Below are 115,343 nucleotides of genomic sequence, written 5' to 3' on the forward strand. Positions count from 1 at the left end.
GCCGGCACTCTACAGCTGCATCCTCAGTGCGCTGTCCTTCAACTTCTTCTTCCTGCCGCCGCGTTACACGCTGACGATCAGCGATCCGGAAAGCGTGCTTGCCCTGTTCTTCTTCCTGGGCGTCGCCATCATCGCCAGCAATCTGACAGCGACCGTGCAGCGTCAGGCCGCCGCCGCCCGCCAGAGGGCGCGCACGACCGAGGACCTCTATCTCTTCTCGAAGAAGCTCGCCGGCACCGGCACGCTCGACGACGTGCTCTGGGCGACCGCCTTCCAGCTCGCCTCGATGCTGAAGGTCCGTGTCGTCCTGCTGCTGCCGGAAGAGGGCACCATCGCCGTCAAGGCCGGTTATCCGCCGGATGATACGCTCGACGACGCCGATATCGCCGCCGCCCGCTGGGCCTGGGAGCACAATCATGCCGCCGGCCGCGGCGCCGATACCCTACCCGGCGCCAAACGCCTCTATGTGCCGCTCCGAACCGGGCGCACCGCTGTCGGTGTCATCGGCCTCGACAGCGACCGCCGCGACGGACCGCTGCTGACGCCGGAGCAACAGCGGCTGCTGGATGCGCTGGCCGACCAGGCGGCCCTTGCCATCGAACGCATCCAGCTCGTCGCCGATGTCGACCGGGCAAGACTTGCGGCCGAAGCGGACCGGTTGCGCTCGGCCCTGCTGACATCGATTTCGCACGACCTGAAGACGCCGCTTGCCGCCATCCTCGGCGCCGCCGGCACGCTGCGCGATTATTTCGCCTCGATGCCGGAGGAAGATCGCAGCGACCTGCTGTCGACCGTCGTCGACGAATCCGAACGCCTCAACCGCTTTATCGCCAACTTGCTCGACATGACCAAGATCGAATCCGGCGCGATGGAGCCGAACCACGCGCTGCATTATGCCGGAGACATCGTCGGCAGCGCGCTGCGCCGTGCCGCAAAGATCCTCGATCACCACAAGACCGAGATGAGCATTCCCGCCGACCTGCCGATGGTGCGCGTCGATCCTGTCCTGTTCGAGCAGGTGATCTTCAACCTGCTCGACAATGCCGCGAAATACGCGCCCGAGGGATCGGTAATCCATATCGGCGGCTGGGCCGATGCCGACAACGTCGTCGTGCAGATTTCGGACGAAGGCCCGGGCATCCCGCCGGCCGATCTCACCCGCGTCTTCGACACCTTCTACCGCGTGCGCAAGGGCGATCAGGTGCGCGCCGGCACCGGGCTTGGCCTTTCCATCTGCCGCGGCTTCATCGAGGCGATGGGCGGCACGATCACCGCCGGCAACCGGACGGGCCGTCCGGGCGCCGTCTTCACCATCCGCCTGCCGAAACCCACCGACATTCCGAAACTGGATGAACTCAGATGACCGGTTCAGCCGTCAAAATCCTCGTCGTCGACGACGAGCCTCCGATCCGCAAGCTGCTTCGCGTCGGCCTGACCGCGCAGGGCTACGAGGTGCAGGAGGCGCCGAACGCCAGCGCCGCCCGTCAGTCGGTCGCCGCCGACATGCCCGACCTCATCGTGCTCGACCTCGGCCTGCCCGACAAATCAGGCTACGATCTGCTGCAGGAGTGGCGCGACGAAGGGCTTTCCATGCCCGTCGTCATTCTCTCCAGCCGCACCGACGAGGCCGGCATCGTCAAGGCGCTGGAAAGCGGCGCCGACGATTACGTCACCAAGCCCTTCGGCATCAACGAGCTCGGCGCCCGCATCCGTGTGGCGCTGCGCCACCGCCTGCAGCAGCAGGGCGAAAAGGCGATCTTCCAGACCGGCGGCCTGTCGATCGATCTCGTCAAGCGCGTGGTCAGGGTCGAAGGCGCGGAAATAAAGCTGTCGCCGAAGGAATACGACATCCTGCGCGTGCTCGCCCAGCATGCCGGCAAGGTGCTGACACACCAGTTTCTTCTAAAGCAGATATGGGGGCCGGCGGCTGACGTGCAGTATCTGCGCGTCTATGTCCGGCAGCTGCGGCAAAAGGTCGAGCAGATTCCGGACCAGCCGCACTATATCACCACGGAGACCGGCGTCGGCTACCGGCTCAGGGAACCGGATTGACATCCCCTCCCTCCCGCTGCCCGAACAGTATCGAGCCGAACAGTATCGAGAATGACATGAACCTTCCCAACATCATCCGGCCGGAACACACCTTCATCGGCGTGTCTGCGCCGACCAAATGGCGCGCGCTGCAGACTATAGCGGACAAAGCCGCCAAGGCTTTCTCCGTTGATGGCCAGACCATCCTGAAGGCGCTCGAAGCGCGTGAGAAGCTCGGCTCCACCGGCATCGGCAACGGCATCGCCATCCCGCATGCGGCGATCGACGGCATGACCAGCCCGCGCGGCCTGCTCATCCGCTTTGCCCAGCCGCTGGATTTCGAGGCGATCGACGATATCCCGACCGACATCGCCGTCGTGCTGCTCTTCGGGGAAACCAATCGCGGCGAATATCTGAACGTGCTGTCCGCCATCGCCAGGCGGCTGCAATCGGACGGCGTGCTTGCCGCCATGCGCAAGGCAAGAACGGTCGACGAATTCTATTCCGATTTCATCGCCGATTCACGGGTATGACGCCCCAAAACCGCTCACACTTCTCGGCATCATAAAAAAGGCGCGGCCCGAAGGCCGCGCCCGCTTGTCTGCAATCAGACTATCTTAGAAATCGCGCTGGAAGCGCAGGAAGCCGAACACTTCGTCGTCGCCTTCATCCTCATCGTGATATTGCACGCTGAGCTTCGAACGCAGGTCTTCGACGATCTGGTAGTCGATGGTGACACCGGTCGTGTAGGCGCTGCCGCCGGTGAAGCCGTTGCCGTCAGCCTCGAGAGCGATGTTCTCGAAGTACTGGAAGCCCGGGGTGACCGACCACTTGTCGTTGACCTTCAAGGCATATTCTGCTGCGATCGTCCATTCGGACTCTTCGTAGTAGTAGTTGGCGCCGCTTGCCCATACGCCGGCAATGCCGAGCGTGCCCGGGCCGATGTCGGCATAGACGATACCGCGGACAGCGACTTCGCTGGTGTCGGTGTCATAACCGGCAAGCAGGTAAGCGCTGATGGCGCCGGCCTTGTAGGAGACCTGGCCTGCGACACCGAAGTTGTTCGGGCCTTCGCCCGGCTTGGTGGCGTAGTCGTCTTCGAGTTCGTCGACCGAAATGCCGGCCGCGAAAGCGCCATTCTCGTACTGATAACGGATCGAGTTGTGGGTCGTCTCGTTGCTGGCGAGCGTATCGGTCTCGCCGCTCATGTCGTCATCCCACCAGCTGTACAGTTTACCGGCGCGGAAACCGGCGATGTCGAGATAGCCTTCATCAAGCAAAGCTTCCTGATCGGAGGCATTGTCGACATTGTAACGCAGGGTGATGACGCCGGTGAGCGTACCGTATTCGGTGTCGTTCTTGGTCTGGAAGGTGACCTGACCACGAGTCCAGAAATCTACGTCGGAATCGCCGGATATCTGCTCACCGAAGCGCACTTCGGTACGGATGTAACCGCCGATCGAAAGGCATGTTTCCGTCCCCGGAATATAAAAATAGCCGGTACCGTAGGCGTCGCAAACGCGAACATATTCCACGGGCTCGGGTTCCGCCGCCACGATGGCGTCGGCTGCGCGGGCTCCGGAGGCCGCGGCAAGGGCGGCAACGGAGGCAAAAAGGATAGTTCTGATATTCATTTTGAATGGCCCTAACAGGTTTGGAATGCGAGGCGCACTTCAAGGGTACCCCCGCGTAGCGGTCAGCGAATACGGCCGCACGGGAGCCATATAGGAATCCGCAAGTGTCATCGCGGCAAAATCCTGGCAAAAATCTGCATCACCATGTCGCTTTCGTGGAGGAACTGTGGCCAAAAAAACACGACCTTGCGGCAGGGGCCGGACGGCGACCGATTGGCCGCGGCCAACTTCGGCACGTCCATTTCCAAATTGCTTCTTAAATGGAATGGCATTCTAACACCCCGGCCGGAACCGGAAGAACCTTCGTTTCATTATACGACTGACTTGATAGAGTTAAGAAAGAAAACAGGAGGGTTCCCCATGCAGACACAACGGCTCACCCGGCTCCTCGCGGCGGCGGTCATGGCAGGCAGCTTCGCGATCGGAAGCATCGCTCCGGCATTCGCAGATCAGACGCTTCTTAACGTTTCCTACGATCCGACCCGCGAATTGTATAAGGATTTCAATGCCGCCTTTGCCGCCAAGTGGCAAAAGGACAGCGGTGAAACCGTGACGATCCAGGCATCGCATGGCGGTTCCGGCGCCCAGGCCCGATCGGTCATCGACGGCCTCGACGCCGATGTCGTGACACTTGCCCTCGAAGGCGATATCGACGCCATCGCCAAGGCGACCGGCAAGATCCCGGCCGACTGGAAGACCAAGTTCCCCAACAATTCGACGCCCTATACGTCGACAATCGTCTTCCTCGTCCGCAAGGGCAACCCGAAGGGCATCAAGGATTGGGGCGACCTGGTCAAGGACGACGTACAGGTCATCACGCCGAACCCGAAGACATCGGGCGGCGCCCGCTGGAACTTCCTCGCCGCCTGGGCATGGGCCAAGCAGGCAAATGGTGGCGATGAAGCCAAGGCGCAGGAATACGTTGCGAAACTGCTGCAGCACGTTCCGGTTCTCGACACCGGTGCTCGCGGCGCCACGACCACCTTTGTCCAGCGCGGCCTCGGCGACGTGTTGCTCGCCTGGGAAAACGAAGCCTATCTTTCGCTCGAGGAACTCGGTCCCGACCAGTTCGAAATCGTGACGCCGGCCTTCTCCATCCGCGCCGACCCGCCAGTCGCCATCGTCGACGGCAACGTCGACAAGAAGGGCACGCGCAAGGTCGCCGAAGCCTATCTCAACTACCTCTATTCGGACGAAGGCCAGAAGATCGCCGCCAAGCACTACTATCGGCCGACCAAGCCGGAAGCCGCCGATCCGGCTGACATCGCCCGCTTCCCGAAACTGACGCTCGCGACCATCGACGACTTCGGCGGCTGGAAAGAGGCGCAGCCGAAATTCTTCGGCGATGGCGGGGTATTTGACCAAATCTACAAGCCGGCCCAATAATAGACTTCATGAAAGCACATAGCCCCACGCGGTGGCGGTTCAAACGGCCGAGCGTCATTCCGGGTTTCGGAATGGCGCTCGGCTTTACCTTGACCTGGCTCACCCTTCTGATTCTCATCCCGCTCTCGGGCCTTGCCGTCCGGTCGAGCGCGCTCGGCTGGGAGAAATTCTGGTCGATCGCGCTCGATCCGCGCACGCTGAACGCGCTGCGCATCAGCTTCGGCAGCGCCTTCATCGCCGCGATCGTCAATGCCGTCTTCGGTATCATCCTCGCCTGGGTGCTGGTGCGTTACCGCTTTCCCGGCAAGCGGATCATCGATGCCATGGTCGACCTGCCCTTCGCGCTGCCGACCGCCGTTGCCGGCATCGCGCTGACGACGCTCTACGCGCCGAACGGCTGGATCGGCCAGTTCCTGACGCCGCTCGGCATCAAGATCGCCTTCACGCCTGCCGGCATCGTCGTGGCCCTGATCTTCGTCGGCCTGCCCTTCGTCGTGCGCACCGTGCAGCCGGTCATGGAGGAGATCGACAAGGAAGTGGAGGAAGCTGCAGCAACGCTCGGCGCCAATCGCTTCCAGACGATTTTCCGCGTGCTGCTGCCGGGGCTGGCGCCCGCCGTGCTCACCGGCTTTGCGCTCGCCTTCGCCCGCGGCGTCGGCGAATACGGCTCGGTCATTTTCATCGCCGGCAACCTGCCGTTCAAATCGGAGATCGCACCGCTGCTGATCATCATCAAACTCGAAGAGTATAATTACGCCGCAGCGACCGGCATTGCGGCGATCATGCTGATCATCTCGTTCGCCATGCTGCTCGTCATCAATCTCATCCAGAGCTGGAGCAGGCGGAGGTACGGCTATGGCGCTTGATGCGACCGCTCAACCGGCAAAGCTGCGGTCGGTAACCACCGAAAACAGGATCGCGCGCTACAGCCTCATCATCCTCTCGCTCGTCTTCCTGCTGCTGATCCTGCTTCTGCCGCTCGCGGCCGTCTTCGTGGAAGCCTTTCGCAAGGGAGCCGGGCCGTTCTTGGAGGCGCTCGCAGACGCCGAAACCTTCTCGGCGATTCGCCTGACGCTGATCGTTGCGGGCGTCAGCGTACCGCTCAACCTCGTCTTCGGGGTTGCCGCCGCCTGGGCGATCGCCAAGTTCGAGTTCAAGGGCAAGGCCTTCCTGACGACGCTGATCGACCTGCCCTTCTCGGTCTCACCCGTCATATCGGGCCTGGTCTTCGTTCTGCTGTTCGGCGCCAATACCTGGCTCGGCCAGTGGTTCAGCGCTCACGACATCAAGATCCTGTTCGCCGTGCCGGGGTTGATCCTCGCCACCATGTTCGTCACCTTCCCCTTCGTCGCCCGCGAGTTGATCCCGCTGATGCAGGAACAGGGAACGGCCGACGAGGAGGCAGCCCTTTCGCTCGGCGCCAGTGGCTGGCAGACCTTCTGGCACGTGACGTTGCCGAATATCAAATGGGGCCTGCTTTACGGGGTACTGCTCTGCAATGCCCGCGCCATGGGCGAATTCGGCGCCGTTTCGGTGGTATCAGGCCACATCCGCGGCCAGACGAACACCATGCCGCTGCAGGTGGAAATTCTCTATAACGAGTATAATTTCACCGGCGCTTTTGCGGTCGCCACGCTTTTGGCCTTGCTCGCGCTCGTAACTCTTGTTTTGAAGACGCTGCTGGAAATGCGCTATAGCGCCGAAATCGCCGCCAGCCGGCGGCACTGAAGGATTTGGAATGGAAGTACGCGTTCAAAACATTCGCAAGGAATTCGATCGTTTTCCGGCGCTGCACGATGTCTCGCTCGACATCCGCTCCGGCGAGCTGATCGCACTGCTCGGTCCTTCGGGCTCCGGCAAGACGACATTGCTGCGGCTGATTGCCGGCCTCGAAAGCCCGACGGAGGGGCTGATCTTCTTCGGTGACGAGGATGCCTCGAAGAAATCAGTGCAGCAGCGCAATATCGGCTTCGTCTTCCAGCACTATGCTCTGTTCCGCTACATGACGGTGCTCGAAAACGTCTCCTTCGGCCTGAAGGTCAGAAACAGTGCGCGGCGGCCGCCGAAGGCCGATATCCGCAGGCGGGCGCTGGAACTGCTCGACCTCGTCCAGCTTTCCGGTCTGGAAAAGCGCTACCCGGCCCAGCTTTCCGGCGGCCAGCGCCAGCGTGTGGCGCTCGCCCGCGCCATGGCCGTCGAGCCGAACGTGCTGCTGCTCGACGAACCCTTCGGCGCGCTCGACGCCCAGGTGCGCAAGGACCTGCGCAAATGGCTGCGCGATATCCACGACCGCACCGGCCACACCACCGTCTTCGTCACCCACGACCAGGATGAGGCGCTGGAACTTGCCGACCGCGTCGTCGTCATGAGTCAGGGCGCGATCGAACAGGTCGGCACGCCGGACCAGGTCTACGACAATCCGAATTCGCCCTTCGTCTTCGGCTTCATCGGCCAGTCGAACTGCCTTGAAGTCGAGGTTGCCGACGGCGACATTCGCTTCGAAGGCCGCTCGCTCGGCCTCAATGCCGAAGGCGAGCCGGATGGGACGGCACAGCTCTATTTCCGCCCGCATGACGTCAGGCTCTGCGAATCAGCTGAAAACTGTATCGCCGGCCAGCCGGTTTCCAGCCGCCGCGTGGCCGGTACCCGCCATATCGAATTGGATATCGGCAACGATCGCCCGCATATCGAGATCGAATTGCCGCCGAGCGAGGCCGACAGGCTCGACCGCAACCGGGTGGCTTTCAAGCCGACCCGCTGGAAACTGTTCCGCAGTTGATGGAGATGGGCGGCGACCGACTGCGCCGCTCGTCTTTTCGAGAGCCGAAAAGGAGCTGTAACACTTTGAATTACTGCATGATTTTATCCTTAAATCGATTCCGATTTAAGGAATATGCAGGAGGTCACCGCCGGAATCGCATTTGGCGAGAGTCCCTTGGGCTTTTTGTGATCTAAGGTTGTTTGTATTTCAGTCATATGACGAGTAAAACGTTTTCACTTAATCAAAAAGGGCTGAACTAATCCCATAGGAGGCACCTGGCGTTGAGGGCGGAGATTTCCTTTGGAAAATCCCTGATCGGGATTTTGTTTGTAGGACTGGCGGCTGCAAGCTGCACGACGACATCGAAACCGGCGGCAACGGCGGCGAACACCAAGACGAAGCAGGGTCAACCGGCAAAAGTCACGTTCAATTATACTGCCAAGGATCGCGACTGCCTGCAGCGCGCGATGTATTTCGAATCGCAGCATTCGGACGAGGACGGCTACATGGCTGTCGGGACCGTTGTCATGAACAGGCTCACCTCTGGCGCCTATCCCCCTTCCATCTGCGGCGTCGTGGCCCAGAAAAGACAATTTGCCCCCGGCGTGATGACGCGTGAAGTCAAGCCGCAGGCGGAAACCGAGCTCGCGAGCGCAGCCGATGCGATCCTTATCAAGGGCGCCCGCCATCCTGCGGTGAAGGATGCGATGTTCTTCCACACAAATGGGCTGAAATTCCCCTACAACAACATGCACTATGTGACGGTTGCCGGCGGCAACGCCTTCTACGAGAAGCGCGACTCCAACGGCATGCTTCAAACGCCGCCGCCGCTGCCCTCCTACGAGGTGGCGATGAACTATGTGCCCGGCGAAAGCATGCTGCCGCCGCAATTCGAAGCGCTGATACCCTCGGCGGTTCCCGTTCCTCTGCCGGCTCCGGACCCCATGGCCACCGCGAGCACGGCGCAGATGCGGATCACAGCGCCGGTGACCGCGCCGGAAACATCGCCGGTAACATCGGTTGAGCCCGAGCCGGGAATGCCCATTGCGATCCCGACGCCCCGCCCAGCCTATGACAGCGTGATGCTGCGTGAAAGCCTTCCGGCGAACGGCGGTTAAACCAACCGCCCTTCCGGTATGAGTTAGATGCAAGCGCGTTTTTGTTGCCGCGGAATTCCGGAGGCAAAACCGCGGCGCGCTTTAGGCGCGCTCTTCCCAGACCTTCGCCAGCTCCACGATCGTCTTGACGGCCTTTTCCATATCCTGGCGGCTGACCCATTCGAGCGGCGAGTGGAATGCATGGCCGCCGGCGAAAATATTCGGGCACGGCAATCCCATGAAGGAGAGACGCGAGCCATCCGTGCCGCCGCGGATGCTGCCGCGCACCGGCGTCATGCCGGCCCGGCGCACCGCCTCGATCGCGTTCTCGACAATCTCCGGATGACGATCGAGCACCACCTTCATGTTGCGATACTGCTCCTTCACCTCAAAATGATAGGTCGAGCCGGGATAGGCAGCCATCACGTCCTTGACGATAGCTTCGAGCATCGTTTCCTTTTCCGTCAGCCCCTTGTCGGTGAAGTCACGGATGATGAGGCTCAGCGACGCCTTCTCCATCGAGCCGGTCACGCCGGTGGGATGGATGAAACCCTGCCTGCCTTCGGTGGTCTCCGGCGCAAGATCCCTCGGCAGCCGGTCGATGATGGCGCCGGCGATCTTGATGGCGTTTTCCATGCGGTCCTTGGCGAAACCGGGATGGATCGCCACACCTGATATGCTGATCTCGACGCCGTCGGCCGAGAAGGTCTCATCCTCGATATGGCCGGCCGTCTCGCCGTCCATCGTATAGGCGAAGTCGGCTCCGAGTTTCGCTAGATCCACCTTGTTGACGCCGCGCCCGACCTCCTCGTCCGGCGTGAACAGGATCTTGATCGTCCCATGCCTGATCTCGGGATTGTCGACGAGCATCGCAGCCGCGGTCATGATCTCCGCCAGTCCCGCCTTATCGTCGGCGCCGAGCAATGTCGTTCCATCGGTCGTGACGATATCATTGCCGATCTGGTTCTGCAGTTCGGGGTGATCGCTGACCCGGATCACCCGGGCAGTGTCGCCGGCAAGCTTGATATCCCCGCCGGCATAATTCCCGATGATCTGCGGCTTGACATCGGTGCCGCTGAAATCGGGCGCCGTATCCATGTGCGAGCAGAAACAGATGACCGGCACCGCCTTGTCGCTATTGGCCGGAATGGTCGCATAGACATAGCCGTGTTCATCGAGATGCGCGTCGGCAAGACCGATCTTCAGCAGTTCATCGACCAGAACCCGGCCGAGATCCTTCTGCTTGCCGGTGGTCGGCTGCGTCGACGAGGCAGGGTCGGATTGCGTGTCGATAACGACATAACGGAGAAAGCGGTCGAGAACAGTGTCGGTCATGGCATCCAGTCCAGCAAGATCACACGGACGATATAGCCCTCCTGGGCGATGCGGCAAAAGATTTTTCCACCCGCAGCACGTGAGGGTTTCTCCAGTCAATCCATTTCATGCGCTGCCATCGGATGCCGGAATCGATACCACATGGGAAACAAGCCCGCCGTCGCTGACCTCATGCACGAGGAAGGACGGAGCGTCGATCACCGGAAGATCGGCACGGCCTTCCAGCAGAAGCGGATTGGGCAGGCAAAGGGAGCCGCAGGTCTGGACAGGCATCGATCCCAGCCGGCCAAATGCGGGTCGGTGAACATGGCCACAAAGAATCGCCAGCGGTAGCCTGTCCATCGCCACCAGGGTGCTGAGAAGCGCACTGTCGTTCCTGCATCCGACTCGGTCCAGCACCTCGATGCCGATCCTCAATGGCGGCTGATGCATGAAGAGAAGCGAGGGCGTCGTCACGTCCGCAAGCGCGCTCATCAGCAATGGCAGATGCGGCAGGACATCGCCGTAGCTTTGCCCGGCGACGGTCACATCGACCCCGAGCAGGGTCAGGCCATTGACGGCTGTCCGGAAATGCATCGGTCCCGTCGCATTAATCCACGTGCCGACGACGGCAAGTTCGGAACGCATCAATTGCACATCGTCACCGTTGCCCGGCAACAGGTGGACAGGGCAGTCCAGCGACCGCAGGTTTTCGGCGACAAGGCGATAGCCGTGCCGCCATCCGTCATCTACCAGATCTCCGGTGACAACAAGCACATCCGGGCGGAACGTCTTCAGCCACGCTATCGCTCGCTCCAGCGTCCGCAGCGACGAAAGGTCCGGCCTCGCATGGATATCGGATATCTGCGCAACAAGCATGTTCTGCCTCCCCGCTCCTGCCGGAGACACTATGCCAAAATCGACAGCAACGAGCCACCAGCCCAGCGGCTCAATCGACACGTTTTCCTTCGGCATCGAACACGTGCAGATACTGGGGCGGGAAGGCAACATTGATCTTGGGACCTGCCTTCAGCGCTTCGCGGTTCAGCGTGAAGATCTTGAATGGCAGGCCATGCAGGGCAAGGTGCAGGATGATGCCGAAGCCTGTGGGCTCGACGAGTTCCACATCCGCGGCAAGCCCCGCCCCGCCGTCGCTCATCAGCACATGCTCCGGCCGGATGCCGAGCGTCACCTTTGCGCCGTCGACAAGCGGCAGAGGCTTGGCAAGCGGCACGATCGTGCCGTCCTTCAGCTTCACGCCGCCGGCATCATAGCTGGCCTCGAGGAAATTCATCCCCGGCGAGCCGATGAAGCCGGCAACGAAGAGATTGGCGGGGCGGTCGTAGAGTTCCAGGGGACTTCCGACCTGCTGGACCACCCCGCCATGCATGGCAACGATCCGGTCCGCCAGCGTCATTGCCTCGATCTGGTCGTGGGTCACGTAGATTGAGGTCGCCTTCAGGTCGCCATGCAGTTTCTTGATTTCGGCGCGCATCTGTTCGCGCAGGCGAGCATCGAGGTTCGACAGCGGTTCGTCGAACAGGAAGGCCTTCGGCTGGCGCACGATGGCGCGGCCCATGGCGACGCGCTGTCGCTGGCCGCCGGAAAGCGCCTTCGGCCTTCGTTCGAGCAGCGGATCGAGGCCGAGCTTGGCCGCCGCCGCGGCCACCGCACTGGTGATTTTCTCCTTCGCCACCTTCCGCAGCCTGAGGCTGTAGCTCATATTGCCGGCGACGTTCATATGCGGATAGAGCGCATAGGACTGGAACACCATGGCGATGTCGCGATCCTTGGGATGCAGCTCGTTCACCCTGACGCCGGCGATGCGGATCTCGCCTGATGTGACCTCTTCAAGCCCGGCGATCATCCGCAGCAGCGTGGATTTGCCGCAGCCGGACGGACCGACGAGCACGACGAATTCGCCGTCCTGGATTTCCAGGTTGACGCCGTGCAGCACCTGCACATGGCCATAGGCTTTGTGGATATTCCGGATATCGATCGATGCCATTTGTTTAACCCTTGACCGCACCGGCCGTCAGGCCCTGGACGAGATAGCGCTGGATGAGCAGGAAGAAGAGGCCGGCCGGAATGAGCGCCATGAAGCCCGCCGCCATCATCTGCCCGAAATCCACCGAGAATTTCGAAACGAAGGTGAGAAGGCCGACCGGGAAGGTCGCAGCGTCATTGCCGTTGATCAGCATCAGCGCGAAGAGCAGCTCGCTCCAGGCGGCGGTGAAGACGAAACCGAGTGTGGCGGCGATCCCCGGCAGCGTCAGCGGCAAGATGATCTGGCGAAACGCCGTGAACTGCGTCGCCCCGTCGATCTTCGCCGCCTCTTCGAGATCCCTCGGAATGCCGTCGAAGAAGGACTGCATCAGGAAAGTGGCGAAAGGCACGTTGAAGGCGGTGTAGACGATGACGAGCCCGGTCAAACTGTTGGTCAGATGCAGCGGTGACAGGATTTTGAAGATCGGCGCCACCAGCATGACCAGCGGGAACATCTGGGTCAGCAGCATCAAAGCGACGATCCAGTATTTTGCCCGGAAATTGAAGCGCGACAATGCGTAGCCGGACAGCGAGGCGCAGATTGTCACGGTGACGGCAGTCGAGGCCGAGACGATCAGGCTGTTCTTGAAGAAGGTCGGAAAGGCACTGTGGCGCAGCACGAAGGCATAGTGATCCCATGTCGTGCGCGACGGCCACATGCGCACGCCTTCGCTATAGAGCAGGTCGTTCGGCGTCACCGACACCTTGAGCAGCCAGAACAGCGGAAAGAGCGAAAAGGCGATGTAGCAGAAGATCGCCAGGCGGTGTGCGATGGTGGGAATGACGGATCGTCTCATGATCTCAATCCTTGTTCAGCAGCGTCTGCCGGAGCAGGATGATCAGCATCGAATAGGCAAGCAGCAGCACGAGCAGCACCAGCGCGATCGCCGAGGCGTAGCCGAAATCGAGCCGCCTGAAGGCTGTCGTGAAGATGTAGCTGGCGACGATCTGCGTCCGGTCGGCCGGTCCGCCATTGGTCATGACGACGATGAGATCGGCGAAGTTGGAAATCCACACGGTGCGCAGCAGCACGGTGATGGCGATCGTTGGCGCCAGGAACGGCAGGGTGATCGAGCGGAAGCGCTGGAACCAGCCGGCGCCGTCGATCGACGCCGCTTCATAGAGATCGCGCGGGATCGCCTGCAGCGCCGCAAGCAGCGTGATGGCGAAGAAGGGAATGCCCCACCAGACATTGGCCACGATCGGCCCCCACATCGCATAATTGGGATCGGAGAGGATATTACCCGGCTCATGCATCAGCCCGAGGGCGAAGAGCCAGTGCGGGATCGGCCCGATGACGGGATTGAACAGCCAGGCCCAGTTGAGGCCGGCGAGGAAAGACGGCACGGCCCAGGGCAGGAAGACCAACGCCTGCGCGATTGCCCTGCCCCTAAACGGCTTGTCGAGCAGCAGCGCCAGGATCAGCCCGAAAACGAACTGCAGGACGACGGAGGCGCCCGTCCACCACAGCGTGTTCCTCAGCGCCCCGTAGAAGGCGGCATCGCCGGCAAGCTCGCGGAAATGATCGAGCCCGATGAAGCCACCGGAAAACGGATTGAGCAGCTGGATATCGCGGAAGGCGTAGGAAATCCCGACCGTCAGCGGCACCAGCATCACCGCGATGATCAGGATCAGCGACGGCGCGCTGTAGAGATAGGGCTCCGAAGCATCGGCAACGCGACGCAGCCATGGCCTGCGGTCGCGACGCATGTCGAGCGTATCGGCGGAAATGGTCATCAGCCAGAAGTTCCCGTTCGCGGCGTTCATGCGCCGTCTGTGTCATCAAAAAAGCGGCGGCGGCCTGTTCCGAGGCCGCCGCCGTCGATCCGTCGCTTATTTCTTGGCGAGGAACTTCTGCTGCGCCTTGGTGAGGTATTCGGCCCACTGGTCGGCCAGATCCTTCGCCGAGATATCGCCGAGCAATGCCTGCTGCGAGGTCTTGATCGCCAGCGAATCCTTGAAGAAGGCGAATTCCTCGAGGTAGGTCGGCATGACTGTTGGTACCGTGTTCGGGTCCGCTAGTTCCTCGAACCAGCCCTTGAACTGGTCACCGGCGTAGAAGGGATCCTTCTCGGCCGCGGTGTAGGCCGGCAGGGCGCCGATGCGCTTATTCCATTCGAGATTGCCTTCAGGCCCTTCGAGGGTGGCGATCAGCTTCCAGGAGAGGTCCTTGTTGCCACTGGTCGTGAACATCGACCAGCCGCCATAACCGATGGTCGGGAACGACTTGCCATCCGGACCCTTCGGCAACGGTGCAACACCGAAATCTTCCTTCTTCATGCGCTCGGCGATGGCGATCAGCGCGTCCGGGTCCTGGTCGAGGAAGGCGCAGGTGCCGGAATAGAAGCCAGCGACGACTTCGTTGAAGCCCCAGTTGACGCTGTCCTTCGGCGCATAGCCCTTCTTGTAGAGATCGACCATCCATTCGATGCCCTTGGCCCAGCCGGGGCTGTTCATTGTCGAGGTGCCGTCGTCGTTGAAGTACTTGTTCGAGCCGGCCATCGAGGCGGCGAAGATCATCCAGCCGTTGAGGCCGCCCGGTCCGCCGCGCATGCAGTAGCCATATTTGCCGGGCAGTTTGGAAACCTTTTCCGAAGCGGCGGTGAATTCTTCCATCGTCTTCGGCGGCGCGGCGACGCCGGCTTCGGCAAGCAGCTTCTTGTTGTAGAACATCGCCCTGAGATAGAAGCCGTAGGGCAGCATATAGGCGGTGTTCTTGACGTCGCGGCCGAGTTCGAGCGCGCGCGGCGTCAGCTCCTTGGTGTGCTCCCACTTTTCGAGGTAGGGCTCCAGGCTCTCGAGCATGCCGTTATTGGCATAGAGCGACAGCCAGGTATCGGGCATTTCCATCACATCGGGCACGTCGCCGGCGGACACCATGGTCGCGAACTTCTGGAACGCTTCGTTCCAGGGCAGCGAGATGATGTCGACCTTGGTGCCGGGATTGGCGGCTTCGAATTTGCCGACGATCGATTTCAGCGTTTCGGTGCGCTCCGGGCTGGTGATGACTTCGACAAGCTTCAGCGTCGTATCGGCGAAGGCCGTGCCCGCCATCATCGAAGCAAAGAGCGTCGAGATTATTAGTTTTTTCATGACTCAGTTCCCCCTTGTTAGGTTTCTCTCGGGTTTCAGGATTGTGAGGCGGCGGCGAGCGCCTCCTCGATATCTCTCCACAGAGCCTCGGTTCCTTCGAGGCCGACATGGAGACGTACGGATCGCGCATGGATGCCGAAGGCATGTGCGGAATTCGGCTGTGCCTTCTGCTGAAGCACCACCTCGCCCGGTACGATCAGGCTTTCATGTCCACCCCAGCTTACGCCCAGTTTGAAGAGCTTGAGGTGATCGGCGAAGGCGCGGATATCGACGCCTTCGCGGAATATGAAGGAAAACAGGCCCGAAGTGCCGTTGAGGCCGGTGGGCAGGCGGTTGGCGAGCCCCGGATGGCAGACCGTCTCCACCACGTCGAGCTTCTGCAGGCGCCTGGCGATTTCAAGCGCCGATGTCTCGTGGGCCCGCATGCGCAGCGGCAGCGTGCGCAACCCGCGGATCAGGAGCCAGGCGTCGAACGGCGAAAGCTTGCCGCCAAGATAAGGATAGGCCTCGGCCTTGACGCGCGCAATCATCGCGTTCGAGCCGGCGATGATGCCCGCCACCACATCGCTGTGGCCGCCAAGATATTTCGAGGCCGAATGGATGACGAGGTCGACGCCGAGCGTCAGCGGCCGCTGGAAGAACGGGCTCGCCCAGCTGTTGTCGATCATCGAGACGGCGCCGTGTTGTCTGGCGAGTGCGGCGAGCGCGCCGACATCATGTGCCTCCATCACCCAGCTCGTCGGGCTTTCCATGTAGAAGAGCTTCGCGCCGGGCAGCGCCTTGGCGACCGCTTCCTCATCGCGGCCATCGACATAGGTCACCTCGATCTTCATCCGCTTCAGGATGGTGCCGAACAGGCGGAAGGCATCGGGATAGACATGCTTGACGGCGACGATGCGGTCGCCCGGCTCGACGAAGCTTAAGACCGCCGACGAGATCGCCGCCATGCCGCTGGCAAAACCCAGCGCATCCTCCGCCCCTTCGAGCTTGGCGAGCATTTCCTCGAAGGCGCGCACCGTCGGGTTCAGGCCGCGCGTATAGATCGGCCGCACCTTCTCGCCTCGGTAGGAGGCGATCATGTCGTCGTAATCGGAAAAGGTGAAAAGCGAGGTCTGGAAAATCGGCGGCACGACGGCGTCGGCGAAGTTGCCTTCGTCATGCGCAGTGATGAGGGAAGCAAGATCGAACGGTTCTGCGCCGCTGCTCATTTGGACATTTCCTTGATGTCTTCCTCGACGATGGCGAGAATTTTCAATGTTTCGGCGCGCGCCGCATCGGGATCCCCGGCAGCGATCGCGTCGAAAAGGGTGCGGTGAAAGGGAAAGGACCGGCGCGCGAAATCCTGCCGGTCGAAGGGATGCGCCCAGAAGCGCTCGAAGGTCTCGCGCATCTGTTCGAGAAGCTGGCGAAACAGCGGATTGTGGGCGGCGTCGTAGACGGCGAGATGGAAGGCCAGATCCTCCGGCCCGGAGGTGCCCTTCTCCAAGTGCACCCGCTCCATCGCGTTCAGCTTTTCCTCGATGACGACGAGGTCCTTTTCGGTGCGCCGCCGCGCCGCCACCATGCCCGCCTCACATTCGATTCCGCGGCGTACCTCCAGCGTTTGCAGCAGCACGTCGCGAAGGTGTGCGGTATCGAACGAGAGCGGCATGTGGATCGTCGCCCTCGACACCGGCTTCAGCAGATAAGTGCCGCTTCCCTTGCGCGTCTCAATGACACCGAGCGCCTGGAAATGCCGGATCGCCTCGCGAATGGTCGAGCGGCCGACGGCAAGGGCGGTCATCAGCTCGCGCTCGGCCGGCAAACGGTCGCCCGCCTTCAATCTGGCTTCCTCGACATAATCCGCCAGCGCATCGGTCACCTGACGCGCGCGGTCCATAACAGGAAGCGGCCGGATCACTGGCCTGTCGCTGCGATTTGCCTTCATGGTTCCCCATTTTCTTATCAGGCAGCCGACCTCTCAAATTGGTCTGACATCTTAGCATTTCGCATACGGTGGAAAACGTCAAGTCGACAACGTCCATTTTTGCCCACTCCTCCACGACGTCCCTTGGCCCCTCCAAAATGGCCTCTCTCTCCTTGTGCCGGTGTTCCGATTTACAGAGGTCAAGCAGCCATTCGGCCACGACATTGCCCATGGCGACCGGTTTGTCGCTTTGCGTTGCTTAGAGCCTTTCCGGGTTAGATTGAAGCATTCTGCCGGAGCAGGTTTTCGTCGGGGCAAAGGCGATTGGCGAAGGGCATACCCCTTGGTACGTCCGAGCCGATCGCCTTTGATCCTGGCGGAAAGATGCCCGGCCCTTCGGGTTGGCTGAAACGGGCCGCCTGCTCGACCGGCCGGCTTGGCCGTAGAGCTTGGCTACGACGCGCGCCGGCCGGTCGAGCATCCGACTCCGTTTGAGCCAACAGAATGCTCCAATCTAACCCGGAAAGGCTCTGGTGAGGGTCGCGGAGCCGGCATACCCATCGGCATGCCGGCTAGCGGATACGTCCGATCCGCGACAGCAAAATGGCCGGCAGGATGCCGATCAGCACGATGGCGAGCGCTGCAATCGAGGCTTCCTCGTAAGTGCCTCTGGCAGCCTCTCCATAAAGATGAGTTGCGAAAGTCTCGACATTGAGTGGCCGAAGGAGGAGCGTCGCCGGCAGCTCCTTTACACAATCGACGAAGACCAGTAGCGCGGCAGCTGAGATTGCCGCCTTTGAAAGCGGCAAATGCACGTAGCGCAGGGTGCCTGCGGTGGATTGCCCCAGCGAACGTGACGCATGATCAAGCGACTGGGAAATGCGCGAGAGACCGGCTTCTATGCCGCCGGCGGAGATCGCCAGAAACCGCACGATGAGCGCATATATGACGGCAGCACCCGATCCCATCAGGAGCAGACCAGTGGACACATCAAACAAGGAAAGCGCGGTGCGGTCGATAAACTGATCGAGCCCGCCAAGGATGATCAACACGCCGATGGCGACCACGGTGCCGGGAGCCGCATAGCCAATCGTGGAACAGCGCAGGAGCCAGGAGGACGGCTGGCCCGGCCGCAGGCGGGTCGCGTAGGCGGCGAGAAGGCCAAGGATGATGGTCATGATTGTCGCCAGGGTGGCGATAGCGAGCGTATTCACGGCCTCATCGATGATCCGTGGGGATATGCCGGCGAACTGATAACGTTTTGCCGCTTCGATCAAGAGATAGAGCGCGGGCGCGGCGAAGCCTAGGATGACCGGCAGAAGACCGCCGAGAAACAGCAGTACGCCTTTTCCCAAGGATACCCGCCGCGGTTGGAAACTTCGCATCCGGCGTACATCGATCGAGTAGCCCTGCTTGCGTCGCGCCCATCGCTCCACCGCAACAATTGCGACGACGATGAGCAGAAGGGCAAGGGCGATCTGCGACGCTCCCGATAAATCGGAGCGGGTGATCCAGGTCGTGTAGATGGAAACGGTGATCGTCCGGACACCGAGGAATTCGGCGGCGCCTATATCGTTCAACGTTTCCATCAGTGCAAGGCTGATACCCACGGCAACAGCGGGGCGCGCGAGCGGCAGAGCGACCCGCCAGAAGACCGCGCGGCGAGATGTGCCGAGCGTGCGTGCCGCATCGACGAGATTACCGGATTGCGTGAGGAACATCGCGCGCGTGGGGATGTAGACATAGGGGTAGAGCACGATTCCGAGAAGCAGGATGCAGCCAGTCATGGAACGGACGTCCGGAAGGCGAAACTGGCGCGGGCTCTCGTAGCCTAGCAACCAGCGCACGGCATCCTGCACCGGACCGATCGGATGCATTATATCCAGATAGGCATAGGCGACGATGTAGGTCGGAACGGCAAGCGGCAGAAGCAGCATCCATTCCAGAGCATGCCTGCCGGGAAAATCATAGGCGGTCACCAGCCATGCCGTCGTCGTGCCAACCACAGCAGTGATGACGCCGACCCCCGCAAGGAGAATGACAGTGTCGAGAAGCGCGACCGGAAGGATGGTCGAGAAAAGATGTCCCCAAAGACCCGCCGAACCCTTCGAGGCTTCGATGAGCAATCCCCCGATCGGCAGCATGGCAATGAGGGCGATAGTGGCGGCAATCGTCAGCCATGCGCTGCCAGGGCGCTTTGCAGAGCGGGCGGGCGCCGGGCTCGGAAACATCACTTGGTCCATTCTCGGGGGGAAAGGCGCCTGTCAGCGGCGCCTTCCCTGCCCTTAGTTGTCGAAGCCGACCTTGTCTACGAGGACACTCGCCTGCTTGCGATGGCTGACGATCTCGGACAAGGGCTTGCTGTCGATCTTTAGTTCGCCAAAGGATGCGATGATCGGATCGGCCGCGACGCCTGCCTTCACGGGGTATTCGTAATTGGCCTCAGCATAGATCTTCTGTGCTTCGTCAGAGACGAGATGTTCGAGAAGTTTGACGGCTTCAGCCTTGTTCGGTGAATGCTTGGCGATTGCCGCGCCGCTGATATTCACCTGCGTCCCGCCGTTCTTGAAGGTCGGCAGGATGACCTTGATGGCGTCGCCCCATTTGACCTGCTCTTCACCACCCTTGCCGGACCGCATCAGGCCGACATAATAGGAGTTGGCGATACCGATATCGCAAATGCCGCCGAGGATATCCTTGGCCGAATCGCGATCGCCGCCGGCTGCCTTGCGGGCGAGATTGGCCTTGACAGCTGTCAGCCATTTCTCGGTTTCTTCCGCGCCGTGATGAGCGATGTAGTCAGCAAACAGTGCCGTGTTATAGGGGTGTTGACCGGAGCGTATGCAGATCTTGCCCTTCCACTTGGGATCGGCAAGCTCCTCGTAGTTGAATGTGCTAATGTCAATGTCCTTGGCCGCGTAGAGCACGCGCGCGCGCATCGAAAGTGCAAACCAGTTGCCCTTGGGATCACGCAGCTGTTCCGGGATCGCCGAGTTCAGAACAGGCGATTCGACCGGTTGCGTTACGCCTTTATCGACCAGATCGACAAGGTTGCCGGCATCGACGGCCATCAGGATGTCAGCCGGCGAGCTGGCGCCCTCGGAGGCGACACGCTCTGCCAGGCCATCCTTCAGAAAAACCGTATTGATCTTCGTCCCGGTCGATTTGGTGAACGCCTCCAGAAGAGGTGCGATCAGAGCCGGCTCTCTCGTCGTGTAGAGGTTGATTTCTGCGGCCGCAGCGATGCAAGGCGACATCAGCGCCGAAGCAGCAAGCAGCATGGATGCGAGGATAGAGCGCGAATTCATTATGTCCCTCCGAATGAATGCGCATCCCTTGAGCAGTTCATGACCCTGAAAGTCAAGTTTTCCCTGGAGTTTGATGCCAAATATCACGGAAACTTGATGAGGAGGTCAGCAGCATGGGCTCGCGCAGGTCAGCTGTCAAAAAGCCAGCAGCCGCTCGGGGAGGATTGATATCTGAATATACTCGGCGTCGGCCGGCAGCCGCTCCAAAGCTCTCGCCTTAAGCGGCACATCGAGGCCATCAACCTTCAACGTTAACTGCTCGAATTCGCCATGCAAAACACGGTCCTCGATACGAGCGGCAATTCCCGATCCGGGGGACAGCGCAATCGCATGCGGGCGGATATAAACGGTCACGGAGCTTGCGGGCGGACGATCAAGCGTATAGGCGAAGTTACCGATCGCGGTCTCGATCCATCCGCCACGGTAAACGCCGGGAACTTTGCTGGACGCGCAAAAGAACTCTGCCGCATAAGGATTCGTTGGACGGTCGTGCAGATCATAGGCGGAGCCGGACTGGACGATTTCGCCTGCCCGCATCAGAACCACCTGATCACCGACGGAAAGTGCTTCCTGAGGATCATGCGTCACGATGATCACGGTCGTGCCGAGTGCCCTCAAGAGGCTCAAGGTGTCGCTGCGTACCTTTCCACGCAGGCCCTGATCCAGATTGGAAAAAGGTTCGTCCATCAGGACGACACTCGGCCGGGGCGCCAGAGCCCGGGCTAGTGCGACACGCTGCTGTTCACCGCCGGAAAGGGTGTTCGGATAGCGATGCGTTAGATGTTCGATTCCGACCTTGCTGATCATCTCCTCTGCTCGCGCAGTTGCTTCGCTCTTCGAATGTCGCTTGAGACCAAAGAGGATATTGTCCCGTACAGTCAGGTGCGGGAAGAGAGCGTAGTCCTGGAAGACGAATCCGACGCCACGCGCCTCCGGTTCGACGAAAGTGGTCGAACTGGCAACCTCGCGGCCTTCGAGGAGGATGCGGCCGGATTCCGGTATTTCGACACCGGCAATCATGCGCAGGAGCGTAGACTTGCCGCAACCGGAATGGCCCACGAGCGAAACCGCATCTCCGCGCCGAATATGAAGAGAAAGATCCTGCACGGCTGCAGTGATACCAAAGCGACGGGTAACATTTTCCAGCCGTACTGCGATTGCGTTCATTTCAGCTTTCATGCTCGCCGGTGGCTTCCAGTACAAGTCCTGAAACCCCTAGAACATACCGAGGCAGGTCGGGACAAGCGCAATCTGTTCCGCAGGCACGGCAAGCTATTTGCCGTTTCAAAGTTGCAGCAAAAACTTCTCGCCGGCGTCTTTCCACCTATCGCCACAGATGACTGTTCCGGAATCGCGCCAATCGCAACGGCCGCGATCACCTTAAGTGCCGTTACGCCGGAGATTGCACCTTGTCTCGCTTTCCCGAGACACACGCAGTGGAACCGGCTCCCTTTTCAATTGTTTCTCCCGATCAGCAGGGAGCTTCCAAATGACCTACGTCGCATCGCCAAGCTACGACCGTAACGACGCCAGCCGCGCTTCAAACCTCCGTCAGTGTCTCGAGACCGCCAGACGCCACCTCGATGAGACTTCGCACAGCTCGGAGACCGAGAAAATCGAAACGCTCGTGGCTTCCGCTATCGAGGCGGGTTGGGAAGAGGATGAAGTGCGCGAGGCACTGATCGCCGGCGAGCAAGGAAACAAGATGCCGGAGCAGGAACCACCCGTCCCAACGATCGGCGTGGTCCCTTCGTCATCCTTCTGACAAGTGGCGGACGCTAGCGCGGTCCGGCCAAGCGGCGAGGTTTCCAAGTATCTCGTCGTGTGAGCACCTGGGCTGATAGTGTTGCCCAATCGCCACCACTCAGGCGCCGATGGTGTTCCGTCAGGCGTGGCCAAGAAGGTCAACGTTCGCCACGACCAAAGCGCGCAGAAGTTGCCGCGCGGCGCGCACCGTCGAGGAAAACAAACAGATCGTTGACGTATTTGCTGGTGATCGTCTGCTGGGCAGAGCGAGAAGGGCCGAAAGCACCAGAGCAAATGAGACGATGGCGGTCCACCAGAGGTATTGGCGGCCCGCCCGTGGCGATGCGCCTTCCTGCTCCGGCATCGACCTCACTGCCTGCGTCACCGCGCCTCGCTTTCCAACGCGGCCTGTGGTCGCTGGTAGATCGTCCATTCCGGCGTTTTCTGCACCATGTCGAAATTCTTCGAAATGAACGGTCCATACAGCTCCTGTAACGGCAGGCTATTGATGCCAGTCTTCGGCACCATCACGATCTTCACGTCGGCGAACAGGGCTTCTGGTGGGATATAAGCCTTCTCATTGATGTTGCGGTTCCAGTGGAACCACGCAGTGTCACCTGAGGGAGGACGTATCCCGAGCCCCGCTGAAAAGGGGTTGACGAAATCGAGCACGAATACCCGCTCCAGCGGAATCGGCAGGGCCTGAAGTAGAGCCCCCCCACTTTCGATACTATCGAGGTAGCGCTGAATGAAATCAGGCTCGCCACCGGGCGGGTCGATTTCCCGGACGTCCTCAAAAAGCGGAGGGCCGAGGGGCTTGCCCACATTCTCCGCCGCAAGTGCCGTGTGGAGAGCGATCGCCTCTCCGTGGTGGACGATGGGCGGCAACAGAAAGAAGATTAGAAGCAGCGGCAGTGCAGCTGCAAGACGAGCAGGCCTCTCCATTTGCGCGCTTTGGTCGCCAGATTGAAAGCGCCGTGCCTTTTCCGCCAGGACGGCCGCTCCGCAATAGAGAGTGATGATACCCCAGCTGTGGGCGTTCTGGTTGATGATTGCCAATCCTGCACCCACGCAGAAGCCACTGTAGAGGAGGTCTCGAAGGCTGCGGATGTGCCAGAAGGCAACCAGCGCAAACACCGTGAAAACCACCAGATCCGACAAATTCTCACGGACATTTTTCAGTATGCTGCGGACGTCATGATCACCACTGACCCGTGCGGCGGCCCGCAGATCCTCTATATGCTGAAGCGTGCCGCGCCAGAAGAACTCGACTACGATCATTGCCAATGCAGTCAGGAGCAGACTGACCAGGATCCAGGAACGTTGCTGCCGGTCCAGCAACAGGAAGATCAGAAAGGCCACGCCGCAAAGTCCGTAGGTCGCCTTCGTGTAGAATTGGACAAGTAGAAGAAAGGCCGTCGCGAGACTGTCTGCAACGTCGTTGCGCGCGTCGGATCTCGGCTTCAGGTACATCACCAGGATGAGCCCGAGAGCGACCCAGCCGATGCGATTATAGAACATCGCGAAAGAAAGAAGCCGGACCGGACTTCCGAGATTGATCGGGACAGCGAGAATAAGAATCAGGAATATGCCCAAGGCGATGGCTGAGGGTGAGCTGAGGCGCGAAAGAAGGATACGGATCATCGCAGGCATGAACGCGACGATCAGGAGCGCCATTCCCATCGGTATCGCGGCGCCGAAATTTCCGGACAGGAGGTATCCCAAGGCAGGGATATAGAAGACCAACGGTCCGAGCGCCGTATGAAAATCACGGTTTGGCACCTGCCCGACAGCGATACGATGCGCTCCATCAATGAAGATCAAAACGTCGTTGATGAAAGCGGTGTTGATGGTCCGTCCAGGAAGGGCAAGCATGGCGGCACAAATTGCCGCTACCACCAGGAGCGCAACTTGTGCGGAAAAAAGGCGGCGCCTCATCTCGACCCCGTCCTTCCCGAGGGCAGGCCTTGATCCGCATCGGCGCGCGGAAAAAGCGGATCAACAAGATGGAACATGCGGACGACGAAGCGGCCAGGGCAATCTCTATCTCCTATTCCCGAGGTTTCGATCACAGCCGCAACCTCTTGAAGATCGGTTCCGGGATGCCTCGGATTATCGCCATGAGCGGATACCAAATCCGCCGGACATAGACGACGTCCCCTCCCTTGCTGCCATCGGCAACGGCGAAGATCCTTTGAGCGACCTCTGCAGGCTCGGCGGTAAGCATGGGTGGAAGCTTCATTCCATCAGTCATCCGCGTTCGGACAAAACCGGGTTTAATGGTGAGGACGCGTACCCCGGCGGTGGATAGTCTGTTCCTGAGACCGGACAAGAACGCCGTCAGGCCAGCTTTCGCGGCGCCATAGACATAGTTTGATCCTCTCCCACGGTCGCCGGCGACCGAACTTATGCCGACGATGGTGCCGGACCCGCGCGCGGCAAAGCGGCTAGCCAGGAGGCCGAGCATCAAAGCCGGTCCTTCGAAGTTTGTCCGCATCACCATGGCGGCGTGTTCGAGTTCCCTTTCGGCGCGGGCCTGCTCGCCGAGTTCGCCGACGACGCAAATGGCCGTGTCGGGCAATGGCGACACGATGCTCAGGAACTCTTCGAAGCGGCCGGTATCAAGAATATCCAGTTCATGGGCGGTGACGGCGGCGGCGGTGCGCGTGACGATGTCATCGGCTTCGCGTTGGACAAGCTCACGCCTGCGTCCGACCAAATGAATGTCCCAGCCCGCCTCGGCATAGACCAAGGCAGTCGCACGACCAATATCCGACGTCGCGCCAATCAGGAGCAGTGTCTTGCCGATGGCTTTCATATGCCAAGCCTTTTTCCCAGCTGGGAACTAAAGTGACGGTCGGCTCCCGTAGTTCGTCGCAGCTCTTTGAACGCCTGCAGTTGGGGGTAACCGGCTTCGAATGTATGACGGGATTGCCTTGCATCCTTGGCGAGATAGAGCCGCCCTCCCGCCGCGACAACCAGCTTGTCAATTTCGTCTAACAGCTGGAACACGTCGGGTGCGACTGGCAGGTCGAGTGCAAGGGTATACCCTGGCGCCGGAAATGACAGAAGGCCTGCGCCACCCCTCAGCCTTTTCAGCACGGCCAGGAATGAGGCTTTCCCAGAAAGAGCGAAACGATCGAGCATACTGCTCAGAACCGCAAGTGCGTTTTCGTCAGGCACCACGCATTGATGCTGCAGGAAGCCGCGCTTGCCGTACAGGCGGTTCCATTCGAGAAGACCGTCAAGCGGGAAGAAGTAGCTGTCCCAGTGGACCAAAGAGACTCGGGCTGCTTTGCGGGCACCCGCCCGATAATAAAGATCGTTGAATGCGGAAACACTCGTTCTGTTGAGCGCCCAACCAGGCAGGTCGACCGGCAGTGAAAAACGGGCTGCCTTGAAGGGAGGCAATAGCGCTGCTTTTGGCATTTGAGCGATGTCGCTCGGGCTGGCGTGCTCGCCGACAAAGATCAGCGAGCGGCCGAGCGAAGCGCCCCGCGAAAGGCAATCAATCCAGGCAACGGAATAGGTTGCGTCGTCTGTTTGCTTCAAGGCTTGCAGCGTATCGCCGAGGTTTTCTGTCACGACCGTCTTTTGAACAATCCAGCCGGTACTGATGGGCCTCAGCCTAAAGGTGGCTTCGGCGATGATGCCCGTCAGGCCCATACCGCCGAGCGTCGCGAAAAAAAGCTCTGAATTCTGGGTTCTGCTGCAGGTGAGGATTTCACCGCTGGCGATAACCAGCTTGATTTCGCGAACGTGGTCGCCGAACCCACCGTCGCGATGATGGTTCTTCCCGTGCACGTCGGAGGCGATCATTCCTCCAACAGTGACGAACTTCGTTCCTGGGACCACGGGGGGAAAATAACCTCGGGGGATGAACGACCTGAGAATCTCCGACAGCATGACGCCACCTTCGACGGTCAGCGAGGCGTCCACCTGATCGAAGCTTTTCATCCGGCTCAATGCACCGCAGGTCAAAGTGAGATGCTCACCGATCGCGGCGTCGCCATACGAGCGGCCGTTGCCGCGAGCAATCAGACCCGCGCGCGATGACACCGTTCCAGGCAGCGCTTCCGGCAGCCTGCAATCAAGCACTTCACTATCATGGCGTGGATAACGTCCCCATCCCTCGATCATTCAGTCACGCCCCCTCCAACTTGAACACGAATTTTCGGTCGAGCGCGAATTTTGAGACGTAACCGATCGCCAAACCGATCGCCCCGCCCGCATACTTCGCAAGATCCGTTCTCCAGACCGTCCAGAAGACAATTTCGAACCCCCAGAATATGATCGTCGTCACGACGCTGAACAGGCCGTAAAGGACGATCTTGAGCAATTCGTCACCATGCGACTCGTATCGGTCAAAGAAGATCCACCTTTTGTCGAGGAAGTATTTGAGCCCGAACCCGGCGGCGGTGCCTGCGAGCATTGACGGCATAAGGCTTTGCGACGGGTAGATTTCCACGACAGCCGCCTGAACCGCAAAATTTGCCAACGTCGAGAGAATCGCGAACGCCACATAGCGAACAGCGATGCGGGTCGGAATCCCTTCACGCACGTCATGGGACCGCATCTCGCTACCTCATAGCGCGGCGACAACAAAGGCGCCGGCAACGCCCAGCGTCGCGAGACTCACCTTATCTTTGATCGCAAATACGACCGGATCGTCATGCATCAGTCCCCTATGGGCCAGCAACAGGATGCGGGCAATCCAGCAAGCCAGGATTGGTCCCACCAGCCATAAAACTCCTGGCCGGGTGTAGAGATCCTGCACGCTGTCGCTTGCAGCGTAGAGCGCATACAATGTGAGGGCATTCATCCCGGCCCCCGCCGCCAATGCGCCGATCATGCCGACGTCTCCATTCTTGTAATCGCGGCTCGTGGAGTCGGGTAAGTTCGCGGCTCGGCGCGAAATGAGCTCCGTATATCGCTTGACGAGTGCAAGCGAGAGGAACCAGCTCATCATGAAGGCGAGCAGCCAAGGAGAGGGCCAAACTGAAATCGCCGCTGACCCTCCTACCACGCGTGCGGTGTAAAGAGCTGCAAGGGTCACGACATCGAGGATCATCTTCCGCTTCAGAAAGAACGAATAGGCGGTGGTCAATGTAAAGTATCCGGCGAGCACCAAAATGAAGGCGGGTGAAATCATCAGGGCGACCATAAACGACAGCAGAAGGAGAAGGGGGATCGCCATGAGCGCGTGTGAGAGCGGGATCTCGCCGCAAGCGAGTGGCCTGCGGCATTTACTGCGATGTCCGCGATCGTCCTGAAGGTCGACCAGGTCATTCAGCACATAGACGCTCGACGCGCAAAGCGAGAAGGCGACCAATGCCAGAGCGGCATTGGCGAGACTATGGACGTCGAAGAGCTGATTTGTCAGCAACGGGATAAAAACAAGCCCGTTTTTGACGTATTGGTGTACCCGCAGCAACCGCGCCCAGGTCCGCCAGGTCGGCTTGTCGTGCGCAAGATGTTCGACATTGTCGCATTGGCGCGACAGTTGCCGCGCAACCCCGGCCGACGTCCGAATTGCGTATGATTTTCCAGCGTGACGCCATACAGGCAGATCTGCGGCGTCGTTGCCAACATAGTCGAAACCGCCATGGCCAAAGGCCGCAACGAGCTTTTCCGCCTTCACCTCGGCGGCGCAGTTTGTCGTCTCGTCCGTTGCAAACCAGCCGTTGAAGACACCTAAATGGTCGGAAACGCGGGAGACAAGGCGCTCGTGCGTCGCAGACGCGAGATAGATCTGACGTCCCTCTTCCCGCGCCGTCTTGATCAAGTTCAAAACCTCGGGATCAAAGGGCAGGATAGCCGGATCGAAATCCGTCGGTGTGGAAAGACGGTGCTTGAGGCATGCCTTTCCTCTGCACGTTGCGAGGGCAAGGTCAACGACGGAAAAAGGGTGGTGCCTGAGTTCCAAAAACGCGGTCTCGATCAGGAGGTCGGATCGGACCAAGGTGCCATCCAGGTCGATGACCAGCGGGCGCAACGAATCCGACCTTTGCGGTGTCGACGAGCCGCCGAGCGTTGACATCGCTCGGCGCAGTGCAATCCACTCGTCCTCCTGGGCCGTCGGCAGAAAATCTCTTCGAAGCTCAAACTCCTGGCGCAATTCGCTCAAAGGATTTCCCTTTTCACTCGGGTCGGTGGAAATTACCGAACGACGGCTACGCCACTTAGTTCCATGGCACCAAACCGCTGGCGTCCTGACGGCTTGCAGGACGTTCCTTGACCTTCAGTTTCAAACTGCAGCGAATCTCCTTGCGCGAAGAATGATCAGTGCTCAACCCGGCACTTGCTCGTTGCCGTGCATGGGCTGGCTGCGCTGAGCGATGTACCCTACCGGACGGAGTTTCGACGGCCGGAACAAACCGCTGATGTACCGGTTGGAGTGCCCTACACGCAAAGACCGGATGAACGAAGCGATGAACTTGGCACTTGTTTTTGGGACATTGACACTGACCTGCTGGATGGTCGGCGGGGCTATTGCCGTCTTCGGAAATGCAGAGCAATGTCACCCCCACCGTCAGCAGATCAGCGAGTTCGTCACGCTCGGCTTGAACATCCTCGGACTCGTCTGCGCCATCCTGATGGGAGCCGTTCTGGTCGCGCCGTGACGGCGACGTGATTGAGCTAGCGCGCCTCGAACAGCGGGTTGTGAACTTGCGCGAGATCTACACCCGCCTGGCTCGTGTTCAACTCACTCTACGGATCCTTCTTGCCAACGCACTGGCAATGCTCAGGGTGACCAGCATGGGGCGTATCTTTGCCCCACGGTTCCGAACCTAAGGCTCTATTAGGCTCAAAGGAGCACAAGGCGGCCACTCGAGCCCGCGCGTGGCCCCGGTCTTCAGACGGATGCTGGTTTCAGATTCACAAGCGCCTTAATCGGCAGATGGTCGGACGCGACGCGCGCGAGCGGCGTATCATGCGCTTCGACTTCGGATATGATGCCTTTGCGGTTGGCGATGATGCGGTCGAGCGCCAGAAGCGGCAGGCCGGCAGGAAAGCTTGGCACGGCGGGCGGCAGCTCGCCGAAGGCGGATTGGAAGGTGTTGAGCGAGGACCGGTCGCCGAGCCGCCATTCGTTGAGGTCGCCGAGCAGGATGGTCGGCATCTCGTGCCTGTCGTTGATGAGCTCCACCAATGTGCGGGCCTGCTGTGCTCTGTTATGGCGCAACAGACCAAAATGCGCGGCAATGATGCGCAGCACCCCGCCCTCTTCGAGCTCGATCTCGGCAACCAGCGCGCCGCGCGGCTCCAGCCCCGGCAGCTTGACCTGATGCACGTCATGCACCAGCCCCTTCTTGAAGAGCACGACATTGCCGTGCCAGCCATGCGCCTTCGCCATGCCGGCAACCGGTACCGCGATCAGTCCCGTTTCCCGCTCCAGCCGCCCGAGATCGAGAATGCCGGTGCGCTCGCCAAAGCGCGTGTCGGCCTCCTGCAGCGCGATCACGTCGGCGCCGATTTCGTGGATGACGCGACTGGTGCGCTCCGGATCGAAGCGGCGGTCGGTACCGACGCATTTGTGCACGTTATAGGAGGCGATCAGCGTTCCCGCACTGCGCGGCCTTGCCTCCGTATAGGCCGCGTCGAGCCGCTTTTTCCTGCTCCTGATCGAGGCGAGAATGCTTGCGGGAAGGCTGTCTTTCCTGGCGTGCATCGGGCGGCGCACTTGTCCGTTGATCAAAAGGGCTACTCATTCGGCAGTATAGGCAGCCGGACGGAACTTGCCATGTCAGAATGCAAAAAATCCGTCAGAGATAGGGCGACCCCAGCCACAGCACCTTCTCCAGCAGCCGCACCGGGAAGGGTCGCGCCTGCAGCCCGTCAAGCGTCACCGGCGTTGCCGTTTTCAGGGTTTCTTCGATGTGCTCGTCGATCTCGGCGGCAAAACCCTCATTCAGCACTTCGAGATCGACCTCGAAATTCAGCCGCAGCGAGCGCGGGTCGAGATTGGAAGAGCCGACATAGGCCCAGGTGCCGTCGATCGTCAGCAGCTTCGAATGGCTGAAGCTGCCGGTGGAGCGCCAGATGCGGCAGTAGTTCTTGAGGATCTGATCGAATTGCGCCGTCATCGCCCGGTCGACCAGCACGAGGTTGTTAGCAGCAGGCACGACGATATCGACTTCGACGCCGCGCCGCGCCGCCGTCACCAAGGCGCTGATGAGTTCACGGTCGGGCAGGAAATAGGGTGACATGATGCGGATCGATTGGCGCGCCACGGAAAAGGCGCCCATCAGCATTTTGTGGTTGGTCTCGACGCTGCGGTCCGGGCCGGAGGCGACGACACGCATCAGAATGGGATCGCCGGGGCTGCGCTGCGGCGGTTCGATGCGCCAGGGCTCGTCGTTCAACAATTCCTGCGTGGAGAAGCGCCAGTCTTCGGCGGCGAGGTCGAAGAGGTCGGCGACGACGGGGCCGGTGACGCTGAAATGCGTGTCGTGGGCAAAGCTCTCGCCTGTTGCCTCCTCGCTGAAGCCCGCCCTGATGTTCATTCCGCCCGTCAGTGCAATTTTCCCGTCGACGATCAGGATCTTGCGGTGGGTGCGCAGATTGGCATAAGGCAGCCGCAAGCCCATGATGACGTTGCCGTTGAAGACGGCAACGGTGACGCCGCCTTCCCTGAGATAGCCGAGAATGCTCGGCACCGAATAACGCGCGCCGACCGCGTCGATCAGCACCCGGACCTCCACACCACGCCTGACCGCAGCAATCAGCGCATCCGCGATGCGAAGGCCGACCGCGTCGCGGTCGAAGATATAGGTTTCGAGCAGGATGCTGCGCGCCGCCTCGTCGATGCTTGATTTCATCGCCGCATAGGCCTCGTCGCCGGTCTCCAGCATGTCGATCGTATTGCCTGAAGTCAGCGGATTGCGCGTTACCCGGTCGCCGAGTGTCTGCAGCGCCGCAAAGCGGCGACCGAACTGGCTGATCACCGTCTCGGCCTCGGCGTCGAAGGTCTCCAACTCGTCGAATTCGGCCGCAAGCAGCAGCGCGTCACGGCGGACGCTTAGCGACTTGCGGCGGATACGGTTGATGCCGGCAATCGCATAGAGCACCGCGCCGATGATCGGAGACAGAATGATGACGCCGACCCAGCCGATCGCGGCGCGCACCTCCTCCTTGGTCATGGCGGCATGGATCGCCGCGGCAGTCCCCATGGCGATCGAGACGACAAAGAGGATATGCGGCCAGTAGGTCGACAGGAGATAGAACATCGCTGGCGAATATAGCCGCGAAACGGCGGCGTTCAATCGCGCCGTCGCTCTCCCATGACGCGAAATTTTTCGCCGTGATCATTTTTGCGGCCCAGCGCCGCCCGTTTCAGCAGGGAACAATCCCTGCGCGGATCGATTGATCCCGAGGAGGTGAGGATCGCCATCATGAACATCGCCGCAAACATCGGTCCCGCATTGGCGCTCGAAGTCGCGGATGCCGAAAGCATTGCCGAACTCCGGCATCAGGCCATGGCTGTACCCGTTGTGATCTCTACAGGAATGCCACGCAAATCGTCTTCGGCGAAGGCTCTGTGAAAGCCGAGATCGTCCTTGTCGGCGAGCAGCCGGGCGATCAGGAGGATCTGACCGGCAGGCCCTTTGTCGGCCCCGCCGGCCGGCTGCTCGATCGCTGCCTCGAAGAGGCCGGTCTCGATCGTCAGCGCTGTTATGTCACCAATGCCGTCAAGCACTTCAAGTTCACGCCGCGCGGCAAACGGCGGCTACATGCAAAACCGAATGCCGGCGAGATCAGGCGTTGCGCCTGGTGGCTCGGCGCCGAGCTCAACATCCTGCAGCCGAAGCTCGTCGTGACGCTCGGCGCAAGCGCGCTTTATGCGCTGCTCGGTCCGAAGGTGAAGCTGACGCCGGAGCGCGGCCATATCCTGCATCCGGAAAACCGTCCGCCTGTCCTGGTCACGATCCACCCTTCCTATCTCTTACGCATCCGCGACGAGGCGGAGCAGCGCCGGCAGCGCCGGGATTTCGTCTCAGATCTGCACAAGGCGGTGGAGTTTCGGTCCCAGTGAAGGCCGATTCTCAACCCTAATATGCTGCGATGCGAAATATTTCCGGTTGCGGCGCGATTTCGCTTGAAAGAGCTCCCCTCCTCTGGAACCATCCAAGCAGTATCGCGTTCGAACGACGGCATCATGTGACTGGAGATCAGCGATGGCAGAAACTCGGGAAGAGTGGATCAAAAAACGTGCATACACCCTCTGGGAAGAAGAGGGTTATCCGACAGGGCGAGATTCCATCCATTGGGAACAGGCACGACACGAGCGCGACGCGCTCGAGGGCTCGGCTGCATCTTCCAAGGGCAAAGAGGTCAAGCCCAAGACGAAGCGCACTGCGACAGGCGGCAAGACGAATGGCGTGGTCACGCCGGCGCCGAAGCGCACCGCGAGCCGCAAGACCGCGTCCTGAACACTAGAATACTGAGCATCTCAATTAAAAAGGGCGTCGCCTCGACGCCCTTGATCCTTTTTTGTCATATGCCTGAATTGATTGTGCGATATTGAATTGCAGGGGTGGGGGCTTCCATGCGGGGGTGAACAGAGGCCGGATGACGCTGCAAGCTTTGAGGCTTCCCAAAAAAGTTGAGCCCTGCCCGGATAGTCGGGAACAAGAGCATCCCATGGCTGTTTATGGCGAAACCGGGGAAGTTGCCATGAACGACAGCCGTATCGAAATCCTCTCAAACCCGTTCTTCGCCGCCAGCGGCCGCGTTTCAACCGCGATCGTGTGAGGGATGGAGATGTCGCTCCTCGTCATCGCCGCACTGCTCTACCTCGGTCTCGCGCTCGGGTTCATCCTTGTCGTCGACAATCTCGTCGGACTGGTTTTTCGCGATCCGCGCGCGCCGGTTCAGCTGGTCTCCGTCTATATCGGCCGCGTCTTTGCCGCATCGCAAAAACTCTATCGAAAATAACAGCCCACAGGCGCCGTCCGCAGACCGCTAAAGTGTTGAACGCCCGGCAGTTAAGGATATTTCGACCGCGCCCTTTCCCTCCCATCGGAAGCCTCTATGTTGACGGTTTGGAAGGGCTGAACCCCGAGGTGACAGATCACCCCGGCGCGGCTGACGACAAGAAAGCGATTTTGAATGGGAAGCGTCGGGAACGGCTGGCCGAGAGGCGGCGGCGAAATCGGCGAATTGTTACGGCATCCGGCTTTCCACGCCGTCGGTCTCGGTCCGGTCGAAAGCTGGCCTGCATCTCTCAAGCATATCGCCGAAATGGTGTTGAATTCGCGCCAGCCCAAATTCGTCGCCTGGGGTCCAGATCTCGCTTTTCTCTACAACGACGCCTATGTGCCTGTTTTCCCGGAGCGGCATCCCCATGCACTCGGACGACCCTTCCGCGAGGTCTGGGCGGATATCTGGGAACAGTTCTCGCCGATCATCGCCAGCACGCTCGAAGGCAGTTCGCAGCTCTTCAAAGAGCTGCTCATCCCGATGCGCCGCGACGGCCGTACCGAGGACACTTGGTTCACCTTCTCCTACACCCCGCTGCGCGACGATGACGGCAAGGTCGCCGGCATCCTCTGCGCGGCCCTCGATGTCACCGACCAGGTGTCGGCCAAGCGCGGCGAACAGCGCGCGCTGGAAGAACTGCGTGCAAAATCGGAGGCGCTTGCGGTCGTCAATCGGGCGGGTGCGGCGATCACCGCCGAACTCAGTGTCGAATGCCTCACCCAGATTGTCGTCGATGCCGGCGTGACGCTGACCGGTGCGGAATTCGGCGCCTTCTTCTACAATGTCGATGATGGCGAGGGCGGCAGCTACATGCTCTATGCGCTCGCCGGCGTCGATCGGAAGGCCTTCGAGAAATTCCCGATGCCGCGCAATACCAAGGTCTTCGCACCGACCTTCAACGGCGAAGGCATCGTGCGCTCCGACGACATCCTGCTCGACCCGCGCTACGGGCAGAATGCACCGCATGCAGGCATGCCGAAGGGGCATCTTCCGGTCAGGAGCTATCTTGCCGTGCCGGTGAAATCACGCGACGGCAGCGTCATCGGCGGCTTGTTCTTCGGTCACGGCCAGCCCGGCCGTTTTTCCCAAGCGGCCGAGGCGAGCCTAGTCAGCCTCGCCGGCCAATCGGCCGTCGCGATCGACAATATCCGGCTCTTCCGCGCCGCCAAAGTCGAAATCGACCAGCGCCGCGACATGGAAGATCAGCTGCGGAAACTCAATGAAATGCTCGAGGTCCGCGTCACGGCCGAGATTGCCGAACGCCAGCAGGCCGAAGCAGCGCTCCAGCAGTCGCAGAAGATGGAATCAATCGGCAAGCTCACCGGCGGCGTTGCCCATGACTTCAACAATCTGCTGCAGGTGATCTCAGGCAATCTGCAGCTTCTCGGCAAGGATGTGGCAGATAGCGGCCGAGGCAAGGAACGCATTTCCAACGCGCTTGCCGCCGTCGAACGCGGCTCGCGGCTGGCGAGCCAGCTGCTCGCCTTCGGTCGCCGCCAGCCGCTGGAACCGAAGGTCATCAACATCGGCCGTCTGGTCACCGGCATGGACGACATGCTGCGCCGCGCACTCGGCGAGGAGATCGAAGTCGAGACCATGGTCTCCGGCGGTCTCTGGAACACCTTCGCCGATCCGATCCAGATCGAGAATGCGCTGCTCAACCTTGCGATCAACTCCCGCGACGCGATGGATGGCGCCGGCAAGCTGACGATCGAGGTCGGCAACGCCTTCCTCGACGATTCCTACAGCCGCATCCATCCTGAAGTCACCGCCGGCCAATATGTGGTGCTCGCCGTGACCGATACCGGCGCCGGTATGACGCAGGAGGTGATGGAGCAGGCCTTCGAGCCCTTCTTCTCGACGAAACCGGAAGGCAAGGGCACCGGTCTCGGCCTTTCGATGGTCTACGGCTTCGTCAAGCAATCCGGCGGCCACGTGAAGATCTACAGCGAGATCGGCGAAGGCACGACCGTCAAGCTCTACCTGACCCGCTCGTTCCGAAGCGAGGATCGGGTCACGGCCGCCGACAGCGTACCGGCCGCCGGGGGCACGGAAACCATCCTTGTCGCCGAGGACGATGAGGGCGTGCGCGTCACCGTCGTCGAGATGCTGTCGGATCTCGGCTACTACGTGTTGAAGGCCAAGGATGCGCAAAGCGCGCTCACCGTGATCGAAAGCGGCGCCCATATCGACCTGCTCTTTACCGATGTCGTCATGCCCGGGCCATTGAGGAGCCCGGAGCTTGCGCGGATGGCGCGCGAGCGTCTGCCTGATATCGCCGTGCTCTATACATCGGGCTATACCGAAAATTCGATCGTCCATGGCGGCCGGCTCGATCCCGGCCTCGAACTGCTCTCCAAGCCCTATACGCGCGAGGAACTCGCCCGCAAGATCCGCCACGTGCTTACTATCAGGACGCAACGCCGCCAAGGGGCGAGCGATGCCGCAGTGGCCCCTGCCAAACACCCCGAGATCGCCCGCGAAAAGCTGAAGCTGCTGCTCGTGGAAGACGACGCCTTCATCCGGATGGATACTGCCGAGATTCTGCAGGATCTCGGCTATGACGTCATCGAAGCTGACAGCGGCGAAAGGGGCGTGGAAATCCTCGGACACACCATTGTCGACATCATCGTCGCCGATGTCGGCCTGCCCGGCATGTCGGGCCAGGTCTTTGCCGCCAAGGCGCGCGAGGCCTTTCCGTCGGTCGGCCTGGTCTTTGCCACCGGCAACAGCAGCCTGCCGGATGCAAACCGTCTCCCCGGTTCAGTGCTGCTGTCGAAACCTTTCAGCAGCACGGCGCTCGACCAGGCGGTCAAGAACGCCGTCCAGCAGCGGCCTGGCGCCTAGAGTATCTCTGTTTTCTTTGCTGCCACCTCTGCTTTTATGCGTCGGCGCCGTCGAACTCGGGATATTTGCGCATCAGATCCACTTCGCTGGTGCAGCTGTCGTCGCGCGCCGTCAGTTCGATCGAGATCGTGTCGGCAGGACCGCGACGACCATTATCGTGATGGCTGCCGCCATCGTGATAGACGGGAATGCGCGCACCGCTCTGACTGACCAGCACGGCATCCCGCTCGAAGCCCCTCTGCAGCAGCCAGTCACGCGGCGCCATCAGGCGGATGTCGACCTCGTAGGAACGTCCTATCCCTTGCTTGAGGCCGACGGTATAGGTGACCGGCGATACTTGGCCGTTCACGTCGATCGCGCCGTTTCCATCGGCTTTGACGATGTGTTTTTCCAAGTTCTCGGCTCCTTCTTCTGTGCAGGCCTTTCCCATCGGAAACCTGATAAAAGCGGCTTTTGTTCCGAATCCGGGCCTTGCGGGCCACGACCGCGGCCGGAACTTTTGGGCTCCCGATCGGTTCAGTCCCTTTGCAAACCAGAGGAGGCCGAGATGCCGAGAGGTGACAAATCCGACTATACCGACAAGCAGAAGCGCAAGGCCGAGCACATCGAGGAGGGCTACGAGGATCGCGGCGTCTCCGAGAAGGAAGCCGAACGGCGTGCCTGGGCGACCGTCAACAAGGAAAGCGGCGGCGGCGACAAATCCGGTTCCGGCCGCGGCAAGAAGGATACGCATGAATCCTCCGAAAAGGGCGGCCGCATCGGCGGCGCGGCATCCGCCGCACGCTCGAAGGAGGAACGGTCCGCTTCCGCGAAGAAGGCCGCCGCGACGCGCAAGCGCAACGAACACCACAGCCACCATTAACAACTGATGCGGCAAGCGGGGGCTTTCCGTCAGCCGCATAGGGAGTTTAACCCATGGCCAAATCGAAAAAGAAATGGTCGCAGGACGTCACCGAACACAGCGATGCGATGGACCTGAAGGAAGGCGTGTTCAAATCGGACGATCCGAAGAAGATTGCCCGCTCCGTCAAGCACTCCGCCGAGGAGAGCGATCGCCGCAAGTCGAGTCCCTTCCGCGCCGCCATGTCGATGCTGACCTTCTACATCAACCGCGCCGGCGACCAGCTGACGAAAAAGCGGCGCGGCACCCTTGAAAAGGCCAAGGACGAACTGCGAAAAGACTTCGGTCGTCAACCGAAGGATTGAGCGCTCATGGCATACGAACTTTATTATTGGGACGGCATTCAAGGCCGCGGCGAATTCGTGCGGTTGGCGCTGGAAGAAGCTGGCGCCGACTATATCGACATCACCCGCCAGCCCGGGCGCGGTACCGGCGCCATGTTCGACATCATGAAAAGCGACAGCGAACCGCACATTCCCTTTGCGCCGCCCTTCCTGAAGGACGGCGATCTCATTGTCCCGCATGTCGCCAACATCCTGTTTTACCTCGGCCCGAAGCTCGGCCTTGCGCCTAAGGATGAAGGCCTTCGCCATGTCGTCAACGGCCTGCAGCTGACCGTCACCGATTTCGTCGCCGAAGTGCACGATACGCACCACCCGATCGACATGTCGCTCTTTTACGAGGATCAGAAGCAGGAAGCGAAAGCCCGCTCCGCTGCCTTCATCCGCGACCGCATTCCGAAATTCCTCGGTTATTTTGAGCGTGTGCTGCAGCAGAACCCGAAAGGCCCCAACCATCTGGTCGGCGATGCGCTGACCTATGTCGACCTCTCGCTCTTCCAGGTGATCGAGGGCCTGAGCTACGCCTTCCCGAGAGCCATGACAAACCGCAAGGCGGAATATCCCGCACAGCTGGCTCTGCATGATGCTGTGGCTAAGCGTCCAAACATTGCCCGTTATCTCGCCTCCCCCCGCCGCCTCGCCTTCAATGAGGAAGGGATTTTCAGGCATTATCCTGAGCTGGACAGTGCGGGCTGACTTAAGAGCAGTTCATTCGAGCGGCACCGCCGCACCGAAGAAATTTCCCCACGGGTCTCTCGGCTGGGTCTCCAATCGCCGTGGCACGTTGCCGAGCGTGAAAGCGGCGGGACCGCTCACATCGTTCAATTCGGACCAATCCAGCGGCATGGAAACCGGCGCACCCGATCGTGCCCGCGTCGAATAGGCCGCGACCGCCGTATTGCCGCGGCCGTTGCGGAGATAATCGATGTAGATATGTCCACCGCGTTTTGCCTTCGTCGCGGTTGCCAGATATGTGTCCGGCGCGTCGGCCGACATGCTTTCGGCAAGCGAGTGGGCGAAATCCTTCACTTCCGCCCAGCCGGCCTTCGGCGCGAGCGGCGTCACCACATGCAGTCCCTTGCCGCCCGACGTCTTGACGAAGGCAGCCAGGCCGCGGGCTTCCAGCCGCGTCTTCAATTCAAGTGCTGCCGAAATCACCGCGCTCCAAGCCACGTCCTCGCCGGGATCGAGGTCCATGGTGATCATGTCAGGCCTTTCCCAATTGTCGATCGTCGTGCCCCAGGGATGAATTTCGAGCACGGCCGATTGCACCAGCGCCACGAGACCGTTGAAATCGGCGATGCGCAGCAGCTTTTCGCCGTCCGCATCCTGCGGGTCGGCGATCTCCTCGATATGCGGATTCATGCCTTTCCAGGCATGTTTCTGGAAAAACCGTTGTTGGCCCTTTATCCCGTCCGGCAGACGCAGCAACGCCAACGGCCGGTTGACGACATAAGGCGCCATGAATGGCCACACCGCCGCATAATAATCCGCCAGCGCCTGCTTGGTCACGCCCTCGTCCGGCCAGTAGAACCGGTCGGGATGGGTCAGCGATACATCAGATGCCGGCGGATGTGTGGGGCTCATTCTTCGATCTCGCTTGTGAGGAAATCAAGTAGCCTGTTTTCCTCGGCCCGCAAGCCCCGTAGCGGCTCGTTACCAGTCTCGATCAGCGGATGATCGTTGCCGGCGAGCGCGATGATCGCGGGATGGATATAGCTCGAGCGCGAGATCGCCGGTGTGTTGTGCAGCGCCTCGGCCGCGGCCTCCGACATCTGCTTTACCGTCGGCCGGCCGCCACTGAGGATCGTCTCACGCGCCACACCGAAGGCCGCCAGCGATCCCGCCCAGGTGCGGAAGGTTTTCGCCGAAATGGGAATGCCCGATATTTCGGCCAGATAGGCGTTCAACCGGCCGGAATCGATTGGTTTCAGCGCCCCGCTTTCGTCCTTCCAAACGAAGAGCTGGCGGCCGGGCAGGTCGGCTATCTCCTCCAGGATCTTCTGCAGCCTGGGATGCTTGAGGCTGCGCTGGACGCGCTTGCCACCCTTGGCGCGAAATTTCAGCTCTATCTGACCGTCGACGATCTTCAGGTGGCGCTTCAGCAGCGTCGTTGCGCCATAGGTGCCGTTCTCCCTGACATAGGCCTGGTTGCCGACGCGTAAGTGCGCCTCGTCGAGCAGCGTCGTCAAAGCCGCAAGCACGCCGTTGACATCCTCCGCACCGGTGTCGAGATGGCGCAGCACGGTCCGGCGTATCCGAGGCAGCGCCCGGCCGAACTCAATCAGCTGATGGAATTTTCCCGCACTTCGGAAGGATTGCCAATCCTTGTGGTAGCGGTATTGCTTGCGCCCACGTGCATCGAAACCTGTCGCCTGCAGATGGCCGTTGTCGTAGAGGCATATCCAGACATTCTCGTAGGCTGGCGGCAGACCGAGCGCGCGGATGCGCGCCCGCTGCAATTCGTCGGCAAGCGTCGTGCCGTCGGGCATCACATAGCTGAAGCCCTTACCCTTCCTTCGTCTGCGGATGCCTGGTTCAGTATCGCTGACATAGACGAGACCAAGGTCGGTGATGGCTTCGGCATTCATGTTCTCTGCGACCCGTTACTTGCTCCTGCGGCCGAACTGAAACCACCACCGGCGCCCGGCCTTGGTCATGTCCTTCAGCGGCTCGGTCTGCCCCTCCGGCGCAAAGACGGCAACGCTCTGGGCATAGACCATGACCGGATTATCCTGATCGCGAACCTTAAAGGCATCCCTCTCCGCCCCGGTGTCGGCAATCCGCGACCATTTCGTCAGTCCGTTTACCTCCGGCACGTAGAATTCGCAGTCGCCGCCGGCATTGAAGATGAGGAAGAGGTCATCCATCGTCTCGGTCTCGGGCGCATTCGCGCTCTTCGAGAGATAGACGCCGAGCACCCGCAGTTCGTCATCGTTCCAGGCACCGTCATCCATGAAGCCGCCGTCCGGTCTGTACCAAGCGATCTCGATGCGGCCGTCCTCGCCGGTTTCGCCGGTCAGGAACCGCTCCTGCCGCAGAACGGGATGGGCCTTGCGGAAGGCGACGGCTTGCCGGCAGAAATCGAGGAAAGGATCCTCGAGCCCTGCCCAATCGGTCCAGCCGATTTCGTTGTCCTGGCAATAGGCGTTATTGTTGCCGTCCTGGCTGTTGCCGAGCTCGTCGCCGGCCAGGATCATCGGCACGCCCTGGGAGAGCATCAGCGTCGCCATCATGTTGCGCCGCCGCCGTGCCCGAAGGCTGTTGATGTCCTCGTTATCCGTCACGCCTTCGGCACCCATGTTGTCCGAATGATTGTCCGAATGTCCGTCCCTGTTATCCTCGCCGTTCGCGTCATTGTGCTTGTCGTCGAAGGAAACCGTGTCCATCAACGTGAAGCCGTCATGGGCCGACAGCAGATTGATCGATGACGTCGCACCGCGATCCGAGTGGTTGAACTGTACCGCCGAGCCGGTGATGCGTTGCGAGATCTCCGAGACCATGCCGCCATCGCCCTTCCAAAAGCGACGCACGTCGTCACGAAACTTGTCGTTCCACTCACGGAAGGGATGTGGAAAGCCGCCAACCTGATAACCGCCATCGCCTACGTCCCAGGGCTCGGCGATCAGCTTGACACCGGCAAGGATCGGATCCTGGCGAATGGCGCCGAAGAACAGGCCCTGCCGATCGAATTCCATATCCTGGCGGCCGAGCGTGCTGGCAAGGTCGAAACGGAAGCCATCGATATGCATGACGCCGACCCAGTAGCGCAGGCTGTCGAGCACCATGCGCATCACCATGGGATTGGCGGCATTCAGCGTGTTTCCGGTCCCCGTGGTATCAAAGGTGTGGCGCGGATCGTCGGGGGAGAGAATGTAATAGCTCGCATTGTCGAGCCCGCGGAAGGACAGCGTCGGTCCTTTCTCGCTGCCTTCGGCGGTGTGGTTATAGACCACGTCCATGATGACTTCGATGCCGGCGGCATGGAACTTCTTCACCATGGTCTTGATTTCGGTGATCTTGTCGCCGGACATGTAACGAGATTGCGGCGCGAAGAAGCCGAGTGTCTGATAGCCCCAATAATTGCGTAGGTTGTTTTCCAGGAGATAACGATCATCGAGGAAATACTGGATCGGCAGCAGCTCGATCGCCGAGATGCCGAGCTTGACGAGATGGTCGATGATCGGATCGCTGCACATGCCGAGAAAGGTACCGCGTAGCCGGTCTGGCACCTTCGGATGGGTCATCGTCAGGCCGCGCACATGCGCCTCATAGATGATGGTGTCGGGCCAGGGGCGGCGGATCGCCTCTTCACCCGCCCAATCGAAGTCCGGATCCTGCACCACGCCCTTGACCATGAATGGCGCGCTGTCACGCTCGTCGAAAGAAAGGTCGTCCTCGCCGATCTGATAACCGAAGAGCGCGTCATCCCATTTAAGCTCGCCCGTCACCTGTTTGGCATAGGGGTCGAGCAGGAGCTTGTTCGGATTGAAGCGATGGCCGGCTTGCGGGTCATAGGGGCCGTGGGCGCGATAACCGTAGACGGTGCCCGGCCCGACGCCGGCGATATAGCCCGACCAGATGTCGCCTTCGCGCTTCGGCAACGGCAGCCGGGCGATCTCGTTCTTTCCGTCAGGCGAGAAGAGGCAGAGCTCCATCTGTTCCGCATGGGCGGAGAATACCGCGAAATGGGTGCCAGAACCCGTATACTCCGCTCCCAGCTCCGGCTTGAGGAAGTCGAGTTCCGAAAATGAAAAGCTCATGGTGCCCCGCTCGCTGAAAAGACCAAGCGGGAAACGTCATGGCGGTTCGAAAGTTCCCTTTTAAAAAGGAAGCAAAGGGTCTTGCTCGCCGATCGAAGCGTTCACGGCATCAGCTGGCCGCCATTGACCTCGATGATCTGGCCGGTGATGTAACCCGACAACGTCGGCGAGGCGAGGAAGAGATAGGCGCCGACGCAATCCTCCGACGTGCCGACGAAGCCCATCGGGATCGACTTGCGCTGCAGCTCCATCTGCTCGTCATTGGTATAACGCTCGTGGAAGGGCGTGGCGATGACACCCGGCGCCACCGCGTTGACGCGGATCCTGTCGGCGACGAATTCCTTGGCGTGACCACGCGTGATCGTCGAGACGAAGCCCTTGGACGCCGCATAAAGGATCGCACCATTGCCGCCGCCATTGCGCGCGGCGATCGAGGTGGTGTTGATGATGAAGCCACCCTGCTTTTTCAGCCACGGATGCGCCGCACGCGTGGCCGCCAGCACCGAGCGGGCGTTGAGATCCATGACCGCGGCATAATGCGCGTCGGTATAGTCCGAGGTCGGCTTGCGCCCCAGCATGCCGCCGGCATTGTTGATGAGGCCGTCGAGATGACCGAAGGTCTTCGCCGTCTCCTCGACGACACGCTCGGTCTCGCCTTCCCTCGACACGTCACCTTGGATCAGATGCACGGCGCCGCCGGCAGCCCGGATCTCCTCGGCAAGCTTCTCCGCCGGTTCGCGGCTGGTATTGTAATGCACGCCGACCTTGGCCCCTTGCGCCGCAAAGGCGCGAGCGAGCGCCGCGCCGATCCCGGTTGAGGCGCCGGTGATCAGCACGGCCTTGCCGGACAGGTCCGGCAGCTTGATGGATGCGAGCGATTGCGCGAGTTCGACCATGGCGACGATTGCCTCCCGAAAAACCAAGGACATAGGTGATGAAACGAATAGGAGAAGTCTTATCAGGGGAAATCGACAAAGGGCAATGCACGAAAAGGCGAGGTTTGCGTCGCTCTTGGGAGTGCCGGATAGTCTTCATGCAAGCGGCCATCGTCACCGACGGCCGCCTGAGGTTGCCTGCAAGAACCGAAAAGGGTCTCGTTACGGAGCCACACCAAAGGCTGGCTGCGGCTTTTGGCGGGCGAGAGGCGGAAATGCCAGCGCTATCGCCGCAGCTCCCAGCCCGACCATTGCGGAGCCGATGAACAGCCAGGAATAATTGGCGAATGTGTCGAAGATCCAGCCGCCGATCAGAGGGCCAAAGGCCATGCCGAGGCTGGAGAGCATCGTTGCCGCGCCCAGGACCGTACCGATGATGCGTTGCCCGAAATATTCCCGCGCCAGCAGCGCATAAAGCGGCATCACGCCACCATAGGCGCTACCGAAGACGATGGCGAGCGCATAGAATTCGGTCAGCTCGCTGACGAGGAGATAGGTCGCGAGTGCGGCTGCCTGCACCAGCAGTCCGGCGACCAGCACCGGCTTCACGCCGATCCTGTCGGCGAGGCTGCCATAGAGCAGCCGGCCGCCGAGCCCCGCCAGTCCCTCGACGCTGTAGATGCTGACCGCCGCCATCGGTGCGATGCCGCAGATCGTCGCATAGTTCACCATGTGGAAGATCGGGCCTGAATGGGCCGCACAGCAGGCAAAGAAGGTAAGGCCGAGCACGATGAATTGCGGCGACCGGAAGACTTTCGACAGCTGCGGCCTAGCGCCTTCCGCGGCAAATCCGGTGTCGGCATCTGCGGTCTCGGCAGGCGGACGCCTGACCAGCAGCGCGGCTGGCACCAGCAGCACCCAGGCAGCAATGCCGATGATCAACATGGCCGGCCGCCAGTCATAGGCCGAGATCAGCCAGCGCGCGAAGGGCGAGATCGTCATCGGCGCGACCCCCATGCCGGCGGAGACGAGCGACACGGCAAGGCCGCGATGCTCGTCGAACCAGGCGGTCGTCGCCGCGATCATCGGCGCGAAGAAGGCGCTGGCGGCCAGTCCGACCAGGACACCATACGTCAATTGGAATTGCAGCAGGGTCTCGGCCCGGCTCGCCAGCACCAGCGCCAGGCCGAGCAGCACCGAGCCTATCAGCACGACCGCGCGCGGGCCGAAGCGGTCGCTTGCCGCCCCCCAGAGGAAGCCGCCTAAACCCATGACGATGAAATTCAGCGTCATCGCGCTCGCTATGCCGACATGCGACCAGCCGGTCGCCGTGGCGATCGGCTCCTGAAAAATCGCCAGCGAGAACATCGCGCCGATTGCCACGCATGACATCAGAGCGCCGACGGCGACGATGACCCAACGATAAGAAACACCCATGGCTTCATAACCTCCATGCCGACAGAGTGATCGCGAGGCACGCGGCACCCGCCGTATTCCGCGCCTGCGATCTCAAGACGTTTGAACCGCCGCGATTTCGACAGCGCATTCACATCTTTTTTCGCCGCACGACGTGGCCGCTAAAGCGTACGAAACATCACCAATGCGTCGACGTAACCCTGCGTCGGATGAAGGAAGACTCCAGGAAGCCGGCCGACGATATCGAAGCCGAGAGATTGCCACAGCCCAACCGCGCGTTCATTGCTGCTGACGACGAAATTGAACTGCATCGCCCGAAAGCCCCGCAAGCGGGCATGCTCCAGGGAATGCTCATGCATCAGCCGCGCGACGCCACGGCCGCTCGCGGCGGCATCGGTCATGTAGCCGCAATTGCAGACATGCCGTCCGCCGCCTGCCTGATTGGCCTTGATGTAATATGTGCCGAGGATCACGCCGTCCTCTTCGGCGACGAAGGTCTCGCGGTCCGGTCCCATCCAGTAGGCCAGCGCATCGGCCTCAGCGAGATCGCGATCGAGCGCATAGGTTTCGCCGGCGCGGATCGTCGGGCCGATAATCCTCCAGATCGCGCTTCGATCGTTCTTGTCTGCGGGTCGGATCAGCATGCCCGATCTCTAACGAAGCCGAGCGCCCCGCGCAACGGGTCGGCAGCCTCCGGCAAAAGCTGGAAACATCCCGGCCTCAAACCCTTTCAAGTGCTATCGCAATCCCCTGCCCGACACCGATGCACATGGTCGACAGCGAGTATTGTCCGCCGGTCTGCAGAAGCTCGAGTGCTGCCGTGCCGGTGATGCGTGCGCCCGACATGCCAAGCGGATGGCCGAGCGCGATCGCGCCGCCATTGCGGTTCACCCGTGCGTCATCATCGGCAATGCCCAGTGCGCGCAGCACCGCCAGCCCCTGGCTGGCAAAGGCCTCGTTGAGTTCGATCACGTCGAACTGATCCGCGGTCATGCCGAGCCGTGCCATCAGCTTGCGCGAGGCCGGGATCGGCCCGACACCCATCACCCTTGGCGGAACCGCGGCAGCCGCGCCGCCGAGGATGCGGGCGATCGGCGTCAGGCCGTATTTCCGCGCCGCCGCTTCGGAGGCGACGATCAGTGCGGCCGCCCCGTCATTGACGCCGGAGGCATTGCCGGCCGTCACCGTGCCGCCTTCCTTTTTGAAAGGCGTGGCGAGTTTCGCCAGCGTTTCGATCGTCGTCGCGCGCGGATGCTCGTCCTTGTCTACGACAATGGGATCGCCCTTGCGCTGCGGGATGGTCACCGGGGTGATCTCCTTCGCCAGGCGCCCGTTCGCCTGGGCAGCGGCCGCCTTTGCCTGGCTTCGCACCGCGAATGCATCCTGGTCTTCGCGGCTGACATGATAGTCCTCGGCGACATTCTCGCCGGTCTCCGGCATGGAATCGACGCCGTATTGTTTCTTCATCAGCGGGTTGACGAAGCGCCAGCCGATCGTCGTGTCATGGATTTCGGCCGCCCGTGAAAAGGCCGTCTCGGCCTTCGGCATGACGAAGGGCGCGCGTGACATGCTCTCGACGCCGCCTGCGATCATCAACTCGGCCTCGCCGGAGCGGATGGCGCGCGCCGCCATGATCACCGCATCCATGCCGGAACCGCAGAGCCGGTTGATCGTCGTGCCGGGTACCGCGATCGGCAGGCCGGCGAGCAGCGCCGACATGCGCGCGACATTGCGGTTGTCCTCGCCCGCCTGGTTGGCGCAGCCGAAGATCACATCGTCGACGGCTTCCCAATCGACGGCGGCATTTCGTTCCATCAGCGCCTTCAGCGGGATTGCTCCGAGATCGTCGGACCGCACCTGGGACAGCGAGCCGGCGAAGCGGCCGATCGGCGTTCTGATATAGTCGCAGATAAAGGCTTCGGTCATGGCTTTTCCTTAGAGTTTGGGGACGACGAGGTCGCCGACCGGCCCCTCGAGGTGCAGCGGCGCACCGGTCATGGCCTGCAATTCCTCCTGCGACATCGCGGCCAGCTTCTCGCGCAGGACGAAACGTCCGTTGACGATGTCGATGACGGCATGGCTGGTATAGACGCGGGTGATGCAGGCGACGCCGGTCAGCGGGAAGGTGCATTTTTCCACCAGCTTCGGCTCGCCTGTCTTGGTGACGTGCTCGGTAATGACGCAGACCTGCTTGGCGCCGTGCACCAGGTCCATGGCGCCGCCGACGGCCGGCACGCCCTTGCTGCCCACCCGCCAGTTGGCGAGATCGCCATTCTCCGCAACCTGATAGGCGCCGAGGATCGCGACGTCGAGATGACCGCCGCGCACCATGGCGAAGCTGTCGGCGTGATGGAAGAAAGCGGCACCCGGTTTCAGCGTCACCGCCTTCTTGCCGGCGTTGATCAGGTCCCAGTCCTCCTCGCCTTCCGCCGGCGGCTCGCCGAAATTCAGTATGCCGTTTTCGGTGTGGAAGATCGCCTGACGGCCGGGCGGCTGATAGCGGGCGACCATTTCGGGAAAGCCGATGCCGAGGTTCACATAGGCGCCGTCGGCAATGTCCTGCGCGGCGCGCCAGGCGATCTGCGCATTGGAAAGCTTGATGTCTTCCCGGGTGTTGATGGAGCTGTGATCGACGGTCATACGTAGGCCACTCCGGCTCGAATGAGCTCTTCTTCCTGCTGGGGATTGGGGACGGCAACGACGCGGTCGACGAAGATGCCTGGCGTCACCACCTGCTCGGGATCGATGCCGCCGGCCGGCACGATGGATGAGACCTGGACGATGGTCTTCGCCGCCGCCATGCACATCAGCGGATTGAAGTTGCGGCCGGCCTTGTTGTAGGTGAGATTGCCCTGGATGTCGCCGATCGCAGCCTTGACGATCGCGAAGTCGGCCTTCAGCCAGCGCTCCTGCACGTAATGGCGGCCATCGAATTCGGCGATGACCTTGCCGTCGGCCAGTTCGGTGCCGTAGGCGGTCGGCGTATAAAAGGCCGGGATGCCGGCCCCGCCGGCGCGGATGCGCTCGGCAAGCGTTCCCTGCGGCACCAGCTCGAGTTCGATTTCGCCAGCCAGATATTTATCCGTGAAGGCGCGCGGATCGGACGAACGCGGGAAAGAGCAGATCATCTTCCGCACCATGCCGGCATCGATCATCGCAGCGATACCGATGCGCCCGTTGCCGGCATTGTTGTTGATCACGGTGAGGCCTTTGGAGCCCTTGTCGATCAAGGCATGAATGAGCTCGATCGGCGCGCCCGAGCCACCAAAACCACCGATCATGACGGTCGCGCCATCCCCGATCTCAGAGACGGCTTCCGCCGTGCTCCCGACTGTCTTGTCCATGCGGGCCCTCTCCTTGGCTATATCGGTCGGGGAACTCCCATCCCGTCCTCTGGCGTAGACATAAAGCGCGGCGGGCCAAGCGGCAATACATTTGTGCGATATTTGACATTTGTTCATATATCGCACAATAAGGAGTGGTCGGGCGCAGCCCGAGCAGTCGATCCAGTGAATCGATTGCAGCGACGAATGCCCGAAGCGCAAGCGAAGGGTGAAGCACCATAGAATGCGTTCCGACAGGCAACCCCAACAGGAGCCCACCATGCGCGAAACGGATTTTGTCAGTGGCTTTGCCCGCGGCCTGAAGGTGATCGAGGCTTTCGGCGAAACGCGGCAACGGCTTTCGATCGCCGAGGCCGCCAAGCTGACGGAGCTTGACCGAGCCACTGTGCGCCGCTTGCTGCTGACGCTCGCCGAACTCGGCTATGCCGATTATGACGGCAAGTTCTTCACGCTGACGCCGAAGATCCTGCGTCTTGGCCATGCCTATCTCGCGGCGACGCCGCTGCCGGCGCTGTTACAGCCGCATCTCGATCATCTCTCTGAAAAGGCCGGCCAGAGCGCCTCGGCCTCGGTGCTCGACGGCACAGACATCGTCTATATCGCCCGCGCCTCGCAGCGCCGCGTCATGTCGATCAACCTCACCCCCGGCAGCCGCTTGCCCGCCTACTGCGCCTCGATGGGCCGCGTGCTGCTTGCAGCCCTGGCCGAGAGCGAGGCGCGCGCGATCCTTGCCCGCAGCGAACTAAAGCAAAACACGCCGAATACGAAGACCGATCCGGACGAACTGATCGCCGAGTTCCGCCGGGTCCGCACTGAGGGATACGCCATCATCGATCAGGAGCTGGAGATCGGCCTCTGCTCCATCGCGGTGCCTGTCGACAACGACCGCGGCGAAACGGTCGCGGCGATCAATATCGGCGCGCCGGCCGCGCTCGTGCCGGCGGCAGAGATGAAGGAACGCTATCTGCCGCTGTTGAGGGAAACACAGGCCGCGTTGCGGCCGCTGCTGCGGCGGTGACGGCAAGCCTGGCCACAGAGCGGCCCGAGCCGAGGGCTGGGGCCGCTCGACCCAGTGATCGGCCTTCGGCGGCGCGACGTGATCCCAGAAGCCGCAGCGGTCCCGAGAACCTTGACCGATACCGATATGCAATCTGTCGGGCATTGACCCGAGCCGACGGACCACTCGGCCAGTCTGAGGACGGAAACGCATCTCGCGACCGTTGCTTGAGAATATGCAATCAATGATTTATATGCGTCATCGATGAATGGAGGTAGCGATGGCCAACATGACGATCAGGAATCTCGCCGATGCCATTCGCGCCCGCTTGCGATCGGTCGGGGGAATTGAGCTCGAAATTCCGCCCCGCCATCCGATCCGGGACGCGCCGGACTTTGGCGCGTAACGTTCCCGATACTAATGTCATATCGGAAGTCGGAAGGGCTTCACGTTCATTCATGGCGGCTGGAAACCGGGCCGCTATCTTACAAACCGTCGAAGCATACCCACTTGATGTATCATAATTTCCGATATACACCATTTGATCGGAAACTATGGGGGAATGATGGAACGCTCGTTTTTGACGATTGCCGCCGGCGAGAATAATGATGCGATACGCGCGCTTTCGGCGCCGGCGCGGCTCGAGATGCTCAAGCTGCTCTGCGCCAAAGGGCCGATGAATATCAACGATATCGCGCGTGCTCTTTCTCTTCCTCAATCGACTGTCGCCACCGGGATCCAAATTTTGGAAGACGCCCGGCTTGTCGATTCCCAGCTGACGAAGGCGCGCAAGGGAAACCAGAAGATCTGCTCTGCGATCTACAGCGAAATTCTGATCAGCTTTGAGGAAAGTGCCGCCCAAAGGGCCAATAATATCATCGAAGTCGAGATGCCGGTCGGGCTCTACACCAGTTGTGACGTGCATGCGCCCTGTGGTCTTTGCTCCACCGAGAGCGTCATCGGTCCGCTCGATGTTCCCGACTATTTTCTCGATCCGCAGCGCATGCAGGCCGGGCTCGTCTGGTTCGGCAGGGGCTATGTAGAATATAAATTCCCCAACAATGCCAAGGTGTTGAACAAGGATATCCGCGCCATCGAGTTTTCGCTGGAGCTATCGTCGGAAGTGCCCGGCACCAATCCGGACTGGCCTTCCGATATAACGCTCTGGGTCAACGGAATGGCGATCGGCACCTGGACGTCCCCTGGCGACTACGGCGACAAGCGCGGCGCCTTCACGCCGGCCTGGTGGAAGCTCGAAGGCTCGCAATATGGGATGATGAAGACCTGGAGGATATCGACGCGCGGCACCTTCATCGATGGCGTCGCCGCATCGAATGTCACCCTCAGCGACCTCGCGCTTGCCCAGCACTCCTCCATTCGGCTCCGGGTCGGCATCGCCGAGAATGCCGGCCATACCGGCGGCGTGAATATTTTCGGCCGCGGCTTCGGAAATCACGGGCGCGACATCATCATGCGACTTCACGTCTGAAAAATCAAAATCGGAAATCTTGATTTAAATATCACATTTTTTTCGGGTTTCGGCAGCCGATAAAATCGTACAAGCGACTGAAATAAAACAATTTTTTCTGAAATCCATATTAGTATGATTAAAGTCGTAACTTGGTTGACAGAACAACATTCCTGATATCAAGTTAGAGGCAAGAAAACAAAATATCTGATATATAAACGGGAGGATCCGTTGAAGACGAACGTTGTGGTTCACCGCGATTTCCGCATCGCGACCATCGATTCCAGGCTCTACAGTTCATTTCTCGAGCACCTCGGCAGGGCGATCTACGGGGGCATTTATGAGCCCGGACACCCGACGGCCGATGAGGACGGATTCCGCCGCGATGTCCTCGATCTGGTCCGTGAGCTCGACACCCCATATTGCCGTTATCCCGGCGGCAACTTCGTCTCGGCCTATAATTGGGAAGACGGCGTCGGTCCGCGTGCCGAGCGCCCGGTGCGCCTCGATCTTGCCTGGCGTACCCGTGAAGCCAACCAGATCGGCGTGAATGAATTCGTCGACTGGTGCAAGAAGGCGAATACCAAGCCGATGCTTGCCGTCAATCTCGGGTCACGCGGCCTGGATGCCGCCCGCAATTTCCTCGAATATTGCAATCATCCGGGCGGCACCTATTGGTCGGATCTGCGCCGCAAGCACGGCTGGTCCAATCCGCACGATGTCAAATTGTGGTGCCTCGGCAACGAGATGGATGGTCCCTGGCAGGTCGGGCACAAGTCGGCTTATGAATATGGCCGGCTGGCGGATGAGACGGCGAAGGCCATGCGCGGCTTCGACAAGTCGCTCGAGCTCGTAGTCTGCGGCTCGTCCAATTCCGACATGAAGACCTATCCCGAGTGGGAAGCGCAGGTCCTCGAGCAGTGCTATGACAGCGCCGACCATATCTCGCTGCATATGTATTTTGCCAACCGCGAGAAAAATACGCTCAACTATCTCGCCCGCGCGACGAAGCTCGACCGCTACATCACCACGATCGGCGGCGTGATCGACTATATCAAGGCGAAAAAACGCTCGAAGAAGACGATCGGCATTTCCTTCGACGAATGGAACGTCTGGTATCATTCCAACCAGCAGGACAAGGAGATCCTGGCGCGCGACGAATGGCCGGATGCGCCGCACCTCTTGGAAGACATCTATAATTTCGAGGACGTGCTGCAGGTCGGGGGCATCCTGAACACCTTCATCCGCCGCTCCGACCGCGTGCGCATCGCCTGCATCGCGCAGCTCGTCAACGTCATCGCCCCGATCATGACCGAGGACGGCGGTGCGGCGTGGCGCCAGACCATTTATTATCCGTTCTATTACGCCTCCAGATATGGCCGTGGAACGGCGCTGCAGCTGGTCGTCGATGGCCCGACCTATGACAGCGACGAGGAGAACGACGTCCCCTATCTCGACGTATCGGCAGTCCATTCCGAAGACGGCAAGACGCTGACCTTCTTTGCCGTCAACCGCCATCCGAGCACGGCGCTCGATCTCGATGTGCGGCTGGAAGGCTTCGCAAATGCCCGGGTGGTCGAGCAGGTGGAGATGACCCACGGCGATCTGGAAGCCGTCAATACGGCTGCGCGGCCGAAGACGGTCGCCCCCGTCAATGTCGAGAGTGGAAAGATCGAGGATGGACGGCTGCGGGCGGCGTTGAAACCGTTCTCCTACAACGTCATCCGGCTGTCGGTGTGACAGCTACCGCCGGACGTTCCGGCTGAAGATATTCGGCTCGCTGCGAGGAGGCAGGGGGCCGGAGGGATGGTTCACTGAGGTCCCGGACCTGACTGTTCAAGTCCTATGCCTCTGCGAACCGACAACCGCGACGTGCCCATGCGTGCCCTTGCGGCCGCCGTATCGTCGCTTTCTAGGGAGGAGTTCATGCAACAGTGGAAGAGGCTCGCATTTGGCGTCGCGCTGGCCGCACTCGGCCTGACAGCGACGGCCAATGCCGATGACTACACCTCCTTGCCGCGCAAGGAGACGCTCATCGTCGAAAATCCGGAAGGGACGATCAAAAATCCCGGCTGGTTCAACATCTGGGTCAATGGTGGCGGCGGCGTATCGACCGGCCTGCAGCAGCTGACCATGGATACGCTCTGGTATATCGACCCCGAACAAGGACTTGGCGGCGCGACCTGGGACAATTCGCTGGCTGCCGACAAGCCGCAATATAATGCCGACTTCACCGAGATGACCGTGAAACTGCGCAAGGGACTCTTCTGGAGCGACGGCGTGGAGTTCACGGCAGACGACGTGGTCTATACCGTCAAGACGCAGATGGATCATCCCGGCATGGTCTGGAGTGCTGCCTTCTCAGTGCAGGTGGCAAGCGTCGAGGCGACCGACCCCTCGACTGTGGTGTTCAAGCTGAAGAAGCCCAATTCGCGCTTCCACGCCATCTTCACCGTTCGCTGGAACGGCGCCTGGATCATGCCCAAGCATGTCTTCGAGAAAGTCGAAGATCCGCTTCGTTATGATTTCGCCAATCCCGTCTCGCTCGGCGCCTACAAGCTCAAGTCATACGACCCCCAGGGCAAGTGGTATACCTGGGAGAAGCGCGACGACTGGCAGCGAACCTCGCTTGCCCGCTTCGGCGAGCCGGCCCCGAAATACGTGACCTATACCGATCCGGGCCCGCCGGATAAACGCACCATCGCCCAGCTCGAGCACAATCTCGATATCATTCACGACAACACGCCTGAGGGCATGTTCACGTTGAAGGAAAAATCCAAGACGATCGAGACATGGTTCCCGGGCTTCCCCTTCGCCCATCCGGACCCGACGCTTCCGGCCGTGATCTTCAACACCCAGAATCCGCCCTTCGACAACGCCGATGTACGGTGGGCGCTTGCCCTGCTGATCGACATCAAGGCCGTGGATATGGCGAGCTACCGCGGGGCGGCGACGCTTTCGGCGCTCGGCGTGCCGCCGACGGCGGCCACGATGAAAGACTATCAGGCGCCGATGCAGGATTGGCTGAAGAATTTCGAGATCGATACCGGCAAGAGCAAGATCAAGCCTTATGACCCGACGGTCGGGCAACAGATCGCCGATATCCTGCGCAAGCAGCCGAAGTTCAAGGACCAGATCCCGACCGACCCTGAGGCAATCAGCGGTGCCTTCGGCTATGGTTGGTGGAAACCGGATCCGAAGGCTGCCGGCGAACTGCTGGAGAAGGCAGGCTTCAAGAAATCCGGTGGCAAATGGCTGACCCCTGATGGACAGCCCTTCAAAATCCGGATGACGGTGGAAGGCGACACGCGCTCAGTCTTCACCCGCGCCGGGACGCTGATCGCACAGCAATGGGCGGCCTTCGGCATCGACGCCAAAGCCGTGCCGGCCGCGAAGCTTTGGCAGACGGCGCTACAGCCCGGCGATTTCCAGGTGGCGATTGCCTGGAGCGTCGAAACCTGGGGCGGCGACCCCGATCTCTCCTTCTTCCTCGATAGCTGGCATTCGCAGTTCGTGGCCAAGAAGGGTGACAACCAGCCGCCGCGCAACTGGCAGCGCTGGAGCAATCCGGAGCTCGACAAGATCATCGAGAGCATCCGCGGCATCAGCGCCGACGATCCCAAGGGCATGGAGCTCGGCAAGGATTATCTGAAGCTGGTCGCCCGCGAAATGCCGACGATCCCCCTGATGTCGTATAACGTCTTCACCTCGATGGATACGACCTATTGGACCGGCTATCCGACGATCGCCGATCCCTATACCGATCCGGTGCCGAATTGGGCCAACTCCAGGCTGATGATGGTCAAGCTCAAGCCGGCACAACCGAAATAATCCTCCCAACGCCGGCGCGAGTGTTGCGCGCCGGCCCCCTAATCGACGGGCATGTGGCATGTCCGTCGATCCTTTCCACTTGATGAAGGGAACCAGAGAGGAACCACCGCCCTATGACGTCCTATCTGATCTTTGTGCTGAAGCGGTTCGGTCAGTTTCTGCTCGTTGTATTCCTTGGCGTGACCATCACATTCTTCGTCACCCACCTGACCCCGATCGATCCGGTCGAAGAAAGCATAGGCGCCATCACCCAGATGGGGCAGTCCGATCCCAACGCGATCGAGCTGATGCGCCAGTCGCTTCGCGAGCTTTACGGCATGGAGGGCTCGATCTGGCAGCAATATCTGAATTTCTGGCTGCGGCTTGCCACAGGCGATCTCGGCCCCTCGCTCTCGGCCTTTCCCACGCCCGTTTCCACCATCATCCTGCGGTCCCTGCCCTGGACCATCGGTCTGATGACGGTGTCGACGCTGATCACCTTCGTGCTCGGCAATGCCATCGGCGCGCTCGCCGGCTATTACCGCAAGGACATGGTGCTGAAGGCCGTCAGCCTCGTCTTCATCGCCCTGCTTCCCATTCCCTATTACATTCTGGCCTTCGTGCTTTTGATTGTGTTCGGCTACCTCTGGCCGGTGCTGCCGATCAATGGCGGCTACGAGATGAACGCCAATCTGGACCTCTCCTTTGCCCTGGTCCTCGATATCCTGAAACACTCGATCCTGCCGGCTTTGTCGCTGATCATGGTCGGAACCGGCAGCTGGCTGATCGGCATGCGCGCGCTCGTTTCCAACATCATCACCGAGGATTACGTCGTCTTCGCCGAGCTTGGCGGCGTCCCGAAGCGAAAGATCCTGCGCTCCTATATCGCCCGCAATGCCATGGTGCCGCAGTTCACCGGGCTGGCCATGTCGCTCGGCGCGATCTTCAACGGCACGGTCATCACCGAAATCGTCTTCGGCTATCCGGGCATCGGAAACCTGCTGATCGAAGCGGTGCATGCCGGCGACTACAGCCTGGTGCTCGGCCTCAGCGCATTGTCGATTGTCGGCGTCGCCGCCGCCGTCTTCATCATCGACATTCTGAGCCCGCTGATCGACCCGCGCATCAAGGTGGAATAGAGCATGTTTACGATCGTCCGCGACCTTGCGCGCCAGAATATGGAATTCCTCTGCGGCCTGCTGCTCTTTGCCGTCATCGTTGGATTGATAGTGGTGTCGTATTTCTCGCCTTACAGCGCGACCGACATCTATCTTCTGCCGCCCGATATGCCGCCCGATGGCGAATATTGGCTCGGCACGACGTCGCGCGGCCAGGACGTTTTCTGGCAATTGACGACCGCGCTCAGGAACACCCTGTTTTTCGGCATCGGCGTCGCCTTCATTTCACGCATCATCTCGCTGGTCGTCGGCCTCGTCGCCGGCTATGCCGGAGGCGCGGTCGACAGGGTGCTGATGGCCATCAACGACAGCGTCATGGTCATCCCGCAATTCCCGCTGCTGATCCTTTTCTACTTCGTGCTGAAGGACAGCATGACCTGGACGGCGCTGATCCTCATCATGGCCTCGCTCGGCTGGTCCTACGACGCACGCCTCATCCGTTCGGTGGCGATCAGCCTGAAGACGAGATCCTTCACCACCCAGAGCGTCTATTCCGGCATGAGCATGCGCAAGATCCTCATCGAGGAGCACCTGCCCTATGTTCTGCCGATCGTCTTTGCCACCACGATGAACAACATGATCTGGTCGATCGGCATGGAGATCACCCTGTCGGTGCTGGGCTTCACCGATATCGAGACGCCGACCATGGGCATGATGATCTATTGGGCCAATGCGCATTCGGCGCTGATATCGGGCATATGGTGGTGGGTGGCCGCCCCCGTCGCCGTCATCGTCGTCCTCTTCCTGGCACTCTTCCTGCTGTCCATGTCGATGAACGAATACAATGATCCGCGCAGCCGGCTGAACCGGATGGGAAGTTAGTATGGATCCTTTGGTCGAAATTGAGAATCTGAAAGCCTATTACCGTGCCTTCCTCTTTGGCGTCGATCGCGAGGTGCGCGCCGTTGATGATATCAGCCTGACGATTGCCCGCGGCGAGGTCTATGGCGTTGCCGGTGAATCGAGCAGCGGAAAAACCACCCTGATCAAGACCATTGCCGGCGCGATCCGGCCGCCGCTGCGGGTCGTGTCGGGAAAAGTGACATTCCATTTCGACGGCGGCACCCAGGATATCTACGCGATGAAGCCGGAGGATCGGCTGGCGCTGCGCTGGAAGCATCTGTCCTATATCATGCAGGGCTCGATGAATGTGCTCAATCCGGTGCGCCGGATCCGTCATTCCTTCACCGATTTCGCCTTTCGCCACATGAAGGTCAGCGGCCCGGTCTTTTTCGAAAGGGTCGCCACCCATCTGCAGCGGCTGAAGCTCGATCCCCATCTGCTCGATGCCTATCCCCACGAGCTGTCAGGCGGCATGCGCCAGCGCATGACCATTGCGCTGGCGACGATCCTGACGCCGGAATTCATCATCGCCGACGAACCGACGACCGCGCTCGACGTGATCGTTCAGCGCGACGTGCTCTCGATGATCCGCGAAATCCAGCGCGAGATGGGCTCGTCCTTCCTGTTCGTCACCCATGACATGGGGGTTCACGCGACGGTCTCCGACCGCATCGGCATCGTCTATGCCGGGCGTCTCGTCGAGGAAGCGCCGACCCCCAAGCTATTCAGCAAACCGCTCCACCCCTATACGCAGCACCTCGTCGGCAGCCTGCCGCGCATCGGCGACGCGACGGCCCGCCCTTCGCTGGAGGGGCGTCCGCCGAACCTCGCCATGCCCCCGGAGGGCTGCCGGTTCCACCCGCGCTGTCCGAAGCGCATGGAGATCTGCTCGCAGAAGGTTCCGCCGCTCGTCACCGTCGAGCCGGGGCGGCGGGTGGCGTGTTTTGCCGTTACGGGAGATCAGGTTTGAGCGCTCTTCTTAGCCTCTCGCATGTCACCAAAGTCTACCGCCAGGGCGGCATGCTCGGCCGGCGCCTGATCACGGCGGTCAAGGACGTCAGCTTCGAACTCGGCGCGGAGCCGGAGATCCTCTCGATCGTCGGCGAATCCGGCTCGGGAAAATCGACGATCGCGGCGATGATCCTCGGCCAGACCGCACCGACGGAAGGCGAGCTTCAATTCAGCGGCAGGACCGTCGCCATCCATAGCAGAGCCGAACGCACGGCTTTCATGAAAGAGGTCCAGCCGGTTCTGCAGAACCCCTTCGAAGCCTTCAATCCACTGAAACGTGTCGATCGTTATCTCTTCGAGACCGCCCGCAATTTTTCGTTCTCGGGAAAACGGCCGGACCGGCAGCAGGCGGAGAAGATGGCGGATGCAGCCCTCGTCCATGTCGGCCTGACCCTTGAAGAAGTGAAAGGCCGGTTTCCCCACGAACTCTCCGGCGGCCAGCTTCAGCGCGTCGCCATCGCCCGCGCGCTGATCCCGCAACCCCGCCTGCTGGTGGCCGATGAACCGGTCTCCATGGTCGACGCCTCGCTGCGCATGGCGATCGTCAATCTCTTCGGCCGCCTGAAAAACGAGCTCGGTCTTTCCATCGTCTACATCACCCACGACCTCGCCACCGCCTATTATATCAGCGACAACATCATCATCATGCGCAAGGGTGAAATCGTCGAGCGAGGACAGGCGCGAGCCGTGCTGGATGATCCGCAGCATGAGTATTCGCGGGCGCTGAAGGATGCGGTGCTGGCGGCGGATTTTAGTGCGGCGGTGTGAGTGGTGCGGGAAGATGAGGAGAATGCTACATACAGCTTTCCTCTATAGGACGCGGCGACGGCTCTCTTCGCAGGATGGCAATGGTGATTTCAGACGATCGAACTGTTGACGTCGTCCCGCTCTTGCGCCCGCAGGTCGACCGCAACAAGCTATGCGAAGCGGTGGACAAGCTAGATAGCCGCACAATCGACAACTAGAACAAGATCCTCATATTGTTAGACGATTCTATCTTAATGCGGACCAGTGCGCACGCATAAACCAATTCGATGACGAGGATCATGCAAGAACCCAGAGAACTGAATCGTATAGTCTGGATGCCAGTCGGCTCGAGCCTGATCCTGAAATGAATGACAGCTATCTCAAGCCAGAGCGAACGGACTACTTTTGATGCTTTGCCAATTTGCGAATACGTTTCCTGGTTTCGTCGCCAAATTCCTTGCCCAAGGACATACCCTCAAGCGCAGGTTCCGTGAAGAAACCGTGACAGATCTATTGATGGGCAGCCTGATCACAGCGGCTGGAGGCAGGCTTGTAGTGGAGTTTCCAAACGAGCCCGTAACAGGGGCTGACATGGAGTGGAACTTCGTCGATCTCAGATCGCGCGTATTCTTCCGCATCCTTCTGCAGGCCAAACAAGCGTACGGAGGAGGCGACATATGGTCCCGCCACGCGTACCGCGAGCTTTATCACGCGCCAGGAACGGGATCGAAATTGCAGGCCGTAACACTCTGCGACACCGCTAGAACTACTCCGGCGACCTATCCCCTTTATATTTTCTACAACGCAGAGACGACGATCGCCCTTGCCCGGTCAAAAGGAGTGCGCAATTTCGCCGGTGTGAACCTCGCCGACGGCTATGAGGTCGAGCGGCTAGTTCTAGCGGCAAAAGGCCGGACTTTACGAACGCGAAATCGGAGCGTCGGGACGATCTGGCCACTCCTGGAACCCATTTCAAGCCTCTTCTGTCCTCCGAGCGTTTACCCCACGCCGCCGATGTCATATTCGGGAGACACAATGTCTTTTGTGATCTCGCGGGATGAGGACGGTCGGCCGGTCGCGGGCACTCCCATTCCCCCCGATCCTATCACTGTGCGCGAGCGGATTGTTTCGATTGCCGAAGCCTCGCGAAACCAATCCGGGTCTCGTCAAACAGTCAGCAAAGTATCCCGTGTTCCAGAGGTATCGCATTCGATACCGGAAGACATCCAGGAAGTCATCGAGCGGCGTCGCATACCCCATTCGTCGTCCCAACCACTCGATCGGTGGAGGCTGACGTTCGTTTCCGCGCGTCACTCAGACGACGGAGACGCGATTTGAAATGGATGATCGCCGGTCGCCCGATCTCCGTGCTTGGTTAATGCCGTTACACCGTCGGGCTCGGCGCAGCCATGCGAGTCACCCAGCCGACGGACTATCAGGCTCAAAAGGATGAGGCTTTTTTGGCGTGCCAAATCCGCAGTCCACAGCCCGCGGTTCTTAACCCCACAAATACTGCTTTGGCCCCTGTGCGTTCGCTGTACTTGCGACTTGACGGATACTTCGAAAACGTAATGGAGTACACAAGGCGCCTCCTAAGTCTCGACATCGTCGCGTCGAGCCATAGAGGATCTGCAAACAGGATTTCCCCCTCAGCCCGAGAATGCGTCCTATAGTCCTCTTCGGTAGGCTTCCATTGCCCCCATACCAGACTCTTCAAAGCTAGGCTGCCTTCCTGTGCCCGCCACTCTCCCGAGTACTTCTCGGACATGAGGCCTAGCGATTTGGTGATTTCGATACCAAGGCGCGGCCTAGCCGCGGCTCCTCGGGCTGCTATCTCATCGCCTGTGTCAATTCCTAGGCTATACGCCTCTGGCGACCAGACAAACGGCTCGAACGGACTGGTCTGCCGATTCCGTCGCTCGTAATATCCACCGTCCCAATACTGCGGCAACCAAAAGTCATGGTTCTTCCGTTTTGAGAACCTTTCACACTCTCTGATCACGCCGCGAGGTGCCGCGAGAGCGGAAACAATCGTGACATCGACACCATCTGGCGAAATCCAATGACCTTGAATAGGGACGAGTGCTTCACTGCTTACATCGGCGAGTCCGATCTTTGCCAGGAGGGTCGCCTGATCCTGCAGCGTTTCCTGCTGTCCTTTTCTATTCGCGAGCAACGACAAATGCGCCGCAGGTGGCGGCACGTCCTTGCGATCGGCAAGCCAGGAGCCGTCATCAAAGGTAATATCATAGTCCCGGAGCCAAGAAGCCCACGAGGTATTCGTCTCGTCATCATAGCTGTGATCGGCGACGGGGCGTAAACCCACGAGGGTGGTCGCGGCACTGATTAGCGCATGCCTTTGAATATGCTCCCGGTAGAATTCATATCTTTCATCACTGTCTCGCCGATAACGGTCTCCGCCAGTGAAATATTTAAGCGAAGTGGCCTCCGGCCATCGCCTTTTGATTTCGGCCGCTACGGCGTCAATGGCCTCTCCCTTGGATAGACCGAACAACATTGCGAGGCTAGATATCTCAGTTTTGTCGAACTCATAATCGAAGCGGAAGCCAGATTGAGATTCAACAGGCGCAGGCCAATAAGTCGCCTCAACATACCCGTGTGGGGGTATCGTGATCGATGTTCGAATTGCTTCCAGCTCTGGATCCGTGTGGCTCACCCCGACAAGATGCTCAAGGCATCGCAACAGATGAAGCTTATTAACGACATGCACATCGGTGCGCTTGACCAAGGCCTTTAGTTTCGATTGAAGAAAGTCCAACCCTGAGCCTTCCAGCAACGTAGCCCGGGAGAGGCCCATCAGGAGCCATTGCTGTGAATTTTGAAACGAAAGCTTGGCATCGGGTGAAACCAACGCGTCAGTCTGAGTGCGGTCGAAGCCGTCTACGAGAACACCGATCTCATCCCAGAGCTTCAGATCGCAGAGGGACTCGATCGCCCGCCCTAGATCCCATCGAATGAAACCGTCTTCGTCCCCAAGCAGATGCCAGACAATACCGGCGATTAATGCCTGCTGATCGTGAGCCGTGCGGAATTCTTCCCGAAACGGCCCTTCCCCAATGTCGTCGGCAATGCGAAGTGACGGCCCGGAGAGCAACGTTTCCAATGCCTCTAGCGATGCTTGTGGCGTTGATAGCTCGCAAAGGCTCGTAGCCACCTGGAGCCATTCGTCTCCACCGAGTTCAGGTCGCTCATGCGCAATCGTCTCAAGAACGAGATTCATCACGAAGTGTCGGTCGCCGCATAATTCGGCAAGCAGGCTCACGTAACGCGTGAGCGACGAGTATCGTAGGTCGAAAAGCTCAGATCCCTTGAATTCGAACAGGTACTTGATCACCTCCTTCACGCGAGCGGTCACATGAGCCGTCGAATCGCTCCAATCCTTGATGCTGGCGATTATCAGGTCGACTGCAGCGTCAAACTCGAAATCCGTAGCTTCACAGATGGCCATCAAAAATGCGAGCCGCTGATCGTAAGGACACTTTGCCCGAAGCTTCGCAAGGAAGTCCGGTATGGATGGGTACGGCAGCGAGTGCTCTCTGATCTCCTTCAAGGCCTCGTCGATCGCAACGGGGGAGGTCGGATCACATGTGGCAACAAGGTCTTCTATCGGGTCAGTTGCTGCAACCTCCGATTCCTCAAGCTGTGCCTTTGCGGGCCGTAGGTCGTAGGTGCTGTTTTGACTATTATATTCGTCGCGTTTGCGCAGTGCTTCGCTTTTCAGAACATCAAGCGCTTGCCGTTCATCCTCGGTCATTAATCCCGGATAGCTGCCATCAACATCAAGGATGCCTTCCCACACGGATGGCCAGCCAGCCTCCGTGTGTTGCTCTTTCAGCTTTTCAAAGATCGTAACGAAGATCATACGGCGATCAGGCGGATCTGCTACCGCAAGCAAGTCGGCCAATCCATCACCGAAACGCCATTCATGCCATCCTTGATCATCGCAAATGCTGAGGAGAAAGGCGGCGCGGCGCGGATCGAGAACGCCACTTTTAGCAAGGTAGCAGACGAGTTGCGGCAGGCCATAGGAGAAATCGGCGACATCCTGATCATCCCATCTCAGCAGCTTGTTTACGGCCGGCAGCCCGATAGATGCTGCGGCGGCACGACTGAATAACTTCCATCCAAATTTGGAGGGCTCGTTGCTTGCGATCGTTTGGCATAGGTTCATCAAACGATGGCCGAGTTCAGCACGAACCACACCGCCGCGTTGCTGCGCCGCGTAATGCAACAACGAATAAATCTGGTCGTGGTCATTGCCGCCCAGCTGATCGAGTTCCGCGAGACCTTGGCGGTAATATTCGCCCGCTTCGTGCATGCTCATGGGCACGAGAGATGAAGCGAGACCAGCATAGCTTTCCCCTCGCTGCTCGATATAGTCGTCGGACTTAATATGATCTGCGACGTGGCGCGCAAATCGACCTGCGAGATCACTTAAAGCAGGACGCTCCGCCAAGAGGCCAAGTATTTCTGTTTTCTGCTCAGTGGTAAAACTTGCATTCGAAATCAGTTCAACAAAGCGTTCCCCGTCGGTGATCGATATTTCGTCGGCGTGGCGCAGCAGCAACCTGGCAATTCCAAGCCCAACGGCTCTGGACAGCAGGTCTTTTGGCTCGTCCGAGCGCGGATGTCCGGTGTGAAGATGGGAACTCCATAGAGTCGTGAAGTCTTCAAGATGTTGACTGGAAATTCCCTGCCCCTCCAAGAACGCCTTTTCGAGAGGGCGCACCAGCGTAAGCACCACCTCAATGCCTGCGCAAATCGCCCGACGCTCGGATTCATCGTATCGAGGAGCATGTTTTCGCCTGCCACGCTTAGATGTGCCTTGATCTCCACGGGGCGCTTCGACCTTGCCTAGAAAGTCGATCAACGCCTCCCTGCTGGCTATTGCTTTTGCCAGCTTGGTGACCTTGACCTCACGGGGCAGCAGATCATGGCGCTCTAGGCGCCGACCCTGCACCCATGCGCCTACGCAAACTCGAAAAAGTGGCGGCCAGGCACGCGACCTGCCGTAACGCTCAGAATAATCATAACCTGTGGGCCGGATGAGTGGGCTTGCTGCGAGGATCCGATGTGCAGATGCTTGGGAGCCGTCTAGCAATGCCGCGATCGTAGCGCGGGTAACATCTGACTCGCCTTCTCGCCTGCCCTCCAGCAAATTGTCGTCCTCGGTAATCTTCTCGGCGCTGGGCGCTACAGTCGAACGGGCAATCGCTACCACATCTGTCTTGGGCAGGCGTGTGCTCGCCGCAATCAAAGCAATCTTCAAAGCAAATGATTGGCAGGTTTTGCTTGCCGCAAATCTTGCCAACTTCTCAAGCTCGGACCGACCATTATAACGGTCGAGCCACTGCACGAGCTCCACCACTTCCTTGCTGACCGAGAGAGCGAAGTGGCCTGCTGCCGGTTTATCGGACACGAGGTTAAGCTAATCCCACCTTTGTTTCAAAGTCATTGGGGCTGAGATAGCCCAGTGTCGAGTGGCGACGCTTCGGGTTGTAGAAGCGCTCGATGTAATCGAACACATCGGCTCTGGCGTCATTCCTCGTGCGATAAACCTTCCGTGCCGTTCTCTCCGTTTTCAGTGAGGAGAAGAAGCTCTCCATTGCAGCGTTGTCCCAGACATTTCCAGAGCGGCTCATCGAGCAGGTGATGCCGTGATCTCCCATGAGGCGCTGGAACTGCTCGCTGGTATATTGGCTGCCCTGGTCGGAGTGATGCAGCAGAGCATCTGGTTTTCCTCGACGCCATATCGCCATGATCAGCGCATCTGTGACGAGTTGGGCTGTCATGTTGGCATTCATCGACCAGCCGACGACACGGCGTGAGAACAGGTCGATGACGGCTGCGACATACAGCCAGCCTTCCGCGGTCCAGATATAGGTGAAGTCAGCCACCCATTTCTGGTTCGGACGGTCTGCCACGAACTGGCGGTCCAGCACGTTAGGCATGATGACGGCACGGTCACCGGCATCCTTTGGCAAGCCACGCCGCCTCGGTCTTGCCCTGAGCGCATTCAAGCGCATCAGCCGCTCAATACGATGGAGGCCACAGGATAACCCTTCCTCCAGCACATCGTGCCAGACCCGTCGGGCACCATAGGTGCGGTCGCTGGACTGGAAACTCTGCTTGATCCTTTCCAGCAGGACCTCGTCATGGCGTGCATGTTCGCTCGGAGAACGATTGAACCAGGCGTGGAAACCTGAACGAGAAACTCCCAGCGCTTCACAGAGCCATGCCACCGGCCAGATCGAGCGGTGCTTTGCAACGAACGCGAACTTCATATCGCGTCCCTGGCAAAGTAGGCTGCGGCCTTTTTTAGGATATCGCGCTCTGCCTTCAGCTTTGCGACTTCACGACGGAGCCGCTCGATCTCAAGCTGCTCCGGCTTCATTTGCCCTTTTCCAGGAAAGGATTGGCTGGGATCGTCGCCGTATTCCCGAACCCATTTGCGCAACACATTCTCGTGGACATCAAGATCACGGGCAGCCTGCGCAACGGCAACCCCACGCTCCCTGACCAGCTTCACCGCCTCAAGCTTGTACTCGCGGCTGAATATTCGTCTTTGCATTCATGCTCTCCGGTTTCAGGAGGAACACCTTAACCTCGTGTCCATGAAACCGGCAGCAGGCCAAAGCCCAGGCTCCAGCGTGCCAAGTTGCGATCCGCGACTTCGTACTGTCCCTCAGTAACCGCCTGGAAAATCACTGCAGCGAAATCAGACGCCGTTGGCCCATCTGGATTAGGCTGATCGTCTTCTCTTTGCTCTACGTGCCAATTGATCCAGCCGATGGTGCGAGACGCCTGCAACGCAGCTTCGTCCGCCTCGTCCGCAAAACAATTCGCCACTGTCAGCCGCGCGCTACGCGCGCCTCTCCAACCTGATCGGTCGTTGAATAAGCGACGATAGGCATCACGGCCACCGAGCATGGCGGCCAGGGCCGCGGAGCGGCGAACAAACTGATCGCCTTTTGCATTGGCAGATGCGACCTGTGCCAGCCGCATGGTCAGTTCGAGAACACGGTCGAGATTTCCCGATTTCACGGCTAGTCGAAAAGCTGCATCAAGGCGGGCAAGGATCAGACGGCGTTTCCCAAAATCCGATTGCACCGACTCGGGAAAGTCCTGTGAATCGGCGAGCGCGAATGCGCGATCACTATCGTTGATGATCACCAAGAAATGTGGCAACGCCTCCGCGGCATAAGCCGAACTGCTTTGTGATTCCTGAAGCCGTTGCGCTATTGCCTGCTGCGCGTCAGCAGACTTGGAATAGGTCTCGTGGATGTAAGTTTCCGTCGGCTCGTCGCGGAAGATCGCGCCGTGTGACGACACCTCAAGCATCGGCGCGAGGTCGGACGCTGCGCTACGAACCTGCGAATCTGACCACCCTAGCGCGTTCGCTAGCTCATCAAGCGGTATCGGTGGGGGTAGCAGGGAAATTCCCGCAAAGAACTCGCGAACGTCCCGCTCTGACCAACCAGCGACATGGAGATCGTCGAAGATTTTCTGACAGCGTTGAGCAATGATCTCTTCTACGGTGATTTCATCCGCTGACGTGTTACCGAGAACATTTTGCTCCCAGGTCTCCAGGAGGTATGCCAGAACGCGTGCATTGCCCCTCGATCGGGCCATCGCCGATGCAAATTCAACGTCGGAAAGGGTTTCCCTGCGGGCTATTAGAAATTGCCTAGGCTGTTTAGTCCCGGCATTTGATGGTGCATTATTTTCCTTAGAATGGAGGGAGGCACTATGGGCCAGGTTCTACACGGGAGCGCCACAACGACAGAGGCAATCCGTCGAGCAATACAAAATAGTGAAGAGAGCCTGAGAGCGCTTTCAAAGCGGTATGGGGTCAATCAGAAGACAATAGCCAAATGGAAGAGACGGACATCATTGGCCGATCTTCCGACAGGCCCGAAGGACCCGCATTCGACAATCCTCTCCCTTGAAGAAGAAGCCGTCATCGTCGCCTTTCGCAGGCATACATTGCTGCCTCTTGATGACTGCCTCTATGCCCTTCAACCGACGATCCCGCATCTGACACGTTCGTCCCTGCACAGGTGTCTGCAGCGCCACGGCATTTCACGCCTGCCGGAAGTGAAAGGCGACAAAGAACCGAAGAAAAAGTTCAAAAGCTACCCGATCGGCTACTTCCACGTCGATATTGCCGAGGTGCAGACGGCTGAGGGCAAGCTCTATCTCTTCGTGGCGATTGATCGCACGTCCAAGTTCGCCTTCGCTGAGCTCTATGCCAAAGCTGGCAAGATGAATGCCGCCCAGTTCCTGCGCAACCTGATCGCGGCGGTGCCCTACACCATCCATACTATCCTGACCGATAATGGCATCCAGTTCACCAACCGGGCCTGTGACCAAAATGCCTTCCAGCACATCTTCGACCGAGTCTGTGAGGAATACGAGATCGAGCATCGCCTGACAAAGGTTAAGCACCCATGGACCAATGGGCAGGTCGAGCGGATGAACCGGACGATCAAGGAAGCGACTGTCAAGCGCTTCCACTACGACGATCACGCACAACTGAAAAAGCATCTCGCCGACTTCATCGACGCCTACAATTTTGGGCGCAGGCTCAAGACACTAAAGGGCCTCACCCCCTACGAGTTCATCTGCAAAAGGTGGACTTCCGAGCCAGATCGATTCATCATCGATCCTATCCATCAAATGCCGGGACTAAACACCTAGCCTCCTCGTCCGTGAAAGGAACGAGCTCGAAGGGCATGACGCGAGACCTCCCTGTTACGCCCGCCATCCGATGCGGCCGCGCGGTCAAAACGAGCTTGACGCCGTCTATAGGCTCGCTGTCCAGCGATGCCAGAAGAAGTTTGGGAAAGGAGTCGTCTTTACGATTGTCCGCCTCGAGCTGGGCATTATCGGCGGCGTCGAGGATGAGCAATAGCCCACCTTTCGCAGACTGCTCTTTCACCGCATTGGCTGCCTGGCCCAAACGCTTTCTTGCTGCTTTGGTCAATGCTATCCGATCACCATCGCCGGGAAGCAAAGGATCGCATAGGCCGCGCGAGGCGAGTTCATTCACAATTTGGATCAGGCCCACCTTCGGTAAATGGCGTGCCTGATCTTCAGAACGATAGGAGCCACCGCCGAAGCAGTCGAAGACGACTACTTCGAAATCACCCACGAGGCTCGATGCCAAGCTCTGTATGAAGACCGTCTTACCCACGCCTCCATCCGCATGAATAAAAAGGGGCAAACTCGAGCTTTTAACCAAATCGACTACGGTGCCTAGCTGCGAGCGCTCAACGACTTCTCCAACAGGAACGAAGCGCGTGCCGGCTGGAAAGAGATCTTCCGGTTCGCAGCCTAAAGCGTCGAGAACATCTTCTTTCTTGATGAGGTTGTTGCTTTGACCGCTAGGCCCGGCTTTGCCGATCACCAGTTCCTTAAGGCCATGTAATTTTGCTCGTGCAGTGCTGTCCGAACCCGCCGACCAATCAGTCAGAGTTCGTTTCAACGCGCCGCTCAATGCCGGAAGGTTCTGTTCAGAGGCACGGAATTCCGTCATTGCGAAAAGGCGATGTGAGCTGACGCCTGTCGTGCGGCACAAATTATCGAGGTATCCGAACTGTCTACCAGCCTCATCGTCAGGGCGGTCGAGCCCTGCCTTAAGGGCTTCGATAGCCTTCCATAGCGGCTCTGCGAAAGCGGTGTTCGTAACGAAAGAAAAAGATAACTTCGCATCGACCTCGCTAGCGGAATGTTGCTCTTCATAGCCTTTCAGGGTATCGCCGAATTTCTCGATCGTCTTCTTCAGATAGGACGCTGTTTCTGGCGCAGGATCGACCTGATATTTGAACTGAGCAGTCTCCAGCCGGTCACAGGATGCGAATGTAGCGCCCTTGCCGTAGTAAAGCACGAGATCAGCGACCTCTTCGGCTGCTTTCCCCGGAGAGCTCGGCTCTTCCGGGGAAATGCCCTCTACAGCAACGGCGAAAAGGGTATCCTTTGGGAACACTAATTGAAGAATGCGTCGCGCAGTCCAGCGCTCGTGAAATGTGTGGCCTGCTCTTGAAGCTCGGACGGTGTCGATGCGTATGGTGCTGTCGGCCATGTAAATAAGCGTCCGCCTTCTGCTAGGCTAAAATCGAAAACGTTCAGAAGGTTAGTAGTTGTGGTCGAGATGCGCAACGCCTCTGAAGTGTATTGGCATTTCCGTCGTATTCATGTTCCGATGCTGCCTCTCCGCGATCGTTCCGGTGACCGCGATGCCGGCGTTGCGATCAACGACAGCGACCGGCAAACCGGGACCACTCACAGGCAACTGTATGGTCTGGTTGGCGGAATTTGGAGAGATCCTGAAGTAACGGTCGCCTTGAACAGAGCTGAACCGGCGGCGATCTAGTTTGATGACACCAACACCCTGAATGTACGTCATAATAAACTGGTCTTAAACATCAGCGGTCGATGCCGACATGAGCCCGGCGCCCCATAGGCCAATGGAAGTCGAAATTTGTCAGCTGTCACGCCAACGTGGCTTACTCGATCAACCATCGCGATCGATACTCAATCGATAGAGGATAGGTTCCGCAAAGTTTCAATTGACCGTTTCCGATGGCGAGGCGACACTCGCAACCTGGAGCGAGGGCAGGAGGAAAACGATGGACGACACAGACCGCTGGCGCGACATGGCAAGCGCACCGAGAGACGGTAGCCGGATCCTCGTCACGATTCGCCCGTCCGAACAGGGGCCGGCAGAAGTTGATCTCGCCTATTGGTCGAACGGCGATCAGTTCGCTGCAGAAGGCTGGCGCGCCTCGGATTCCTCGCCCGGGCACATCATCGAATATGCCGAGCCGGAATTAAAGTGTTGGATGCCGATGCCCTCGGCCAATCGCACCTCGATGCCCTCCCCTTGGGAAGGCGAAGATGACCAGGAGCTTTACGGGTCAGGAATTTAGGAAATCACGCCCCAATCACATTGGTTCGTGCCTCAGCGAACAGGTGCAGAGTGCCGTCCGCCACGACTGCGGCGCGACGAAGTCGCCTGATCAAATTGAGGTTCAACCGTATAGCCTTTTGTTTTTATGCATGTCGTTGTCCCGGAACCGCTGCACACTTCCGGGCGACATGCATTAGGCGCCTACGCCGCGCGCACCCTGTCCCGGCCGCTTAACTTGGCCGCATAGAGTGCTTGATCGGCGCGTCGATAAAGGTCCGACGCGCTGTCTGACGGGGCGCAGGCGGCGATGCCAGCAGAACAGGTGTAGCTGAAGTCGGGAGATTCAGGCAGAGGCCGGGAGAAGCGGATCACCGTCAGCATGCACTCGACAATGGCAATGGCGTCTTCCGGCCCGGTTGCCGGCATCACGAGAAGGAACTCTTCTCCGCCGACCCGACCAAAACAATCGTTGCGGCGAACATTCTGATGAATGCGATGCGCAAAATCGCGCAGGACGACATCCCCGGCATGGTGACCAAGCCGATCGTTGATGTGTTTGAAATTGTCGATGTCGAATACGGCAAGGCATCCGTTGTTTCCGTGCTCAGCGGCTACCAGCATGTCGTCGACGCGTGCCATCACAAAGCGGCGGTTGGCGACACCCGTGAGTTCGTCGGTGTAAGATGCCTTGATCGCCTGATCGCGATCTTGCCGGACAGTCCTGCCATGCGCTCGCAAACTGGTGATGTCGCTCGCAATGCACAACATCCAGGTGCCGTTTTCAATCGTGATTGGACATCGGCTGCGACCTGAGCGACGCTGTTATTGGGAGGCGGACCATCTATTTTTCCGGAGATAGGAGGCCGAAATGGAACAGTACGCATTAGACCAGTTGAAAAGCATCGCAACGGTCAGCCCGACCTGCAAGCGCCTTGAAATGACCCGGCGCGAACGGCTCGAACGGTGGGCCGAAAGTCTCGAAGGCAGCCCCAGACCGTTTCTCAAGACTCTTCACGAAACCGAATATCAGCCGATTGCCGATCGGCTTGCTCTCAGGGATGACGGTACACCGATCTCCGTTGCGTTTGCTGATCCAATGCTGCGGGCGGCAGGAATGGAAAATGACAGCTACGGAGAAGCCAAGCGGTTCTTCGAACTCAGCGATGAGCAATTGCATGATCTTGTGTGCTTCTGCCATTTCGGTGAACGCGTCAGCGCGGCAGTCGTCGCTCGCCGTTTGCGGAAGATGTCAGGTTCCAAACCAGACGGGTTTTTCGCTCAGCTTCGTGCGTGGTTTGCCTGATTGAGGCTAAGAGCCACCATCTGACGTGCTGGTCGGGGATGCATCGATCCCCGTCGGGTCGTTGCTCCTGTGGCATCGACTATCGCTGACATTTTGAGGGGGCAGATTTCTGAAGCAGTTGGTTCCTGCTGGTCAGCAGGAACCAGGTTTTCTGCGCTGGCCGACCGCGCCCCCCAGGGACTTGCGTCAGGGCGTTCACCAGCGGCACCCACATCTATGTCAGCGTGCTGGGGAAAGATGCCTCGCCGAGCGACTATCCAGTCAGAGGCTTGAAGAGGCCGTATCGCTACTTACCGCCAGCTAACCACGCGCTTGCCATTGTAGGTGATTTAACGGAAAATCCTCGGCATGGCCCTTGAGGCCTGGGCAGCCTGCCATGATCGGAGAACGCCGTGCGTCTGAAAAACATTTTGGCCGCAGCAGCAATCGTCTTCATGACACTCGCAGGATGCGCAACTAGCGGATCGGACAACACAACCTATGCACAGCCGCAGGGGATAGGCCCAGTTCGCGGTGAGATAGGCGGCTACTAGAGCATTTCCGTTTTTCTTCGAATCACGGAAGTGCTCTATCTCTTTGTTTTCATGCAATTCCGGACGCAAAACCGCTGTGCACTTTTGCTGGAATTGCTCTAGCCCATCGAGAGTGTTTCGACCGCTTTAGAAACACAGCCTGGCTGTTTGCGACGAACCAACCTCGGCGCTCGATCCGATATCATCGTCGCTGTTCGCGGAGGAAGGCATGACGATGATGCTGGGCCGCAGCCGACGGGACAAATGCAGAGGCGTCGGTTCCGTGCGACAGTAGGGCTTTAAGCCTCAATACTGTCGAGCATCGAATTCCTCAATCGTTTCCGGATCCTGCTTATATTCCCATTGCACACCGTTCAGCCGGCGCCAGATTTGTCCCGATGGGTTTCGGGCTGCGGCGTCGACGAGTGGCACCGGGAGGAGTGTCTCGTGCTTGTGCCAGAGGGTGACGTCAGTGACGTTGGCCTGCTTGGGCTTCCGGAACAGGTTGAAAAGGAGTGCGAAGTCCATGGCCGATTTTCCCCAAGGGATCCGACTATAGGGAAGTTTTTGGTACTTTCAAGTACCATAATTTTGGGAACCCGACGCGCGGAAAATATCGGCGCCACTGCTCACGAGCAAGCATGCGTCATAGATCGAACAAAGGTCAGCTAAGGGGCCCCGATTGCGAACGCAGCAAAGAGGCCTCTGAGGTAGCACAGACGTCTCCAATTCTAGAAGCGCCTACATATCCGCGTTGTCATTGAACGGCAGTCCGCGGGTTCTCCATTCGTCCCTCAGTATATCTTCCAGGTCCTCGACCGTGAATTCGTCGAAGTTTGCCCAGAGCTGCACGGCCAGCGCCTTCAAATTCGACGTTGTTTCTGAGTCAGCTTCGGCCGCCGCGGCAAGCCGATAGATTTCCTGGCGGAGTGCATCGCTCTCTGTCATGTCGCTCCTCATGGCACTGCGCCAGCGCCTCCTGTTCGATAGGAGGCAACGAACAAGGTAATCCCTAAGTCTGTCGCAGGATGCCGGCCTCCTTCGCCGCAGCCTCAAACGCAGCTCGCGCTTCCGCACCGGGAACAACGCCATTCGCCGCGTCCAGGCATACCTTCCGCGCTGTCGTGTAGCTCGCGCTTCTGTTGTCGGGCCAGGATTTCTTCAAAAATGCGACCGCCTCTCGAGCGCTCCTGATGACGTGATGACGATCATCTATCTTCAATTCGACGTTCGCATCCCAGATGCTGATCATGGCGTCCTCCGTGGGGCAGGCTTCCCACAAACGTATATTAGGAAGATCTGTTCCAAGCGGACGATCCGGCCGGAATTTTGGCAGCAGCTTGAGGCTCTTTCGTTTTAACCCAACAACTTAACCCAACAACCGCTCGCGATAGCCGTCGCTGTTGCGCTGCGTCCTACCGCCGTGCTTCGAAAGCTTCGCCTTATCTTCGGCTAAGCGCCTTCGATTCGGCTCTGAAGGGCATTCAAGAAAGTGGGTGAAAGGATGTCGATCCGGCCATGCGAGTCACGTCCCCAAATCGCAAAACGCCCCATCCCCACGCAAAGAGCCCCGCGGTTGTTGCGACCGCGGGGCTCCTTGACGCCTCACCCGGGAGAGGGGTCAGGCGGCCTGTACCTTGCGGGCCGTGCGTGCCCATTCGGGCAGCCAGTCGCCGTGAGTGGCGAGCAGATCGTCGACCAGCGACCAGATCTGGTCGAGGTCGAGTTCGGCTGCCGTATGCGGGTCCATCATCGCGGCGTGGTAGATGTGCTCGCGATTCTCAGTCATCAGCGCCTGCACCGTCAGCTCCCGGACGTTGATATTGGTGCGGATCAGCGCGGTCAGCTGCGGCGGCAGGTCGCCGATGAAGGTCGGCTGGATGCCGGAAGCATCGACGAGGCAAGGCACTTCGGCAGCGCAATTGGCAGGTAGCGAGGTGATGCAGCCATTGTTGCGGACATTGCCGTAGATCACCGAAGGCTCGCCGGTCCAGACCGAGTTGATGATCGAGGAGGCATATTCCTTCGACGGCTTGACCTTGATCTTGTCCGCCGAACGATAGGCCTCCGCCTGGCCTTTCCAGCGCTCGATCTGCTCGATGCAGCGTTTCGGATATTCGTCGAGCGGAATGCCGAATTTCTCGATCAGGTCGTCGCGACCCTCCTTGATGAAGAGCCGGTGCGGCCGGGCATCCGTCGCGGTTTTGAAGAGCGCATGATTATCAAGCCGCAGGCCAACAACCGATTCTTAAATTAGCATCGCCGCACGAAAAGCTTGCATGCAAGCTATAAATCGGATGTCCTGAGAAAGGCTTCTGTGGTGTTGGGCGACCCGGCATGAAAACCCTCGACGCGAGAATTCGGTTTACAGGTGAGCGGCGACAGGTCACTGCCCTTTTCTATGACATCGTCGGCTCGACGGAGCTCTTGTTGCGGAGCGAGCCGGAGAAGTTCTTTCGCTCCGTGTCGGCATTACATCAGAGTGCTGAGACCATCATAAAAAAGCATGGAGGTTTTCTTCATCAGCGGCTCGGAGATGGGGGATGCTGTTTCTTTGGATATCCCGATCAATCCGAAGATGCGGCTGAAAGTGCGGTGCAGGCTTCTTTGGAATTGTTAGGCATTGCAACGAGCACCAAGGGCAAGGCGCACACAGCTTTCAGGCTGCGCATCGGGGTTGCCACAGGTCTTGTCGTATTCTCCACGCAAGGAGACGAGATTGTCGGCACAGCGCCGGTCCTGGCAGCTCGCCTGCAGGCAGAGGCCGAACCGAATTCGGTCCTGGTCGCAGATTCGACCGTTCAGCTCACGCGACACAAGTTCGACTACAACCTAGTGCGGAAGGCCAAACTCAAAGGCTTTGAAGAGCCGGTTGCGCTCTGGCGCCCGCAGGAACGTAATCGATCAACGTCTGCGCTGTCGCCATTCCATGAATGGGACCGGCCGATAAGAGGCAGGGAAAGAGAGCTTGCCGCTCTTTCGAGCGCCTGGAATTCAGCTCTCGACGGCAAGGGCAGTTCGATCACTGTGGTCGGAGAGGCAGGCATCGGCAAATCCAGACTGATCGGCGAATTCGCCCGCAGTCTATCGCAAACTTCGCAGGAGACCCTGATCTTTCAGTGCGGCAGACGCCTGGAGAGCCAGCCTCTGCACCCATTTATGTCGTTTCTTGAGAGGCTTGTGGCTGAACCTGTGGTTCTGAAGGATGGCGATAGCGCGGCTTTCATGCAGGCTCTTCAAACATCCGGCCGACACTTAGACGCAGACATCGTCGACACCATTCTCTCATTTACGTCAGACCGATCGCCGGCGACCTCGCGCAATATTCGCGTGTCGGATCTGTCGGGGCGGGCATTCAGGCGGAAAGTCATCGAAGCCGCTGCCGACATCCTGACGTGCAGAGCGACTGGCGTTCCGACGCTCCTCGTCTTCGAGGATGTCCACTGGGCTGACGGCATGACGTTGGAGCTGATCGATCGGCTTGGATCGCTCGCAGGCAAGTTGCCGATCCTCGTGGTTCAGACATCGAGGATCAGGCGATCCCTGGCACTGGCGACCGAGATAGAATTATCCGGCTTGGCCTCTGCCGCGGTTCGCGATCTCGTCGCCTCGGTCTGGCGTGAGCCTCCCCCGCCGGGCCTGTCCGATTTCATCCTGGATCAATGCGATGGCATGCCGCTCTATGCGGAGGAACTGGCCAACTTCTTCCTGGGAAGGCAACCCCTGGGCAAGGCCTCATCCGAATGGAAAGGGCTGCTTCTGGAAGGTGGCGTCAGCTCGCTGAATGATCTGCTTTCCGCCAGACTCGCGGCGACCGGTTCCGCACGACGCGCGGCGCAATTTGCGAGCGTCATCGGCCGCGAATTCAACATCTCGCTGCTGGCCTACCTTCTCGAAGGGGTCAGCCGGCAGACGGTGGAGGTCGCGGTCGAGCGGCTTGTTTCCCAAGGCATCATCGAGCCTTCATCCGCCACGCCCGGTTCCTTTCAGTTCCGGCACGTACTCACTCAGGAAGCCGCCTACAGCAGCCTTCTCAAAAGCGACAGACGACGCATACACAGGCGGATCGCCGAACTCCTGATCGGAGAAGCAAAGCCCAGTCTGCCGGCTGCCATCGCGGCCTGGCAATGCGCCGAAGCAGGCTTGCACGACGCCGCGGCCAGGTTTGCCCTGGCGGCGGCCGAGGCAAGCGTTCTGCGCTCTGCCATGCACGAGGCGAACGTGTCGCTCGAGCTCTGCGCGCAGGAGGTCGACAGTCTTTCCCGGCGCCATCCCGATCGCACCGAACTGGCATTGGGCCTGCTCGAACTTCAGGGGGTCGTTGCGACTGCACTCGAGGGAGAGGGCTCGGAAAGCGCGCGGCGGGCCTATTCCCGCGCAATGCAGCTTCTGAGGAAACAGGCCTTGGCTGTTCGGTCGAACCATTTCCCGGTCTATTGGGGATGGTGGTTCACGGCGCCCAACATTCTGACGCAGCAGTCTCGCGCGCGCATCCTCGTCGGCGACATGCAAGCGGTCGAAGATCAGGAGACGCGGCTTCAATCCTATCACTGCGGATGGGCGACGAGCTTCCATGCCGGCGAGCACGAATTCTGCCTCGATTGTGTCGCCAGAGGCCTTGATCTCTACGATCCCGAAAGAGCGGTCAGAAATCGCGCCTTCTTCGGCGGACATGATGCCAAGGTCTGCGGCTTGGGCGAGAGCGCCCTGTCCTACCTGCTTCTCAACGATGCCGATGCCAGTGAACATGCGATCAGACAGTGCCTGGACTGGGCGGCCTCGACCGATCATGCCGGGAGCATGGTTCACGCGCTTTATTACGCCATCGTCCTTCGCCGCTGCCAAAGCAGATATGACGATGTCCATGACCTCGGCGAACAAATGCTGGCGCTTGCCGAGCGACACGGCCTCGCCGCCAGCCAGGCGCGCGCCAACATGTATTGCGGTTGGGCGGAGCTGATGACGTCGTTTGCCGAACGGGGTGAAGAGCGTTTCCAACACGGTCTGCTGCTCCAGCAGCAATCGGGCACCGACGACAATTTTTCCATGCACAGCGACATGCATGCGCAGGTGCTGCAGCGGCTCGGCAAGCCTACTGAAGCCCTGGCTACCATTCACAATGCGATCAATGTCGGCCGCAACAGCGGTCAACGGTTCTGGCTGGCCGAACTCTACCGCCTCAGCGCAAGACTGAGACGAGATCTGAACGACCCTCCATCCTTGATAAGGAGAGACCTGACGAGGGCGGTGCAGATTGCCGACGCGCAGGGAGCGGCATGGCTGGCCGAAAGAGCAAAGCGCGCCTTAGACGGACTGCCAAGGTCGTAGGCCAGGAGGAGGCGATGGACCACGGGGTGCTCGACAACATCTTTGATGCCCCTACCCTCTCGCCCCCTGATATCTGGCAGACGGTGCAGCGCATCCTGGCGCGCAAGCACGAATACGGGATCACCAGGCTGGGCTCGGTCACGGAACTCGACCGCATCGGGATCCCCGTCGTCCAGGTTGTCAGGCCGCGCGCCCTTTCCGTCGCCGTCAGCCAAGGGAAGGGTTTGACCTTGCCGCTTGCGGCGATATCGGGCCTGATGGAATCCCTGGAGGGATGGGCCTCAGAGCGGATTGCCCCGGAGCGCGTCTTCAGAGCGGCTTTCCGCGAGATGAACGAGCAGAAATTCTGGTCGCACCTCGGCGTCGGGCGAGAGGCGGAGAGGATTTCCTGGATCGACGGGCTGGATCTCCTTTCGGGCCGGAGAACCCCTGTCCCGCTTGCCCTTGTCGACTCCGCCTACACCGTTCCCTCGCCTCATCCGCATTGGATGCCCAGAGACACCACGGGTCTGGCAGCCGGCACCAGCCTGCAAAGCGCGGCCTTGCATGCCTGCCTGGAGATACTGGAGCGGCAGGCGCGATGCACGGCGATGAAGACGCCGCATTTCTTCGACCGATTCCAGATCGACTCCCGGTCGGTCTGCTCAGGCGGCGCGGGAGAAATCATGCGACGGCTGGCCGAGGCGGGGTTTGTCGTCGGCATCTGGCAAATCCCGGCGCCGCACGCGCTGCCGATCTACTGGTGCCACGTGATGGAAGATGGCGGACGAGCCCCCTTCGCGCCCTTGCCGGCCGAAGGCTTCGGCTGCGGCTTCAGCCACGATCGTGCGCTGACGAGCGCATTGCTCGAAGCGTGTCAATCGCGGCTGGGGGTGATCTCGGCTGCGCGCGACGATATCAGCAGCGAAGTCTACGCATATGCCGATGCTTCGGAGCTCGCCGCATGGCGCACGCAACTCGTAAAGGGCGGCAGCTCCTACAGCCCCGATGAAGGTCCTGTCGCCAGCGGCCACTCCATCCTGCCGATCGTCGAGGCGTTGAAGCTGGCCGGCGCGAAGGCGGCTATTCTTGTGGTTCTTCATTCGGACGATCGCGTCCCTCTTCACGTCGTCCGGGTGGTTGCTCCTCCGCTGGAAACAAATCCGGAGGCGGATCTTGCGTGACGATTTCGTGGTCTTTCTCGGCCCCACCCTCTCCGCGACGGAAGCGCGGAAATACCTGGAGGCGATCTATCTGCCTCCCGTCGGCTGCGGCGATGTCGTGCGCGCCGTGGCGGACTACGCGCCGTCGGCGATCGTGCTGATCGACGGCGTCTTCGCGCAGCGCCCCGCCGTTCGCCACCAGGAAATTCTCTGGGCGATGGCCCGAGGGCTCCGCATATTCGGTGCCGCCAGCATAGGCGCGCTCAGAGCAGCGGAGCTCGCTCCCCTGGGAATGATCGGGCATGGGCTGATCTACCGGTGGTACCGACGGCACCCGCTTGCCGACGATGCCGACGTCACGGTGCCGATGGCTCCCGTCGAGCTGGGCTCGCGCGCATTGGGCGACGCTCTCATCGACATCAGGCTGAGCCTGAAAAAAGCGGCACGCGTCGGGGTCATCGAAAGACGGCTGAGAGACCGGCTTGAGTCACTGGCACGCTCGCTCCACTTCAGCGAAAGGTCGTTCGCCAGGGTTTTCGCGGCGGCAGAAAACAATCTCAGCGCTGTGGACCAGATCGCAGTTCTAAAGGCGTGGCTGAAAGCCGGAGCCATAAACCAGAAGCGAAACGACGCTGTAAATCTCCTGAGATATCTGGCCGATCACAAGATCAATTGTCTGAACGAGCCTCTTTCTTTCGAGTTTGAACTTACGGAATCATTCGCCGATGACATGGAGTACTGCGGAATGCTCGACGCGCTATTGTCGAAATGCCAGTAGTACTGGTATAGTAGAAGATCGCTCGGCGTTGGGCAACGAGCGGTGGGGGCAGCTTTGGATGCCATCACACATTCGCAGGGAGTAGGCGACGGGTCGGCTTTGGAGCGGCCGCTCGGAACGCGTTTCCTTGTCTTTCCGCAGCCATCCTTCATTCCCGGTTACGAAAAGCCCGAAGTGGTGTGGATCGGAGCGTCTGCAGGCCCGATTCTAGCGGGGCCGTCCGACAGCCGGATCTATGTAGCAAATCCCATCGAACCGAAATCGCCCTATGCCGCGCCGTACATCCCACCATATCCCGGCCTTTTGCGGCCGCCTGCAGAGCCGGGGCCCGACGGCCATTTCGATCACATAGGCCCTGGCTCGCCGGCATTTCTTTCGACACACAGCTATGCCTGCGCCCGCCGGGTTCTCGATATCTGCGAGAGCTATGCCGGGCGCCCGATCAGCTGGTTCTTCGAGCCGACGCTGGAACGGCTGGAAATCGTTCCCCGCATTCCCCATTGGCAGAATGCGCAATCCGGCTTCGGCTTTCTGGAGCTCGGCGAGAGCGAGCCGGAAAGCCCGACATCCTGTTTCGCGCTGAATTTCGACGCGGTTGCCCATGAAATGGGGCATCTCATTCTGCTGAGCGAACTTGGGATCCTCGAAGGCGATGGATCCGGCAGCGACTTCTTTTCCTACCACGAAGCGATCGCCGATTTCATATCGCTCTTGGGATTGCTGCAATTCGATACCGCGCTCGACCGGCTGCTTCGGCGCACAAGAGGCAACTTGCTCCTGCACAACGAACTCGACAAATTTGCCGAACTCAGCGACGAAAAGCAGCTTAGATCGCTCAACAACTCGCTTCGCATCGGCGATGTCAGCCAGGAAGTGCACGACCAGTCGAAGCCCTTTGCGGCCGGCCTCTTCGACTGCCTCATCGAGGTTTATCAATCGCTGCTGTTCGAGCGCGGACTGTCGAGCATCAATCCCAGAAAGTTCAGCGATCTTCGCCAGCAGATGGCGCCGGCGCTGATAGAAGAAGGATTTCGGGCATCGGCGACATCCTATAACGTCACGCATTTCGCCACGAAAGCCGCTCTGCAGGAAGCGCGGGACGTGGTGGGCGAGGCGGTGACGCGTTCCTGGAAATTGCTCGATCCGGATAGCCTGACGTTTGAGGCCGCAGCTTCGGCCTTGCTTGAGGCTGCCGAGCGGGGACGCGGGACTGCTTATCTCGACCAGTTCGAAGATTGCATGAGGTGGCGTGGCATTCTCTAACCAGACAACGGGAGGTATCGATGACAGATGACAGCGTCCCCGCTCCAGCGACAGAGCGCTACCAAGCGGATGCCCTAATCCTTTACGGCGTCAAGCTCAACGACAGGAAGGATTACGCTCGCTTCGATTTCGGTGACGGACATCTAAGCGATCTTCGAATGCAATTGTTTCGTGACCAGATCGGAAGTAAGTCCGGAGAGTACTCCATCGTTTTAGCTTATGGTTATGCTTTCGAGGGGCATTGTTATAGGTTCGACTCAACCCGGGTGTTTCTCATTACAGCGGATGTTCCGAGGAACGCCGTCGGATGCGGATTTGATGATCTCGGCTATAAGATGTGGAGCATACGTGCATCTGATGCATTGCTCGAGATATTGATAAGCTATGGCGACGCAAAGACGCTCATCTTAGACGCCAATCTGCCGGGAAAGCGATCACCAAACTCGTATGCAATCACCCTCAGGATGGCACATCGTGATGGCCGTCTCACCCGCGACTAATCCAAAGCAGCGATGGAGAACATCATGGCATTCGTGGTCCACGTAGAAATCCCGTACACCTATGAGGAGTTGTCAATCTACGACGAGGCCGCTTCGAGCCCGTGTGAGGACAACGAAGGGCAAATCATCGGCCGAAATGGTGCAAATAAAACGTATACGTTCTCTGTTAAGGAAGAAAAGAAGAGCAAGCCGCCCGGTTTGATTACGGTAACGGCAACAATTGTTGCCGCAGGCACGGGAACGGTGACCACGGTGACATATCCTATCGCAAAAACCGGTCAGCAATTTGTATTTCCGAACCAGCCGGACAAAACCACTGCCGAAGCAATTCTCGAACATGAAACTTTTCAGAGCTTTGTCGACGCCATCAACTCTGTGCGACAGGCAGTGGCAACGAAGCAACCGAGCCTACCGCCAGACCGGGGGACACAGCCGAAGAAGCAGCGCCAAAGCAAGGCATCGTGACCGCCGATCACTCAATGCCTGTCAAAGCTGAATTCTCATTCGCTATCTCTTCGTAGCCGTGCCGCCAATCACGGCAGACCTCATTCCCAGCAAAGAGCCCCGCGGTTGTTGCGACCGCGGGGCTCCTTGACGCCTCACCCGGGAGAGGGGGTCAGGCGGCCTGTACCTTGCGGGTCGTGCGTGCCCATTCGGGCAGCCAGTCGCCGTGAGTGGCGAGCAGGTCGTCGACCAGCGACCAGATCTGGTCGAGGTCGAGTTCGGCTGCCGTATGCGGGTCCATCATCGCGGCGTGGTAGATGTGCTCGCGATTCTCGGTCATCAGCGCCTGGACCGTCAGCTCCTGGACGTTGATATTGGTGCGGATCAGCGCGGTCAGCTGCGGTGGCAGGTCACCGATGAAGGTCGGCTGGATGCCGGAAGCATCGACGAGGCACGGCACTTCGGCGGCGCAATTGGTCGGCAGCGAGGTGATGCAGCCATTGTTGCGGACATTGCCGTAGATCACCGAGGGTTCGCCGGTCCAGACCGAATTGATGATCGAGGAGGCATATTCCTTCGACGGCTGAACCTCGATCTTGTCGGCCGAGCGATAGGCCTCAGCCTGGCCCTTCCAGCGCTCGATCTGCTCGATGCAACGTTTCGGATATTCGTCGAGCGGAATGCCGAATTTCTCGATCAGGTCCTCGCGGCCCTCCTTGATGAAAAAGGGCGTGTATTCAGCGAAATGCTCCGAGCTTTCGGTGACGAAATAACCGAGCCGCGTCAGCATCTCGTAGCGCACCTTGTTCGGGCAGCGCGGGTTCCAGCCGGGCTTCGGCGCCCTGCCCTCGCGGTAGCCGCGCACGAGATCGGGATAGAGGTCGCGGTAGGATCCGTCAGCCTGGCGATGCTCGAATTTGAGATAGAAGGCCATGTGGTTGATGCCGGCCGCGCGGTAACGGATCTCCTCGTAAGGGATGTCGAGATCGTGGGCCAGTTCCATCGCCGTGCCCTGCACCGAATGGCAGAGGCCGACCTGGCGGATGGTCGGATATTTCTCCGATATCGCCCAGGTGTTGATCGCCATCGGGTTGACATATTGCAGCATGATCGCCTCGGGGCAAACGGCGAGCATGTCCTCGCAGACCTTCCAGAGATGCGGCACGGTGCGCAGCCCGCGCATGATGCCGCCGACGCCGAGCGTATCGGCGATCGTCTGGCGCAGCCCGTATTTCTTCGGAACCTCGAAATCGGTGACCGTGCAGGGCTCATAGCCGCCGATCTGGAAGGCGACGACGACGAAATCGGCGCCTGCAAGCGCCTTGCGCTGGTCGGAATAGGTCTCGGCCTTGGCCTTGACGCCGAGCGTCGAGATCAGCTTGTTGACGACGATGGCGCTTTCTTCCAGCCGCTGCGGATTAAGGTCCATCAGCGCGATCGTCGCGCCTGACAGCGCGGGCCGCTGCAGCACGTCGCCGACGATGTTCTTCATGAAGACGGTGGAGCCTGCTCCGATAAAGGTGATTTTGGGATTTCCTGCCATTATAACCTCCGGCATTCGATAATCATGCTACCTCGAAAGCGGCCTTGACGAGCCGTTCGGTGTAGGCGGTCTTGGGATGGGATAGTACTTCGTCGACGGGACCCTCTTCGACGATCTTGCCATGCTGCATGACGATGACGCGATGGCAGAGCGCCCTGACGACCTTGAGGTCGTGGGAGATGAAGAGGTAACTCAGGCCGCGCTCGTCCTGCAGCTTGCGCAGCAGTTCGATGATCTGCGCCTGGACGGAAAGGTCGAGCGCCGATGTCGGCTCGTCGAGCAGGATGAATTCCGGCTCCAGCGCGATGGCGCGGGCAATGGCGATGCGCTGGCGCTGGCCCCCGGAAAATTCGTGCGGAAAGCGCGACAGGATATTGCCCGGCATGCCGGCAGCAATAAGCGCTTCCCGCACCCGGTCCTGCCGTTCGCCCTTGGTCGCGCCCAGCCGGTTGACGACCAGCCCCTCCTCGATGATCTGGCCGATCGTCATGCGCGGGTTAAGCGATGAGAAAGGATCCTGGAACACCACCTGCATGCGGGCGCGCAAGGGCCGCATCTCGGACCTGGACAAGCCGTGGATCGGCTGATTGTCGAAACGGATTTCGCCACTGTCCGGCGTGTTCAGCCGCAGGATCGCCTGGCCGAACGTCGTCTTGCCGGAGCCGGATTCGCCCACCAGCCCCAGCGTTTCGTGACGGCGCAGCGTCAGGTCGAGGCTATCGACGGCGACAAGCTCACGCATCGCCGGCTTGAGAAAGGTACCGTGACGCATCATGAAGGAGACGCGCACGCCTTTGGCATCGAGGATGACATCCGATCCCTCCGGCAGCGGATTGGCCTGGCCGCGCGGCTCGGAAGCGAGCAGATGCTTGGTATAGGCGTCCTGCGGATTGGCAAACAGCGCTTCGGTGGTGTTGTGCTCGCGCACTTCGCCAAGCTGCATCACATAGACGTAATCGGAGAACTGCCGCACCACGGTCAGGTCGTGGGTGATGAGGATGACGGCCATCCCCAGCTCTTTCTGCAGGTTGCGGATCAGGTTGAGGATCTGCGCCTGCACGGTGACGTCGAGCGCCGTCGTCGGCTCGTCGGCGATCAAAACGTCGGGATCGTTGGCAAGCGCCATGGCGATCATCACCCGCTGGCGCTGGCCGCCGGAAAGCTGATGCGGATATTGCATGAGCCGCGCGGCGGGATCGGGGATCTGCACATGTTCCAGCAGTTCGAGCGCGCGCTTCTGTGCATCCCTCTTGCTGATCCGGCGATGCACGCGGATCGCCTCGACGATCTGGCTGCCGATCGTATAGATCGGGTTCAGCGAGCTCATCGGCTCCTGGAAAATCATCGAGATGCGATCGCCGCGCAGCTTGCGGCGCGCCCTCTCGGAGAATTTCAGGATGTTGCTGCCGTCATAGGCGACCGTCGATTTCTCGGAGACGACGGCGCGCTTCGACAAGAGCCCCATCACCGTTCGCGCCGTCACCGATTTGCCGGAACCGGATTCGCCGACGATCGCGATCGTCTCGCCGCGATAGAGCTGAAACGAGACGTCCTTGACGGCTTCGACCATGCCGTCCTCGACCTTGAAATTCACCGCGACGTTGCGGGCGTCGATGATCGGCGTATCCGAACGGCCATCATGATCGTGGCGGACGGGCGGGGCGAAGGAATTGACCAGTGCAAGAGCCATATCAATCACCTCAATAAGGATCGACCGCGTCGCGCAATCCGTCGCCGAGCGCATTGAACGCGAAGACGGTGACGAGCACGAAGCCGACGGGGGAGAGAATCCAGGGATAGGAGCCGATCACAGAATAGGTCGCCGTATCCTGCAGCATCAGCCCCCAGGAGATCAGCGGCGGCTTGACCGCAAAGCCGAGGAAACCGAGGAAAGATTCCAAGAGCACGACGCTTGGTATATGCAGCGTCACCGCGACGATGACGTGGCTCATCACATTCGGAAAGATGTGCTGCATGATGATGCGTGTGTCGGTGGCGCCGACGGCCATGGCCGCCCTGACATAGTCGATGCGGGCGAGCGCCAGCGTCTTGCCGCGCACCTCGCGCGACATCTGCGCCCAGCCGAGTGCCGACATGACGGCAATGACGAAGGCAAGGAAGACGTTGGTCGGCGCCGTCACCGGGATCAGCGAGGTCAGCGCCAGATAGAGCGGCAGTTGCGGGAAGGCGAGCACCAGTTCGACGAAACGCTGCAGCCAGACATCGAAGGTGCCGCCGAAATAGCCGGACACCATGCCGACGGTCGTGCCGATGATGGTGACGATGAAGACCACCGTCAGGGCAATGGTCAGCGAAATGCGCGAGCCGATGATGGCGCGCGACAGCACGTCGCGGCCGAACTTGTCGGTGCCGAGGAAATGCACCGGCTGGCCGTCGGTCGAGCCGAAGAAGTGGCGGTTGGCCGGGATCAGGCCGAACAGCCGGTATTCGGCGCCCTTGACGAAGAAGCCGAGCAGCCGCGGATTGTCGTAGTCGATGCCGACGACCGGCTGGAAGGTGACCGGATCAAGCTCTTCGGAATCCGACAGCGCATAGACGCGCGGCTGGAAGACGAAGTTGCCGTCCTTGTCGTGGAAGCTCATCACCTGTGGCGGCGCGAAGCCGACATCGGTCGCCTTCGGATCCATCGGCGCGAAGAAATCGGCAAAGATCGCCATGAGGAGCAGGAGCAGGACGAGCACGAGGCCTGCCATGCCGGTCCAAGAGCGCCTCAACCGGCGCCAGACAAGGGCGATATAGCTCTCGTGCCCATGCGATGGCTTGGCCACGATGTCGGTTGTCGGCGGTGTTGCAGAAGAGTCGAAAGCAAGCATCTCAGGCTCCTCCATATTGGCGGACACGCGGATCGAGCAAAGCGAGCAGCATGTCGGCGATGATGTTGCCGACGATCAGCGTGGCCGACAGCACCATCATGAAGGTGGCGGTGACATAGACGTCGCCGACCGCCATTGAGCCGACGATGGCCGGACCGACGGTCGGCAGCGCGAAGATGATGGCGGTCTCGATCTCGCCGGTCAGCATGTAAGGCAGCACGACGCCCTGGTACATCACCAGCGGATGCAGCGCATTCGGCACCGCATGGCGCATCACCACCGCTCCGCCGGAAAGGCCCTTGGCCTTGGCCGTCTCGACATATTGGGCGTTCAGCGTATCGAGCAGATTGCCGCGCATGACGCGCATGTTATAGGCGAGCCCGCCAAAGGTGGCGATCGCCACGACCGGCCAGACATGGCTGACGAGATCGACGAATTTCGCCCAGGACCAGGGCGCCCCGCCATACTGCGGCGAGAAGAAGCTGCCGATCTCGGTCACGTTGAGCTGGAAGACCAGGAGATAGACGATGATCAGCGCCATCAGGAAGCGCGGCACCGTCATGCCGAGGAAGGAAATTCCCGAAAGCAGGCTGTCGATCCAGCTGTATTGGCGGGTTGCCGCCCAGATGCCGAAACCGATGCCGAGTACCGAAGCGAAGAGATGGCAGACGAGCGCCAGAAGCAAGGTCCGCGGCAGGCGTTCGCCGACGACATCGGCGACCGGCTTGTTGTAGAACATGCTGTAACCAAAATCGCCGCGGGTCACGATGCCGCCGATCCAGTTGACGTACTGGACGACCAGCGGCTTATCGAGCCCGTGTTCGACGCGGTAAGCCTGCGCCTGCGCTTCGGCCTGCGCATAGGAGGCGCCCCCCTGGTTGATCAGCTGGGAGCGGATGTAATCGGCATAGTCGCCGGGCGGGGCCTGGATGATTGCGAAGGTCACCACGCTCAGGATGAAGAGAATGGGGATCGCGGAGGCTATGCGCACGAGCAGGAATCGTAACATCAGACGGTTCGCTTCTCCTTGCCGCCAGTCGCTCCTTGTCAGCGCGGCCGGCTCGTTGGTTTTGCCCGGCCGCGCGCTGCACGCGCGGCCGGAAGCTCACTTCAGCTGGGAGGGAGCTCTCCAGCGCGTCGCATCACATGCGACGCGCTTTAACTCTTTGTTTCCGGGCGGCATGCATCAGTTTATGGGACCCTTCTCGCCGGGCTTGCCGGGCAGCTGCTGCGGGAACAGCTCGTATTTGCCCTGCTTGTCGGCGGCCACCCACATGCGTTCGCGGATCACCGAGTCTTCAGCCCAGTTGAACATCATGATCGGCGTGCCCTGTGGCACGTTCGAGAACCGCTTGTTGATGATGAGCGCGCCCGGATATTCCGTCAGGCCCACCGTGTTGACGTGCTCGGTCGAGATTTTCTGGTACTGCTTCATCAGGTCGACGCGCTCGTCATTGCTCTGGCTCGTCCTGAACTTGTTGATGACGTCGATAAGCTCCTGTTCGAAGGGCATCAGATCGAGCTTGTCATCCTTGCCGGCGCGGTGGTGCCAGCTGGTGCGCGGACCGACAGGGGCGAGCTGCTCGGTGTTCTGCACCACCGACGACAGTTCCGTCGTGTTGCGCTGGATCAGCCAGTCGAAGCGGCCGGCATAATGGGCGTCGTCCCGCTTGGCGCCGTCGAGCGCATTGATGACGATCTTCAGGCCGAGCTTCTCCATCTGGCCGACGACACCTTCGGCAAGGCTCTTGTCGGTCGTGTACTGATTGTTGATCAGCATGACGATTTCGACATCCTTGCCGCCCGCCGTACCGGCCGGGAAGTTCACGACGCCGTTGCCGTCGGTGTCCTTGAGGCCGGCCTTGGCGAGTTCGGCCTTGGCGCCTTCAAGATCAAAGGGATAGTAGACGGTCGAGTTGCGGTCGTAGAAGCTGGTGCCGGAGGAGAGCCCGCCGGGATAGATCGCGGTGAACGGTCCCTTGACCAGCGAGTCGCCGATCGCCTTGCGGTCGAGCGCCATGGTGACGGCCTTGCGGAAATCCTCGTTGCGGTTCAGCTCGCGGATCGCCTGACCGCGCTCGTCCGGGTTGCCCCAGCCATTGGCGGAAAAGTTCATGCGAAGATTGTAGCCGATGAGGCGCGGGCCGAAGGCAAGGCGGGCGGGTGCGGTTTCTTCCGCGGCACGCTTCAGCGAGGCGACGAAGTTTTCCGGCTGCTCGAGGTTCGAGATGTCGGCGGATCCGGCCACGGCCTGAACGTCGCGGTCGGCCCAGGTCGAGAGCTTGTAGTGCAGCTCGTTCAGATAAGGCAGCTGATTGCCCTTCTCGTCGACCTTCCAGTAATAGGGATTGCGGCGCATGACGATGATGTCGTCGGAGCGATATTCCACCGGCACCCAGCCGCCCATGACCGGCATGTTCATGAACTCCGGCGGGAAGGCGTTCTTGAACTGGTCGTAGGTGTTCTTCGAATATTTCGGATGCTTCGGCTTCAGGATATGCGACGGACCCGGGCAGAAGTTCGGGTAGGACATCGTATAGAGATATTGCTTCGGGAAGGCCTCCTTGAAGGTCCATTCGACGGTGTAATCGTCGATCTTCTTCAGCGTCGTCCCGGTGCCGAAGGCCTCCGGCGAGGCGCCGCCGCCAAGCGGCGAGACATTCGGATCGATGACTTCATCTTCCCAGTAGAACATGATGTCGTCAGCGTTGAACGGCGCGCCGTCAGACCATTTGGCGCCTTCGATCAGGTGCATGGTCAGCTTATGGCCGTCTTGCGACCAATCCCAGCTCTTCGCGAGGTTCGGCAGCGGCTCGGTATCGGAGGCCTGCACCTGGAAAAGCGGCGCGGTGCGCGTCAGGCATTCGGAAAGGCCGATATCGATGCCGCCCCAGCCCTGCGTCTGGCCGGCGCCATAGTTCCAGCCTTCCGGCCGGCCGCCGATGACGTGGCGCATCGTATCGCCGTAGACACCGATGCCGTCTGGCATATTGCCTGTCTTGAAGACCAGAGGCTCCTTCGGCAGGCGGTCCTTGACCGGCGGCAGCTTGCCGGTGGCGACGAAATTCTTCGTGACCCAGTCGGGCTCGTGATATTCGGGCAGCGCCTTGAACTCCAGGATGGAGTCACGCGCCACATAGTTGATCTTGCCTTCGGCGGGGAAGTCCGCCGGCGCCGGTGGAATGGTTGGCTCGGAGGCATATGCATTCAGCGCCGCGGCTGAGACGCTGAGCGCCAGTCCGGCCAGGATGCCTGCGTTACGGAAATTCATCATCGTTTCTCCCTCTTGTTCCGGAGCACGGCTCACGCGGCTCCTTTTCCTCGAACGACATGAAAGCGGGCCTGACGCCATGGATTTCCCTCCCGGAAACCCATGACGACCCACTTTCAAGAACATCAGACGGCCTGTTTCAGCGCCGCCTTTTCCGCGCGCAGCTCCTCGATCGAGCGAACGTTGCGGCGTGCTGCCCCCGCCCAGTCGCGGGTCTGCACCTTCGATTTCGACAGCCGCTCCTTGGCGGCCGGTACGGCATGCGCATATTGCGGCAGCCAGCGCGCCTGGGCAACGACCATCTCGTCGACCATCTGCCAGACCTCTTCCGGCGTCGAGACGGCGCCGACCAGCGGGTCGTGCAGCACGGCAAGCTTCAAGAGGTCGATGTCGCCCGATATCGCCGCATGCACCGACATGCGCTGGACGTTGATCGAGGCGATGCAGGTGGCCGCGCAAGCTTCCGGCAGGGTGACGCCCGAGACCATGTTGATGCCGAAGCGGTCGACGAAGCCCGGCGATTCGATGATCGCATCGGAAGGCAGGTTGGTGATGACGCCGTTGTTCTTGACGTTGAAATGGCCGCGATAGACCCGGTTCGTCTCCAGCGCCTCGAGAATATGGCTTGCATGTTCGTTCGAGCGCTTGGCGGGATCGATCGGCTTTGCGGCGGATTCCAGGAATTGCGGATATTCCGTCTCGAACCAGTTGCGCGTTTCAGTGGAATGGCGGAGATAGCCGCCGGTCTCGCCATGGATCCAGTCGGACATGTCGATCCAGCGGGTGATTTCATCCGGCCGCTTGCGATACCAGGGCAGGTATTCCGAGAGATGACCGTTGCTTTCGGTGGAATAGACGCCGAAACGCTTCAGCACGTCGATGCGCAATTTCTCCTGCTGCGAATAGACCGGATGCGCTTCGAAGGCGGCGATGAGCTCGTCCTTGCCGATCCTGCGGCCGTTGAGACGCAGGTCGATGAACCAGGTCTGGTGGTTGATGCCGGAGCAGATATAGTCGAGCTCGCTCAGCGACTTCGCGCCGAGCACCTCGGCGATCTGTTCGGCGCCGTGCTGGACACCGTGGCAGAGACCGACGGTATCGACCTTGCCATATTCGATCGCCGCCCAGGTGTTCATCGCCATCGGGTTGGCATAGTTCAGGAATTTCGCACCGGGCTCGGCGACCTCGCGGATATCCTTGCAGAAGTCGAGGATAACCGGGATGTTGCGCTGGCCATAGAGGATGCCGCCGGCGCAAATCGTATCGCCGACGCACTGGTCGATGCCATATTTCAGCGGAATGCGGATATCATCGGCATAGGCCTCGAGCCCACCGACCCGGACGCAGCTGATGATGTAGCGCGCGCCTTCCAGCGCCTGGCGCCGGTTGGTCGTCGCCGTCACCTTGGTCGGCAGCCCGTTCGCCTCGACGACGCGGTCGAGGATCGCCTTGATCATTTCGAGATTGTGTTCGCTGAGATCCGTCAGCGCGAATTCGACGTCGCGAAATTCCGGAACGCACAATATATCGGTAAACAGCTTCTTGGTGAAACCGACGCTGCCCGCACCGATGATAGCGATTTTGAAACTCATGATCTTCACCTCGACCCAATCGAATGCTAAGGAAAAGAAGGCCATGGAGGATCAGGCCGCATGCTGACGCATGTGGCTGAAAACGCCGTAAAATCTGCCTTTTTCCTCCCGGCCGCTCTGTCGACCGTGGTCTCTTCCTCTTGTCGGCGGGGATTATGCCCGAAATCGACAGGGCGACCAGAGAAGGATTATGCTTTCAGGGGTAATTTTGTGCTGCAGGATTTGATCGCCAACGGACAGTCGATGAGGACGGTTTCTCTGCCCCGCGGCCGCCAGCGATTGCACGCCATGCCGACCAGCGCCGGCTATGAAGTGCGCGAGAACGAGACCTATGACTGGGACGGCCGCCGGCGCGGCCAGACGCCCTTCACCGTGCTGCAGCACACGATCAGCGGCAGCGGCAAGCTGCGCTACCAGAACCGCAACTATCGCCTTCAGGGCGGCGACACGCTGCTCGTCCTGGTGCCGCACAATCATCGCTACTGGCTGGAGAAGGGCGACCGCTGGGAATATTTCTGGATCTCGATGAATGGCGAGGAAACGCTGCGCATCCACCAGATGGTGCTGTCGACCGCCGGCCCGGTGCTGAAGCTGCAGCCCGCGACCATCGATCATCTCGCCGATTGCAGCCTGCGCCTGGTCAAGGGCGCCACGTCGCCAGGTGCCGCCTCGGCAATCGCCTATGAAGCGGCGATGGCGCTTTACGACGACGTCTTCGGCTCGCCGGCCTTTGCCGCCGAGCTCAGCCTCATGCAGCCGGTGATCGACCATATCAACGCCAATCTTGAAAAGCCGCTGCCGGTCAGCGAGCTTGCCGGCATCGTCGGCCTCAGCCGCGCGCATTTCTCGCGCAGCTTTGCCGAGAGCGAGGGCATGCCGCCGGCCGAATTCGTGCTGCAGCAGCGCCTGCAGCGCGCCGTCAAGCTTCTGACCAAGGCCGACTTCCTGCCGGTCAAGGAAGTCGCCATCATGTGCGGCTTCGAGGACCCCAACTATTTCTCCAAGGTCTTCCGCCGCGTCTACGGCACCAATCCCACCGAATTCCGCACGACGGGCATGTATGCCAGCATCGGCAAGCTGCGATAGCTGGTCGTCCCGATCGGCGGACCTTGGCTTCAGGCCCGCACCTCGAACACCATGTTGAACGGCGTTTCCGTCGCACGCCGGAAATGCGTGAACCCGGCGTCGAGCGCGACCTTTCGAAGCTTCATTTCTCCCGCCTGTGCGCCGAGCCCAAGCCCGACCTCCTGGGAGAGTGACGCCGGCGTGCAGATCATCGTCGACGCGCCGTAATAGACCCGGCCGACCGGATTGAGATTGTCCTTGAGATGGTCATGGGCAAAGGGCTCGACGATCAGCCACGTCCCGTTCGGCCCAAGTGTTTCCTTGACATGCCGGCCGGCGCCGACCGGATCGCCCATGTCGTGAAGGCAGTCGAACATGGCGACCATGTCATAGCCTCGCCCCGGAAATTCCGCCGCCGAGCCCTGCTCGAAGGTCACACGGTCCGCAACACCCGCATCCTTCGCGGCGGCCTTCGCCCTTTCGATCGACGGGCCGTGATAGTCGAAGCCGGTGAAGCGGGAGGCGGGATAGGCCTGCGCCATCAGGATGGTCGATGCCCCATGACCGCAGCCGACATCGGCGACACTGGCGCCGGCCTTGAGCTTTTCCTCGACGCCGCCAAGGGCCGGAATCCATTCATTGACGAGATGGCTGTTGTAGCCCGGACGAAAGAACCGCTCGGTTCCCCGAAAGAGGCAGGTGCTGTGCTCATGCCAGCCGAGGCCCTTGCCGGTGCGGAAGGCATCGGCGACCTTGGGCTCGTCCATCCACATGGATTGGACGACCTCGAAGGCGCCGACGAAGAAGGCCGGGCTGTTTTCCTCGGCAAACACCATCGCCTGCTCCGGCGTCAGGCTGAAACGATCGGTCTTTTCATCGTAAACGACATAATCGGCAGCCGCTTGGGCGCTCAGCCATTCCCTGAGGTAGCGCTCCTTGACCCCCGTTTTTGCGGAAAGATCCTGGACGCTCATCGGCGTTCCGTCGGCCATAGCCTTGAAGAGGCCCACCTTGTCGCCAAGCACGACCAGGGCACCTGACATGGCGGCGCCGACGTCTCCAACAAGACGACCGACAAGCGCATCGAGTTTTTGCATATCTGGTTCACGCATTGTTGCCTCCCCCGCGCGTGATAAGGATGATCTAAATCAGACTTTAATGATATTCAGTCAATCAAGCTTGTCATTCGAGAGACGGGCGTGGAGTATTGAAGGTCGAAAGAATGGAACAGGCGGATCCATTCCAAGCCTCACAACGTCTTGTGCTCATGGTCCTGCTTTCATCATCGCTTGTATCGAAATTGCGTTTTTAATATAATATTCTCGAGGCAGAATCACACTTTTGATGCAAGGTTATTGTTTTGTGTCTATCTTCCGCTCAATGCCGTGCTGCTCGTGCCCTTTTGGCATGGTCCCAGGACGATCTGTCATCGGCCTCGAAAGTCGCCAAGGCGACGATTGCTAATTTCGAGGCGGGAAAGCGCTCTCCCTACGAACGAACGCTTCAGGATATGAAGCACGCCCTGGAAGGCGCAGGTGTAATTTTCATCCCCGAAAATGGCGGGGGTGCGGGTGTTCGCCTCGCAAAACGCGCCGATGCCTCGATCGACACGAACGAGACCGAGACGGTTCAATATGAAGAATATCTCGAAAACGACGCACCGCCCGGTGCGGGTGGTTGAATGATGGCAAAAAAAGAAAAGCTAGAACACTCCGAACTGGCGGGAGAATTCACCGACGACGGTGTCACCGTGCTCGTCGATATCTTCCGCACATCGGGCAGCAATGAAGACTGGACGATGGAAGTGGTCACGCAAGCGGAAGATCTGATCCGCTGGGATGAGCCATTTGCGACAGACCGGGATGCCTTCGACGAATTCCTGGCCGTCGTCGCGCGCGACGGCATTCGATCGTTTCTCGAAGATGAAGAGCCATCCGTGCATTGAGGGTATTCCGTGAAAAGTATCAATGATCTCGTCGCATCGGCGAAAACCGTCTGCGATCGATACCGGGCCGGGCGGATGGAGCGCGAGACCGTGCGGGAATGGGTTCTCGGACTTGGCGCCTATCCGCCGCCGCATGGAGATCGGGTGCGCGAAGCTGCGGAATGGTTCCGGCTGCACAATCGTGAGCCTGTTTCCGAAGACATCGTGCTGGTGGACATCGATCGACTTGCAGCGATTGCGGCGCCGTGATCCCGGGCGTGCGAGCGGATAGGCGAGCTACAAAGGCTCGCCTATCCGCTCGCACGCCAGTCATTGCCAAACCGTTCGATGCAGGACGGATCGCCGGGGCGCCGGCGCTGTTTTGCGGTTGCCTCGCCGCCTCGATCCGGACTGGCGCAATTACGCCGGTACTCGGCGGCGTAGGACCAATGACTATCATGAGCCTTATGCATAATACCCTCATCGCAGCTTCCATGCAGAGCGGTCTGGGGGTTCCGCTGCTTCGGCAAATGTGACACCCCTACCGCTGACATGGCTCCTGCATCTCACGCGCGAAGCGTACGTCAAGCGCGGTTAGGTCATTTTAATTCGTGCGATAAATAGAAGGAACAGCACGTGGCAGCATTTCCGGAAAAGGCAAAGGTCGTCATCATCGGGCTCGGCGGTATCGTCGGCGCTTCCATCGCGCATCATCTCGTCGAGCGGGGATGGGACGATATCGTCGGCATCGATAAGTCGGGCATCCCGACCGATATCGGCTCGACAGCCCATGCCTCGGACTTCTGTTACACCACGAGCCACGACTATCTGTCGGTCTGGACCACACAATATTCGATCGATTTCTACGAGAAGATGGGCCACTACGCCCGCATCGGCGGCCTCGAAGTGGCGCGCACCGGCGACGATTCCTGGATGGAGGAAATAAAGCGTAAGCTATCCTCGGCACGCGCTTTCGGCACGCGCGCTCACTATGTCAGCCCTTCCGAGATCAAGGAGAAGTTCCCGCTGATCGAGGAAGATCAGGTGATGGGCGGCCTTTACGATCCGGATGCCGGCCTCGTCATTCCGCGCTCGCAGACCGTTGCCGGCAAGCTGGTCGATGCCGCCGAAAAGGCTGGCAAGCTGCAGGTGTTCGGCAACACGCCGGCGAAGTCGCTGATCGTCGAAGGCGGCCGCATCAAGGGCGTCGTCACCCATCGCGGCACGATCATGGCCGACCACGTCATCGTCTGTGCCGGCCTCTGGGGGCGCCTGATCGCGGAGATGGTCGGCGAAGACTTGCCGGTCATGCCGGTCGACCACCCGCTCACCTTCTTCGGCCCGTATAATGAATTTGAAGGCACCGGCAAGGAAATCGGCTTCCCGCTGCTGCGCGACCAGGGCAACTCCGCCTATATGCGCGATACCGGCGACCCGGCGACGACCGAGGGCGGCCAGATCGAGTGGGGCTATTACGAAGCCACCAATCCGCGCATGTGCCATCCGCGCGACATTCTCGAAAAACACGAAGCGCGCCTTTCGCCCTCGCAGCGCGATCTCGATATGGAACAGATCATCGAGCCGCTCGAGCGCGCCATGGAATTGACGCCGATCCTCGGCGAACTCGGCTATAACGAAGGTCACTCCTTCAACGGACTGCTGCAGGTTTCCGCCGGCGGCGGCGCATCCTGCGGCGAGAGCCAGAAGGTGCGCGGTCTCTGGTATTGCGTTGCCATCTGGGTCAAGGACGGCCCGGGCTATGGCAAGCTGATCGCCGACTGGATGACCGATGGCCGTACTGAAATCGATCACAACAGCATCGACTACGCCCGCTTCTATCCGCATCAGTTGACGGAAGAGTTCATCGAGGGCCGCTGCTACGAAGCCGCCCAGAAGATCTATTTCCCGGCTGTTCACACCCGCGAACCCTATGCATCCGGCCGCAACGCCAAGCGCTCGCCCTTCTACGAGCGCGAAAAGGAACTCGGCGGCTACTTCATGGAACTTGGCGGCTGGGAGCGTGCGCACGGCTACGCCGCCAACGAGCATCTTCTGGAGAAATACGCCGACCGCGTCCCGGTTCGCGAGAATGAATGGGACAGCCGCCATTTCTGGCGCGTGTCGAATGCCGAGCATCTGGCGATGAGCGAGGATTGCGGCATCGTCAATCTCAGCCACTTCCACATGGTCGACATCGAGGGACCTGATCATGTCGAGCTGATGGAATGGCTCTGCGCCGCCAAGGTCGGCGGCGATGCAAACATCGGCAAGGGCATTTACACCCACTTCCTCGACGACGAAGGCATGGTGCGCGCTGACTTTACCGTCTTCCGCATGGCCGATCGATGCCGTCTCGTCAACGGCGCCGATGCCGGCCCGCGCGATCTGCACTATATGAAGCGCGTCGCCGAAGACCGTGGCCTTGACGTGACCATCACCGACGTCTCGGAAAAATTCGTAACGATCGGCATCTGGGGTCCGAACGCGCGCGACACGTTGAAGAAGGCCGTGGCCGATCCGGCCGGGCTCGATCAGGAAAACTTCGCCTTTGCGGCGATCAAACCGATCGAAATCGCCGGTAAGCCTGTCACCGCCTTTCGCATCTCCTATGTCGGCGAGCAGGGCTGGGAACTGCACATGAAGTACGAAGACGGTCTCGCCGTCTGGGATGCGCTGCGCTCGACCGGTGTGATGGCCTTCGGCGTCGAAACCTATGCAAACTCGCGCCGCATGGAAAAGAGCCTGCGCCTGCAGAACGCCGACCTGCTGACCCAATACAACCTGATCGAAGCCGATCTCGCCCGTCCGAAGGTCAAGGAAGCCGATTTCCGTGGCAAGGCGAAACATCTGGAATACAAGGCGCGTGAGCACCAGCCGGCCATGCTCTGCACGCTTGTGATGAGCGAGAACACCGACAAATCAGGCGTGAAGCGTTATCCGGTGGGTAGCATGCCGGTTATTGATCCCGCCACGGGAGAGGTTCTGGTCGACGAGCTTGGCCGTCGGTCCTACACGACCTCGGTCGCCTACGGCCCAACGGTCGGAAAGAACATCGCCTTGGCTTATCTGCCTTGGTCGCATTGCCAGGTCGGACGCAGGCTGAATGTCGAGTATTTCGCCGAGACTTATCCGGTCGAGGTTGTCGGCGTCGGGTACAAGCCGATCTATGACCCGGAAAATTTGAAGCCGCGCAGCTAAGCACTCAAGTGCATGTGGCGCCGCAAGCACGGGGCGCCACACTGAACGGCGGCTCGATGAGCTCGCTAGTGACACCTGTTCCAGGTGCCCAATAGCTGCCCTAAATCAAAGAAATAGAGCATGATGTTGTCGGCGTCATGCTCCAGGCTATTTCCCCTGAAACTTCTTCCGCGCCGCGCGCACCACGCTCTCGGCGAGGATCAGCAGGCAGCCGAGGAGAAGCAGAGCAGCGGCGAGTAACGCGTCGGCATGGGCGAATTTCACCAGCACGCCGACGACAGCGATCAGCAGCAGCGCCGCCAGCGCCAATGCGCCGTCGTCGATGAACATGCCGAAGAATTCCTTGAACACGACTTTAAGAATATTCGTCATGCGGCGACCTCGGCATGGGCGTTGAAATACTGGCGCAGCATCCGGACCGCGGCGAAGGAAAAGACGGCAAGCACGGCAAGGATCGCCAGGAGCGAAAGGTCGTCGCCCGGCCAGTCGGCACCGATGCCCTCGCCGACCCAGAATATGCCGAAGGCGCTGAGCAGCAGCCCGACGACGAATTTGAGGCTGTTCTCCGGAACCGCCGAAAGCGGTTTGTGCACGAAGATGCCGATGATCAGCACCAAAAGGCAAGCCGCAGCCGCCCCAAGGCTGGCATAACCGATCATGCCATGTCCGGCGCCGGTGGCGATGACGATGAACACCACTTCGATCCCCTCGAGCAGCACGGCCTTGAAGGCCGCAATGCCCGCCAGGAGATTTGCGCGGCGCTCGGAGGATTGGCGCCTCAGGCTATCCGTCTCGGCGGCAAAGGCCTTGTCCTCGTCGTGCAGCGCGATGAAGCCCGAAGCCCTGAGGATCGCCTTGCGCAACCAGCGCAGGCCGAAGAGAACGAGCAGCGTTCCGATGACGAACTGCATCAGCTCGACCGGAATGAGGCCGAGCAATGGACCGAGCGCCAGCACAAGGATGGCCAGAACGCCGAGCGCAAGACCGGTGCCGATGAAGGCCGGCCGCCAGCTTTGCGTGACGCCGACGGCCAGGATGATGGTGAAGGCTTCAACGACCTCGACGAAGGAGCCGAGAAATGCGGCCGTGACCGTCGAGGTGATCGTTGTCAGAGTTGTCATGGTTCTTGTCCGTTATACAGGCGGAGATCAATGCGTTGTTGATGCCGGCAGCACTGTGCAACAGCTGCGAGAAAGGGAAAAGGCGTGCGCTGCTAAAGATTGTGCATGAAGGGTATTGAAGGATGAAATCGAAAATCTGGAAGCGCATCCGCCTTGATCGACATCCCCTATCCCTCCGCCGCCAACGCGATGGACGAGACTTGGGAGAGCTATCTGCTGTCGCCGTTTTCAGCCTCGGCGGCAGCGTCAGGCGCGCGGCTCGGAATGAACCGCTTCGAGATCAACCAGCAGCCGAGCGCCCATAAAGCCCCGGCGCACCATCCGGCTAAGACGTCCGTGGGGTAATGGACCCCGAGATAGATCCGACTCAAACCGACGATGACGGCAAGGAAGACGCCGGCGCCCATGACGAAGATCCGGGTCGACGGATAACGCTGCGTTCGCGCCACGAGCGCCCCTAGCGTCAGATAGGTCACCGCCGAGACCATGGCATGTCCGCTGGGAAAGCTGAGATCGCTCACTTCGACCAGATGCGGCACGATATCGGGACGCGGCCGGGCGACGAGAATCTTCAGCGTCGCGCTCGCCAGCCAGCCGGTCAGCACCGAGGAAAAGACGAAGATGGCGATCGGCCAGCGCCGGTCGAACAAAAGATAGATGGTGATCAGAGCCGTCAGCAGCGAGAGAACGGTGATGCCGCCGAGGGCGGTGATATCGTCGACGGCATGAGTCAGCCATCCGGGGCCGATCGGCACGGCAAGATCGTCCGCGCGTCTCAACGCCAGCAGGATTACCTCATCGAAGCGAAAGGACTCGCCTTCCAGGACTTCACTCGTCAGCCGCTGGAGCACGAACAATCCGCCCGCGATCGACGCGAGCGTAATCAGCGTCAGCGGTTCATAGGCGGTAAGCCTTGTCAGAAAACCTTGTCGTTGAACCTCAGTCATGCCTGCCGTCGAGCTCCCTTTACATGATGCCGGTCCTCGCCAAATCGGCAATGCAACCGCAGGATTCAAGGTCAAACGGCATTAAATGACGCACCTGAAGCGAGTTTTACGCTCGGCGACGTCGCCGTCCATGGTTCACTGGCATCATCCGCGAGATGGGGGAAGGGATTGACTTGGTCGCGTCCTGACAAAGGACTGCCGCAGCGAGGTCAGTAAAAATGGCTACCTCCGCACACCATCAAGCGGCGATCGCACGCCGACCGTCGTCCTTCGAAAGCGCAACGTCTACCGCCCCGATCAGTTCACGATCTCAATGCTTTGTTGATGGCCGCAATCAGCGCGGCTCCGGAAAATTGCTTCTGCAGATAAGCAACGCATCCGACCTTTTCCGCCTCCGCCTTCACGGAGCCGGCTTCCAGCGCGGTAATGAAAATCACCGGAAGGACTGTCCCCTCGGCCTTCAGCCGGCGTTGCAGATCGATGCCGGACATGCCACCGAGGTCGATATCAAGGACAAGGCAATCTATAGCCTTTTTCCGATCGCGAGCGATAAAGTCCTCGGCGGATGCATACTCCTCGGCCAGAAAACCGTAGGCGTTGAGCAGCCGCCCGAGGCTGCGCCGTAGGCTTGCGTCATCATCGACGACAGCGACCGTGCGGCGAAGGTTCACCACCTCATGCCCCTCTTTTGAACATATGAGAGATTAACGGTTCCCGATCAAATTAGGCCGCTTCGAGGTCGATTGATATTGTCCTAAGGGGAAGGAGTCCTGTCACCCCGCCGGCGATGCCGTATCCTGGTCGATGAGACCAATATTTGCGGCGATCGACACCGCCTCGGCCAGCGAGTGTACGGCAAGTTTTTCCATGACCTGATGTCGATGTACCTTCACCGTCCGCTCCGAGATGCCGAGCGCAAAAGCGATCTGCTTGTTGAGACGGCCGCGAATGAGGAACCGGAACACTTCGGCCTCGCGCGGACTAAGCCCCGCCACAAGCGCCCGCTGGGCTTGAAGGCGGTCGTGTCCGGCCCGCTGTCTTTCATATTGGATGAGAGCGCGATCGATCGCCTCCATCAATGCCGCCGTGGTCGAACTCTTCTCCAGAAAATCCTTGGCGCCCGCCTTCATCGCCTCGACGCTCGCCTTGATGTCTCCTTCCCCCGTCAGGAACACGACCGGTAATAGCGGCGCCAGCTCGCGCAGCCGGCGTTGGATCTGCAGGCCGGACTGGCCAGGCATCTGGAGGTCGAGAAGAACGCAGCCCGGCTCGCAAGCGGAAAGGCGGGCGAGAAACTGGTCTCCGGATTCATGGGCTTCGACCTTGAGACCGTGTGCGGAAAGCAGCCTTGCGGTCGCCGTCCGGTAGGATTTGTCGTCATCGACGATATGGACAACCGGTTTCATCTCGATCGCTCCTCCCTGTGGGCGAGCGGCAGGGCCACGCGAAAGACCGCGCCTCCTTCGGGGCGGTTGTCGGCACGGATGGTACCGCCATAGGTCTCGAGAATGGCGCGGGCTATGGAAAGCCCAAGCCCGGTACCCGCCTGCTTGGTAGTATAGAACGGCTCGAAGATGCGGATCAGCCTCTCTTCGGGAATGCCATCTCCGGTGTCGGAAACCCGCAGCTCCGCCTTCTCGTTCGCCAGTCCCGTGGCGAAGCTAAGCGTTCTCCCGGCCGGGACGGCGTTCAGCATCGCATCCATCCCGTTGGTCGCCAGGTTGAGAATAACCTGCTGCACATGAACCTTGTCGGCACGCACGGGCAGCTCGCCCGGCGGCTGGGTTGAGGTCAGCTTAATTCCGCGCCGTTCCGCCTCGCCGTGAATGATGCGGATCGCGCTCGACGTGACATCGTTCAGATCGAACTCCTGCCAATCGATCTCGTTTCTCTTCTTGAGCAATTCTCTCATCCGACTGATGATATCGCCTGCGCGTTGATCGTCCTCCTGGATGTCGAGAAGAATCTGCTGGATCAGCTCGTGATCGGGGGGCTCTCTTCGAAGCAGCACCGAGGCCGCCTCGGCATTGTTGCGAATGGCCGATAAGGGCTGGTTCAGTTCGTGAGCGATCGACGAGGACAATGCTCCGGCTGTCGCGGACTGGTTGAGATGGACGGCTTCCAGCAAGTGAAGTTGCGCGCTGCGCTCGGCGTCGCGGCGCCGCCTCCGCTCGAGCAGCAGCACCGAGATGATGCCGGCTTGCGCCAACAGGAGGCCGCTCCCCGCCACCAATAGGACCCAGTGTTCCTCCCAGAGGCTTTTAACCCTGTGCATCTGGACCGTGCCCGGCGGCAGATCCTTTTCGGCGAGCCCCCAGCGTTGGAGTTGCCGGGCATCGGCGACATAGGTCTGGGGCGCTTCGAGATCCGACGCCGGCTTGCCGGCGATCGCATCGATGACGAGGTCGCCGACAGTCCGCCCCAGCGCATCGAATGTGACGGTATTGCCGCCGACGACGCCATAGTCGATGTAGGTCTGATAAGGTCCATAGACCGGCGCGCTGGCGGTCGCCGCGATCTGCCTGATCGCGTCGCGCGGAACAAAATTGCGCCCTGTCCGATCCTTGAAGACCGTCAATGCCAGGATGATGCTGTCGGGCGGGACGCGGGACGCGCGTTCGACGAATTCGTCGATCGCCAGATCTTCCAGATAGGTCGTCGTATCATAGGATTTGGAGAACTGTTTCAAATCCGCGCGAGCCGTCGTCAGCCAGCTCCGGTCGAAGTCGGACGAGCCTCCGACGATGTAGAGGTGGCGGGCATCGGGCTGCAGGCCGCGGGCCATCTCGGCCGTCTTCAGAATGTTGAATGTCGAGAAGGCTCCGATCACGTCATCCGGCAAAGCGATCTTCTCGGCGGTGGCGGTGCCGAAGCCGGCGGCTACGATTTTGGCGCCGGGAGCGATCGTGCCGCGGTTCGCGACGATGAAGCTGGCCGATTCCCTGCCGACGGCCACGACCACGTCGGGGCGGCGCGCTGCGTATTTCTCGCCCAGATATCGGGCCATGCGCGCGACATGTTCGCCTTCCGGAAACCGGGAGAGATCCAGGAACTCGGAAAACAGATCGATCTTGCCGTTGGTCGCCTCCAGCAGACGGCTTCTCAACGCCTCTCCGGCAGCGGTCGTCGCCGCGATCCTCTCGTCATAGGGATAAAGAACGAGGACGCGGGGAACCCGATCGATGATGGCAATCGAGGTGTCGGAGGCTGCTGCCTGACGACTGGACACACTCAGGGCGGCCACCGCCAAAAAAAAGGCAGTGCAGCATAATCGACCTGACCAATCGCCCAAGCCCATCCGCTTTCCCCCAAAGCCGGGCGACAATAACAGCTTCTCGCTGCGGCGTCATCTACGCATCACTACTTTCGATTGCCACCGCGTGAAGAGATTCCCTTAAGTACAATATCGGGCGAAGGCAGCATTCGGTAAGGTTCAGCGGGTCGGAGCAGAGATGCCGCCGGCTTTCGCATCCCTGCCCGAGGTAGCTCCGGCAGGATCCTCATTTTAAGCAGTCCAGTTGAATCGACGCATGCCAATCGCAGCCTTTGCCGCGAGCGGTCATTCAAAAACGTCAATGGAGGGATTTGACATGAACAGCAGAATCCTTATCCGCTGCATCGCAGCACTGGCTTCATCCACCATTCTCTGGTGTGCGGCCTCGCCCCTGCAAGCGCAGGACTCCCAACGAAAACCCAACATCCTGTTCATCGTTTCGGATGATACAGGCTATGGCGATCTCGGCCCCTATGGCGGGGGTGAAGGTCGTGGGATGCCGACCCCGAACATCGACAAGCTGGCTGAAGACGGCATGACCTTCTTCTCCTTCTACGCCCAGCCGAGCTGCACGCCCGGCCGCGCCGCCATGCAGACGGGGCGAATACCCAACCGCAGCGGCATGACGACAGTTGCCTTTCAGGGTCAGGGCGGCGGATTGCCAGCGGCGGAATGGACGCTTGCCTCCGTCCTGAAACGCGGTGGCTATCACACCTACTTCACCGGCAAATGGCATCTCGGCGAAGCGGACTATGCGCTACCGAACGCTCAGGGCTATGACGAAATGAGGTATGCCGGCCTCTATCATCTCAATGCCTACACCTATGCTGACCCTACCTGGTTTCCGGACATGGATCCGAAGCTGCGCGAAATGTTTCAAAGGGTGACGAAAGGGGCGCTTTCCGGCAAAGCCGGCGGACCCGTGACCGAAGAATTCAAGGTCAACGGGCAGTACGTCGACACACCCGTGATCGACGGCAAGGAGGGCGTTGTCGGCGTTCCCTTCTTTGACAGTTACGTCGAGAAGGCCGCACTGGGCTTTCTTGACGAGGCTGCCAAAAAGCCGGACGAACCCTTCTTCATCAACGTGAACTTCATGAAGGTCCACCAGCCGAACATGCCGGCCCCGGAGTTCGAGCACAAGTCCCTGTCGAAGTCGAAGTATGCGGACTCGATTGTGGAACTCGACACTCGCATTGGCCGGATCATGGACAAATTGCGGGAAACCGGAATGGACCGCAACACATTGGTTTTCTACACCACCGATAATGGGGCGTGGCAGGACGTCTATCCAGACGCCGGATACACCCCGTTCCGCGGAACCAAAGGCACCCTGCGAGAGGGTGGCAACCGTGTTCCTGCGATTGCGGTCTGGCCGGGAAAGATTAAACCCCGCACCAAGAACCACGACATCGTCGGCGGTCTCGATCTGATGGCGACATTCGCCGCAGTCGGCGCGGTTCCGCTGCCCGACAAGGATCGCGAAGACAAGCCTATCGTGTTCGATAGCTACGACATGTCGCCGATCCTGCTCGGCACCGGAAAATCGGAACGCAAGTCATGGTTCTACTTTACCGAAAACGAGCTCTCGCCCGGTGCGATACGCGTCAACAACTACAAGTTCGCATTCAATATCCGCGGGGATAACGGAGCCTCCACGGGCGGGCTGGCGGTCGACACCAACCTCGGCTGGAAGGGTGAGGAGAAGTATGTCGCCACGGTGCCCCAGGTGTTCGATCTGTGGCAGGACCCGCAGGAACGCTACGACATTTTCATGAACAATTTCACGGAGCGGACTTGGATGGGCGTCGTCATGGGCGAGGAATTGAAGAAAATCATGACCACCTACGTGGAGTACCCACCTCGCAAGCCCCAGAGCCTGACCTATAACGGTCCCATCACACTGTCGGATTACGATCGCTTCCAGTGGATACGGGACTCATTGGCAAAGGAAGGCGTGAGCATTCCGATGCCGACCGGCAACTGATATCGCGCGGCGGCCTGGATCCGGCCAGAGCCGCCGTCTTCCAACCGGCTATCTGACATCGCAGCAGCAATTTGGAGCACACCACAATGTTCGCGATCCACAATTTGTTCAAATCGGCCCGCGACGGAACGCTGGCCGTTACGGCGGCTCTCTTCTTCGTTACTTCTGCATACGCTCAAAACGATCCTTTACCCTCTTGGAACGATACTGCCTCGAAGGCTGCCATCGTCTCGTTTGTCGAAAAGGTTACCGGTCAGGGATCGCCTGACTTCGTCCCGGAACCGGAGCGCGTCGCCGTGTTCGACAATGACGGTACGCTGTGGGTCGAGCATCCAATGTATACGCAGCTTGCTTTCGCCCTGGACCGGGTGAAGGTGCTTGCTCCGCAGCATCCGGAATGGAAGGAAACGCAGCCGTTCAAGGCGGTGCTCGAAGGCGACATGAAGGCGCTCGCGGCATCCGGCGAAAAGGGCCTCGTCGAGCTCGTCATGACCACGCATGCCGGAATGACCAGCAGCGATTTCCAGAAGGTCGTGACCGATTGGCTCGCTTCGGCCCGTGACCCGAAATTCAAGCGGCCCTACACCGAACTCGTCTACCAGCCGATGGTCGAGCTTCTCGCCTATTTCCGCGCCAACGGCTTCAAGACTTTCATCGTTTCAGGCGGAGGCATCGAGTTCATGCGGCCATGGGCGGAAAAAGTCTACGGCGTCCCGCCCGAGCAGGTGATCGGCTCGTCGATCAAGACCGAGTTTAGGATGCAGGACGACACGCCGACCCTCTATCGGCTTCCCGAAGTCAACTTCATCGACGACAAGGCCGGCAAACCCGTCGGCATCAACCAGCATATCGGCCGCCGGCCGATTGCCGCCTTCGGCAATTCCGACGGAGATCTCCAAATGCTGCAATGGACGACCATGGGCGGTGGCCCCGCCAGGCTCGGCGTGCTGATCCATCATACCGATGCCGAGCGTGAATACGCCTACGACCGCGATACCGAATTCGGCCGCCTCGACAAGGCGCTGGACGCGGCCGCAATCGCCGGCTGGACCGTCGTCGATATGAAAGCCGACTGGAAGCAGGTGTTCAAGGACTAGGGGAATGAGCCGAGCGCCGAAGCGTTGCACGACGGCGCCGCGACCTTCTGGAACGTCGACAGGGAGCGATTGAGTGGCAGCGTCTGTTCGATCAGCAGCGGTGAGAGGGGTGGCCCTCCTGCTTTTCCTGTTGCTCGCCCTTGCCGGGCGGAGCCTTGCGAGTGACGCCGTCTCGACGCCCGCTGCCGACCCGCGAATATCGATCCATGAGGGTTTCGTGGACGAATGGACGTGCGGATCCTGTCACGCCGATCAGGCGGCGGCTTTTTCCAAGTCCCACCACGCGAAGGCCATGGCGTTGGCCAACGACGAAACGGTGCGCGGCGATTTCGACAATAGCAGGTTCGAACATGACCGGGTCGTCACGACCTTCACCCGCCGCGATGGCCGCTTCTTCGTGAACACCGAGGCAGCGGACGGCGGCCAAGCCGAGTTCGAAGTCAAATATACCTTCGCCTACGAGCCCCTGCAGCAATACCTCATCGACATCGGAGGCGGACGGCTGCAGGCTCTCGACATCGCCTGGGATACGGCTAGACGGCAGTGGTTCTGGCTCGGCGACGGCGCTCCTGCCAAACCGGGCTCGACCTATCATTGGACAGGTCCCTTCTATCGCTGGAACCGCACCTGCATCGATTGTCATTCGACCGATCCCCAGGCGAAGTTTCAACCGCAGACCAACGAATACAAGTCGACCTACGTCGCCACCAGCATAGGCTGCCAGTCCTGTCATGGTCCGGGCGCCAAGCACGTCGCTTCCGCGCAATCCGCCAACGCCTCATCCTCCGTCAAGCCGAATACAGGTCTGCCGAAAGTCGACGCAGGCATCTGCTTTGCCTGCCATGCCCGGCGCACCAGGCTGCTGGACGGCTATCAACCGGGAAAGCCCTTTCTCGACTATTTCTCCCCCGCCCTGCTCCGACAGGATCTTTATTTCCCGGACGGACAGATACTCGACGAGGTCTTCGAGTATGGTTCGTTTCAGCAAAGCAAGATGGCAAAGGCGGGCGTGACCTGTCTTGACTGTCATCGGCCGCACGATGCCGGCCTGAAAGCCGAGGGCAATGCACTGTGCACGCAATGCCACACGGAGACGAAGCCGGAGCGCTTCGTCAACCAGGACCCGAGCGGGCTGTTCGACGCTCCCGAGCACACCCGTCACCAGGCCGGCTCCACCGGAGCACAATGCGCCAACTGCCACATGCCGGAACGCACCTACATGAAGGTCGACCCGCGCCGCGACCACTCCTTCGTCATCCCCCGGCCAGACCTGTCGGCAGCCCTCGGAATGCCGAATGCGTGCACGACCTGCCATGTCGGCAGAACGAATGATTGGGCAGCCGAAACAATGGACAAATGGTATGGAGCGCAATGGCGCAAACGCCCGTCGATCGCCCATGCCTTTGCCGGAGCTGCGAACGGAGATCAAGCTGCGGTGGAGGCTCTGCGCATCCTTGTCGGCGACCATACCCAAGCAGGAATTGTCAGGGGCAGCGCCATCGCCGCAATGAGCAGGACTGGCGGCGCGGATATCGCCGCCGACATTCAAACGGCTGCAGCCGATGCAGATCCGCTCGTCAGGCTCGGTGCTGCGGAAGCGGCACGCAACATTCCTTCGGAGCAGAGGCTGGAGGCGATCGGTAAGCTGCTCGGCGATCAAACGCGCGCGGTGCGCGTTGCTGCCGCCAACGCACTCGCCGGCACTCCGCCCCACCTCTTCGGCGATCAGCAGGGCAATTTCGAAGCCGCTGTCGCGGACCTGCGCGCCTATGTCGAAACGAATGGCGACGTCGCGGAAACACAAAGCAGTTATGGTTTCTTCCTGTTCGCCAGACAGCGTACGGCTGAGGCCGAAGCCGCCTTCCGGCGGGCGATTTCGCTCGACCCGACACTGGAGACAATGCGCATCAATCTCGCCGAGTTCTATCGTGCTACCGGCCGAAACGACAGGTCAGAGCAGACCTATGCCGAAGCGATCGGTATGGCGCCCGAACGCGCAGATCTGCGTTACGGACATGCGCTCTCCCTGGTGCGCAAGCGGGCTTTGGCCGAAGCTATTACGGAACTCGCGGAAGCGGTGCGGCTCGATCCGCAAAACTCCCGCTACAAGACGACCTTTGCCGTCGCTCTCGATTCCGCTGGCCGGACAGAAGAGGCACTGGACAGACTGGATGGTTGGGCGGCGGGCGCAGACGCCGACGTCATCGGCCTGGCACTCCAATACAGTCTCAAGCTTCGACGGCTGCCGGAGGCGCTGAAACACGCCGAAGCCCTGGCGCGACTGAGACCTGAGGACTTGGAGATTTCAGGCCTCATCGGGCAGCTGAAGCAGGCGATCAACGGAAAATAGGTATTTAGGCTTGTCGAAATCTACTTCTCGCTGCACAGTGCCGACTCGGGACAGCATTGCCGAGGCGACAAACGAGATCGGGGGATTCTCATGAAAGCCATATACTTGCGTGCCATTCTGCTATTGGCGGGGATCTCCGCCGCGTCGGCCGGCAACGCCGCCGATATCACGCCGCTCACGCCGGAAGCAAAAACGGTCGAGAGCCAGAGCGGCTGGGAATTCACCTTCGCGCCATATTTCTGGGCTGCCGGCTTATCCGGCGATATTGGGCAGTTTGGGCTCCCGGAAGTTCATGTCGACGCGGATTTCGGCGATATTCTTGAAAATCTCGACTTCGCTTTCATGGCGGCAGGTGAAGCAAGATACGATCGCTTCAGCATCGTCGGTGACGTGATCTATACCAAGCTCGGTGCCGACGCCGACACACCTGCCGGCATCCTCGCCGAGAGCGTCGATGTGACATCGAAGACCTTCGCGGGATTTCTTGGCGTCGGTTACGCCGTGCTCGAAGACCAAAATGGCCACCTCGACGTGGTTGGTGGCATGAAGGTCTGGTCGGCCAAAACCGAGATCTCCTTCAATGGCGGCATTCTCGCCGGAGTGGATGTCGAAGACAGCGCCACTTGGGTCGATGCCGTCGCCGGCGTCCGAGGAAACTACTTCTTCACGCCGGAAATCTATCTCACCGGATGGGGGCTGGTGGGCGCCGGCGGCGCCGATCTCGACTGGGACGTGGCGTTGGGCCTGGGCTACAAGTTCAACGACAGCATCTCGGCGGTCGCGGGATATCGCGCACTGGGCGTCAATTACGACAATGACGGGTTCGTCTTCGACGTCGTCCAGCAGGGGCCGATCTTAGGGGTGGCCATCCGGTTCTAACGCCCGGGCCGGCGAACTTCGTACTGTCAGCGATTCATCCTTCCAGAATCCTCGCCTTTTGAAGTCCTGCTGTCCACGATGAGCCGGAACAATGACTTCCCCCGAAGCAGAAGAGCCGCCGTAACAAGAACAGCGACTCGCAGTTCGGTATCAACAGGATCGGTCCGGGGGATATCGTTTCACTCCGGAGAAAGCCTGCCTCGCGGGCTGGGTTCGATCGGATCATGGAGACATTGATGAAGAAAATCGCTTCTTGGGTAGTATTGGTTGTCGCGCCGCTCGGTGTCTGGACAGGGACTGCAGCCGCTCAGTCAAGCGAAGATCTCGCGAAGAAGCTGTCGAACCCGATCGCCTCGCTGATCAGCGTGCCCTTCCAGTTCAACTACGACCACGGCTACGGTCCCGAAGATGGCGACAAGGCAACTCTGAACATCCAGCCGGTCATTCCCTTCAAGATAAACGAGGACTGGAACGTCATCTCGCGCACCATCCTGCCAGTCACATGGCAGAACGACATTGCCGGACCGTTGGGAACGCAGTTTGGTCTGGGCGACATCACGCAAAGCTTCTTCTTCTCGCCGTCCAAGCCGACCGAGAGCGGCATCGTCTGGGGCGTCGGCCCCGTGTTCCTGCTGCCGACGGCGACGGACGAGCTCCTCGGAAGCGGCAAGTGGGGCGCGGGTCCGACAGCGGTCGTCCTTAAGCAGGACGGCCCCTGGACTTACGGCTTTCTCGGGAACCACATCTGGTCGTTCGCTGGTCAAAGCGATCGCGAGGATGTGAGTTCGACGTTCCTCCAGCCGTTCCTCTCCTACACGACCAAGGACGCCTGGACATTCTCGCTGAATACGGAGTCGACATATAACTGGGAAACGAATGACTGGTCGGTACCGATCAACTTCGCAGTCGCCAAGCTGATTACCATCGACAAGCAGCCGATCAGCCTGACGGCGGGCATACGATATTGGGCAGCGGCTCCAGACAATGGCCCGGAAGGACTCGGCTTCCGCGTCGCGGTCACGTTCCTCTTTCCGAAGTGAAACCGCAGCCGGGGGCGCTGCCCGAAGATCTTCCGGGGCTCGGATTTACGATCCTCCCGGGAATGTGGGCTCGTCTGGTATTCATCGCGAGACTGCTCCAGCACATGAAAAGTCGCGCGGCGCTTTAGTAGCAAAAGCTCAACCTTCTTTTGCTATCGCTGGAGCCGATTGCGTTGGAGACGATTTCGGCGATGAAAATTCCGACAGTAATGGTTTTGATGGCGGCCCTGCTGCAGCCGGTCTCAGCCTTCGGCGAGACCGAATGGATGGGCGGCGCGAGACAATGGTCGGTCGGCTTTGCGAACGAGAGCCCGCATCCCTATTGCCGCCTGCTGTGGGACAGCGAGATCGGCAAGACCATGGAATTCCGCCAGAGCGCGACCGAGACGTTCTGGCTGGTCGCAAAGACCACATGGGACATTCCGGCCGACACCAAGACCGAGGTGACGCTGACCGACCGTACGGCGACGAAAGTCATCGCTGCCGATTTCTTCGACAAGAACACGCTTCGCCTCTGGGGTCCGGCCAGCAAGGGGAGCGCCGGACTGAAGAAGATCATCAAGAATTCCTTTGCCGGAATGCCTGACGTGCAGATCAGCTTTGCCGGCGACGAAGGCGACTGGACGCTGCCGCTCTCGCGGGTGGAGCAGCTCTACCCGACCTTCGCCCAGTGCCTCAAACGTCTCGAGGCCGGCGAAAAGCCAAAGCAGAATTCCGAAACCCAGCCGTTCTGAGGCCGATCACAGCGGCGGCGCAGTCTCGCGGATCAGGCTGCGGACAGCCTCGATATCGCCGTTGAGTGGCCGTTCGTCGCCATAATGGGCAACATGTTCCCGCACGGCCTGATAGACAAGGTCGGTGCCTGGCGCCCGCGGCGCCGTCGCCGCCAGGAAATCATGTGCCTGGGCAGCGGCCATCAGCTCGATCGCCAGGATGTATTCGGCATTGTCGATGACGGTGAGCAGCTTGCCGGCGGCGGCCGTCGGATGCGCGAGAAAATCTTCCTGCAGGCCCGAGGTCAGCCCGCCGTCCATGGCCGCTGGCGCGGCAAGGCGGCGGTTCTCGTTGCTGAGGGCGGCTGCGGTATATTGGGCGATCATCAAGCCGGAATGGCTGCCGGCGTCGCTAGCCAGAAACGGAGGCAGGCCGCTTACCAGCGGGTTAACGAGCCGGTCCATACGCCGTTCGCTGATCGCGCCGATCTGAGCGAGCGCAATCGCCAGGCTATCGGCCGCCTGCCCGAGCGCCGGGGCAACCGCATGCGCCTCGGAGGAGACGATCGGCTGTTCCGGCGTGCCTGAGACAGCCGGATTATCCGTCACCGAGGCAAGCTCCTGATCGACGACGCGGGCGGAATTGTCGAAGACATCGCGGGTGGCGCCATGGGCATGCGGCACCGAGCGAAGGCTCAACGCATCCTGCGTGCGCCGGCCGAAGGCGGCGGCGACAAGACCGCTGCCGGCAAGCCGCGCGCGCAGCGTCGCTCCGACTTTCTCTATTCCCGCCGATGGGCGCAGCGCCAGCACAGCCGCGTCGAAGGCGGCGATCTGGCAGCCCGCCGCTTCCAGCGTCAGGGCTGCGATCGCATCGGCCCAGTCGAGCAGCCGCTCGGCGCGGGACAGCGCGACAGTGGTCAGGCCGGTGGCGCAGGCCGTGCCGTTGACGAGGCTCAAGCCCTCCTTGGCACCGAGCACCAACGGTTCGAGCCCGATCGCGGCAAGCGCCTCGCGGCCGCTCATGCGCCGGCCGCCCAGATCAGCGCTGCCTTCGCCGATCAGAACAAGCGCGATATGGGCATTGTGGACGAGATAACCGGCCGAGCCCTTGGACGGCACGTCGGGAATGCAATCATGTTCCAGCAGCGCCGCAAGATGCTGGACGATCTCGCGCCGCACGCCGGAATGGCCATGGGCGAAATTGGCGATCTCAGCGGCGATGATGGCGCGCACCTCGCGGGCAGCCAGCAATGGGCCGACGCCGCAGGCGTGGCTGAGCACGATGCTGCGCGACAACAGGCTCTGCGAGGCCCGATCGACGACGGTATCCGCCAGCGCTCCGACGCCGGTATTAACGCCGTAGGCGCGCACGCCCGTTTCGACGATACGCGCAACGATGCGGCTTGCCTGCTCGACCCGACCCCAGGCGTCCGGTGAGAGCGCGAGCGCTTCCCCTGCCCCGACGCGCGCGACATGGCGCCAGGTCAGCACGGCATCGATCGTGATCGTCATTGACCGCTTCCGAAATGGCCGATGAACTGGCGGAAAGCGGGTGTCGCGCCGCCGGTGAACATCTCGTCCGGCTTGCCGCTGCTTTCGATCAAGCCTTCGCGCATGAAGACGACGCGGTTCGAGACGTTGCGGGCAAAGCTCATCTCATGGGTGACGACGAGCATGGTCATGCCTTCCTCGGCAAGCGCGCGCATGACGCGCAGCACCTCGCCGACAAGCTCCGGATCGAGCGCCGAAGTCGGCTCGTCGAACAGCATGACCTTCGGTTTCATCGCCAGCGCCCGGGCGATCGCCGCGCGCTGCTGCTGGCCGCCGGAAAGATGGGCCGGATAGGCATGACGTTTATCTGATATGCCGACCTTTTCGAGCAGCGCTTCGGCCTCGGCGATGCAGTCGGCGCGCGGCCGCTTCAGCACATGGATCGGACCCTCGATGACGTTCTGCAGGATCGTCATGTGGGACCAGAGATTGAAGGACTGGAACACCATGCCGAGCTCGGAGCGGATATGGTCCACCTGCTTCTGGCTGGCCGGCTTGCTTCGCCCGCCCTTGTGCACCATGCGGACCTCCTCGCCGTCGACCCAGATCTCGCCGTCACTGGCGGTTTCGAGCATATTGATGCAGCGCAGAAAGGTCGACTTGCCGGAGCCGGAGGCGCCGAGCAGCGAGATCACATCGCCGTCTTCCGCATCGAGGGAAATGCCGCGCAAGACCTCGTGCGTACCAAAGCTCTTGCGGATATTGCGGACCGATAGTCGGGTTACGCCTGGCATGGGTGCTCCAATCGGGTCACGAGCATGATGCCGAAAAGTGTGAGCGGTTTTCGGACAACATCATGCTCTAACTATTTAGTTTAGAACAGGATTCAGATTTTAGGCCGACCCGGCCTAAAATCATCCTGTTCTAGATCGTCTACGCCTTCAGCGCCTGCGGGGCCGCGCGGCGGTGTCGGGACAGCGAATATTCGAGCAAGGCCATGCCCTGCAGGATGATGAAGTTGAGGACGAGATAGATAATCGCCGCGCAGAGAAAGACTTCCATCGTGCGGTAGGTCTGCGAGATCAGCCGCTGGGCGACGCCGGTCACTTCCCAGACGGTGACGAGGCTTGCGAGCGCCGTCGACTTCATCATCAGCACGATCTCGGTGGAATAGGCCGGCAGCGCGTGGCGGAAGGCGATCGGCGCTAGGATACGGCGGACCAGCAGGAAGCCGGACATACCAATCGAGCGCGCCGCTTCGATCTCCTTCGGCGAGACGGCGCGAATGCCGCCACGGAAGATCTCCGCCGTATAGCCGGCGGTGCAGAGCGCCAGCGACAGCACGGCGCAGACCATAGGCTCGCGCAGGAACGGCCAGAGGAAGGAATAGCGGATGAAGCCGAACTGGCCGAGGCCGTAGAACACCAGGAACATCTGGATCAGCAGCGGCGAGCCGCGGAAGATGAAGATGTAACCCTTGGCGAAGCTAGAAAGCACCGGGTTGCCGCTGGTCCGCATCCAGACGATGACGAGCGCCAGCAGGCCACCTGTGATGATCGACAGCGAAAACAGGATGAGCGTCGTCGGTACGGCCTTGAGCAGGGTGACCAGGGTCGAGGCGATGAAGGTGAAATCCATTGTCGCCTCCTTACGCTTGGCCCATGGCGGATGCCGGCATACTGCGGTTGGCGCGGCGTTCGGCCCCATTGAAGATGCTGTCCGAAAGGCTTGTCAGGAGCAGATAGAGGCAGCCGCCGGCGATGAAGAACAGGAAATATTGCCGGGTCGAGCCTGCCGCCACCTGGCTGGTGCGCATCAGCTCGGCAAGGCCGGTGACGGAGATCAGCGCCGAATCCTTGAGACTGAGCTGCCACACGTTGCCGAGGCCGGGAATGGCGAGGCGAAACACCTGCGGCATGATGATGCGGCGAAGGCGCATGCCGCGATGCATGCCGATCGCCGAGGCGGCTTCGAGCTCGCCCTTGGAGATGGCAAGGAAGGCGCCGCGGAACACCTCCGCCTGGTAGGCGCCGGAGATGATGCCGACGGCAAGCGCGCCTGCGATAAAGGAGGGCAAGCCGAGGAAACCCTCGTAACCCATTGCCTGGCCGATCGCGGTGACGGCCGAGGAGCCGCCGAAATAGATGAGATAGATGATCAGCAGTTCGGGCACGCCGCGAAACACGGTCGTATAGACGTTGCCGAGCGTGACGAGGAAAAGATTGCCGGAGAGTTTTGCCGCCGCGACGATCGCGCCGAGCACCGCGCCGATCGCCAGCGCCGTAGCCGTGACGGCCAGCGTCATCAAGGCGGCGGCAATGAGCAGCGCGCCCCATCCGGTCGAGCCGAAGCCGAGCAGTTCCAAGCTTGCCATAGCGTCCGTTCCCCGTCCGTGGCAGTGTTTTGCGGATTGACAATAACACGCAGTCCCCGGCGATAAAGCCGGAGACCCGTGTCTGCGGCCGAAAGGCCGAACGTTTACTGCTGCGGGCTGACGTCCATCTTGAACCACTTCATCGACAGGGTCTTAACCGTGCCGTCGGCGAGTGCGGACTTGATCGCTACATTAAACTTGTCGCGCAGGTCCGTATCGGCCTTGCGCAGGCCGAGACCTTCACCCTCGCCCCAGATCGAGCCGGCGATCTCTGGGCCGGTGAAGGCGAGCGTGTCGTTGGCGGCCTTAAACGCGTTGGCGAAATAGACGGCGTCATCGAAGCCGAGATCGATACGGCCGTTCTGCAGGTCGAGGTCGCGATCGGCGCCGGTCTTGTATTCGCGGATCTCGGCAATGTCGCCGAAATTGTCATAGACGAACTTGGCGTAGACGGTCGCCGCCTGGATGCCGATCGTCTTGCCCTTGAAGACTTCCTTCAGCGCGTCGATCTCCTTCACGCCGGTCTGGCCGAGCGTCATCTTGATCGTGGCGCCGGTGCCGGCGGCGTTCGCCAGCGGGCTGTCCTTGGCGGCGGCGAAGGCGGCGGGCGTGGCGGCATAGGGAATGGTGAAGTCGATGATCTTCTTGCGCTCTTCGGTAATCGATAGGGCATCCATGATAACGTCGAACTTGCCGGCGTTGAGCGCCGGGATCATGCCGTCCCAGTCGGAGGCAACCAGCGTGCATTCGATCTTGGCGCGTTCGCAGAGCACCTTGGCAAGTTCCGGCTCGAAGCCGCCGAGCGTGCCGTCGGCATTGGTGAGGTTCCAGGGCGCATAGGCACCTTCGAGAGTGATAGTCGCCTTCGTCCAGTCCTTGGAAAAGGCAGGCGCGGCAAAGGCGGAAAAAGCCGCCACACCGCAAAACAGGATTGCGCTGAATTTCATTTGTGAATTCTCCTCTGGAGTTGAAACAGACCTTGCGGCACCACGGCCGATCTTCGCCGGCTTGCCCTTTCCTGTCCTATTTCTGTTTCAAGGACCGACTGGGAGGTTGTATATGGTACCATATGAGATATTTTGTGATATGCAAGTGGGAATGTCGATTTATGTGGCGAATTCCATTGATGCAAAAGGAATAGGCAATGAAGCGTTCCGGCGAGATGAAGCGCGAACTGGCGGAAAATGACAGCACGCCGCTTTATGCCGGCGTCAAGCAAGTGATCCTCGACCGCATTCACAGCGGCGAGTGGCCGCCGAAATACCGCGTGCCCTCGGAAAACGAGTTGGTCGTCGAACTTGGCGTCAGCAAGATGACTGCCAACCGGGCGCTGCGCGAACTTGCCAACGAGGGCGAACTCATCCGCATCCAGGGCGTCGGCTCCTTCGTCGCCGAGCGCAAGGGCTATTCGGCGCTGTTCGAGGTCCGCAACATCGCCGAGGAAATCGCCGAACGCGGCCATGTCCACGAGGCCTCCGTCATCGTCCTCGCCCAGGAAACCGCCTCTCCCGAGATTGCCGACGCGCTGGAACTGCCGATTGGTGCCGCGGTTTTCCACTCGCTGATCGTCCACAGCGAAAATGGCGTTCCGGTGCAGATCGAGGATCGTTTCGTCCATCCGGAGGCCGCTCCCGAATATCTCGCCCAGGATTTCACCACGCTGACGCCGAACGCCTATCTGACCGCTGCGGCCCCGCTCAGCGGCTCCGAGCACGTCGTCGAGGCGGCGATGCCGCAGGCCTGGGAATGCAAGCTCTTGACCATCATGAAGACCGAACCCTGCCTGACGATCCGCCGGCGCACTTGGTCTGCAAAGCAGGTGGTCTCGACCGCCCGCCTCGTCTATCCCGGCCATCGCTACCGGCTCGAAGCCCGCAGCGGCAAGATGTTCGAGGAGTGAAAACATGCCCATGTTGTATATGGAACATGGGCAGTTATTGGGATGCCGGCGTGAAACGCGCCACCAGCGCGTGACGATCACCGGGATAGGTGAAGCGCACATGCGTCACTGGGCCGGCATTGCTCCAGGTGCGGCGTTCGACGACGAGGCAGGCGGTATGGCGTGGTATATCGAGAGCCGCGGCCAGCTCGGCACCAGCTGAGACGGCATGGATCCGGTGTTCGGCCGTGCTCCACGGCACCTGGTTGAGCAGCCACGGCCCCGGTGCCATCGTCAGGAAGTCGGCATCGGCGGCTTCAGGAACCGTCGCAAGACTGATCAGCCGCTCCTCCAGACAGAAGGGGCGCATGCCGGCATTGTGGATACAGACCACCTCGACGACCGAGGACGCCACAGGCAGCTCCAGCCGGCGGCTGTCATCCGCCTTGGCCTTGCGGCTCGCCTTCTTCGAAACCGCATAGGAATAGGGCAGGTTCAGCGACTGCACCTCGGCCTTGATGTCGTGGATTTCGAGAATGGCCGATTGCGCCTGCGGCTGGGTGACGAAGCTGCCGGATTTCTTGCGGCGCTCGATGAGGCCAGCCTTGGCAAGCTGGGTCAGCACCTTGTTCACGGTCATGCGCGAGCAGTCATACTGCGTGGCGAGATCGACCTCGAAGGGAATGCGGTGCCCCGGCGGCCAATCGCCCGA

At 60.3% G+C, this 115,343-nt stretch carries 105 protein-coding genes and 3 pseudogenes (2 of these 108 cut by a window edge); 50 read left to right on the forward strand and 58 right to left on the reverse strand.

Annotated elements, in window-relative coordinates; all coding sequences use genetic code 11:
- The 3 genes in view from BA011_RS31820 to BA011_RS31830 are tightly spaced (at most 56 nt apart) and all read left to right on the forward strand, a layout consistent with a single transcriptional unit that may run on beyond the window.
- Window positions 1–1,363 carry the 3' portion of a sensor histidine kinase gene (locus tag BA011_RS31820; protein ID WP_065283801.1) on the forward strand. 1,346 nt of this gene lie to the left of the window's left edge, so the window shows 1,363 of its 2,709 coding nt (coding positions 1,347–2,709); its start codon lies off the left edge, out of view; its stop codon occupies window positions 1,361–1,363.
- Window positions 1,360–2,052: a response regulator transcription factor gene (locus tag BA011_RS31825; RefSeq protein WP_065283802.1), complete on the forward strand. Its 693-nt coding sequence runs from the start codon at window positions 1,360–1,362 to the stop codon at window positions 2,050–2,052. The genes BA011_RS31820 and BA011_RS31825 overlap by 4 nt, the downstream gene beginning before the upstream one ends.
- Before the next feature lie 56 nt (window positions 2,053–2,108).
- Window positions 2,109–2,564, forward strand: a complete 456-nt coding sequence (locus tag BA011_RS31830) for a PTS sugar transporter subunit IIA (RefSeq protein ID WP_065283803.1) — start codon at window positions 2,109–2,111, stop codon at window positions 2,562–2,564.
- A gap of 84 nt (window positions 2,565–2,648) precedes the next feature.
- Here the strand turns inward: BA011_RS31830 and BA011_RS31835 are convergent, their stop codons facing one another.
- Window positions 2,649–3,665 carry a porin gene (locus BA011_RS31835; RefSeq protein WP_065283804.1) on the reverse strand — a complete coding sequence of 339 codons (1,017 nt, stop codon included), beginning with the start codon at window positions 3,663–3,665 and terminating at the stop codon, window positions 2,649–2,651.
- Between the two features lie 360 nt (window positions 3,666–4,025).
- Between BA011_RS31835 and BA011_RS31840 the strand changes: the two genes are divergently transcribed.
- From BA011_RS31840 to BA011_RS31860, 5 genes are all read left to right on the forward strand, one after another.
- Complete coding sequence (locus BA011_RS31840) at window positions 4,026–5,051, forward strand: sulfate ABC transporter substrate-binding protein (protein ID WP_065283805.1); 1,026 nt, start codon at window positions 4,026–4,028, stop codon at window positions 5,049–5,051.
- A gap of 8 nt (window positions 5,052–5,059) precedes the next feature.
- Window positions 5,060–5,917, forward strand: a complete 858-nt coding sequence (cysT, locus tag BA011_RS31845) for a sulfate ABC transporter permease subunit CysT (RefSeq protein ID WP_017957989.1) — start codon at window positions 5,060–5,062, stop codon at window positions 5,915–5,917.
- The gene (cysW, locus tag BA011_RS31850; RefSeq protein ID WP_065283806.1) at window positions 5,907–6,779 is read left to right on the forward strand and encodes a sulfate ABC transporter permease subunit CysW; all 873 of its coding nucleotides are present in this window, start codon (window positions 5,907–5,909) and stop codon (window positions 6,777–6,779) included. The genes cysT and cysW overlap by 11 nt, the downstream gene beginning before the upstream one ends.
- Before the next feature lie 10 nt (window positions 6,780–6,789).
- Window positions 6,790–7,830 (forward strand): sulfate/molybdate ABC transporter ATP-binding protein, encoded by a 1,041-nt coding sequence (locus tag BA011_RS31855; RefSeq protein WP_065283807.1) that lies wholly within the window; start codon window positions 6,790–6,792, stop codon window positions 7,828–7,830.
- A gap of 263 nt (window positions 7,831–8,093) precedes the next feature.
- Complete coding sequence (locus tag BA011_RS31860; protein ID WP_065283808.1) at window positions 8,094–8,930, forward strand: cell wall hydrolase; 837 nt, start codon at window positions 8,094–8,096, stop codon at window positions 8,928–8,930.
- Window positions 8,931–9,011: 81 nt separating this feature from the next.
- Here the strand turns inward: BA011_RS31860 and pepT are convergent, their stop codons facing one another.
- The 11 genes from pepT to BA011_RS31915 all read right to left on the reverse strand — a co-directional run bounded on the left by pepT (window position 9,012) and on the right by BA011_RS31915 (window position 21,743).
- Window positions 9,012–10,244, reverse strand: coding sequence for a peptidase T (pepT, locus tag BA011_RS31865; protein ID WP_065283809.1), 1,233 nt, complete (start codon window positions 10,242–10,244; stop codon window positions 9,012–9,014).
- Window positions 10,245–10,349: 105 nt separating this feature from the next.
- Window positions 10,350–11,102: a metallophosphoesterase gene (locus BA011_RS31870; protein WP_065283810.1), complete on the reverse strand. Its 753-nt coding sequence runs from the start codon at window positions 11,100–11,102 to the stop codon at window positions 10,350–10,352.
- A 70-nt stretch (window positions 11,103–11,172) separates the two neighbouring features.
- A complete protein-coding gene (locus tag BA011_RS31875) occupies window positions 11,173–12,231 on the reverse strand; it encodes an ABC transporter ATP-binding protein (protein WP_065283811.1) in 1,059 nt (352 codons plus the stop codon).
- 4 nt (window positions 12,232–12,235) lie between these two features.
- On the reverse strand, window positions 12,236–13,066 hold the full coding sequence (locus BA011_RS31880; protein WP_065283812.1) for a carbohydrate ABC transporter permease: 831 nt from the start codon (window positions 13,064–13,066) through the stop codon (window positions 12,236–12,238).
- Between the two features lie 4 nt (window positions 13,067–13,070).
- Window positions 13,071–14,006, reverse strand: a complete 936-nt coding sequence (locus BA011_RS31885; protein WP_065284156.1) for a carbohydrate ABC transporter permease — start codon at window positions 14,004–14,006, stop codon at window positions 13,071–13,073.
- Window positions 14,007–14,102: 96 nt separating this feature from the next.
- The gene (locus BA011_RS31890; protein WP_025397444.1) at window positions 14,103–15,362 is read right to left on the reverse strand and encodes an ABC transporter substrate-binding protein; all 1,260 of its coding nucleotides are present in this window, start codon (window positions 15,360–15,362) and stop codon (window positions 14,103–14,105) included.
- 35 nt (window positions 15,363–15,397) lie between these two features.
- Entirely contained in the window at window positions 15,398–16,570 is a 1,173-nt protein-coding gene (locus BA011_RS31895) for a PLP-dependent transferase (RefSeq protein WP_065283813.1), read from the reverse strand.
- Complete coding sequence (locus BA011_RS31900) at window positions 16,567–17,289, reverse strand: FadR/GntR family transcriptional regulator (protein ID WP_065283814.1); 723 nt, start codon at window positions 17,287–17,289, stop codon at window positions 16,567–16,569. Before BA011_RS31900 ends, BA011_RS31895 begins: the two co-directional genes overlap by 4 nt.
- 551 nt (window positions 17,290–17,840) lie before the next feature.
- Window positions 17,841–19,499 carry an ABC transporter permease gene (locus tag BA011_RS31905; RefSeq protein WP_065284157.1) on the reverse strand — a complete coding sequence of 553 codons (1,659 nt, stop codon included), beginning with the start codon at window positions 19,497–19,499 and terminating at the stop codon, window positions 17,841–17,843.
- Between the two features lie 54 nt (window positions 19,500–19,553).
- Window positions 19,554–20,549 (reverse strand): Fe(3+) ABC transporter substrate-binding protein, encoded by a 996-nt coding sequence (locus BA011_RS31910; RefSeq protein ID WP_151343724.1) that lies wholly within the window; start codon window positions 20,547–20,549, stop codon window positions 19,554–19,556.
- Between the two features lie 162 nt (window positions 20,550–20,711).
- The gene (locus BA011_RS31915) at window positions 20,712–21,743 is read right to left on the reverse strand and encodes an ABC transporter ATP-binding protein (RefSeq protein ID WP_065283816.1); all 1,032 of its coding nucleotides are present in this window, start codon (window positions 21,741–21,743) and stop codon (window positions 20,712–20,714) included.
- A gap of 322 nt (window positions 21,744–22,065) precedes the next feature.
- Here BA011_RS31915 and BA011_RS31920 point away from each other — a divergent pair, with 322 nt between their 5' ends.
- Window positions 22,066–22,341: a hypothetical protein gene (locus tag BA011_RS31920; protein ID WP_065283817.1), complete on the forward strand. Its 276-nt coding sequence runs from the start codon at window positions 22,066–22,068 to the stop codon at window positions 22,339–22,341.
- A 362-nt stretch (window positions 22,342–22,703) separates the two neighbouring features.
- On the opposite strand, the gene BA011_RS31930 is transcribed toward BA011_RS31920, so the two are convergent.
- The 5 genes from BA011_RS31930 to BA011_RS31950 all read right to left on the reverse strand — a co-directional run bounded on the left by BA011_RS31930 (window position 22,704) and on the right by BA011_RS31950 (window position 28,362).
- Window positions 22,704–24,260, reverse strand: coding sequence for a hypothetical protein (locus tag BA011_RS31930; protein WP_065283819.1), 1,557 nt, complete (start codon window positions 24,258–24,260; stop codon window positions 22,704–22,706).
- Window positions 24,261–24,390: 130 nt separating this feature from the next.
- Complete coding sequence (locus BA011_RS31935) at window positions 24,391–25,140, reverse strand: SDR family oxidoreductase (RefSeq protein WP_065283820.1); 750 nt, start codon at window positions 25,138–25,140, stop codon at window positions 24,391–24,393.
- A complete protein-coding gene (locus tag BA011_RS31940; RefSeq protein WP_017957960.1) occupies window positions 25,137–26,462 on the reverse strand; it encodes an FAD-binding oxidoreductase in 1,326 nt (441 codons plus the stop codon). The genes BA011_RS31935 and BA011_RS31940 overlap by 4 nt, the downstream gene beginning before the upstream one ends.
- Before the next feature lie 4 nt (window positions 26,463–26,466).
- Entirely contained in the window at window positions 26,467–26,898 is a 432-nt protein-coding gene (locus BA011_RS31945; protein WP_065283821.1) for a GtrA family protein, read from the reverse strand.
- A 9-nt stretch (window positions 26,899–26,907) separates the two neighbouring features.
- Complete coding sequence (locus BA011_RS31950) at window positions 26,908–28,362, reverse strand: UbiA family prenyltransferase (protein ID WP_065284158.1); 1,455 nt, start codon at window positions 28,360–28,362, stop codon at window positions 26,908–26,910.
- 379 nt (window positions 28,363–28,741) lie between these two features.
- Between BA011_RS31950 and BA011_RS31955 the strand changes: the two genes are divergently transcribed.
- Window positions 28,742–28,945: a hypothetical protein gene (locus BA011_RS31955; RefSeq protein ID WP_065284159.1), complete on the forward strand. Its 204-nt coding sequence runs from the start codon at window positions 28,742–28,744 to the stop codon at window positions 28,943–28,945.
- A gap of 233 nt (window positions 28,946–29,178) precedes the next feature.
- On the opposite strand, the gene BA011_RS31960 is transcribed toward BA011_RS31955, so the two are convergent.
- The 3 genes from BA011_RS31960 to BA011_RS46155 all read right to left on the reverse strand — a co-directional run bounded on the left by BA011_RS31960 (window position 29,179) and on the right by BA011_RS46155 (window position 31,719).
- The gene (locus BA011_RS31960) at window positions 29,179–29,994 is read right to left on the reverse strand and encodes an endonuclease/exonuclease/phosphatase family protein (protein ID WP_017957956.1); all 816 of its coding nucleotides are present in this window, start codon (window positions 29,992–29,994) and stop codon (window positions 29,179–29,181) included.
- A 94-nt stretch (window positions 29,995–30,088) separates the two neighbouring features.
- The gene (locus BA011_RS31965; protein ID WP_065284160.1) at window positions 30,089–31,552 is read right to left on the reverse strand and encodes a phospholipase D-like domain-containing protein; all 1,464 of its coding nucleotides are present in this window, start codon (window positions 31,550–31,552) and stop codon (window positions 30,089–30,091) included.
- A gap of 32 nt (window positions 31,553–31,584) precedes the next feature.
- Window positions 31,585–31,719 (reverse strand): hypothetical protein, encoded by a 135-nt coding sequence (locus BA011_RS46155; RefSeq protein WP_257785325.1) that lies wholly within the window; start codon window positions 31,717–31,719, stop codon window positions 31,585–31,587.
- Here BA011_RS46155 and BA011_RS31970 point away from each other — a divergent pair.
- The 5 genes and pseudogenes from BA011_RS31970 (at window position 31,718) to BA011_RS31985 (ending at window position 36,152) form a co-directional block, all read left to right on the forward strand.
- Window positions 31,718–32,358 (forward strand): annotated as a pseudogene (locus BA011_RS31970) (UdgX family uracil-DNA binding protein). The gene BA011_RS46155 and the pseudogene BA011_RS31970 sit on opposite strands and share 2 nt — an antisense overlap.
- 142 nt (window positions 32,359–32,500) lie before the next feature.
- The gene (locus BA011_RS31975) at window positions 32,501–32,755 is read left to right on the forward strand and encodes a DUF2934 domain-containing protein (protein WP_065283822.1); all 255 of its coding nucleotides are present in this window, start codon (window positions 32,501–32,503) and stop codon (window positions 32,753–32,755) included.
- Between the two features lie 139 nt (window positions 32,756–32,894).
- On the forward strand, window positions 32,895–33,077 hold the full coding sequence (locus tag BA011_RS31980; protein WP_065283823.1) for a hypothetical protein: 183 nt from the start codon (window positions 32,895–32,897) through the stop codon (window positions 33,075–33,077).
- 9 nt (window positions 33,078–33,086) lie between these two features.
- Window positions 33,087–33,260 (forward strand): hypothetical protein, encoded by a 174-nt coding sequence (locus BA011_RS44580; protein ID WP_186806615.1) that lies wholly within the window; start codon window positions 33,087–33,089, stop codon window positions 33,258–33,260.
- 174 nt (window positions 33,261–33,434) lie between these two features.
- Complete coding sequence (locus BA011_RS31985; RefSeq protein ID WP_065283824.1) at window positions 33,435–36,152, forward strand: response regulator; 2,718 nt, start codon at window positions 33,435–33,437, stop codon at window positions 36,150–36,152.
- A gap of 34 nt (window positions 36,153–36,186) precedes the next feature.
- Here the strand turns inward: BA011_RS31985 and BA011_RS31990 are convergent, their stop codons facing one another.
- On the reverse strand, window positions 36,187–36,546 hold the full coding sequence (locus BA011_RS31990) for a hypothetical protein (RefSeq protein WP_065284161.1): 360 nt from the start codon (window positions 36,544–36,546) through the stop codon (window positions 36,187–36,189).
- 153 nt (window positions 36,547–36,699) lie between these two features.
- Here BA011_RS31990 and BA011_RS31995 point away from each other — a divergent pair, with 153 nt between their 5' ends.
- The 3 genes from BA011_RS31995 to BA011_RS32005 are packed head-to-tail and all read left to right on the forward strand — an operon-like array spanning window position 36,700 to window position 38,090.
- Entirely contained in the window at window positions 36,700–37,014 is a 315-nt protein-coding gene (locus tag BA011_RS31995; RefSeq protein ID WP_065283825.1) for a plasmid stabilization protein, read from the forward strand.
- 53 nt (window positions 37,015–37,067) lie between these two features.
- A complete protein-coding gene (locus BA011_RS32000; protein ID WP_020053081.1) occupies window positions 37,068–37,358 on the forward strand; it encodes a DUF3175 domain-containing protein in 291 nt (96 codons plus the stop codon).
- 6 nt (window positions 37,359–37,364) lie between these two features.
- Window positions 37,365–38,090: a glutathione S-transferase gene (locus BA011_RS32005; RefSeq protein ID WP_065283826.1), complete on the forward strand. Its 726-nt coding sequence runs from the start codon at window positions 37,365–37,367 to the stop codon at window positions 38,088–38,090.
- A gap of 12 nt (window positions 38,091–38,102) precedes the next feature.
- Here BA011_RS32005 and ligD read toward each other — a convergent pair whose 3' ends face one another.
- The 9 genes from ligD to BA011_RS32050 form a co-directional block, all read right to left on the reverse strand.
- Window positions 38,103–38,981: a non-homologous end-joining DNA ligase gene (gene ligD, locus BA011_RS32010; RefSeq protein ID WP_065283827.1), complete on the reverse strand. Its 879-nt coding sequence runs from the start codon at window positions 38,979–38,981 to the stop codon at window positions 38,103–38,105.
- Window positions 38,978–39,985, reverse strand: a complete 1,008-nt coding sequence (locus BA011_RS32015) for a DNA topoisomerase IB (protein ID WP_027665671.1) — start codon at window positions 39,983–39,985, stop codon at window positions 38,978–38,980. The genes ligD and BA011_RS32015 overlap by 4 nt, the downstream gene beginning before the upstream one ends.
- A 15-nt stretch (window positions 39,986–40,000) precedes the next feature.
- The gene (gene glgX, locus BA011_RS32020; protein ID WP_065283828.1) at window positions 40,001–42,157 is read right to left on the reverse strand and encodes a glycogen debranching protein GlgX; all 2,157 of its coding nucleotides are present in this window, start codon (window positions 42,155–42,157) and stop codon (window positions 40,001–40,003) included.
- 101 nt (window positions 42,158–42,258) lie between these two features.
- A complete protein-coding gene (locus BA011_RS32025) occupies window positions 42,259–43,053 on the reverse strand; it encodes an SDR family NAD(P)-dependent oxidoreductase (protein ID WP_065284162.1) in 795 nt (264 codons plus the stop codon).
- Window positions 43,054–43,254: 201 nt separating this feature from the next.
- Window positions 43,255–44,469, reverse strand: a complete 1,215-nt coding sequence (locus tag BA011_RS32030; RefSeq protein ID WP_065283829.1) for an MFS transporter — start codon at window positions 44,467–44,469, stop codon at window positions 43,255–43,257.
- A gap of 140 nt (window positions 44,470–44,609) precedes the next feature.
- Window positions 44,610–45,092 (reverse strand): GNAT family N-acetyltransferase, encoded by a 483-nt coding sequence (locus BA011_RS32035; RefSeq protein ID WP_065283830.1) that lies wholly within the window; start codon window positions 45,090–45,092, stop codon window positions 44,610–44,612.
- A gap of 76 nt (window positions 45,093–45,168) precedes the next feature.
- Window positions 45,169–46,374, reverse strand: coding sequence for a 3-oxoadipyl-CoA thiolase (pcaF, locus tag BA011_RS32040; protein WP_065283831.1), 1,206 nt, complete (start codon window positions 46,372–46,374; stop codon window positions 45,169–45,171).
- Window positions 46,375–46,383: 9 nt separating this feature from the next.
- On the reverse strand, window positions 46,384–47,088 hold the full coding sequence (locus BA011_RS32045; protein WP_065283832.1) for a CoA transferase subunit B: 705 nt from the start codon (window positions 47,086–47,088) through the stop codon (window positions 46,384–46,386).
- Complete coding sequence (locus BA011_RS32050) at window positions 47,085–47,792, reverse strand: 3-oxoacid CoA-transferase subunit A (RefSeq protein ID WP_065283833.1); 708 nt, start codon at window positions 47,790–47,792, stop codon at window positions 47,085–47,087. Before BA011_RS32050 ends, BA011_RS32045 begins: the two co-directional genes overlap by 4 nt.
- A gap of 259 nt (window positions 47,793–48,051) precedes the next feature.
- Between BA011_RS32050 and BA011_RS32055 the strand changes: the two genes are divergently transcribed.
- From BA011_RS32055 to BA011_RS32095, 10 genes are all read left to right on the forward strand, one after another.
- Entirely contained in the window at window positions 48,052–48,810 is a 759-nt protein-coding gene (locus BA011_RS32055) for an IclR family transcriptional regulator (RefSeq protein WP_065283834.1), read from the forward strand.
- Window positions 48,811–49,069: 259 nt separating this feature from the next.
- On the forward strand, window positions 49,070–49,195 hold the full coding sequence (locus BA011_RS46160; RefSeq protein ID WP_257785326.1) for a hypothetical protein: 126 nt from the start codon (window positions 49,070–49,072) through the stop codon (window positions 49,193–49,195).
- A 156-nt stretch (window positions 49,196–49,351) separates the two neighbouring features.
- The gene (locus BA011_RS32060) at window positions 49,352–50,278 is read left to right on the forward strand and encodes an ArsR/SmtB family transcription factor (RefSeq protein ID WP_017957935.1); all 927 of its coding nucleotides are present in this window, start codon (window positions 49,352–49,354) and stop codon (window positions 50,276–50,278) included.
- Between the two features lie 210 nt (window positions 50,279–50,488).
- Window positions 50,489–51,997, forward strand: a complete 1,509-nt coding sequence (locus BA011_RS32065; RefSeq protein WP_065283835.1) for an alpha-N-arabinofuranosidase — start codon at window positions 50,489–50,491, stop codon at window positions 51,995–51,997.
- 186 nt (window positions 51,998–52,183) lie between these two features.
- Entirely contained in the window at window positions 52,184–54,088 is a 1,905-nt protein-coding gene (locus BA011_RS32070) for an ABC transporter substrate-binding protein (RefSeq protein WP_065283836.1), read from the forward strand.
- Window positions 54,089–54,201: 113 nt separating this feature from the next.
- Window positions 54,202–55,206, forward strand: coding sequence for an ABC transporter permease (locus BA011_RS32075; RefSeq protein ID WP_065283837.1), 1,005 nt, complete (start codon window positions 54,202–54,204; stop codon window positions 55,204–55,206).
- Window positions 55,207–55,209: 3 nt separating this feature from the next.
- A complete protein-coding gene (locus BA011_RS32080) occupies window positions 55,210–56,067 on the forward strand; it encodes an ABC transporter permease (RefSeq protein ID WP_065283838.1) in 858 nt (285 codons plus the stop codon).
- A 1-nt stretch (window position 56,068) separates the two neighbouring features.
- Window positions 56,069–57,058: an ABC transporter ATP-binding protein gene (locus tag BA011_RS32085; RefSeq protein ID WP_065283839.1), complete on the forward strand. Its 990-nt coding sequence runs from the start codon at window positions 56,069–56,071 to the stop codon at window positions 57,056–57,058.
- Complete coding sequence (locus BA011_RS32090; protein WP_065283840.1) at window positions 57,055–57,867, forward strand: ABC transporter ATP-binding protein; 813 nt, start codon at window positions 57,055–57,057, stop codon at window positions 57,865–57,867. Before BA011_RS32085 ends, BA011_RS32090 begins: the two co-directional genes overlap by 4 nt.
- A gap of 387 nt (window positions 57,868–58,254) precedes the next feature.
- On the forward strand, window positions 58,255–59,184 hold the full coding sequence (locus BA011_RS32095) for a DUF6615 family protein (RefSeq protein ID WP_065283841.1): 930 nt from the start codon (window positions 58,255–58,257) through the stop codon (window positions 59,182–59,184).
- A gap of 103 nt (window positions 59,185–59,287) precedes the next feature.
- Here BA011_RS32095 and BA011_RS32100 read toward each other — a convergent pair whose 3' ends face one another.
- The 3 genes from BA011_RS32100 to BA011_RS32115 form a co-directional block, all read right to left on the reverse strand.
- The gene (locus BA011_RS32100) at window positions 59,288–63,286 is read right to left on the reverse strand and encodes a hypothetical protein (protein ID WP_186806616.1); all 3,999 of its coding nucleotides are present in this window, start codon (window positions 63,284–63,286) and stop codon (window positions 59,288–59,290) included.
- Window positions 63,287–63,290: 4 nt separating this feature from the next.
- Window positions 63,291–64,438 (reverse strand): IS3 family transposase gene (locus BA011_RS32105; RefSeq protein ID WP_130718853.1). Its coding sequence is split into 2 segments (ribosomal slippage): window positions 63,291–64,189 and window positions 64,189–64,438, totalling 1,149 coding nucleotides; the frame shifts between segments, so codons are not numbered across the junction.
- Between the two features lie 29 nt (window positions 64,439–64,467).
- Window positions 64,468–65,499, reverse strand: a complete 1,032-nt coding sequence (locus tag BA011_RS32115) for a hypothetical protein (protein ID WP_065283842.1) — start codon at window positions 65,497–65,499, stop codon at window positions 64,468–64,470.
- A gap of 117 nt (window positions 65,500–65,616) precedes the next feature.
- On the opposite strand from BA011_RS32115, the gene BA011_RS32120 reads away from it, so the two are divergent.
- Window positions 65,617–66,567, forward strand: a complete 951-nt coding sequence (locus tag BA011_RS32120) for an IS481 family transposase (RefSeq protein ID WP_072638367.1) — start codon at window positions 65,617–65,619, stop codon at window positions 66,565–66,567.
- Here BA011_RS32120 and BA011_RS32125 read toward each other — a convergent pair.
- Window positions 66,536–67,951: an ATP-binding protein gene (locus tag BA011_RS32125; RefSeq protein WP_065283843.1), complete on the reverse strand. Its 1,416-nt coding sequence runs from the start codon at window positions 67,949–67,951 to the stop codon at window positions 66,536–66,538. The genes BA011_RS32120 and BA011_RS32125 overlap by 32 nt on opposite strands.
- A gap of 547 nt (window positions 67,952–68,498) precedes the next feature.
- On the opposite strand from BA011_RS32125, the gene BA011_RS32135 reads away from it, so the two are divergent.
- A complete protein-coding gene (locus tag BA011_RS32135; RefSeq protein WP_065283845.1) occupies window positions 68,499–68,798 on the forward strand; it encodes a hypothetical protein in 300 nt (99 codons plus the stop codon).
- Window positions 68,799–68,980: 182 nt separating this feature from the next.
- Here the strand turns inward: BA011_RS32135 and BA011_RS32140 are convergent.
- Window positions 68,981–69,553 (reverse strand): annotated as a pseudogene (locus BA011_RS32140) (GGDEF domain-containing protein); the annotation flags it as partial.
- Between the two features lie 94 nt (window positions 69,554–69,647).
- Here BA011_RS32140 and BA011_RS32145 point away from each other — a divergent pair.
- On the forward strand, window positions 69,648–70,082 hold the full coding sequence (locus BA011_RS32145) for a hypothetical protein (protein WP_027665692.1): 435 nt from the start codon (window positions 69,648–69,650) through the stop codon (window positions 70,080–70,082).
- An 818-nt stretch (window positions 70,083–70,900) separates the two neighbouring features.
- Here the strand turns inward: BA011_RS32145 and BA011_RS32150 are convergent.
- The 4 genes and pseudogenes from BA011_RS32150 to BA011_RS32165 form a co-directional block, all read right to left on the reverse strand.
- Window positions 70,901–71,122 carry a hypothetical protein gene (locus BA011_RS32150; protein ID WP_017992210.1) on the reverse strand — a complete coding sequence of 74 codons (222 nt, stop codon included), beginning with the start codon at window positions 71,120–71,122 and terminating at the stop codon, window positions 70,901–70,903.
- 213 nt (window positions 71,123–71,335) lie between these two features.
- Complete coding sequence (locus BA011_RS32155; protein ID WP_027687847.1) at window positions 71,336–71,542, reverse strand: hypothetical protein; 207 nt, start codon at window positions 71,540–71,542, stop codon at window positions 71,336–71,338.
- 64 nt (window positions 71,543–71,606) lie between these two features.
- Window positions 71,607–71,846, reverse strand: coding sequence for a DUF982 domain-containing protein (locus BA011_RS32160; protein ID WP_065283846.1), 240 nt, complete (start codon window positions 71,844–71,846; stop codon window positions 71,607–71,609).
- A gap of 369 nt (window positions 71,847–72,215) precedes the next feature.
- Window positions 72,216–72,767, reverse strand: a pseudogene (locus tag BA011_RS32165) (alpha-glucosidase/alpha-galactosidase); the annotation flags it as partial.
- Window positions 72,768–72,931: 164 nt separating this feature from the next.
- Here BA011_RS32165 and BA011_RS32170 point away from each other — a divergent pair.
- Genes BA011_RS32170 through BA011_RS32195 form a run of 6 tightly spaced genes read left to right on the forward strand, consistent with a single transcriptional unit; the run spans window position 72,932 to window position 80,070 of the window.
- Window positions 72,932–75,922, forward strand: coding sequence for an ATP-binding protein (locus BA011_RS32170; protein WP_065283847.1), 2,991 nt, complete (start codon window positions 72,932–72,934; stop codon window positions 75,920–75,922).
- A gap of 14 nt (window positions 75,923–75,936) precedes the next feature.
- A complete protein-coding gene (locus BA011_RS32175) occupies window positions 75,937–77,085 on the forward strand; it encodes a YcaO-like family protein (RefSeq protein WP_065283848.1) in 1,149 nt (382 codons plus the stop codon).
- Window positions 77,078–77,842: a TfuA-like protein gene (locus BA011_RS32180; RefSeq protein WP_065283849.1), complete on the forward strand. Its 765-nt coding sequence runs from the start codon at window positions 77,078–77,080 to the stop codon at window positions 77,840–77,842. The genes BA011_RS32175 and BA011_RS32180 overlap by 8 nt, the downstream gene beginning before the upstream one ends.
- Before the next feature lie 54 nt (window positions 77,843–77,896).
- Window positions 77,897–79,105: a hypothetical protein gene (locus BA011_RS32185; RefSeq protein WP_237352804.1), complete on the forward strand. Its 1,209-nt coding sequence runs from the start codon at window positions 77,897–77,899 to the stop codon at window positions 79,103–79,105.
- A 20-nt stretch (window positions 79,106–79,125) separates the two neighbouring features.
- Entirely contained in the window at window positions 79,126–79,605 is a 480-nt protein-coding gene (locus BA011_RS32190; RefSeq protein ID WP_065283851.1) for a hypothetical protein, read from the forward strand.
- Window positions 79,606–79,629: 24 nt separating this feature from the next.
- Window positions 79,630–80,070, forward strand: coding sequence for a hypothetical protein (locus tag BA011_RS32195; RefSeq protein WP_065283852.1), 441 nt, complete (start codon window positions 79,630–79,632; stop codon window positions 80,068–80,070).
- A 151-nt stretch (window positions 80,071–80,221) separates the two neighbouring features.
- Here the strand turns inward: BA011_RS32195 and BA011_RS32200 are convergent, their stop codons facing one another.
- From BA011_RS32200 to BA011_RS32225, 6 genes are all read right to left on the reverse strand, one after another.
- Window positions 80,222–81,592: an alpha-glucosidase/alpha-galactosidase gene (locus tag BA011_RS32200; RefSeq protein WP_065283853.1), complete on the reverse strand. Its 1,371-nt coding sequence runs from the start codon at window positions 81,590–81,592 to the stop codon at window positions 80,222–80,224.
- A 22-nt stretch (window positions 81,593–81,614) separates the two neighbouring features.
- On the reverse strand, window positions 81,615–83,282 hold the full coding sequence (locus BA011_RS32205) for an ABC transporter ATP-binding protein (RefSeq protein ID WP_017957905.1): 1,668 nt from the start codon (window positions 83,280–83,282) through the stop codon (window positions 81,615–81,617).
- A 10-nt stretch (window positions 83,283–83,292) separates the two neighbouring features.
- The gene (locus BA011_RS32210; protein ID WP_065283854.1) at window positions 83,293–84,426 is read right to left on the reverse strand and encodes an ABC transporter permease; all 1,134 of its coding nucleotides are present in this window, start codon (window positions 84,424–84,426) and stop codon (window positions 83,293–83,295) included.
- 1 nt (window position 84,427) lies between these two features.
- Complete coding sequence (locus tag BA011_RS32215) at window positions 84,428–85,435, reverse strand: ABC transporter permease (RefSeq protein ID WP_017957903.1); 1,008 nt, start codon at window positions 85,433–85,435, stop codon at window positions 84,428–84,430.
- Between the two features lie 177 nt (window positions 85,436–85,612).
- Window positions 85,613–87,700 carry an ABC transporter substrate-binding protein gene (locus BA011_RS32220; protein ID WP_065283855.1) on the reverse strand — a complete coding sequence of 696 codons (2,088 nt, stop codon included), beginning with the start codon at window positions 87,698–87,700 and terminating at the stop codon, window positions 85,613–85,615.
- 122 nt (window positions 87,701–87,822) lie between these two features.
- Window positions 87,823–89,289, reverse strand: coding sequence for an alpha-glucosidase/alpha-galactosidase (locus BA011_RS32225; RefSeq protein WP_065284163.1), 1,467 nt, complete (start codon window positions 89,287–89,289; stop codon window positions 87,823–87,825).
- A 60-nt stretch (window positions 89,290–89,349) separates the two neighbouring features.
- Here BA011_RS32225 and BA011_RS32230 point away from each other — a divergent pair, with 60 nt between their 5' ends.
- Window positions 89,350–90,375, forward strand: coding sequence for an AraC family transcriptional regulator (locus tag BA011_RS32230; protein WP_186806617.1), 1,026 nt, complete (start codon window positions 89,350–89,352; stop codon window positions 90,373–90,375).
- A 29-nt stretch (window positions 90,376–90,404) separates the two neighbouring features.
- On the opposite strand, the gene BA011_RS32235 is transcribed toward BA011_RS32230, so the two are convergent.
- Complete coding sequence (locus BA011_RS32235) at window positions 90,405–91,466, reverse strand: class I SAM-dependent methyltransferase (RefSeq protein WP_065283857.1); 1,062 nt, start codon at window positions 91,464–91,466, stop codon at window positions 90,405–90,407.
- A gap of 248 nt (window positions 91,467–91,714) precedes the next feature.
- On the opposite strand from BA011_RS32235, the gene BA011_RS32240 reads away from it, so the two are divergent.
- From BA011_RS32240 to BA011_RS32255, 5 genes are all read left to right on the forward strand, one after another.
- Window positions 91,715–92,035 (forward strand): helix-turn-helix domain-containing protein, encoded by a 321-nt coding sequence (locus BA011_RS32240; RefSeq protein ID WP_020053007.1) that lies wholly within the window; start codon window positions 91,715–91,717, stop codon window positions 92,033–92,035.
- A 3-nt stretch (window positions 92,036–92,038) separates the two neighbouring features.
- A complete protein-coding gene (locus BA011_RS32245; RefSeq protein ID WP_032991118.1) occupies window positions 92,039–92,299 on the forward strand; it encodes a hypothetical protein in 261 nt (86 codons plus the stop codon).
- Window positions 92,300–92,308: 9 nt separating this feature from the next.
- On the forward strand, window positions 92,309–92,548 hold the full coding sequence (locus BA011_RS32250; protein ID WP_017957896.1) for a hypothetical protein: 240 nt from the start codon (window positions 92,309–92,311) through the stop codon (window positions 92,546–92,548).
- A 179-nt stretch (window positions 92,549–92,727) separates the two neighbouring features.
- Window positions 92,728–92,814, forward strand: coding sequence for a hypothetical protein (locus BA011_RS46670; protein WP_420493452.1), 87 nt, complete (start codon window positions 92,728–92,730; stop codon window positions 92,812–92,814).
- A 100-nt stretch (window positions 92,815–92,914) separates the two neighbouring features.
- Window positions 92,915–95,476, forward strand: a complete 2,562-nt coding sequence (locus tag BA011_RS32255) for a GcvT family protein (protein ID WP_065283858.1) — start codon at window positions 92,915–92,917, stop codon at window positions 95,474–95,476.
- A gap of 147 nt (window positions 95,477–95,623) precedes the next feature.
- Here BA011_RS32255 and BA011_RS32260 read toward each other — a convergent pair whose 3' ends face one another.
- The 6 genes from BA011_RS32260 to BA011_RS32285 form a co-directional block, all read right to left on the reverse strand.
- Entirely contained in the window at window positions 95,624–95,848 is a 225-nt protein-coding gene (locus BA011_RS32260; protein WP_065283859.1) for a hypothetical protein, read from the reverse strand.
- Window positions 95,845–96,597 (reverse strand): COG4280 domain-containing protein, encoded by a 753-nt coding sequence (locus BA011_RS32265; RefSeq protein WP_065283860.1) that lies wholly within the window; start codon window positions 96,595–96,597, stop codon window positions 95,845–95,847. The genes BA011_RS32260 and BA011_RS32265 overlap by 4 nt, the downstream gene beginning before the upstream one ends.
- A gap of 209 nt (window positions 96,598–96,806) precedes the next feature.
- The gene (locus tag BA011_RS32270) at window positions 96,807–97,544 is read right to left on the reverse strand and encodes a phosphatase PAP2 family protein (RefSeq protein ID WP_027665706.1); all 738 of its coding nucleotides are present in this window, start codon (window positions 97,542–97,544) and stop codon (window positions 96,807–96,809) included.
- A 302-nt stretch (window positions 97,545–97,846) separates the two neighbouring features.
- Entirely contained in the window at window positions 97,847–98,218 is a 372-nt protein-coding gene (locus BA011_RS32275) for a response regulator transcription factor (protein ID WP_065283861.1), read from the reverse strand.
- A 99-nt stretch (window positions 98,219–98,317) separates the two neighbouring features.
- The gene (locus BA011_RS32280) at window positions 98,318–98,950 is read right to left on the reverse strand and encodes a response regulator transcription factor (RefSeq protein ID WP_065283862.1); all 633 of its coding nucleotides are present in this window, start codon (window positions 98,948–98,950) and stop codon (window positions 98,318–98,320) included.
- Window positions 98,947–100,842 (reverse strand): sensor histidine kinase, encoded by a 1,896-nt coding sequence (locus tag BA011_RS32285; RefSeq protein WP_065283863.1) that lies wholly within the window; start codon window positions 100,840–100,842, stop codon window positions 98,947–98,949. The genes BA011_RS32280 and BA011_RS32285 overlap by 4 nt, the downstream gene beginning before the upstream one ends.
- Before the next feature lie 292 nt (window positions 100,843–101,134).
- On the opposite strand from BA011_RS32285, the gene BA011_RS32290 reads away from it, so the two are divergent.
- The 6 genes from BA011_RS32290 to BA011_RS32315 all read left to right on the forward strand — a co-directional run bounded on the left by BA011_RS32290 (window position 101,135) and on the right by BA011_RS32315 (window position 108,905).
- Complete coding sequence (locus BA011_RS32290) at window positions 101,135–102,805, forward strand: arylsulfatase (protein WP_065283864.1); 1,671 nt, start codon at window positions 101,135–101,137, stop codon at window positions 102,803–102,805.
- Between the two features lie 86 nt (window positions 102,806–102,891).
- On the forward strand, window positions 102,892–103,902 hold the full coding sequence (locus BA011_RS32295; RefSeq protein WP_065283865.1) for an HAD family hydrolase: 1,011 nt from the start codon (window positions 102,892–102,894) through the stop codon (window positions 103,900–103,902).
- 73 nt (window positions 103,903–103,975) lie between these two features.
- Window positions 103,976–106,252, forward strand: coding sequence for a tetratricopeptide repeat protein (locus tag BA011_RS32300; protein ID WP_065283866.1), 2,277 nt, complete (start codon window positions 103,976–103,978; stop codon window positions 106,250–106,252).
- A gap of 90 nt (window positions 106,253–106,342) precedes the next feature.
- Window positions 106,343–107,131: a DUF481 domain-containing protein gene (locus BA011_RS32305; RefSeq protein ID WP_065283867.1), complete on the forward strand. Its 789-nt coding sequence runs from the start codon at window positions 106,343–106,345 to the stop codon at window positions 107,129–107,131.
- A gap of 224 nt (window positions 107,132–107,355) precedes the next feature.
- Window positions 107,356–108,171, forward strand: a complete 816-nt coding sequence (locus tag BA011_RS32310; RefSeq protein WP_065283868.1) for a hypothetical protein — start codon at window positions 107,356–107,358, stop codon at window positions 108,169–108,171.
- A gap of 191 nt (window positions 108,172–108,362) precedes the next feature.
- Window positions 108,363–108,905, forward strand: a complete 543-nt coding sequence (locus tag BA011_RS32315; protein ID WP_065284164.1) for a hypothetical protein — start codon at window positions 108,363–108,365, stop codon at window positions 108,903–108,905.
- A gap of 6 nt (window positions 108,906–108,911) precedes the next feature.
- On the opposite strand, the gene BA011_RS32320 is transcribed toward BA011_RS32315, so the two are convergent.
- From BA011_RS32320 to BA011_RS32340, 5 genes are all read right to left on the reverse strand, one after another.
- A complete protein-coding gene (locus tag BA011_RS32320) occupies window positions 108,912–110,399 on the reverse strand; it encodes an HAL/PAL/TAL family ammonia-lyase (RefSeq protein WP_065283869.1) in 1,488 nt (495 codons plus the stop codon).
- Window positions 110,396–111,172, reverse strand: a complete 777-nt coding sequence (locus BA011_RS32325; RefSeq protein WP_017968271.1) for an ABC transporter ATP-binding protein — start codon at window positions 111,170–111,172, stop codon at window positions 110,396–110,398. The genes BA011_RS32320 and BA011_RS32325 overlap by 4 nt, the downstream gene beginning before the upstream one ends.
- 139 nt (window positions 111,173–111,311) lie before the next feature.
- Complete coding sequence (locus BA011_RS32330; RefSeq protein WP_065283870.1) at window positions 111,312–112,016, reverse strand: ABC transporter permease; 705 nt, start codon at window positions 112,014–112,016, stop codon at window positions 111,312–111,314.
- A gap of 10 nt (window positions 112,017–112,026) precedes the next feature.
- Window positions 112,027–112,752 carry an ABC transporter permease gene (locus BA011_RS32335; protein ID WP_065283871.1) on the reverse strand — a complete coding sequence of 242 codons (726 nt, stop codon included), beginning with the start codon at window positions 112,750–112,752 and terminating at the stop codon, window positions 112,027–112,029.
- A gap of 104 nt (window positions 112,753–112,856) precedes the next feature.
- Window positions 112,857–113,699, reverse strand: a complete 843-nt coding sequence (locus BA011_RS32340; RefSeq protein WP_065283872.1) for a transporter substrate-binding domain-containing protein — start codon at window positions 113,697–113,699, stop codon at window positions 112,857–112,859.
- 197 nt (window positions 113,700–113,896) lie between these two features.
- On the opposite strand from BA011_RS32340, the gene hutC (BA011_RS32345) reads away from it, so the two are divergent.
- Entirely contained in the window at window positions 113,897–114,652 is a 756-nt protein-coding gene (hutC, locus tag BA011_RS32345; RefSeq protein ID WP_065283873.1) for a histidine utilization repressor, read from the forward strand.
- A 34-nt stretch (window positions 114,653–114,686) separates the two neighbouring features.
- Here the strand turns inward: hutC (BA011_RS32345) and hutC (BA011_RS32350) are convergent, their stop codons facing one another.
- Window positions 114,687–115,343: the 3' portion of a histidine utilization repressor gene (hutC, locus tag BA011_RS32350; protein ID WP_065283874.1), read on the reverse strand. Its footprint extends 66 nt past the window's final position; only the last 657 of its 723 coding nucleotides appear in the window; its start codon lies off the right edge, out of view; it ends in the stop codon at window positions 114,687–114,689.

The organism is Rhizobium leguminosarum, assembly GCF_001679785.1.
In the GTDB taxonomy this organism is placed as follows: domain Bacteria; phylum Pseudomonadota; class Alphaproteobacteria; order Rhizobiales; family Rhizobiaceae; genus Rhizobium; species Rhizobium leguminosarum_R.

Coding starts and splice junctions, on each gene's coding strand:
- BA011_RS32060 (WP_017957935.1), top strand. CDS start 49,352: ATGATGGAACGCTCGTTTTTGACGATTGCCGCCGGCGAGAATAATGAT.
- BA011_RS32340 (WP_065283872.1), bottom strand. CDS start 113,699: ATGAAATTCAGCGCAATCCTGTTTTGCGGTGTGGCGGCTTTTTCCGCC.
- BA011_RS32125 (WP_065283843.1), bottom strand. CDS start 67,951: ATGGCCGACAGCACCATACGCATCGACACCGTCCGAGCTTCAAGAGCA.
- BA011_RS32315 (WP_065284164.1), top strand. CDS start 108,363: ATGAAAATTCCGACAGTAATGGTTTTGATGGCGGCCCTGCTGCAGCCG.
- glgX (WP_065283828.1), bottom strand. CDS start 42,157: ATGAGCTTTTCATTTTCGGAACTCGACTTCCTCAAGCCGGAGCTGGGA.
- BA011_RS32215 (WP_017957903.1), bottom strand. CDS start 85,435: ATGTTACGATTCCTGCTCGTGCGCATAGCCTCCGCGATCCCCATTCTC.
- BA011_RS31835 (WP_065283804.1), bottom strand. CDS start 3,665: ATGAATATCAGAACTATCCTTTTTGCCTCCGTTGCCGCCCTTGCCGCG.
- ligD (WP_065283827.1), bottom strand. CDS start 38,981: ATGAGCCCCACACATCCGCCGGCATCTGATGTATCGCTGACCCATCCC.
- BA011_RS32085 (WP_065283839.1), top strand. CDS start 56,069: ATGGATCCTTTGGTCGAAATTGAGAATCTGAAAGCCTATTACCGTGCC.
- BA011_RS31995 (WP_065283825.1), top strand. CDS start 36,700: ATGCCGAGAGGTGACAAATCCGACTATACCGACAAGCAGAAGCGCAAG.
- BA011_RS31980 (WP_065283823.1), top strand. CDS start 32,895: ATGACGCTGCAAGCTTTGAGGCTTCCCAAAAAAGTTGAGCCCTGCCCG.
- BA011_RS32265 (WP_065283860.1), bottom strand. CDS start 96,597: ATGACAACTCTGACAACGATCACCTCGACGGTCACGGCCGCATTTCTC.
- BA011_RS32230 (WP_186806617.1), top strand. CDS start 89,350: ATGCTGACGCATGTGGCTGAAAACGCCGTAAAATCTGCCTTTTTCCTC.
- BA011_RS31945 (WP_065283821.1), bottom strand. CDS start 26,898: ATGCGGTCCCATGACGTGCGTGAAGGGATTCCGACCCGCATCGCTGTT.
- BA011_RS31840 (WP_065283805.1), top strand. CDS start 4,026: ATGCAGACACAACGGCTCACCCGGCTCCTCGCGGCGGCGGTCATGGCA.
- BA011_RS46155 (WP_257785325.1), bottom strand. CDS start 31,719: ATGATGGCGATCCTCACCTCCTCGGGATCAATCGATCCGCGCAGGGAT.
- BA011_RS32200 (WP_065283853.1), bottom strand. CDS start 81,592: ATGGCAGGAAATCCCAAAATCACCTTTATCGGAGCAGGCTCCACCGTC.
- BA011_RS31900 (WP_065283814.1), bottom strand. CDS start 17,289: ATGAAGGCAAATCGCAGCGACAGGCCAGTGATCCGGCCGCTTCCTGTT.
- BA011_RS32035 (WP_065283830.1), bottom strand. CDS start 45,092: ATGCTGATCCGACCCGCAGACAAGAACGATCGAAGCGCGATCTGGAGG.
- BA011_RS31875 (WP_065283811.1), bottom strand. CDS start 12,231: ATGGCATCGATCGATATCCGGAATATCCACAAAGCCTATGGCCATGTG.
- BA011_RS32055 (WP_065283834.1), top strand. CDS start 48,052: ATGCGCGAAACGGATTTTGTCAGTGGCTTTGCCCGCGGCCTGAAGGTG.
- BA011_RS32155 (WP_027687847.1), bottom strand. CDS start 71,542: ATGACAGAGAGCGATGCACTCCGCCAGGAAATCTATCGGCTTGCCGCG.
- BA011_RS32145 (WP_027665692.1), top strand. CDS start 69,648: ATGGAACAGTACGCATTAGACCAGTTGAAAAGCATCGCAACGGTCAGC.
- BA011_RS31935 (WP_065283820.1), bottom strand. CDS start 25,140: ATGAAAGCCATCGGCAAGACACTGCTCCTGATTGGCGCGACGTCGGAT.
- BA011_RS31825 (WP_065283802.1), top strand. CDS start 1,360: ATGACCGGTTCAGCCGTCAAAATCCTCGTCGTCGACGACGAGCCTCCG.
- BA011_RS31960 (WP_017957956.1), bottom strand. CDS start 29,994: ATGCACGCCAGGAAAGACAGCCTTCCCGCAAGCATTCTCGCCTCGATC.
- BA011_RS32030 (WP_065283829.1), bottom strand. CDS start 44,469: ATGGGTGTTTCTTATCGTTGGGTCATCGTCGCCGTCGGCGCTCTGATG.
- pcaF (WP_065283831.1), bottom strand. CDS start 46,374: ATGACCGAAGCCTTTATCTGCGACTATATCAGAACGCCGATCGGCCGC.
- BA011_RS32045 (WP_065283832.1), bottom strand. CDS start 47,088: ATGACCGTCGATCACAGCTCCATCAACACCCGGGAAGACATCAAGCTT.
- BA011_RS31895 (WP_065283813.1), bottom strand. CDS start 16,570: ATGAGCAGCGGCGCAGAACCGTTCGATCTTGCTTCCCTCATCACTGCG.
- BA011_RS32095 (WP_065283841.1), top strand. CDS start 58,255: ATGCTTTGCCAATTTGCGAATACGTTTCCTGGTTTCGTCGCCAAATTC.
- BA011_RS31940 (WP_017957960.1), bottom strand. CDS start 26,462: ATGATCGAGGGATGGGGACGTTATCCACGCCATGATAGTGAAGTGCTT.
- BA011_RS32195 (WP_065283852.1), top strand. CDS start 79,630: ATGGCATTCGTGGTCCACGTAGAAATCCCGTACACCTATGAGGAGTTG.
- BA011_RS31870 (WP_065283810.1), bottom strand. CDS start 11,102: ATGCTTGTTGCGCAGATATCCGATATCCATGCGAGGCCGGACCTTTCG.
- BA011_RS32320 (WP_065283869.1), bottom strand. CDS start 110,399: ATGACGATCACGATCGATGCCGTGCTGACCTGGCGCCATGTCGCGCGC.
- BA011_RS32015 (WP_027665671.1), bottom strand. CDS start 39,985: ATGAATGCCGAAGCCATCACCGACCTTGGTCTCGTCTATGTCAGCGAT.
- BA011_RS32220 (WP_065283855.1), bottom strand. CDS start 87,700: ATGATGAATTTCCGTAACGCAGGCATCCTGGCCGGACTGGCGCTCAGC.
- BA011_RS31880 (WP_065283812.1), bottom strand. CDS start 13,066: ATGAGACGATCCGTCATTCCCACCATCGCACACCGCCTGGCGATCTTC.
- BA011_RS31985 (WP_065283824.1), top strand. CDS start 33,435: ATGGGAAGCGTCGGGAACGGCTGGCCGAGAGGCGGCGGCGAAATCGGC.
- BA011_RS32080 (WP_065283838.1), top strand. CDS start 55,210: ATGTTTACGATCGTCCGCGACCTTGCGCGCCAGAATATGGAATTCCTC.
- BA011_RS31885 (WP_065284156.1), bottom strand. CDS start 14,006: ATGACCATTTCCGCCGATACGCTCGACATGCGTCGCGACCGCAGGCCA.
- BA011_RS31930 (WP_065283819.1), bottom strand. CDS start 24,260: ATGAGGCGCCGCCTTTTTTCCGCACAAGTTGCGCTCCTGGTGGTAGCG.
- BA011_RS32070 (WP_065283836.1), top strand. CDS start 52,184: ATGCAACAGTGGAAGAGGCTCGCATTTGGCGTCGCGCTGGCCGCACTC.
- BA011_RS32235 (WP_065283857.1), bottom strand. CDS start 91,466: ATGCGTGAACCAGATATGCAAAAACTCGATGCGCTTGTCGGTCGTCTT.
- BA011_RS31855 (WP_065283807.1), top strand. CDS start 6,790: ATGGAAGTACGCGTTCAAAACATTCGCAAGGAATTCGATCGTTTTCCG.
- BA011_RS32050 (WP_065283833.1), bottom strand. CDS start 47,792: ATGGACAAGACAGTCGGGAGCACGGCGGAAGCCGTCTCTGAGATCGGG.
- BA011_RS32025 (WP_065284162.1), bottom strand. CDS start 43,053: ATGGTCGAACTCGCGCAATCGCTCGCATCCATCAAGCTGCCGGACCTG.
- BA011_RS31950 (WP_065284158.1), bottom strand. CDS start 28,362: ATGTCAACGCTCGGCGGCTCGTCGACACCGCAAAGGTCGGATTCGTTG.
- BA011_RS32120 (WP_072638367.1), top strand. CDS start 65,617: ATGGGCCAGGTTCTACACGGGAGCGCCACAACGACAGAGGCAATCCGT.
- BA011_RS44580 (WP_186806615.1), top strand. CDS start 33,087: ATGTCGCTCCTCGTCATCGCCGCACTGCTCTACCTCGGTCTCGCGCTC.
- BA011_RS32295 (WP_065283865.1), top strand. CDS start 102,892: ATGTTCGCGATCCACAATTTGTTCAAATCGGCCCGCGACGGAACGCTG.
- BA011_RS31830 (WP_065283803.1), top strand. CDS start 2,109: ATGAACCTTCCCAACATCATCCGGCCGGAACACACCTTCATCGGCGTG.
- BA011_RS32000 (WP_020053081.1), top strand. CDS start 37,068: ATGGCCAAATCGAAAAAGAAATGGTCGCAGGACGTCACCGAACACAGC.
- BA011_RS32175 (WP_065283848.1), top strand. CDS start 75,937: ATGGACCACGGGGTGCTCGACAACATCTTTGATGCCCCTACCCTCTCG.
- BA011_RS32290 (WP_065283864.1), top strand. CDS start 101,135: ATGAACAGCAGAATCCTTATCCGCTGCATCGCAGCACTGGCTTCATCC.
- BA011_RS32150 (WP_017992210.1), bottom strand. CDS start 71,122: ATGGACTTCGCACTCCTTTTCAACCTGTTCCGGAAGCCCAAGCAGGCC.
- BA011_RS32225 (WP_065284163.1), bottom strand. CDS start 89,289: ATGAGTTTCAAAATCGCTATCATCGGTGCGGGCAGCGTCGGTTTCACC.
- BA011_RS32210 (WP_065283854.1), bottom strand. CDS start 84,426: ATGCTTGCTTTCGACTCTTCTGCAACACCGCCGACAACCGACATCGTG.
- BA011_RS32135 (WP_065283845.1), top strand. CDS start 68,499: ATGGACGACACAGACCGCTGGCGCGACATGGCAAGCGCACCGAGAGAC.
- BA011_RS32115 (WP_065283842.1), bottom strand. CDS start 65,499: ATGGCCCGATCGAGGGGCAATGCACGCGTTCTGGCATACCTCCTGGAG.
- BA011_RS32160 (WP_065283846.1), bottom strand. CDS start 71,846: ATGATCAGCATCTGGGATGCGAACGTCGAATTGAAGATAGATGATCGT.
- BA011_RS32305 (WP_065283867.1), top strand. CDS start 106,343: ATGAAAGCCATATACTTGCGTGCCATTCTGCTATTGGCGGGGATCTCC.
- BA011_RS46670 (WP_420493452.1), top strand. CDS start 92,728: ATGACTATCATGAGCCTTATGCATAATACCCTCATCGCAGCTTCCATG.
- BA011_RS32005 (WP_065283826.1), top strand. CDS start 37,365: ATGGCATACGAACTTTATTATTGGGACGGCATTCAAGGCCGCGGCGAA.
- pepT (WP_065283809.1), bottom strand. CDS start 10,244: ATGACCGACACTGTTCTCGACCGCTTTCTCCGTTATGTCGTTATCGAC.
- BA011_RS31905 (WP_065284157.1), bottom strand. CDS start 19,499: ATGTTTCCGAGCCCGGCGCCCGCCCGCTCTGCAAAGCGCCCTGGCAGC.
- BA011_RS31955 (WP_065284159.1), top strand. CDS start 28,742: ATGAACGAAGCGATGAACTTGGCACTTGTTTTTGGGACATTGACACTG.
- BA011_RS32280 (WP_065283862.1), bottom strand. CDS start 98,950: ATGAAACCGGTTGTCCATATCGTCGATGACGACAAATCCTACCGGACG.
- BA011_RS32075 (WP_065283837.1), top strand. CDS start 54,202: ATGACGTCCTATCTGATCTTTGTGCTGAAGCGGTTCGGTCAGTTTCTG.
- BA011_RS32270 (WP_027665706.1), bottom strand. CDS start 97,544: ATGACTGAGGTTCAACGACAAGGTTTTCTGACAAGGCTTACCGCCTAT.
- BA011_RS32330 (WP_065283870.1), bottom strand. CDS start 112,016: ATGGATTTCACCTTCATCGCCTCGACCCTGGTCACCCTGCTCAAGGCC.
- cysT (WP_017957989.1), top strand. CDS start 5,060: ATGAAAGCACATAGCCCCACGCGGTGGCGGTTCAAACGGCCGAGCGTC.
- BA011_RS31965 (WP_065284160.1), bottom strand. CDS start 31,552: ATGTTCTATCTCCTGTCGACCTACTGGCCGCATATCCTCTTTGTCGTC.
- BA011_RS31920 (WP_065283817.1), top strand. CDS start 22,066: ATGACCTACGTCGCATCGCCAAGCTACGACCGTAACGACGCCAGCCGC.
- BA011_RS32190 (WP_065283851.1), top strand. CDS start 79,126: ATGACAGATGACAGCGTCCCCGCTCCAGCGACAGAGCGCTACCAAGCG.
- cysW (WP_065283806.1), top strand. CDS start 5,907: ATGGCGCTTGATGCGACCGCTCAACCGGCAAAGCTGCGGTCGGTAACC.
- BA011_RS32335 (WP_065283871.1), bottom strand. CDS start 112,752: ATGGCAAGCTTGGAACTGCTCGGCTTCGGCTCGACCGGATGGGGCGCG.
- BA011_RS31975 (WP_065283822.1), top strand. CDS start 32,501: ATGGCAGAAACTCGGGAAGAGTGGATCAAAAAACGTGCATACACCCTC.
- BA011_RS32285 (WP_065283863.1), bottom strand. CDS start 100,842: ATGGGCTTGGGCGATTGGTCAGGTCGATTATGCTGCACTGCCTTTTTT.
- BA011_RS46160 (WP_257785326.1), top strand. CDS start 49,070: ATGGCCAACATGACGATCAGGAATCTCGCCGATGCCATTCGCGCCCGC.
- BA011_RS31890 (WP_025397444.1), bottom strand. CDS start 15,362: ATGAAAAAACTAATAATCTCGACGCTCTTTGCTTCGATGATGGCGGGC.
- BA011_RS32325 (WP_017968271.1), bottom strand. CDS start 111,172: ATGCCAGGCGTAACCCGACTATCGGTCCGCAATATCCGCAAGAGCTTT.
- BA011_RS32205 (WP_017957905.1), bottom strand. CDS start 83,282: ATGGCTCTTGCACTGGTCAATTCCTTCGCCCCGCCCGTCCGCCACGAT.
- BA011_RS32310 (WP_065283868.1), top strand. CDS start 107,356: ATGGAGACATTGATGAAGAAAATCGCTTCTTGGGTAGTATTGGTTGTC.
- BA011_RS32260 (WP_065283859.1), bottom strand. CDS start 95,848: ATGACGAATATTCTTAAAGTCGTGTTCAAGGAATTCTTCGGCATGTTC.
- BA011_RS32170 (WP_065283847.1), top strand. CDS start 72,932: ATGAAAACCCTCGACGCGAGAATTCGGTTTACAGGTGAGCGGCGACAG.
- BA011_RS32245 (WP_032991118.1), top strand. CDS start 92,039: ATGGCAAAAAAAGAAAAGCTAGAACACTCCGAACTGGCGGGAGAATTC.
- BA011_RS31910 (WP_151343724.1), bottom strand. CDS start 20,549: ATGCTGCTTGCTGCTTCGGCGCTGATGTCGCCTTGCATCGCTGCGGCC.
- hutC (WP_065283873.1), top strand. CDS start 113,897: ATGAAGCGTTCCGGCGAGATGAAGCGCGAACTGGCGGAAAATGACAGC.
- BA011_RS31915 (WP_065283816.1), bottom strand. CDS start 21,743: ATGAACGCAATCGCAGTACGGCTGGAAAATGTTACCCGTCGCTTTGGT.